General features: G+C 62.4%; 87 protein-coding genes, 4 tRNA genes and 1 pseudogene. 46 read left to right on the top strand and 46 right to left on the bottom strand.

Annotated elements, in window-relative coordinates; translation table 11 throughout:
• Both BLP10_RS21195 and alaS read left to right on the top strand, forming a co-directional pair.
• Positions 1-225 (top strand): annotated as a pseudogene (locus BLP10_RS21195) (recombinase RecA); the annotation flags it as partial.
• Between the two features lie 705 nt (positions 226-930).
• Positions 931-3,582: an alanine--tRNA ligase gene (gene alaS, locus BLP10_RS21190; RefSeq protein ID WP_091139239.1), complete on the top strand. Its 2,652-nt coding sequence runs from the start codon at positions 931-933 to the stop codon at positions 3,580-3,582.
• 89 nt (positions 3,583-3,671) lie between these two features.
• Here alaS and BLP10_RS21185 read toward each other — a convergent pair whose 3' ends face one another.
• The 3 genes from BLP10_RS21185 to BLP10_RS21175 all read right to left on the bottom strand — a co-directional run bounded on the left by BLP10_RS21185 (position 3,672) and on the right by BLP10_RS21175 (position 6,006).
• Entirely contained in the window at positions 3,672-4,955 is a 1,284-nt protein-coding gene (locus BLP10_RS21185; RefSeq protein ID WP_091139237.1) for a PQQ-dependent sugar dehydrogenase, read from the bottom strand.
• Complete coding sequence (locus BLP10_RS21180; protein WP_091139234.1) at positions 4,952-5,380, bottom strand: DUF2231 domain-containing protein; 429 nt, start codon at positions 5,378-5,380, stop codon at positions 4,952-4,954. Before BLP10_RS21180 ends, BLP10_RS21185 begins: the two co-directional genes overlap by 4 nt.
• A gap of 158 nt (positions 5,381-5,538) precedes the next feature.
• A complete protein-coding gene (locus BLP10_RS21175; protein WP_091139231.1) occupies positions 5,539-6,006 on the bottom strand; it encodes a GFA family protein in 468 nt (155 codons plus the stop codon).
• 170 nt (positions 6,007-6,176) lie between these two features.
• Here BLP10_RS21175 and BLP10_RS23310 point away from each other — a divergent pair, with 170 nt between their 5' ends.
• Positions 6,177-6,338, top strand: coding sequence for a hypothetical protein (locus BLP10_RS23310; protein WP_175493998.1), 162 nt, complete (start codon positions 6,177-6,179; stop codon positions 6,336-6,338).
• 410 nt (positions 6,339-6,748) lie between these two features.
• On the opposite strand, the gene BLP10_RS21170 is transcribed toward BLP10_RS23310, so the two are convergent.
• On the bottom strand, positions 6,749-7,573 hold the full coding sequence (locus BLP10_RS21170) for a hypothetical protein (protein ID WP_139165557.1): 825 nt from the start codon (positions 7,571-7,573) through the stop codon (positions 6,749-6,751).
• Positions 7,574-7,672: 99 nt separating this feature from the next.
• Between BLP10_RS21170 and BLP10_RS21165 the strand changes: the two genes are divergently transcribed.
• Entirely contained in the window at positions 7,673-8,179 is a 507-nt protein-coding gene (locus tag BLP10_RS21165; protein WP_139165556.1) for a hypothetical protein, read from the top strand.
• 70 nt (positions 8,180-8,249) lie between these two features.
• Here BLP10_RS21165 and BLP10_RS21160 read toward each other — a convergent pair whose 3' ends face one another.
• Together BLP10_RS21160 and BLP10_RS21155 are read right to left on the bottom strand one after the other, a co-directional pair.
• The gene (locus tag BLP10_RS21160) at positions 8,250-9,464 is read right to left on the bottom strand and encodes an NADP-dependent isocitrate dehydrogenase (protein ID WP_091139224.1); all 1,215 of its coding nucleotides are present in this window, start codon (positions 9,462-9,464) and stop codon (positions 8,250-8,252) included.
• Positions 9,465-9,574: 110 nt separating this feature from the next.
• Entirely contained in the window at positions 9,575-9,940 is a 366-nt protein-coding gene (locus BLP10_RS21155) for a phospholipase A2 family protein (RefSeq protein ID WP_091139222.1), read from the bottom strand.
• A gap of 240 nt (positions 9,941-10,180) precedes the next feature.
• Here BLP10_RS21155 and BLP10_RS21150 point away from each other — a divergent pair, with 240 nt between their 5' ends.
• The 4 genes from BLP10_RS21150 to rpsD all read left to right on the top strand — a co-directional run bounded on the left by BLP10_RS21150 (position 10,181) and on the right by rpsD (position 13,971).
• Entirely contained in the window at positions 10,181-10,915 is a 735-nt protein-coding gene (locus tag BLP10_RS21150) for an RNA methyltransferase (protein ID WP_091139219.1), read from the top strand.
• A 63-nt stretch (positions 10,916-10,978) separates the two neighbouring features.
• Complete coding sequence (locus BLP10_RS21145) at positions 10,979-12,184, top strand: dienelactone hydrolase family protein (protein WP_091139217.1); 1,206 nt, start codon at positions 10,979-10,981, stop codon at positions 12,182-12,184.
• An 8-nt stretch (positions 12,185-12,192) separates the two neighbouring features.
• Entirely contained in the window at positions 12,193-13,065 is an 873-nt protein-coding gene (murI, locus tag BLP10_RS21140; RefSeq protein ID WP_091139214.1) for a glutamate racemase, read from the top strand.
• 288 nt (positions 13,066-13,353) lie between these two features.
• Positions 13,354-13,971: a 30S ribosomal protein S4 gene (gene rpsD / locus BLP10_RS21135; protein WP_091139210.1), complete on the top strand. Its 618-nt coding sequence runs from the start codon at positions 13,354-13,356 to the stop codon at positions 13,969-13,971.
• A gap of 62 nt (positions 13,972-14,033) precedes the next feature.
• On the opposite strand, the gene BLP10_RS21130 is transcribed toward rpsD, so the two are convergent.
• The 5 genes from BLP10_RS21130 to rpe form a co-directional block, all read right to left on the bottom strand.
• The gene (locus BLP10_RS21130) at positions 14,034-14,648 is read right to left on the bottom strand and encodes a Spy/CpxP family protein refolding chaperone (RefSeq protein ID WP_091139207.1); all 615 of its coding nucleotides are present in this window, start codon (positions 14,646-14,648) and stop codon (positions 14,034-14,036) included.
• A gap of 157 nt (positions 14,649-14,805) precedes the next feature.
• Positions 14,806-15,360: an RBBP9/YdeN family alpha/beta hydrolase gene (locus BLP10_RS21125; protein ID WP_091139205.1), complete on the bottom strand. Its 555-nt coding sequence runs from the start codon at positions 15,358-15,360 to the stop codon at positions 14,806-14,808.
• Positions 15,361-15,392: 32 nt separating this feature from the next.
• Positions 15,393-16,643: a cyclopropane fatty acid synthase gene (locus BLP10_RS21120; RefSeq protein WP_091139256.1), complete on the bottom strand. Its 1,251-nt coding sequence runs from the start codon at positions 16,641-16,643 to the stop codon at positions 15,393-15,395.
• 74 nt (positions 16,644-16,717) lie between these two features.
• Complete coding sequence (gene purB, locus BLP10_RS21115) at positions 16,718-18,031, bottom strand: adenylosuccinate lyase (protein ID WP_091139204.1); 1,314 nt, start codon at positions 18,029-18,031, stop codon at positions 16,718-16,720.
• A gap of 59 nt (positions 18,032-18,090) precedes the next feature.
• The gene (rpe, locus tag BLP10_RS21110) at positions 18,091-18,762 is read right to left on the bottom strand and encodes a ribulose-phosphate 3-epimerase (protein WP_091139253.1); all 672 of its coding nucleotides are present in this window, start codon (positions 18,760-18,762) and stop codon (positions 18,091-18,093) included.
• 209 nt (positions 18,763-18,971) lie between these two features.
• On the opposite strand from rpe, the gene BLP10_RS21105 reads away from it, so the two are divergent.
• Together BLP10_RS21105 and BLP10_RS21100 are read left to right on the top strand one after the other, a co-directional pair.
• On the top strand, positions 18,972-20,216 hold the full coding sequence (locus BLP10_RS21105) for an NAD(P)/FAD-dependent oxidoreductase (RefSeq protein WP_091139202.1): 1,245 nt from the start codon (positions 18,972-18,974) through the stop codon (positions 20,214-20,216).
• A 445-nt stretch (positions 20,217-20,661) separates the two neighbouring features.
• Complete coding sequence (locus tag BLP10_RS21100) at positions 20,662-21,198, top strand: DUF6790 family protein (RefSeq protein ID WP_091139199.1); 537 nt, start codon at positions 20,662-20,664, stop codon at positions 21,196-21,198.
• Here BLP10_RS21100 and BLP10_RS21095 read toward each other — a convergent pair.
• Entirely contained in the window at positions 21,178-22,206 is a 1,029-nt protein-coding gene (locus tag BLP10_RS21095; protein WP_175493999.1) for a P1 family peptidase, read from the bottom strand. The two genes, BLP10_RS21100 and BLP10_RS21095, sit on opposite strands and share 21 nt — an antisense overlap.
• A gap of 103 nt (positions 22,207-22,309) precedes the next feature.
• Here BLP10_RS21095 and BLP10_RS21090 point away from each other — a divergent pair, with 103 nt between their 5' ends.
• Positions 22,310-23,038: a cytochrome c biogenesis CcdA family protein gene (locus BLP10_RS21090; protein WP_091139194.1), complete on the top strand. Its 729-nt coding sequence runs from the start codon at positions 22,310-22,312 to the stop codon at positions 23,036-23,038.
• Between the two features lie 72 nt (positions 23,039-23,110).
• Entirely contained in the window at positions 23,111-23,578 is a 468-nt protein-coding gene (locus tag BLP10_RS21085; protein ID WP_091139191.1) for a DUF1203 domain-containing protein, read from the top strand.
• Between the two features lie 2 nt (positions 23,579-23,580).
• Here BLP10_RS21085 and BLP10_RS21080 read toward each other — a convergent pair whose 3' ends face one another.
• From BLP10_RS21080 to BLP10_RS21050, 7 genes are all read right to left on the bottom strand, one after another.
• A complete protein-coding gene (locus tag BLP10_RS21080; protein WP_091139188.1) occupies positions 23,581-23,961 on the bottom strand; it encodes an ACT domain-containing protein in 381 nt (126 codons plus the stop codon).
• A gap of 80 nt (positions 23,962-24,041) precedes the next feature.
• On the bottom strand, positions 24,042-25,169 hold the full coding sequence (locus tag BLP10_RS21075; protein WP_091139185.1) for a branched-chain amino acid ABC transporter substrate-binding protein: 1,128 nt from the start codon (positions 25,167-25,169) through the stop codon (positions 24,042-24,044).
• Between the two features lie 241 nt (positions 25,170-25,410).
• Positions 25,411-25,773: a DUF6867 family protein gene (locus BLP10_RS21070; RefSeq protein WP_091139182.1), complete on the bottom strand. Its 363-nt coding sequence runs from the start codon at positions 25,771-25,773 to the stop codon at positions 25,411-25,413.
• Entirely contained in the window at positions 25,773-26,537 is a 765-nt protein-coding gene (locus BLP10_RS21065; RefSeq protein ID WP_091139180.1) for an ABC transporter ATP-binding protein, read from the bottom strand. Before BLP10_RS21065 ends, BLP10_RS21070 begins: the two co-directional genes overlap by 1 nt.
• Positions 26,534-27,376, bottom strand: a complete 843-nt coding sequence (locus BLP10_RS21060) for an ABC transporter ATP-binding protein (RefSeq protein ID WP_091139177.1) — start codon at positions 27,374-27,376, stop codon at positions 26,534-26,536. Before BLP10_RS21060 ends, BLP10_RS21065 begins: the two co-directional genes overlap by 4 nt.
• On the bottom strand, positions 27,376-28,788 hold the full coding sequence (gene livM, locus BLP10_RS21055; RefSeq protein WP_091139175.1) for a high-affinity branched-chain amino acid ABC transporter permease LivM: 1,413 nt from the start codon (positions 28,786-28,788) through the stop codon (positions 27,376-27,378). Before livM ends, BLP10_RS21060 begins: the two co-directional genes overlap by 1 nt.
• A gap of 14 nt (positions 28,789-28,802) precedes the next feature.
• On the bottom strand, positions 28,803-29,723 hold the full coding sequence (locus BLP10_RS21050) for a branched-chain amino acid ABC transporter permease (protein WP_091139173.1): 921 nt from the start codon (positions 29,721-29,723) through the stop codon (positions 28,803-28,805).
• 296 nt (positions 29,724-30,019) lie between these two features.
• Between BLP10_RS21050 and BLP10_RS21045 the strand changes: the two genes are divergently transcribed.
• A complete protein-coding gene (locus tag BLP10_RS21045) occupies positions 30,020-30,547 on the top strand; it encodes a flavin reductase family protein (protein ID WP_091139170.1) in 528 nt (175 codons plus the stop codon).
• 152 nt (positions 30,548-30,699) lie between these two features.
• Here BLP10_RS21045 and BLP10_RS21040 read toward each other — a convergent pair whose 3' ends face one another.
• The gene (locus BLP10_RS21040) at positions 30,700-31,548 is read right to left on the bottom strand and encodes a methionyl-tRNA formyltransferase (protein ID WP_091139168.1); all 849 of its coding nucleotides are present in this window, start codon (positions 31,546-31,548) and stop codon (positions 30,700-30,702) included.
• Between the two features lie 107 nt (positions 31,549-31,655).
• Here BLP10_RS21040 and BLP10_RS21035 point away from each other — a divergent pair, with 107 nt between their 5' ends.
• From BLP10_RS21035 to BLP10_RS21020, 4 genes are all read left to right on the top strand, one after another.
• On the top strand, positions 31,656-32,273 hold the full coding sequence (locus tag BLP10_RS21035; protein WP_091139165.1) for a helix-turn-helix domain-containing protein: 618 nt from the start codon (positions 31,656-31,658) through the stop codon (positions 32,271-32,273).
• Entirely contained in the window at positions 32,270-32,803 is a 534-nt protein-coding gene (locus tag BLP10_RS21030) for a GNAT family N-acetyltransferase (RefSeq protein ID WP_091139163.1), read from the top strand. The genes BLP10_RS21035 and BLP10_RS21030 overlap by 4 nt, the downstream gene beginning before the upstream one ends.
• Before the next feature lie 134 nt (positions 32,804-32,937).
• Entirely contained in the window at positions 32,938-33,207 is a 270-nt protein-coding gene (locus BLP10_RS21025) for an usg protein (RefSeq protein ID WP_091139250.1), read from the top strand.
• 142 nt (positions 33,208-33,349) lie between these two features.
• A complete protein-coding gene (locus BLP10_RS21020) occupies positions 33,350-33,946 on the top strand; it encodes an exopolysaccharide biosynthesis protein (protein WP_091139160.1) in 597 nt (198 codons plus the stop codon).
• Between the two features lie 53 nt (positions 33,947-33,999).
• Here the strand turns inward: BLP10_RS21020 and BLP10_RS21015 are convergent, their stop codons facing one another.
• The 3 genes from BLP10_RS21015 to map form a co-directional block, all read right to left on the bottom strand.
• On the bottom strand, positions 34,000-34,452 hold the full coding sequence (locus BLP10_RS21015; protein ID WP_091139158.1) for a PRC-barrel domain-containing protein: 453 nt from the start codon (positions 34,450-34,452) through the stop codon (positions 34,000-34,002).
• A 71-nt stretch (positions 34,453-34,523) separates the two neighbouring features.
• A complete protein-coding gene (gene radC / locus BLP10_RS21010; RefSeq protein ID WP_091139155.1) occupies positions 34,524-35,210 on the bottom strand; it encodes a RadC family protein in 687 nt (228 codons plus the stop codon).
• Between the two features lie 417 nt (positions 35,211-35,627).
• Positions 35,628-36,446 (bottom strand): type I methionyl aminopeptidase, encoded by an 819-nt coding sequence (map, locus tag BLP10_RS21005; protein ID WP_091139152.1) that lies wholly within the window; start codon positions 36,444-36,446, stop codon positions 35,628-35,630.
• A 145-nt stretch (positions 36,447-36,591) separates the two neighbouring features.
• Between map and BLP10_RS21000 the strand changes: the two genes are divergently transcribed.
• Entirely contained in the window at positions 36,592-37,419 is an 828-nt protein-coding gene (locus BLP10_RS21000) for an FkbM family methyltransferase (protein ID WP_091139150.1), read from the top strand.
• Between the two features lie 3 nt (positions 37,420-37,422).
• Here the strand turns inward: BLP10_RS21000 and sfsA are convergent, their stop codons facing one another.
• Positions 37,423-38,142, bottom strand: coding sequence for a DNA/RNA nuclease SfsA (sfsA, locus tag BLP10_RS20995; protein WP_091139147.1), 720 nt, complete (start codon positions 38,140-38,142; stop codon positions 37,423-37,425).
• A gap of 120 nt (positions 38,143-38,262) precedes the next feature.
• Between sfsA and BLP10_RS20990 the strand changes: the two genes are divergently transcribed.
• The 8 genes from BLP10_RS20990 (at position 38,263) to BLP10_RS20950 (ending at position 45,432) form a co-directional block, all read left to right on the top strand.
• Positions 38,263-39,009: a competence/damage-inducible protein A gene (locus BLP10_RS20990; RefSeq protein ID WP_175493997.1), complete on the top strand. Its 747-nt coding sequence runs from the start codon at positions 38,263-38,265 to the stop codon at positions 39,007-39,009.
• Between the two features lie 36 nt (positions 39,010-39,045).
• A complete protein-coding gene (gene gpt / locus BLP10_RS20985) occupies positions 39,046-39,552 on the top strand; it encodes a xanthine phosphoribosyltransferase (protein WP_091139143.1) in 507 nt (168 codons plus the stop codon).
• A gap of 18 nt (positions 39,553-39,570) precedes the next feature.
• Complete coding sequence (locus BLP10_RS20980; protein ID WP_091139140.1) at positions 39,571-41,127, top strand: AMP-binding protein; 1,557 nt, start codon at positions 39,571-39,573, stop codon at positions 41,125-41,127.
• A 109-nt stretch (positions 41,128-41,236) separates the two neighbouring features.
• Positions 41,237-41,524, top strand: a complete 288-nt coding sequence (locus BLP10_RS20975; protein WP_091139247.1) for a hypothetical protein — start codon at positions 41,237-41,239, stop codon at positions 41,522-41,524.
• 270 nt (positions 41,525-41,794) lie between these two features.
• Positions 41,795-42,970, top strand: a complete 1,176-nt coding sequence (locus BLP10_RS20970) for a porin (RefSeq protein ID WP_091139137.1) — start codon at positions 41,795-41,797, stop codon at positions 42,968-42,970.
• A 986-nt stretch (positions 42,971-43,956) separates the two neighbouring features.
• Positions 43,957-44,175, top strand: a complete 219-nt coding sequence (locus tag BLP10_RS20960; protein WP_091139132.1) for a hypothetical protein — start codon at positions 43,957-43,959, stop codon at positions 44,173-44,175.
• Positions 44,176-44,547: 372 nt separating this feature from the next.
• A complete protein-coding gene (locus BLP10_RS20955) occupies positions 44,548-44,943 on the top strand; it encodes a response regulator (protein WP_091139129.1) in 396 nt (131 codons plus the stop codon).
• An 87-nt stretch (positions 44,944-45,030) separates the two neighbouring features.
• Complete coding sequence (locus tag BLP10_RS20950; protein ID WP_139165555.1) at positions 45,031-45,432, top strand: hypothetical protein; 402 nt, start codon at positions 45,031-45,033, stop codon at positions 45,430-45,432.
• Positions 45,433-45,447: 15 nt separating this feature from the next.
• Here the strand turns inward: BLP10_RS20950 and BLP10_RS22975 are convergent, their stop codons facing one another.
• The gene (locus BLP10_RS22975; RefSeq protein ID WP_175493996.1) at positions 45,448-45,696 is read right to left on the bottom strand and encodes a NepR family anti-sigma factor; all 249 of its coding nucleotides are present in this window, start codon (positions 45,694-45,696) and stop codon (positions 45,448-45,450) included.
• Positions 45,697-45,951: 255 nt separating this feature from the next.
• On the opposite strand from BLP10_RS22975, the gene BLP10_RS23300 reads away from it, so the two are divergent.
• A complete protein-coding gene (locus BLP10_RS23300; RefSeq protein ID WP_175493995.1) occupies positions 45,952-46,119 on the top strand; it encodes a hypothetical protein in 168 nt (55 codons plus the stop codon).
• A gap of 708 nt (positions 46,120-46,827) precedes the next feature.
• On the opposite strand, the gene BLP10_RS20945 is transcribed toward BLP10_RS23300, so the two are convergent.
• The 3 genes from BLP10_RS20945 to BLP10_RS20935 all read right to left on the bottom strand — a co-directional run bounded on the left by BLP10_RS20945 (position 46,828) and on the right by BLP10_RS20935 (position 48,427).
• Positions 46,828-46,913 (bottom strand) — tRNA-Leu (locus BLP10_RS20945).
• A 61-nt stretch (positions 46,914-46,974) separates the two neighbouring features.
• Positions 46,975-48,162, bottom strand: a complete 1,188-nt coding sequence (locus tag BLP10_RS20940; RefSeq protein ID WP_091139124.1) for an FAD-dependent oxidoreductase — start codon at positions 48,160-48,162, stop codon at positions 46,975-46,977.
• A 1-nt stretch (position 48,163) separates the two neighbouring features.
• A complete protein-coding gene (locus tag BLP10_RS20935) occupies positions 48,164-48,427 on the bottom strand; it encodes a zinc-finger domain-containing protein (protein WP_091139122.1) in 264 nt (87 codons plus the stop codon).
• A gap of 1,008 nt (positions 48,428-49,435) precedes the next feature.
• Between BLP10_RS20935 and BLP10_RS20930 the strand changes: the two genes are divergently transcribed.
• The gene (locus tag BLP10_RS20930) at positions 49,436-50,200 is read left to right on the top strand and encodes an alpha/beta fold hydrolase (protein WP_091139119.1); all 765 of its coding nucleotides are present in this window, start codon (positions 49,436-49,438) and stop codon (positions 50,198-50,200) included.
• Between the two features lie 237 nt (positions 50,201-50,437).
• Positions 50,438-50,923, top strand: coding sequence for a class I SAM-dependent methyltransferase (locus BLP10_RS20925; protein WP_091139117.1), 486 nt, complete (start codon positions 50,438-50,440; stop codon positions 50,921-50,923).
• Positions 50,924-50,926: 3 nt separating this feature from the next.
• Here BLP10_RS20925 and BLP10_RS20920 read toward each other — a convergent pair whose 3' ends face one another.
• Positions 50,927-51,727, bottom strand: a complete 801-nt coding sequence (locus BLP10_RS20920) for an enoyl-CoA hydratase (RefSeq protein WP_091139114.1) — start codon at positions 51,725-51,727, stop codon at positions 50,927-50,929.
• 81 nt (positions 51,728-51,808) lie between these two features.
• On the opposite strand from BLP10_RS20920, the gene cysE reads away from it, so the two are divergent.
• The 3 genes from cysE (at position 51,809) to BLP10_RS20905 (ending at position 53,530) form a co-directional block, all read left to right on the top strand.
• Positions 51,809-52,645, top strand: a complete 837-nt coding sequence (gene cysE / locus BLP10_RS20915) for a serine O-acetyltransferase (RefSeq protein WP_091139111.1) — start codon at positions 51,809-51,811, stop codon at positions 52,643-52,645.
• 84 nt (positions 52,646-52,729) lie between these two features.
• Positions 52,730-52,942, top strand: coding sequence for a DUF3126 family protein (locus tag BLP10_RS20910; RefSeq protein ID WP_027315475.1), 213 nt, complete (start codon positions 52,730-52,732; stop codon positions 52,940-52,942).
• Positions 52,943-52,999: 57 nt separating this feature from the next.
• On the top strand, positions 53,000-53,530 hold the full coding sequence (locus BLP10_RS20905) for a gamma carbonic anhydrase family protein (protein WP_091139109.1): 531 nt from the start codon (positions 53,000-53,002) through the stop codon (positions 53,528-53,530).
• Between the two features lie 39 nt (positions 53,531-53,569).
• Here BLP10_RS20905 and BLP10_RS20900 read toward each other — a convergent pair whose 3' ends face one another.
• Entirely contained in the window at positions 53,570-54,253 is a 684-nt protein-coding gene (locus BLP10_RS20900) for a transglutaminase-like cysteine peptidase (protein ID WP_091139106.1), read from the bottom strand.
• Positions 54,254-54,547: 294 nt separating this feature from the next.
• Here BLP10_RS20900 and BLP10_RS20895 point away from each other — a divergent pair, with 294 nt between their 5' ends.
• Positions 54,548-55,366 carry a rhomboid family intramembrane serine protease gene (locus BLP10_RS20895; RefSeq protein ID WP_091139103.1) on the top strand — a complete coding sequence of 273 codons (819 nt, stop codon included), beginning with the start codon at positions 54,548-54,550 and terminating at the stop codon, positions 55,364-55,366.
• 131 nt (positions 55,367-55,497) lie between these two features.
• A complete protein-coding gene (locus BLP10_RS20890) occupies positions 55,498-55,929 on the top strand; it encodes a CBS domain-containing protein (protein ID WP_091139100.1) in 432 nt (143 codons plus the stop codon).
• Here the strand turns inward: BLP10_RS20890 and BLP10_RS20885 are convergent, their stop codons facing one another.
• The 4 genes from BLP10_RS20885 to folE all read right to left on the bottom strand — a co-directional run bounded on the left by BLP10_RS20885 (position 55,930) and on the right by folE (position 59,504).
• Positions 55,930-56,943: a patatin-like phospholipase family protein gene (locus tag BLP10_RS20885; protein ID WP_091139098.1), complete on the bottom strand. Its 1,014-nt coding sequence runs from the start codon at positions 56,941-56,943 to the stop codon at positions 55,930-55,932.
• Between the two features lie 98 nt (positions 56,944-57,041).
• Entirely contained in the window at positions 57,042-58,190 is a 1,149-nt protein-coding gene (locus tag BLP10_RS20880) for an MFS transporter (RefSeq protein WP_091139096.1), read from the bottom strand.
• Between the two features lie 81 nt (positions 58,191-58,271).
• Positions 58,272-58,688 carry a phosphoribosyl-AMP cyclohydrolase gene (hisI, locus tag BLP10_RS20875; protein WP_091139094.1) on the bottom strand — a complete coding sequence of 139 codons (417 nt, stop codon included), beginning with the start codon at positions 58,686-58,688 and terminating at the stop codon, positions 58,272-58,274.
• Positions 58,689-58,871: 183 nt separating this feature from the next.
• Entirely contained in the window at positions 58,872-59,504 is a 633-nt protein-coding gene (gene folE, locus BLP10_RS20870; RefSeq protein WP_091139091.1) for a GTP cyclohydrolase I FolE, read from the bottom strand.
• A gap of 174 nt (positions 59,505-59,678) precedes the next feature.
• Here folE and BLP10_RS20865 point away from each other — a divergent pair, with 174 nt between their 5' ends.
• The gene (locus BLP10_RS20865) at positions 59,679-60,119 is read left to right on the top strand and encodes an iron-sulfur cluster assembly scaffold protein (protein WP_091139089.1); all 441 of its coding nucleotides are present in this window, start codon (positions 59,679-59,681) and stop codon (positions 60,117-60,119) included.
• Here the strand turns inward: BLP10_RS20865 and BLP10_RS20860 are convergent.
• Positions 60,116-61,147 carry a radical SAM protein gene (locus tag BLP10_RS20860; RefSeq protein ID WP_091139086.1) on the bottom strand — a complete coding sequence of 344 codons (1,032 nt, stop codon included), beginning with the start codon at positions 61,145-61,147 and terminating at the stop codon, positions 60,116-60,118. The genes BLP10_RS20865 and BLP10_RS20860 overlap by 4 nt on opposite strands.
• 216 nt (positions 61,148-61,363) lie before the next feature.
• Between BLP10_RS20860 and yidD the strand changes: the two genes are divergently transcribed.
• Together yidD and thrS are read left to right on the top strand one after the other, a co-directional pair.
• Complete coding sequence (yidD, locus tag BLP10_RS20855) at positions 61,364-61,726, top strand: membrane protein insertion efficiency factor YidD (RefSeq protein ID WP_091139084.1); 363 nt, start codon at positions 61,364-61,366, stop codon at positions 61,724-61,726.
• Positions 61,727-61,798: 72 nt separating this feature from the next.
• Positions 61,799-63,811, top strand: a complete 2,013-nt coding sequence (thrS, locus tag BLP10_RS20850; RefSeq protein WP_091139081.1) for a threonine--tRNA ligase — start codon at positions 61,799-61,801, stop codon at positions 63,809-63,811.
• A gap of 266 nt (positions 63,812-64,077) precedes the next feature.
• Here thrS and BLP10_RS23730 read toward each other — a convergent pair whose 3' ends face one another.
• The 3 genes from BLP10_RS23730 to BLP10_RS20830 form a co-directional block, all read right to left on the bottom strand.
• Positions 64,078-65,433, bottom strand: a complete 1,356-nt coding sequence (locus tag BLP10_RS23730) for a CBS domain-containing protein (RefSeq protein WP_244510735.1) — start codon at positions 65,431-65,433, stop codon at positions 64,078-64,080.
• Positions 65,434-65,696: 263 nt separating this feature from the next.
• Positions 65,697-66,623: a hypothetical protein gene (locus tag BLP10_RS20835; RefSeq protein ID WP_425286971.1), complete on the bottom strand. Its 927-nt coding sequence runs from the start codon at positions 66,621-66,623 to the stop codon at positions 65,697-65,699.
• A gap of 28 nt (positions 66,624-66,651) precedes the next feature.
• A complete protein-coding gene (locus tag BLP10_RS20830) occupies positions 66,652-69,096 on the bottom strand; it encodes a YfhO family protein (RefSeq protein WP_091139079.1) in 2,445 nt (814 codons plus the stop codon).
• Between the two features lie 267 nt (positions 69,097-69,363).
• Between BLP10_RS20830 and BLP10_RS20825 the strand changes: the two genes are divergently transcribed.
• Together BLP10_RS20825 and BLP10_RS20820 are read left to right on the top strand one after the other, a co-directional pair.
• Entirely contained in the window at positions 69,364-69,927 is a 564-nt protein-coding gene (locus BLP10_RS20825; protein WP_091139076.1) for a nitroreductase family protein, read from the top strand.
• Between the two features lie 61 nt (positions 69,928-69,988).
• Positions 69,989-70,597, top strand: coding sequence for a flavin reductase family protein (locus BLP10_RS20820; protein WP_091139073.1), 609 nt, complete (start codon positions 69,989-69,991; stop codon positions 70,595-70,597).
• Here BLP10_RS20820 and BLP10_RS20815 read toward each other — a convergent pair.
• The 3 genes from BLP10_RS20815 to BLP10_RS20805 are packed head-to-tail and all read right to left on the bottom strand — an operon-like array spanning position 70,594 to position 72,771.
• Positions 70,594-71,466 (bottom strand): HpcH/HpaI aldolase/citrate lyase family protein, encoded by an 873-nt coding sequence (locus BLP10_RS20815; RefSeq protein ID WP_091139070.1) that lies wholly within the window; start codon positions 71,464-71,466, stop codon positions 70,594-70,596. The two genes, BLP10_RS20820 and BLP10_RS20815, sit on opposite strands and share 4 nt — an antisense overlap.
• Positions 71,466-71,945 carry a MaoC family dehydratase gene (locus BLP10_RS20810; protein ID WP_091139067.1) on the bottom strand — a complete coding sequence of 160 codons (480 nt, stop codon included), beginning with the start codon at positions 71,943-71,945 and terminating at the stop codon, positions 71,466-71,468. Before BLP10_RS20810 ends, BLP10_RS20815 begins: the two co-directional genes overlap by 1 nt.
• A gap of 52 nt (positions 71,946-71,997) precedes the next feature.
• A complete protein-coding gene (locus tag BLP10_RS20805) occupies positions 71,998-72,771 on the bottom strand; it encodes an NAD kinase (protein ID WP_091139064.1) in 774 nt (257 codons plus the stop codon).
• 50 nt (positions 72,772-72,821) lie between these two features.
• Between BLP10_RS20805 and cutA the strand changes: the two genes are divergently transcribed.
• Positions 72,822-73,151: a divalent-cation tolerance protein CutA gene (gene cutA / locus BLP10_RS20800; RefSeq protein ID WP_091139062.1), complete on the top strand. Its 330-nt coding sequence runs from the start codon at positions 72,822-72,824 to the stop codon at positions 73,149-73,151.
• Here cutA and BLP10_RS20795 read toward each other — a convergent pair.
• Positions 73,148-74,131, bottom strand: a complete 984-nt coding sequence (locus BLP10_RS20795) for an MBL fold metallo-hydrolase (RefSeq protein ID WP_091139060.1) — start codon at positions 74,129-74,131, stop codon at positions 73,148-73,150. The genes cutA and BLP10_RS20795 overlap by 4 nt on opposite strands.
• A gap of 78 nt (positions 74,132-74,209) precedes the next feature.
• Positions 74,210-75,028 (bottom strand): TrmH family RNA methyltransferase, encoded by an 819-nt coding sequence (locus BLP10_RS20790; RefSeq protein WP_091139057.1) that lies wholly within the window; start codon positions 75,026-75,028, stop codon positions 74,210-74,212.
• Positions 75,029-75,159: 131 nt separating this feature from the next.
• Here BLP10_RS20790 and BLP10_RS23295 point away from each other — a divergent pair, with 131 nt between their 5' ends.
• Positions 75,160-75,330: a hypothetical protein gene (locus BLP10_RS23295; RefSeq protein ID WP_175493993.1), complete on the top strand. Its 171-nt coding sequence runs from the start codon at positions 75,160-75,162 to the stop codon at positions 75,328-75,330.
• A 46-nt stretch (positions 75,331-75,376) separates the two neighbouring features.
• On the opposite strand, the gene BLP10_RS20785 is transcribed toward BLP10_RS23295, so the two are convergent.
• A tRNA-Thr gene (locus BLP10_RS20785) sits at positions 75,377-75,451 on the bottom strand.
• Between the two features lie 141 nt (positions 75,452-75,592).
• Between BLP10_RS20785 and BLP10_RS20780 the strand changes: the two genes are divergently transcribed.
• A complete protein-coding gene (locus BLP10_RS20780) occupies positions 75,593-75,910 on the top strand; it encodes a hypothetical protein (RefSeq protein ID WP_139165554.1) in 318 nt (105 codons plus the stop codon).
• 73 nt (positions 75,911-75,983) lie between these two features.
• On the opposite strand, the gene BLP10_RS20775 is transcribed toward BLP10_RS20780, so the two are convergent.
• Both BLP10_RS20775 and BLP10_RS20770 read right to left on the bottom strand, forming a co-directional pair.
• Positions 75,984-77,693: an MFS transporter gene (locus tag BLP10_RS20775; RefSeq protein ID WP_091139052.1), complete on the bottom strand. Its 1,710-nt coding sequence runs from the start codon at positions 77,691-77,693 to the stop codon at positions 75,984-75,986.
• Between the two features lie 235 nt (positions 77,694-77,928).
• Entirely contained in the window at positions 77,929-78,765 is an 837-nt protein-coding gene (locus BLP10_RS20770) for a TrmH family RNA methyltransferase (RefSeq protein WP_244510734.1), read from the bottom strand.
• A gap of 186 nt (positions 78,766-78,951) precedes the next feature.
• On the opposite strand from BLP10_RS20770, the gene BLP10_RS20765 reads away from it, so the two are divergent.
• From BLP10_RS20765 to tuf, 4 genes are all read left to right on the top strand, one after another.
• Positions 78,952-79,036, top strand: a tRNA-Tyr gene (locus BLP10_RS20765).
• A 17-nt stretch (positions 79,037-79,053) separates the two neighbouring features.
• Positions 79,054-79,127 (top strand) — tRNA-Gly (locus BLP10_RS20760).
• Positions 79,128-79,503: 376 nt separating this feature from the next.
• Positions 79,504-82,575 carry an autotransporter domain-containing protein gene (locus BLP10_RS20755; protein WP_175493991.1) on the top strand — a complete coding sequence of 1,024 codons (3,072 nt, stop codon included), beginning with the start codon at positions 79,504-79,506 and terminating at the stop codon, positions 82,573-82,575.
• Between the two features lie 374 nt (positions 82,576-82,949).
• Positions 82,950-84,136, top strand: a 1,187-nt coding sequence (tuf, locus tag BLP10_RS20750) for an elongation factor Tu (RefSeq protein WP_091139046.1), incomplete at its 3' end; no start/stop codon positions are given.

Raw genomic sequence — 84,136 nt, 5'->3', positions numbered from 1 at the left:
GGCGTGAAGGCCGGCATCGTCGACAAGTCCGGCGCCTGGTTCTCCTACGACAGCCAGCGCCTCGGCCAGGGCCGCGAGAACGCCAAGCAGTTCCTGCGCGACAACCCCGAGGTCGCCAACAAGATCGAGGGTCTTATCCGCCAGAATGCCGGCTTGCTCGCCGACCGCATCCTGGAGCAGGCGACCCCGACCGCCGACGACCTGGATGAAGGTTCCGCCGAATAAGGTTTTGCTCTCCTTCAAGGGCAAAAGGCAGGCCGTCGCGAGAGATCGCGGCGGTCTTTTTTGTTTGTTGTCTCCGAGCCGCCACCATTGTCTCGGGGCTTTGCAGCAGAACCGGGATCGCCAGACAAGAGTAGAGCGCGCTTCCGTTCCCCTTGCGAGGAGGGGCAGCGGTGGGGGCGCAGAGCGGTAGCGCCGCATCTGTTTCATGAGCCCGACAGCCCTCCCTTGTCATGGCCGGGCTTGTCCCGGCCATCCCAATGCTCTTCCCGCTACCCTCATCCTGAGGAGCAGCGCAGCTGCGTCTCGAAGGAGGGTTCAGTGTGCTCTGGAGGTCTCCTTCGAGACGGTCGCTCCAGCGACCTCCTCAGGATGAGGTCGCGGGTTAGGGAAGTGGGATCATCGGCACAAGGCCAGTGATAACGAATGGGAAACTGGGTCTGCCGCTCACTCGGTCAGACCATCCCCACCCTTGCCCCTCCCCGCAAGAGGGGAGAGGGAGCACACGCTTCATCCTCCCCGATCCCGGCTTAGTTCAGTGTTCCACCCGCGATGACACTGAAAGCGAAGGCTGAAGCTCCTGATCCGATCCGGAGCACTCAAGAGTGAAACAGCGCCTCGACAGCGGCACCGGGGACCGCTAAAACCGGCCTCCATCAAGAGATTACCGGGCCCGAAAGGGCTCCCCAATTCCGAGTTTGAGAACCCATGAGCGGCGTCAACGAAATCCGGTCGGCCTTCCTCGATTACTTTGCCAAGAACGGCCATGAGGTCGTGGCGTCGAGCCCTCTCGTGCCGCGCAACGATCCGACCCTGATGTTCACGAATGCGGGCATGGTGCAGTTCAAGAACGTGTTCACGGGAGCCGAGAAGCGGCCCTACAGCACGGCGGCGACGGCGCAGAAATGCGTGCGCGCGGGCGGCAAGCACAACGATCTCGACAATGTGGGTTACACGGCGCGCCACCACACCTTCTTCGAGATGCTCGGCAACTTCTCGTTCGGCGATTACTTCAAGGAGCGCGCCATCGAGCTCGCCTGGGGCCTGATCACGAAAGAGTTCAACCTGCCGAAGGACAAGCTGCTGGTCACCGTCTACCATGACGACGACGAGGCGGCGAACCTCTGGAAGAAGATCGCCGGGTTCTCGGATTCCAAGATCATCCGCATCCCGACCTCGGACAATTTCTGGCAGATGGGCGATACCGGCCCCTGCGGTCCGTGCTCGGAAATCTTCATCGACCAGGGCGACAAGCTCTGGGGCGGCCCTCCCGGCAGCCCGGAGGAGGATGGCGACCGCTTCCTCGAGTTCTGGAATCTCGTGTTCATGCAATACGAGCAGATCGAGCCCGGCAACCGCATCGGCCTGCCCAAGCCCTCCATCGACACCGGCATGGGCCTGGAGCGCATCTCCGCCATCATGCAGGGCGTATATTCCAACTACGACACGGACCTGTTCCGCACGCTCATTGAGGCGGTGGCCCATGCCACCGGCGTGGCGCCTGAGGGCGACCGCAAGGCCTCGCACCGCGTCATCGCGGATCACCTGCGCACCTCGTGCTTCCTCGTGGCCGATGGCGTGCTGCCGTCGAACGAAGGCCGCGGCTATGTGCTCCGCCGCATCATGCGCCGCGCCATGCGCCATGCGCAGCTTCTCGGGGCGCGCGATCCGCTGATGTATCGCCTCGTGCCGGTTCTCGTGCGCGAGATGGGGCAGGCCTATCCTGAGCTGATCCGCGCCGAGGCGCTCATCACCGAGACGCTGAAGCTGGAAGAAACCCGCTTCCGCAAGACCCTGGAGCGCGGCCTCTCCATCCTCGACGATGAAAGCCGCAATCTCACCAAGGGCCAGAACCTCTCGGGTGATACGGCCTTCACGCTCTACGACACCTATGGCTTCCCGCTCGATCTCACGCAGGACGCACTGAAGCCCCGCGGCATCGGCGTGGACACGGATGCGTTCAACGCCGCCATGGAACGCCAGCGCGAGAAGGCCCGCGCGGCTTGGTCCGGCTCGGGCGAGGCGGCGACGGAGACCGTGTGGTTCGGCGTGAAGGAACGCACCGGCGCCACCGAGTTCCTCGGCTACGACACCGAGACCGCCGAGGGCATCGTCGTGGCCCTGCTCAAGGACGGCAAGGAAGTGCAGGAGCTGAAGGCTGGGGAGACCGGCCTCGTGGTCCTCAACCAGACGCCGTTCTACGGCGAGTCCGGCGGCCAGGTCGGCGATACCGGCGTGATGCAGGGCGAAGGCGCCCGCGTGTTCGTGACCGGCACCGAGAAGAAGCTCGGCGACCTCTTCGTGCACCACGTCACCGTCGAGCACGGCTCGCTGAAGCTCAATCAGTCGCTTGAGCTGATCGTGGACCACGAACGCCGCTCGGCCGTCCGTTCGAACCATTCCGCGACCCATCTTCTGCACGAGGCCCTGCGCCAGGTGCTCGGCGATCACGTCGCCCAGAAGGGCTCGCTCGTTGCGCCCGACCGCCTGCGCTTCGACTTCAGCCATCCCAAGCCCATCGAGGATGCTGAGCTGAAGCAGGTCGAGGAGATCGCCAACAAGGTGCTGCTCCAGAACGAGCCTGTGGTGACCAAGCTCATGGCCGTGGACGAGGCCATCGAGTCCGGTGCGCGCGCGCTCTTCGGTGAGAAATACGGCGACGAGGTTCGCGTCGTGTCCATGGGCAAGGCCGAGGGCAACAAGACCTTCTCCGTCGAACTCTGCGGCGGCACGCACGTGAATCGCACCGGCGATATCGGCCTCGTGACCATCGTGGGCGAGGGCGCGGTCGCCGCTGGCGTGCGCCGCCTCGAAGCGATGACCGGCGATGCCGCCCGCCGCTACCTTGCGGATGAAAGCCGCAAGCTGCGGGAGGTCGCGAGCCTCCTGAAGACTCCGGTCGACGAGGTCTCCACGCGTCTGAACGCTCTCCTCGAAGAGCGCCGCAAGCTGGAGCGCGAACTCGCCGAGGCGCGCCGCAAGCTCGCCATGGGCGGCGGTGCTGCGGGTGGCGGCGATCCGATCAAGGACGTCAGCGGCACCAAGCTGATGGCGCGTGCCGTCACCGGCGTCGAGATGAAGGATCTCAAGAGCCTTGCCGACGAAGGCAAGAAGCGCCTGGGCTCCGGCGTCGTCGCCATCGTCGGCGTGGCCGAGGACGGCAAGGCAGGTATCGTCGTCGCCGTTACCGAGGACCTGACCGCGAAGTTCGATGCGGTTTCGCTCGTCCGTGTCGGCTCCGAGAAGCTCGGCGGCAAGGGCGGCGGCGGACGCCGCGACATGGCCCAGGCCGGCGGCCCCGACGGAGCCCAGGCTGAAGCCGCGCTCTCGGCCATCGAAGCAGCGATGGCGGCGGGCTGAACCACATCCATGCAACAAAAATCCCGGATAGCTTATGCCGTCCGGGATTTTTCGATGGAAAGCAGCTGGCCTTTCGCTGACCGCCGAAGCTAGTTCCTCGTCACTCTCCAGATCGTATTCGACAGATCGTCCGCGACGATCAGGGCGCCACGGGGGTCCACCGTCACGCCGACCGGGCGTCCGCGCGTGTTGCCGTCATCGACCAGGAAACCGGACACGAAGTCGATCGGGTCTCCGGCAGGCTTCCCGTCACGGAACGGCACGAAGATCACCCTGTAGCCGACCGGTACGCTGCGGTTCCAGCTGCCGTGTTCGCCCACGAAGACCCCATCGGCGAAGTCCGGACCCATCTCCGGTATCGAGAAGGCCACGCCGAGCGCCGCCACATGCGATCCCAGGGCGTAGTCCGGGCGGATCGCCGCGGCGACCTTCTCGGGATCCTGCGGCTGCGCGCGCGGGTCCACGTTCTGGCCCCAATAGCTGTAAGGCCACCCGTAGAAGCCGCCTTCCTGCACGGAGGTGAGATAGTCCGGAACAAGGTTGGGACCGATCTCGTCACGTTCGTTCACGACCGCCCAGAGCTGTCCCGTTCCCGGCTGAATGGTCAGAGCGGTTGGGTTGCGAAGGCCGGTGGCGTAAGGCTTGTGCATTCCCGTCTGCACATCGATCTGCCAGACCATGGCCCGGTCTTCCTCGGCGTCCATCCCGCGCTCGGTGATGTTGCTGTTGGAGCCGATGCCCACATAGAGAAAGCGCCCGTCCGCACTGGCGGTCATCGCCTTCGTCCAGTGATGATTGATCACGGCAGGCAGGTCCACCACCTTTACCGGCGGCCCGCTCGCCTGAGCCTGCCCATCCTGATAATCGAAGCGCACCAGCGCATCCTGGTTGGCGACGTAGATGGCGCCGTTGACGAATGCGAGGCCGTAGGGCGCGTTGAGATTGTCGGCGAAGACGCCCTGCAATTCGTAGGTGCCGTCGCCATCCGCATCCCGCAGCAGCGTCAGCCGGTCGCCGCCCTTCACCGAACTCTTGCCAAGGCTCTTGATGTAGCCCGCAATCACGTCCTTGGGGCGCAGGGACGGCGCATAGCCGCCGGATCCTTCCGCAACCAGGATGTCTCCATTGGGGAGGACCAGGGTCTGGCGCGGAATCCTGAGATCCGTGGCGATGGCTTGAATCTTGTATCCCTGCGGTACCTTGGGGAGCTCATTTCCCCAATTGGCCGGTCTCGGGATCTTCATGCTGGGCAACAGGCCGCGCTGCGGCTCGGGCAGGTTCGGATTGGAGCCGTATTGCGGCGCCTCTGGTTCGCTGTTGCAGGCGGCCAAGGCGATGGTCAGGGTGCCGATAAGGAGCGCCGAGCGGATCATCTTGCCTCTCCCTGAAAGCCGGAATAGCCGATCCAGGCCGCAGCGAGCGCCAGGAGCGTTGTGATCGCCGAGAGGATGAGGCCCTCCGGCATGGTCGCCCAGGCATCCTTCGCGTGGACGAGCGCATTCACGAAGCCGAGCCCCCACATGACGAGGAGCACGACGAAGTAGGTGATCAGTCTGCCTTTTCGCGCCGGTCCCCGGCGGAAAAGATTGATCAGCGCCCAGAGCAGGGCGAAGCCGCCGCCAACCAAGCCGCCGGCAATGAGCCAAGATGAGAAATTCGCCCATTGGATATGGAAGCTCGCCCGATAGGCGAGATCGCTGAGCAGCGCGCCCATGAAAAGGGGAAGCGGAAAGGCCAGCAGGATTGCATGAAGGGGGTGGAGAGGTCTCAGAGAACCTGGACTGGATACAGCAACCAAGACGCTTCCCTCCCGTTTTGGAGCCGGCCGCGCGGACTTGCGTCCGGCAAAGCCTTTCGGTGGGTCAATGCATCAGAGTTCGGTAAGTTTCGAGAACAGCCAAGATTCCTGGATAGCAATTCTGTGATCTTGTTCTATCTCCCGTCTCGGCCAGGTCCTCAATCGTGATCGGGATGCTGGAGGGACTTCATCTTCGCCAGCATCTCCGGCGGATTGTCGTCTTCGGTCGCAATGCCCGGAAGCGCATGCAGGGTCTCGAATGCAGGCAATCTGCACTCGATGCCGTACTGGACTTCGAGCGCGATGCGCTCGGGATGGTCCAAGCTGCCGATGGAAACGCAGATACGGTCGGAGTCGAGTACGTTGTAGGTCAGGGGCGTCCCGCATTCGCGGCAAAAGCCCCGCTCCACGGCTTCCGAGCTCCTGAAGGAGCCGGGCTTGTCTTTCGTCCAGACCAGATCTTTTTGCGGAACCCCTGTCAGCGCGGAGAAGTAGTTGCCGAAGGCCTTCTGGCACATGCGGCAATGACAGATGCTGGAATGTGTCGGCTCCGACATCAGCGCGTAGCGCACCGCGCCGCATTGGCAGCCGCCGGTCATGACGGGTTTAGATTCCGGTTCGGCCATCGCTCGGCCTCCCTCTCAGCCTGATGAAGCAGCATACGAAAACTTTGTTCCGATTGCATGCACGGACATCTCTCTTCGGGAAGCGGGGCGATAAATTAGGTAGTCCCTCTGCGCAGGGGAGATTTCCGCGCTTCGCGCTTACACTTTCCTCCGTCAACCCGGAGGTGGCGATGGCAGGCTTCTTGCTACACGTGCTCGGTGCAGCAGCAATCGCCTCGCTGGTTGTCACCGGCGTCATGGCTTACGAAGGATCGTTGCAATTGGCAGGCCATTCGAAGCAACAGCGCAACAAGTCCCGTGACAGAAGCAATTCTGATCCGCCGGAGATGTAACAACGTCTTCTTGGCGAGCCACATTCTGGCCCTACTGCCAAGACAAGTTTTTCAGCACTTATCGTGTGACCAAAGCCAAGAAGGACAAGGGGACAGGAACATGCGAGACAACAAGCATTCATCGCCCTCGCCCGACACGTTTCCCGTGTTGAGCCAACTCGAGCGGACCATGTTGGCGTCGATTGCCCTCATGAAGCGCATCAGGCGTGAAAGAAGACGCTCGCCTCGCAGTGACATGAGCATGCAAAGCGAGAAGCAATAAGGCGCCTTGCAATCTCATATCTTTTTGAAGGCCTTCCCACGCGTCTGACACGGCAGTTGGAAGGCCTTTTTCGTTGAACACCACATGATGCTTGAGCGCGATACAGACGCATTGCTCTGAACGCGCCTACACGAGCAACGATACAGACCTAACCAGCAGGGCCACCGGCGCAGAACGCGAATGTGCTCGGCACAAATCCTCGGGGCCCGACATCATGCTTGAGTGGAGCGAGGCGTTCGGTCTGCTGCTTCTTCGTTTGCGCAGATTTCGCAATGCCGGCGGGCCAGGAAGTTTCATGCCAGGTGGCCGTCCAATCGTGGAAGTGACTTGCCGGATTGATGTCGAATTTCAGCGTGAGGTAACCGGTGCTTTCGTTGTGGCAATGGGGCGAGGTTTTATATTCCCTCTCCGAGAAGCAGGCGCGCACCGTTTTCGAGCAGCTGAACGGGACGTTGCCGTAACGCCGCTGATCCTCTCCGACGTCTGTCACGCCGGGATCCAGAGTCACGAAATCTGCGATAACGAATTCCGCGCCGCCGCCCGAATAGCTTTCCGTGATGCGGTTGAGCACGGCAACGGCCCAGAGGCCGGAGCCTGCGGGATAGAGGGCAGGGTGGATGTCGAGCATCCTTGCCTCCGATCCATCTTCCGACGGCGGCAGAGGATACTTCTCGAAACTCCAGCGGTTCAGAAGCTGCCACTCGCCCGGTGCTTTCATCGCAAGACGAGAGAGCGTCCTGTTCACCATCACGGCGTAGAATTCGCGGCCTGTTTCGGTCTTACGCTCGAACAGGCGCGGCACTTCCACCTTGTTGCACTCGAGGCCGGGGAGGTTGCACATCCCCATGATCCAGTTGGGATCGAGCTTATCGAGATCCTTGATCTCACGCAGGCGAATGGCTTGAGGTAATGTCTCGGCATGCAGGCCGCTGCATATGCCCAGCAAAGGCATCACAAGAATTGTGGTTTGCACAGCGTGGCGGCTTCGCCATTTGAAGCAGCGAGAGCGAGTATTCCACATTTGCTTCTCCCCATTTGCGTCGATACTATATATCGAAAGGTGGAGCTGAAAGTGGCAACTGAGAGAACAGCTCGTCCTGCAAGCTGGGTTCTGGACAAACCTGAGAGCGACCTTGCTCAGATTGTAGATTCGTTCCGAGAGGCTGGCGATTCAGTTTGGCATATTGATCGTCATGTTCTCGAAGTGACGGAGCCTGCGACCTATGATCCCGAAGCCATCGTCGCGGCCTGCGCTGCCGGCCTCTCTCTGCTCCGTCAGTGGTCAAGTCATCGTGTCGCTTTGACGGAGGGCGAAACGAAAGTTTCTGAACCATACCTGATCATCGATGATGAGTGGCTTGATGCAGCACCGGGCGCACCGCCTCCCCATGTCTACATCTGCCTGTCTTCAGGCCAGCAAGAGAGCATCAAGCATGAGCCTCACGTCGACATGCAACCGCTGCCCAACACCCTTGCGCATCTGCTCAAAGCCAATGAAACCATTGTCAGAATAGGCGGTGCTTTCGAAGGAGAGCCAAGCACGGCTTGGTTGATCAAGCCCGCAATCAGATCCGAGTAAGCTCCAAAGAAAAAGCCCGGCATGATGCCGGGCTCTTCATTTCTTGACCTTGGTCGAGAAGGGGCTTCGCTTAAGCCGCCATCGCCTTCTTGAGGTTCTCGTCGATCTTGTCGAGGAAGCCGGTGGTGGAGAGCCACTTCTGCTCCGCGCCGACGAGGAGGGCGAGGTCCTTGGTCATGTAGCCGGCCTCGACCGTGTCGATGCAGACTTTTTCCAGCGTCGCGGCAAACTTGGCGAGCTCGGCGTTGTTGTCGAGCTTGGCGCGGTGGGCCAGGCCGCGGGTCCAGGCGAAGATCGAGGCGATGGAGTTCGTGGAGGTCTCCTTGCCCTTCTGGTGCTCGCGGTAGTGGCGGGTCACGGTGCCGTGGGCGGCTTCCGCTTCCACCGTCTGGCCGTCCGGCGTCATCAGCACGGAGGTCATCAGGCCGAGCGAGCCGAAGCCCTGCGCAACGGTGTCGGACTGCACGTCGCCGTCGTAGTTCTTACAGGCCCACACATAGCCGCCCGACCACTTGAGAGCCGAGGCCACCATGTCGTCGATGAGGCGGTGCTCGTAGGTGATGCCGGCGGCATCGAACTTCGCCTTGAACTCGTTCTGGTACACTTCCTCGAAGATGTCCTTGAAGCGGCCGTCATAGGCCTTGAGGATCGTGTTCTTCGTGGAGAGGTAGACCGGGTACTTGCGGTTCAGGCCGTAGTTCATCGAGGCGCGGGCGAACTCGCGGATCGACTCGTCCAGGTTGTACATGGCCATGGCCACGCCGGCGCCCGGGAACTTGAAGACTTCCTTCTCGATGACCGTGCCGTCCTCACCCTCGAACTTGATCGTCATGCGGCCCTTACCGGGCACCTTGAAGTCCGTGGCGCGGTACTGGTCGCCGAAAGCGTGACGGCCGACGATGATCGGCTGGGTCCAGCCGGGCACGAGGCGCGGAACGTTCTTGCAGATGATGGGCTCGCGGAAGATCACGCCGCCGAGGATGTTGCGGATCGTGCCGTTGGGCGACTTCCACATCTCCTTGAGGTTGAACTCCTTCACGCGGGCCTCGTCCGGCGTGATGGTGGCGCACTTCACGCCGACGCCGTACTTCTTGATGGCCTCGGCGGCCTCGACGGTGACCTTGTCGTTGGTGGCGTCGCGATGCTCGATGCCCAGGTCGTAGTACTTGAGGTCGATGTCGAGGTAAGGGTGGATCAGCTTGTCTTTGATGAACTGCCAGATAATGCGGGTCATCTCGTCGCCGTCGAGTTCGACGACCGGATTGGCAACCTTGATCTTCGCCATGATCTCACCTTGCGCTTGAAGGGCTGGAACGGGCCTGCCGGATGGCAGACGGGTTGCCGGGGCTATAGCGCGGTTAAGGCTCTGGGGGAAGGTGGGGGGCTGTCCTCAATTCAGCGCTTTCTGGCCCCTTGTGTGGTTTTCTCGTCCTCCTGGCACAAGGCGGCGCTGAACAGTGAATTCACGGTGGCAGCCTTGCTGCGCACGCTCTCCTGGGTTGCCGGGTTCCGAATGAGGGCCGCCGTGGCCTTCAGCAGAGCCCGGTCGCAGGTGCAGGCTCGACGCCCGACGCGCTCATAGCAGAGGTCGTGGGCCCGGCAGGCGGCATCGAGCGCATCGACGGGCGAGGCGCGATTGGCATCGCCAGCGCCGCACCAATTTCCATGAAACAGGGGAGGCGCCGATTGAGGCACTTTCGCCACCGATGGAGTCGCAGACGCGGGGCCGGGGGCGAGAACGGCCATGCAGGCAATGAGCATGAGTGAACGCAACCAGGCCAGCTTGGCTCTCCAATGTTGGGAAGGAATACCGTCGGGTAGCGGACAGAAGAACCATTCTTTCTGGGTTTCAGTTCCCTTTATAAGACAAGACTCCCTTGCCCGTGCCTCTCGATGGGGCTCGTTCGGGGTGACTTCGCATGGCTCTAGGCGCGGCGCTTCGTTTGGCGCTATGGAGGTGCATCTCAGTTCTCTGGCCAAGCCTTCACTCGAAAACGCATCATGAATCGCCCCGTCATCATCCTTGTGGAGCCCCAGCTCGCCGAAAACATCGGCATGGTGGCGCGCGCCATGGCCAATTTCGGTCTCTCCGAGCTGCGCATCGTCGCCCCGCGCGATGGCTGGCCGAGGAAGGGCGCGCATTCGGCGGCATCCGGTGCGGTGCATGTGCTGGAAGGCGCGACGCTCTACGACACGGCCCGCGAGGCGATGGCCGATCTCAACTTCGTCTTTGCCACCACCGCGCGCGAAAGGGGGCAGATGAAGCGGGTTTTCGGGCCGGACGAGGGAATGGCTGAAGCCTATCGGCGTATCGCTGAAGAACAGCGCATCGGCATCATGTTCGGGCGCGAGCGGACAGGGCTGGAAAATGACGAGGTGTCGCTGGCGGACGCCATCATCACCTTCCCGGTCGATCCGCAATTCTCCTCGCTGAACCTTGCCCAGGCGGTGCTGCTCGTCTCGTACGAATGGCGCAAGCTCGCCACCGGCAGGGCGCTGCCGTTCTCCGGCGAGAGGATTTCGCCACCGGCACCTCGGGAGATGGTTACTTCTTTCTTCGACTATCTTGAGGACGAGCTCGAGGCGGTGAACTTCTATCCGGAGGACAAGAAGCCGACGATGGCCCGGAACATGCGGGACATCTTCCATCGGCTCGAGATGACCGAGCAGGATGTCCGCACCCTGCGCGGGGCGATTCGCGCACTTGCCGAAGGCCGCCGGTTGAGGAAGCCTTAAAGATCTTCTGCTCTAGTGTTGCCGGATGCGTTCTGCACCCGCATATCCTGACTTGAGATCGCCATGCGCCGCTCGCTCTATGCCTTCGTTCTCCTCGGTTCGTGCCTTGCCGCACCCATGGCTTTTGCGGCCACGCCGCCGAAGCAGCCGGAAAAGGGGCCGGGCGGGGGGGATTATAAGATCACCGAAGTGATCAAGACCGGCGTCGGCACCGTCAGCTCGGGTTCCTATGTCTTCTACGGCAACGATACGCCAGCGGGCCCGCGTCCGGTGGTGGTGTTCTTCCATTCCTGGGGAGCCGTGAACCCGGCGCTCTATGGCGGCTTCATCGATCATCTTGCCCGCAAGGGCTATCTCGTCCTCTTCCCGCGCTTCCAGGAAGTGAACCGCTCGCGTCCGGCCGACGCCCCGGAGAGAGCAGACAATCTAATCAGGGAAGCTCTGGCTCAGTTGGGCAGCGATCAGAATGCGAGGCCCGACCTGACCAGGGTGGCCTATATCGGCCATTCGGCGGGTGTGCCTCTGGCGCTCAACGTGGCGGCCAAGGCGGAAGGCCCGGCCATGCCGGCGCCGAAGTTGGTTTTCGGCTTCATGCCTGGCGGCATCGCATCGAGCGAGAAGGAGCGTGGCATCATGCTGCGCGATCTCTCGACGGTCGATCCCTCGACACTCATCGTCATGATGAGCGGCGACCGCGAGCATCTGCCGAGCGACCGCGCGTCCCGCCGTCTCTTCTCGGAGACGAGCGGCGTTCCGATCAGCCGCAAGCTCTTCATGCGCGCCAGCTCCGACGATCACGGCTATCCGCCGCTGACCGCGACCCTGGCCTCGCCGGGCTCGCCGAAGCCCGATTACGATGCCTCGGTCATCAAGCTGCAACCCGATCCGCCGCGCGACCCGAAGCAGAGGAATACCTGGAAGTGGAGCGCCGACATGGCGCTGTCGGGCCCCCAGACCATCCTGACCCAGCAGATCGGCAACAACGGCACCGACACCCTCGACTATCTCGCCTACTGGAGAACCTTCGAGATGGCGGCGGAGGCAGCCTTCGCGGGCAAGGATGCCTCCGCTCTCCAGCGCGACCCGAAGTTCATCGACATGGGCAATTGGAGCGACGGCTGGCCCGTGCGCCGCCTCTCGGCCCAGACTCCGAAAGTGGAGGGTCAGGAGAAGCCGGAAGAGCAGGGGCCTCGCCGCAGGCTCAATATGGCGCCACCTGAGACCAAGGAAGGCGGATTGAACGGCTTTATCAGGCAGTTGCGTTCATAAGGTTTGCCATGCGTATCGATCTCATGGCCGGTGCGTCCTATAACCCGGCTGTCATGCCTTCTCCCGTTCCCACGATCCTTGTCTTCGATTCCGGCCTCGGCGGGCTCACCGTGTTTTCCGAGGTCCTGAAAGCGCGTCCCGATGCGCGCTTCGTCTATGCCGGGGACGATGCCGGTTTTCCTTATGGGCGATTGAGCGAGAGCGCCCTGACGGCGCGCGTTCTCTCGGTCATGGAGCGCCTGATCGGCCTCTACGATCCGCAGCTCGTGGTGATCGCCTGCAACACGGCCTCGACCGCCGTGCTGCCGCCCCTGCGCGAGCGCTTCTCCGTGCCTTTCGTCGGCACCGTTCCCGCCATCAAGCCGGCCGCCCTGGCGAGCCGGTCCGGCCATGTGACGGTGCTCGCGACGCCCGGCACAGTGGCGCGGGATTACACCCGCGACCTCATCGAGACCTATGCCGCCGGCAAGAAGGTCAATCTCGTCGGCTCACGGCGGCTCGCAGGCTTCGCCGAGGCGGAACTCGCCGGAAACCCGGTCCCGGATGCGGAGCTGCTCGAAGAGCTTCTGCCGTGCTTCGTCGAGACCGAGGAGGGGCGTACCGACGTGGTCGCCCTGAGCTGCACCCATTATCCGCTGCTGTTGTCTCGATTCCAGAATCTGGCGCCCTGGCCCGTTAACTGGATTGATCCGGCTCCGGCCATCGCCCGCCGCGTGACCCAGCTCATCGGCCCGCCGGTCCCTGGACATGAGGCGGACGAGAACGAGGCCGTGGCAGTGTTCACCAGCGGAGCAGGGATCACCTCAGCCTTCCGCGAAGCATTGCGGGACAAAGGTTTGCCTGCCGTTGTCGTCGAAGACATGCCGCTTTTGCAGGGGTGATCCGAGCGTCATCCCGGACGGCTTTAGCCGATCCGGGATCGTCCTCAGGAAAAGGCGCCAATCTCGTCTTGCGATCCCGGATCTTCGCTATGCTCCGTCCGGGATGACTGCCTTGTGAGCTTGATTGACTTCCTCCCCTTTTTCCCATACATCCCCACCCAGTCGCGCGGTCCTCACGGGCCGCGTAACTTTTTACGCTCCCGTGGCCCGGCTTTCAGTCGGCCTGTCGTCCCCTAGGGGAAGAGGAGGGCGCGTTCCTCGCAAATTCGACAACAAAGAGGAACAGCGATGTCGAAGCGCATTCAGGCCAAGCACAAGCTTGACCGCCGCATGGGTCAGAACATCTGGGGCCGCCCGAAGAGCCCCGTGAACCGCCGCGAATACGGCCCCGGCCAGCACGGCCAGCGCCGCAAGGGCAAGATGTCGGACTTCGGCACTCAGCTCCGCGCCAAGCAGAAGCTGAAGGGCTACTACGCCAACATCACCGAGAAGCAGTTCCGCCGCTACTACGCGGAAGCACTTCGCCAGAAGGGCGACTCGGGTGAGAACCTGGTCGGTCTGCTCGAGCGCCGTCTCGACGCGATCGTGTACCGCGCGAAGTTCGTTTCGACCCCCTTCGCCGCTCGTCAGTTCGTCAACCACGGTCACGTGAAGGTCAACGGCCGCCGCGTGAACATTCCGAGCTATCTCGTGAAGGTCGGCGACGTGATCGAGGTGAAGGACAAGTCCAAGCAGCTCGAAGTCGTGGTCGTTGCGTCGCAGCTCGCCGAGCGTGACGTTCCGGACTACATCGAAGTCGATCACTCCAAGATGACGGCTCGTTTCACCCGCATCCCGACCCTCTCCGAGGTGCCGTATCCGGTGCAGATGGAACCGAACCTCGTGATCGAGTTCTATTCGCGCTAATTGCCGCGAAGCGATCTGAAACTGAAAAGGCCGCCCTTTCGGGCGGCCTTTTTTGTTTAGGCTTACTGCTGCTGAGGAGCCTGGCCCTGCTGGCCATGGCCCATCATGCCATGGTGGCGCATCTCGGCCCGGCGGCCATGATGCCCGTCGCGTCCGCCGCGCTTGCCGCGTTCGTGCCAGCCCGAGCCGTCGTTGATGGCCTGACGGACGAGGCGCGGGGCAATGCGCTTCTGATCCTCGCTGAGCGTATCCCAGAGCGGGCGAAGAGCCGTGGCGATGGTCGCAGAGGTCTGAGCGCGTTCCGTCTGCATCGTGCTGCGCTGCTCGAAGCGCTGCATGAAATCTGCCGAACGGCGCTGCTCGCGGTTCTCGCGGAACTGCGTCATCCGCGTATAGCGCTGGTTGGCGGCATTGCGGATGGCGGTTTCCACCGGACCCCAAAGGCGTTCCTGGTCGCCCGTGAGCTTCAGGCCGGCCTTGAGACCGGCAACGCGGGCATCCACGAGGCGGTTGTAGTCGTCCTGGGTCATGCGGGGACGCTGCTGGCGCTGCTGGTCCTGGGACTGGCCCTGCGCAGCCGGGGGAGTGGCGGCGGGGGGCTGAGCCTGTGCGAAGGCGTAGGTGCCGACACCGGCAAGCATGGCGGCAGCAGTGGCAAGGGTGGCAATCTTTTTCATTCGGGTATCTCCTTGAACGCCGATGATGAGAGATTGCTCCCATGCTGCTCTCGGCTGGATGACTCCCGCATGAACTTTTCGTCATGTTGCGTTAAAGGGTGTTAACCTTCAACGGATCGGTCTTTTCGGGATGAGGAATGAAAGGTTGGCCTAAACCTCAGCCCAAGCGCTTCAGGAAGCCTGCGAAGCGCATCAGGCCCTCCGGCCAGGGGCCATGGCCGCTGTCTGTGTTCAGATGCCCTGCATCGCCGGCATCGACGATGGCGGCTCCCCATGAGTAAGCCACGTCTTCCGCTTTCGCATAATCGCAATGCGGATCCGTCCGGCTGGCGACCAGCACTGACGGGAACGGCAGGGGATCGCGCGGGATCGGCGCGAAGGCGCGGTCGATAGCGGGGATGAAGTCGGGCCTCTCCACGTCCGGCATGCTCACGAGAAACGCGCCCTGCACCTTGTCCTTCAGAAGAAGCGGGGCGGCATGAACGATGGCCAGCACGCCGAGACTGTGCCCGACCAGCACAACGGGCTTCCCGGCCCGCTTCACGTCTTCGACGATGCGCGCGACCCAGGCGTCCTTGTTGGGGTTGTCCCAGTTCTCCTGCTCGACCCGCCAGGCGGTCGAGAGCTGGCGCTCCCATCGGCTCTGCCAGTGATCGACGCCGGAATTCGTGTGGCCGGGAACGATGAGGATGTCGCAATCGGAGGTTTTCATGTCTCCCGAGATAAAGGGCTCCGCATGCCTGTTCAAGCGCTGCGCTTGAACTCCATGCTCTCAGCCACCCTCAATACCGCCTCCCTCTCGGCGATGTAGTCGCGGGTCAGGGGCACCACGTCGTTGCGCCTGGCGAGCTGAAGCTGGAACACCACCGCATCCTGCCATCGGAAGGCGGATTCCGACATGGCGAGGTAGCATTCCCACATCCGGCAGAAGCGCTCATCGTAGAGTTTGCGCACCTCTTCCCGATTGGCCATGAAGCGCTCGCGCCAGGCCTGAAGCGTGTAGGCATAGTGCAAGCGAAGGATCTCGATATCGGTGACGATCAGGCCCGCCCGCTCGACGGCCGGCAGAACCTCCGAGAGCACCGGCAGATGCCCTCCCGGGAAGATGTACTTCGTGATCCAGGGATTGGTGGGATAGGGCGTGCCCGAGCGCCCTATGGTGTGGAGCAGCATCACGCCGTCGTCCTTCAGAAGCCTCCGGCAGGTCTGGAAATACTCGTCATAGGAGGCGAGGCCCACATGCTCGAACATGCCCACAGACACGATGCGGTCGAAGCTGTCCCTGGTGGAACGGTAATCCTCAAGCTCGAACCTTACGCGGTCCAGCAGTCCGGCGGTGGCCGCGCGCTTGCGCGAGACCTCGAGCTGCTCCTCCGACAGGGTCACGCCCTTCACTGAGCCCACGCCAGCAACCTGCGCCAGATAAAGCCCCATGCCGCCCCAGCCGGAGCCGATGTCGAGCACGCTATGGCCGCGATCCACCAGGAGCTTGGCCGCGATGTGCCGCTTCTTGGCCAGCTGCGCCTCTTCGAGGCTGGCATCCGGATGGTCGAAATAGGCGCAGGAATATTGCTTGTCGCTGTCGAGGAAGAGGGAATAGAGGCGCCCGTCGAGATCGTAGTGATGGGCGACGTTCCGCTTCGAGCGGTGGGCATCGTTCTCGCTGCGCCGTATCATCCTGGTGCGGATTCTGCGCAGGCGATGAAGAGGAAGCTCGTCGAGTTCGCCGCGAGTGTCTTGGAGCAGGAGCTGGAGCAGGTCCAGGATGCTGCCCTTTTCGATGACAAGTCTGCCGTCCACGAAAAGCTCGCCGAGCTTCAGTTCGGGATGGAGGCAGAGGGCCATCTGGGCCGGCGCGTCCGTGAACCGGATGGCGACCTCGGGCATTCCGCCGTCGCCGAAGGTCAGTTTCTGCCCTCCGGCGGTGGTCATCGTGAGGGTGCCGTGTTTCACGGCACGCGTGAAGGCGGTGGTGAGGATCTTCTCTGACAGCATGGATACAATCCCCGTGCCGTTGAACTCCTGCACGGGGATTGTTGCGCTTTAGGCAAAAATGTCCAGAGGCTGAGCTATGCTCCCGCGGAACCGAAGACCCGCGTGAAGATCGTGTCCACATGCTTGAAGTGGTAGCCCAGGTCGAAACAGACCTCGATCTCCTCAGGCTTCAGGTACTTGGCCACGTCCGCGTCGTTCTTGAGGAGCGTCAGGAAGTCGCCTTCGCCGCGCCAGACTGGCATCGCGTTGCGCTGCACCAGACGATAGGCGTCCTCGCGGGAGGCGCCTTTCTGGGTGAGCGCCAGCAGGACGCGCTGCGAGTGAACGAGGCCGCCGAGACGGTCCAGGTTCTTCTGCATGTTCTCGGGATAGATCACGAGCTTGTCGATGACATTCGTGAGGCGCGCCAGCGCGAAGTCGAGGGTCACCGTCGCGTCGGGGCCGATCATGCGCTCGACGGAGGAGTGGGAGATGTCCCGCTCGTGCCACAGCGCCACGTTCTCCATGGCGGGCATGGCATAGGCGCGCACCATGCGGGCGAGGCCGGTGAGGTTTTCCGTGAGCACCGGGTTGCGCTTGTGCGGCATGGCCGACGAACCCTTCTGGCCCGCCGAGAAATACTCTTCCGCTTCCAGAACCTCGCTGCGCTGCAGGTGGCGCACTTCCGTCGCCAAGCGCTCGATGGAGGAGGCGATGACGCCCAGAGTCGCGAAATACATGGCGTGCCGGTCGCGGGGGATGACCTGGGTCGAGACGGGCTCGACCTGCAGCCCCATCTGCTCGGCCACGTATTCCTCGACGCTCGGGTCGATATTGGCGAAGGTGCCGACCGCGCCCGAGATGGCGCAGGTGGAAATCTCGCGCTGGGCCTCGATAAGGCGGATCTTGCAGCGCTCGAACTCGGCATAGGCCTGGGCGAGCTTGAGGCCGAAGGTGGTGGGCTCGGCGTGGATGCCGTGCGAGCGGCCGATGGTCGGCGTCATCTTGTGCTCGAGGGCCCGGCGCTTGATGGCGGCAAGCAGCTCGTCCATGTCGCGCAGAAGGATGTCCGTGGCGCGGGCGAGCTGGACGTTGAAGGTGGTGTCGAGCACGTCCGAGGAGGTCATGCCCTGGTGGACGAAGCGGGCCTCGGGACCGACGATCTCGGCCAGATGCGTCAGGAAGGCGATGACGTCGTGCTTCACTTCGCGCTCGATGGCGTCGATGCGCTCCACGTCGAAGGTGGCCTTGGAGCCCTTCTCCCAGACGATTTCTGCCGCTTCCTTCGGCACGACGCCGAGATTGGCCAGAGCCGTCGTGGCATGAGCCTCGATCTCGAACCAGATGCGGAACTTGGATTCCGGCGACCAGATGGCCACCATCTCGGGACGGCTATAACGAGGGATCATCGCTCTTCACTTCCACGCGGGGGGATATGCCCGCGCGGTAGCACGATCCCTCTATGATCTCAACGTGCCTTCTCGGCAGCCTCGCGGATGGCAGCCATGTTGGCGGCGTAGGCTTCAGGGCCGCCCTTGAAGGTGGCGGAGCCCGCAACGAGCGCGTTCGCACCGGCTGCCGCCACGAGGGGTGCAGTCTCGGCGGTGACGCCGCCGTCGATCTCGATGTCGATGTCGCGGTCGCCGATCATGGCCTTCACCCGGCGGACCTTATCGCAGACCGAAGAGATGAAGGCCTGGCCGCCGAAGCCTGGGTTCACCGTCATGAGGAGTACGAGATCCACCATGTCGAGAACCGGCTCGATGGCGGCTTCGTGCGTGCCGGGGTTCAGCACCACGCCGGCCTTCTTGCCGAGCGCCCTGATCGTCTGCAGCGAGCGGTGCAGATGCGGACCTGCCTCCGCATGAACGCTGATGATGTCCGCGCCCGCCTTGGCGAAGGCCTCGAGATACGGGTCGACCGGAGCGATCATCAGATGCACGTCGAAGACCTTCTTCGTGTGCGGACGGATCGCCTTCACGATGTCGGGGCCCATGGTGATGTTGGGCACGAAGTGGCCGTCCATCACATCGATGTGGATCCAGTCGGCGCCGGCGGCGTCGATGGCGCGGATTTCCTCGCCGAGCTTGGAGAAGTCGGAGGCGAGAATGGAGGGGGCAATGAGCAAGGGGCGTGTCATGAAAAGGGCCGGTAACACGCGCTTTGGCATACGGCAACGGGCATTGGCGCCGCGCCATAAACCATTTCAAGACCACTTGGCTGGGGAGAGGCGTTTTAGCCGCTTGAAAGACATGGACGCGCCCGCTCGAAGAAGGGTAAGACTCCGCTTGAAAAAGAGGCAGATGGCCTCCGCTCTTCTGAAAGGGCGAGATAACAGGGCAGGGCTTCATGCGTAAGGATGTGATTGTTCTTGGCGCCGGCATTGTCGGTGTGTCGATTGCCGTGCATTTGCAGAAACGCGGCCGTTCAGTGCTCTTGGTCGACAAGCGCAAGCCGGGCGAGGAGACCTCCTTCGGCAACGCGGGCCTGATCCAGCGCGAGGGCGTCTATCCTTATGGTTTCCCGCACGATTTCGGGGCCCTGCTGCGCTATGCCCTGAACAACACCATCGACGCGCATTACCACTGGGCGGCCATCCCGAAGCTCGCGCCCTTCCTGTGGCAGTACTGGATGCATTCGCGCCCTGCCCAGCACAAGGCGATTGCGCGCATGTACGCGCCGCTCATCGAACACTCCGTCACCGAGCACATGGCGTTGGCCGAGGAATCCGGCTCCACGCACCTCATTCGCCCGACCGGCTGGCTGAAGGTGTTCCGCGACGAGAAGACCCGCGACGCGCAGCTCCGTGACGCGGAGGCCGTGAAGCGCGATTTCGGCGTGAACTTCAAGGCGCTCGACACAAAGGGCGTGGCCGAAAGCGAGCCGCACCTGAAGGTGCAGACCAAGGGCGGTATCCATTGGACGGACCCGGCTTCCGTGTCCGACCCGCACCTGCTCACCATGGGCTATGTAGGCCTGTTCGAGCGGCTCGGTGGTGAGTTGGCCGCGGGCGATGCCAAGACCCTGGAGGAAACCTCCAACGGCTGGCTTGTGCAGACGGAGAAGGGACCGGTCGAAGCCCGCGAGGTCGTCGTGGCGCTGGGCCCGTGGGCGGACGTGGTCACGAAACGTCTTGGCTACAACCTGCCTCTCGCGGTCAAGCGCGGCTATCACATGCACTACAAGCCGGAAGGCAACGCGGTGCTCAACAAGCCGACCCTCGATTTCGACCGCGGCTACTTCCTGGCCCCGATGTCGAAGGGAATTCGCCTGACGACAGGCGCGGAATTCGCGGATCGGGATGCGCCCAGAAGCCCGGTTCAGCTCCAGCGCGCCGAGCCCATCGCCAAGGAGTTCTTCCCCCTCGGCGAGCGGGTCGATCCCCATCCCTGGATGGGCACGCGCCCCTGCACGCCGGACATGATGCCGATCATCGGCAAGGCCCCGCGCCACAAGAACCTGTGGTTCGGCTTCGGCCATGCCCATCACGGCCTGACCCTCGGTCCTGTGACTGGCCGCCTGCTTGCCGAGATGATCACGGGCGAGCCGCAGACGGTCGTCGATCCGAAGCCTTATCGCGCAGAGCGGTTTTAAAAGGCTGCCCTGGAAAGGGCAGACCCTTCACTTTCCGTCATGGCCGGGCTTGCCCCGGCCATTTTCGTTCCCGCCTCGCTACCCTCATCCTGAGGCCTACGAGGTATAGCTGCCTGCTTCCCAGAGCCAGCCTGGAAACGAAAATGGCGGGTGTTTCCCTCCCCCTTGTGGGGAGGGCTAGGGTGGGGGTGCCAGCTCCTGACCTTGGTACGCTAGAGCTCACACCCCCACCTCCAACTCCTCCCCACAAGGGGGAGGAGGGCTGCCCGCGCTTTATGAGACAGCCTGTCAGGGGGGCGGTGGACGGACGTGCTGGGTAAGAAAAACTAGCCACGATATGTGGAAAGCTTCCGTTGTTTGATCGGGAGGCGTTCCGCGAGCTTGGCAGCCTCCCAAGGGGTGCGCCACAATGGCGAGGCCATATCGTCATTGCGCGGGGGCTGTGATGGAACAGACGATCACTTTCCTTTTGAGCAACTTCACCCTGACCTTCTTCGTGCTGGGACTGATCGCAGCGCTGATCTCGCTGTTGCGCCAACGGGGCGGGGGCGTTGCCGCCGAGGCGCTGCTCTCCTGGTTCCTGTTTTTCGCCCTCGGCGTCACCTTCCTCTACAATTTCGTCATGCACGTCTTCTTCTCGGAGATGGCAGCCTCGTTCATCGGCTGGCAGACGAGCCCGTTCCAGAAGGAAGTCGGCTTCGCCAGCCTCGGCTTCTCCGTTGTCGGTTTTCTGGCCTTCCGGGGCGGCTTCGGCGCGCGGTTGGCCGCCCTCGTCGGCCCGGCCTGCTTTCTCTGGGGCGCGGCTGCCGGCCATGTGGTGCAGATGGTGGAGGCCCACAACTACGCTCCCGGCAATGCAGGCGTCATCTTTTACACCGACATCCTGATCCCGGTTTTCGGCTTCATCCTGCTGTGGCTGCGGTACAGGGCAGGCTCCACCTCAAGCGATCCTGCGCGCCTCTCAGCCGCGAGCAGGCTTTAAGGCATTTCCTGCGAACCTGTCCTTCCACGACGGTTGCGCGCCTTCGAAGGGCAGGGCGGTCGCCTCATAAACTCCGCGGGCGATGGCGCGCGCGAGACAATCGGCGGCGAGGGCGCCGATCTCGATGAAATCTCCGGCCTCGTCCTTCAGAGGCTTCCTGCCCGTTGCCGCGGCGAAAACCGTATCTCCATCGAAAAGCGCATGGGCGAAGCGCAAGCCCTTCGCGTGGCCGTCGTGGGAAATCACCGCAAGCCGCTTGGCTTGAGCCTTGGTCAGCACGGCATCCGTTGCGATGAGGGCGATGGTCGTCGAGATGGGAGGCGCAGCATCCCGCATGCGGCCTTTCCAATCGAGCTTTCGCATCTCGGCCGTGATGCGGGGAGGGTGGCCGAGGCCGCCGAACTCCTCACCCTCCTCGTAAGCGCCCGCCCAGAAATGCGGACCGTCTCCGATAAGGGCCGAGGACAAGGCATTGACGATGACGAGCGCGCCTACCGTGTAGCCGCCACTGGTCACGGCGCTCGCCGAGCCGAGGCCTCCCTTCACATCGACCGTCGTGGCTCCATAGCCGCCGCCCGCCGTGCCGAGGGCAAAATCGAGACCTGCATTCCTGGCGGCCTCGTAACCGAGTTCGCGATAAGGTGGATAACGGTCCCAGTCCTTGTTGCCGCCGTTGAGCAGGTCGAAGGTGATGGCCTGAGGCACCAGCGGCACCAGCGCCGCACCAACAGCGAAGCCGATGCCATTCTCGCGCAGATACGCCTGCACGCCGCCTGCCGCGTCGAGGCCGAAAGCCGAGCCGCCGGAAAGAACGATGGCGTTGACGCCGGGCACAGCCTTATCCGGCTCCAGCAGGTCGGTGTCCCGGGTGCCGGGCGCTCCGCCGTTGACGGCATAGGAGGCGACCGCCGGCTCGTCGAACAGGATCGCCGTGACGCCGGAGGCGAGGGCTTCGTCATGGGCATTGCCGACCCGGAGACCCGCCACATCGGTGATGAGATTGCGCAAAGCTGTCATTCCCTCAGGCAACCCTAAAAAGACAGGCTTCACAAGCAGGAGAGGCCTGCATCCACCAGCTTTCTCGTTTCATCGGAAAGGGCTAGAAGGCCCCATGCTCAGCATCTCCTTTCCAGCCGCGGCGCTTGGCGGCCTCATCAGCTTCTTGAGTCCCTGCGTTCTGCCGCTGGTCCCACCCTACCTGTCGTTCCTCGCCGGCACGACCTTCGACCAGCTGCATGCGGGTGACGACCGGGCGATACGCCGTCGGGCGGTTCTGGCGGCGCTTCTGTTCGTGGCAGGTTTTGCCACCGTGTTCGTGCTCCTCGGCGCCACGGCCTCGGCGCTGGGGCAGGTGATCCGGCAATATCTCGATGTTCTGAGCACCATTGCCGGTATCGCGATCATCGTGATGGGCCTGCATTTCCTGGGCGTTTTCCGGATCGGCCTGTTCTACCGGGAAGCCCGTTTTTCCGTGGAGAAGCCGGTGGGGCTGTGGGGCGCCTATGTGATGGGCCTCGCTTTCGCCTTCGGCTGGACGCCCTGCATCGGGCCGGTTCTTGCAGCCATTCTGGCGGTGGCGGGATCGGAGGACAATGTTACCTACGGCGCGATGTTGCTCGCGGCTTATTCAGCGGGCTTAGGCATTCCATTCCTGCTTGCAGCCTTCGCCATGAAGCCGTTCGTGGCCCTGCTCAAGCGCATGCGCTCCCGCTTTGCCCTGATCGAGAAGGTCATGGGCGTCCTGCTGATCCTCACCGGCATCGCCTTCCTCACCGGCTGGATCACCAACATGTCGTTCTGGCTGCTCGAGACGTTCCCGGTTCTGGGGACCTTGGGATAAGGGTTGCCACAGAAAACGGGTCGTTCTCCCGCGCGAGGACCGCGAATGTGGTGATCTCGACAGGAGATCATCATGACGTTTCAGATGCGCGGCCTTGAGGCCGCAGCCTTCGCGCCGTTCTTCCAACTCAGCGACCGAGACCTTGAGGCTATCGGAGGCCAGCGAGTCTATGCGGACGAAGCGGATGCCTATCCATGCCGCATTTCGCTCACGCGCGCTCCGGTCGGCGAGGAACTGCTGCTCATCAGTCACGTACACCTGCCGAAGGCCTCGTCGCCCTACCGTGCCAGCGGGCCGATCTTCGTCAGCCGCTCCGCCGCAACCGGGCATTATCGGGGCGAGCTCGCGCCCATCCTGAAAGATCGGCTCCTCTCCCTGCGCGCTTATGACGGGGCGGCGATGATCGTCGATGCGGAGGTCGCTGAAGGCGATGACGTTCTCGATGTGATCGGGCGCTTCCTGTCCAATCGGCGAGTGGCGCATGTGGATGCGCATTTTGCCCGCAGGGGCTGCTTTGGCGCACGCATAGAGCGCGCTTGACTTCAGGCCGTGATCGTATGGCCGGCTGTGGTGAGAGCTTTCATCGCCCGTTCCAGATCGTTCGCTTTCACGAGCACGTAGTCGGTGCTGAACGTGGATGACGCAAAGATGCCGATTCCTGCCTGCGCGAGCGGGGACAGGACCGATGCCAGGATGCCGGCAACGCTGAAATCGAAAATCTGGAGAATGCGGAAGCAGCGCCAGCCGGCATCGATCTCGGCTCCTGGAGGGGCTTGCTCAAGCGGACAGACCAGCGTCGTCTCCTCGATGGCCTGGATCAGCAGCGAGAACGCTCCCGGCAGGGGCGAGTGGGCGGTTGCTCCTGCGGGCAGGCGACAGACGGCGTAGGGGCTCTCAAGGAGCTGGAGGGTAAGAGCAGGCATGAGGGCTCCGGAGCGCTTCCATGAAAAAACCCGCCCTGTTGCCAGGGCGGGTCCGTTCGGTTGGCTTTTAGGCCAATCGATTACATGCTGACTTCGTTGCCGGCGTAGTCGATCTTGCCGTCCGAGGTCTTCTTCCAGGTGTAGACGACGTAGTCCGGACGGGTGATGTCGCCCTTCTTGTCGAAGGTGAGATCGCCGATCACGGTCTTGAAGGGCTTGCCGGCCTTAAGAGCGTCGGAAATCTTCTTGCCGTCCACGCTGTTGGCCTGCTTTGCAGCCTCGGCCAGGACCTGGGTCGCAGCATAGCTGTAGAGCGTGTAAGCCTCGGGCTCGTAGTTCTTGGCGCGGAACTTCGCAACGACGTCCTTCGCGTTGGGGTTCTTGCGCGGATCCGGAGCGAAGGTCATCAGGGTGCCTTCGGCGCCCGGGCCGGCGATCGAGGTGAACTCGGCCGACACGATGCCGTCACCCGACATGAGCGGGGCGTTCAGGCCCTGGTCGCGCATCTGGCGGATGATGAGGCCGGCTTCCGTGTGGAGGCCACCGAAGTAGACGACGTCGACGCCAGCCTGCTTCAGCTTGGAGACGAGAGCCGAGTAGTCCTTCTCGCCCGGGTTCACGCCTTCATAGACGACTTCCTTCAGGCCCTTTGCGTTCATGGCCTTCTGGGTCTCGTCGGCAAGGCCCTTTCCGTAGGGGGTCTTGTCGTGAATGACAGCAACCTTCTTGCCCTTGAACTTGTCGGCAAGGTAGCCGCCGGCAACGAGGCCCTGCTGGTCGTCGCGGCCGCAGGTGCGGAAGGTGTTCCACATGCCGCGGTCGGTGTAGGTCGGGTTGGTCGAGGCCGGCGAAACCATGACGATGCCAGCTTCTTCATAGACGGACGAGGCCGGGATCGACACGCCCGAGTTGAAGTGGCCGACAACCATCTTCACGCCTTCGGCTGCAAACTTGTTCGCGACCGACACGCCCTGCTTGGGATCCGATACGTCATCGCCGACCACAAGCTCGAGCTTCTGGCCATTGATGCCGCCAGCGGCATTGATGTCAGCAACAGCCTGCTCAACGCCGTTCTTCAGCTGAGCGCCGAAGGCCGCGTTCGGGCCGGTGACGGGGCCAGCAACGCCGATCTTGATCTGGGCGCTGGCTGCGCTGGAGAAGGCGAGGCCAAGACCAAGCGCCACGCCGGTCAACAGCAATTTTTTCATGAGGTCACTCCTCTGGGTGGTTTTATAGGCCCCTCTTCCTCGTGGGGCCGGTTTGACGGTTAACCCGTCATCCAAGGTAACATCATGCCGGTTTTTAGGCACTTGTCACCTGGGAATCTTTTGGGCCAGAGCATCGGATCCAAAAGTAGAATCCACTTTTGGGATCAATCCGATGCTCCAGCTTTTTAAAGCGGCGCATCGTTGAGTGCGGAAAACCGAATCCGCTTTTCCGCACGATGCGCTAGCCCCTGGTAGCAGAAGCCTTTTCCCGCCAGGAGAAAGGTCCGCTCCGCTCGTAGAGCCAGCGGTACTGCGTGGTCATCATCCGGGCGCGGCGGTACTGGAAGCCCAGCGCGCCGATGATCAGCAGCACGATCGTGTCCACCGCATAGTAATGGACCGACAGCAGCGTTCCGCCGAACAGGGCGTAATGGATGAAGCGTACCGCTGCCCCCAGGATGAAAAGGTACAGGATCAGCGTCCAGAAGGGCCGCCAGGTCATGGCGATGGCCCGTCCGGTCATCCAGGCGGCCCAGCCGCCCATGATCACGGTGATGAGAAGAAAGAGCCAGAATGAAGGCTCTTCGTAGAGAATGCCCTGCATCAGTGCCCCCCCTCGAGATAGGCCGCGCGAACCTGCGGATCGTTCAGCAGCTCCTTGCCGGTGCCGCTCATGGTGATGTTGCCCGTGACCATCACATAGCCGCGGTGAGCAAGCTTGAGGGCATGATAGGCGTTCTGCTCCACAAGGAAGACAGTCATGCCGTCCTTCTCATTGAGCTCCTTGATGATGTCGAAGATCTGCTTCACGATCAGTGGAGCAAGGCCCAGCGACGGCTCGTCCAGGAGGAGGAGCTTGGGCCGGCTCATGAGCGCGCGGGCGATGGCCAGCATCTGCTGCTCGCCGCCGGAGAGGGTGCCGCCGCGCTGCTGCAGGCGCTCCTTCAGGCGTGGGAACAGGGTGCAGACCCGCTCGAGATCCTGATCGAAGTGCGCCATTCCATTGATCGAGGCCCCCATCTGCAGGTTCTCGAACACGGTCATGCGCGGGAAGATGCGACGGCCTTCCGGCGATTGCGCGATGGAGAGATGGGCGATCTCGTGGGTCGGCATCTTGGTGATGTCCCGGCCCTGATAGGTGATCGTCCCCTCGCGAGCGCGCGGGTTGCCGAAAATGGTCATCATCAGCGTCGACTTGCCGGCGCCGTTGGCGCCGATGAGCGTGACGATCTCGCCTTCGTGGACGTCCATGTCCACGCCCTTGAGAGCGATGATGTTGCCGTAATAGGTCTTGACGCCGCGCACGCTGAGCAGCGGCTGACGGCCCGCATTGAGCGCGGTCTGTTGAATGCTTGCTGCAGCGGTCATACGCCGATCTCCGCTTCCACTTTCTCGACTTCCTCGTCAGCCACGCCGAGATAGGCGGCGATGACCTTGGGATCGTTCCTCACGTCGGCAGGCAGGCCGTCCGAGATCTTGGTGCCGTAATCGAGCACCACCACATGGTCCGAAATCTCCATGACGACGGACATGTCGTGCTCGATCAGGAGGATCGAGGTGCCGTGATCCTTGCGGATCGCGAGCAGGAGTTCGTTGAGCTCCAGCGACTCGCGCGGGTTGAGGCCGGCTGCGGGCTCGTCCAGGCAGAGCAGGAGCGGGTCCGTGCACATGGCGCGAGCGATTTCCAGACGGCGCTGGTCGCCGTAGGGCAGGTCGCCGGCGGGATCGTCGGCGCGGTGGATGAGCCGGGTCTTCTCCAGCCAGAACTTCGCCTTCTCGATGGCCTCCTTCTCGGCATTGCGATAGCCGCCGAGGCCGAGAACGCCGAGGAAGGTGAAGCCGGAGGCGATCATCAGCGGGTTGTGCTGAGCCACCAGCAGGTTCTCCAGCACGGTCATGCCGGAGAACAGGCGGATGTTCTGGAAGGTGCGGGCGACCTTGGCCTTCCAGTTGATGTCGAAGCCGGGGAGCCTCTCCAGCAGCAGGTGCGAGCCGTCGGGCTTGCGCAGCGCCAGCATGCCTTCCGTCGGCTTGTAGAAGCCGGTGATGCAGTTGAAGACGGTCGTCTTGCCCGCACCATTGGGGCCGATGAGCGCGGTGATGTCGCCGCGCCCGGCCTGGAAGGAGAGGTCGTTGATGGCGACGAGGCCGCCGAAGCGCATCGTGAGATGCTGTACGTCGAGGATGGGATCCTGCAGCCAGCGCATTAGCCGTGTCCTTCCTTCACGAGCGAGCCGGAGATGGCTTTGCGCTCTTTCAAGATCACCGAGGGTTCACGTTCCGAGATGAGGCCACGCGGACGCCAGACCATCATCGCCACCATGCCGACACCGAAGAGGAGCAGGCGGTATTCGTTCGGATCGAAACCTTCGCCGAACACGGCCTTGAGGAAGGTCAGGTTACGCAGGACCTCGGGGAGGCCGACCAGCACGATGGCTGCGATGGCGACGCCGATCTGGGAGCCCATGCCGCCCATGACCACGATGGCCAGGATGATCGCCGATTCCAGGAAGTTGAAGCTTTCCGGAGAGACGAAGCCCTGGCGCACCGCGAAGAACGAACCCGCGAAGCCACCGAACATGGCGCCGATGGCGAAGGCCGTCAGCTTCGTGTTCGTGGTGTTGATGCCCAGTGAGCGGCAGGCGATCTCGTCCTCGCGCAGTGCTTCCCAGGCACGTCCCACGGGCAGCTTGCGCAGGCGCATGGTGACGAAGTTGGTGAGAAGCGCGAGCACCAGGATGAGATAATACAGGAAGATGATCCTGTGCATGGTGCTGAACTCGAGCCCGAAGGTCTCCGCGAAGCCGCCTTCGCCCGCCGTGAACGGGATGCCGAAGAAGGTCGCGCGCGGGATCGAGGAAATGCCGGCGCCGCCGTTCGTCACGTCCACCCAGTTGATGAGAACGAGGCGGATGATCTCACCGAAGGCCAGCGTCACGATGGCAAGATAATCGCCGCGCAGGCGCAGCACCGGGAAGCCGAGGATCATGCCCCAGAAAGCGGCGAGAATTCCGGCGAGGGGCAAGCAGATCCAGAACGACAATCCGAACGTGGTGGAGAGCAGGGCGTAGGAATAGGCGCCGACCGCATAGAAGGCGACGTATCCCAGATCGAGCAGGCCTGCGAGGCCCACCACGATGTTCAGGCCCCAGCCGAGCATCACGTAAGTGAGGATCAGGATGCCGAGGTCGATCCAGTAGCGGGATTCGTTCAACCCGCCCTGGATGAGGTAAATCAGCACCGGGAAGGCCAGCGCAACGCCCAGGAAGAAGGGAATGGCGAATTTCGAGACGTGCTGGAAGGCGCTCGGCTCCGCATGGACCGGCTCCGTGGCCTGATGGGCGCTAGGAGTCGCTTGCCGATAGGCGCGAGACGCTGTGAAGGCGTGAAGCGCAAGCCGGACACCGAACACGATGGCCGTGATGATCAGCGCAAGATCCCACCGGGAGCGCAAGAACAGCTCCGCTCCGCTCTGCTCCGTCTTGAAGGAGAGGATCGGAATGGACAGGCCGAAGGTGATCAGCGCGGTCCTGAAGGAGTCGAACAGAGCCGCCTTCAGGTCGAAGGTTTTCGTAACGGCCTCGGTCTGGGCCGAAGTGGTGATGGAAGGAGCGTTCATGCTCGGTAAGCTCCTTAAACCTTCTCGACTTCAGGCCGTCCGAGAATACCGGAGGGCATGAAGATCAAGACGATGGCTAGGATCGAGAAGGCAGCGACGTCCTTGTACTCGATCGAGAAATAAGCCGACCAGAAGGTCTCGATGAGACCGATGATAAGGCCGCCGAGGACGGCGCCCGGAAGGGAGCCGATGCCGCCAAGAACGGCTGCCGTGAAGGCCTTCACGCCCGGCACGAAGCCGTCGGCGAAGCTCACGACGCCATAATACAGCAGATACATGGTGCCAGCGACCGCCGCGAGCGAAGCGCCGATCACGAAGGTAAGCGAGATCGTGCGGTCCACGTTGATGCCCAGAAGGGCAGCCATCTTGCGGTCCTGCTCGCAGGCGCGCTGGGCGCGGCCGAGCGAGGTTTTCTGGACGACGTACCAGAAGATCGTGAGCAGCACGGCCGTTACGACCATGATGATGATCTGCTTGTAGGAGATCGCCACGTTGTAGCCGCTTTCGCCCTGGAACAGGACGATCACATCACGGATCATCGGAGGCGTCGGCTTGTTGCGGGCGCCCTGTGCAACCTGGACGAAGTTGGACAGGAAGATCGAGACGCCGATGGCCGAGATCAGCGGCGCCAGGCGGAAGGAGCCGCGCAGGGGCCGATAGGCGACCCGCTCGATGGCCCAGCCCCAGAGCGAGGTCAGCACCATCGCGATGATGAGCACGATAAAAAGTGCCAGCACGACGGAAGAGATCCCGAGCCAAGTGGTCAGGATCAAGAAGAAGATGAGCGCGATGAATGCGGAGAGCATGAAGACGTCGCCGTGGGCGAAGTTCACCATGCCGATGATACCGAAGACCATCGTATAGCCGATGGCGATGAGGCCGTAGATCGACCCCAGCGTCAGCCCATTGATGAGCTGCTGCACAAAAATTTCCATGTCCTACCCTTAGCCCTCTGGAAGCGGGTCTTGCTTGGGAAACGGCACAACAAAGCACGATTGGGGGTGCAAGGCCAAGCCGGTACCTCTGGGAAGGGCGTCTCTAGCAAACCGTTTTTCGTTCGACAACGGAGTGTTAAGATTCGGATCACGCATATTGATGGAATACGCGGCAGACTTTGGTCCAATAAGAGGCAGGGTGCCCAAGGTGGCTTCCAAAGCCCGGTTGCCGGCCCCATATGCACGCTACGCCTTGTGCTCCGCTCGAAAGAGTGGGAGAGGCTTCCTGGAAGAACATGTTGAAGACTCCCGCTCCTCCCTCGTCCGCCGAAACCGATGCGCAACGCCTCGACGCCGTCCTCTTCCGTGAGGGCATGAGCCGCGTCGCCGCAGCCGTGCACGTGGTGACCACGGACGGCCCAGCGGGCCCTGCCGGATTCACGGCAACCGCCGTCACGCCCGTGACCGACGACCCGGCTTCTCTCCTTGTTTGCGTCAACACAGGCGCCCGTTCCGCTCAGGCGCTCCTATCGAACGGCGTCTTCTGCGTGAATGCGCTGGCCGCGGATGATCGGGCCCTGGCGGATGTCTTCGCCGGTCGTGCGAAACTCCAAGGGGCGGAACGCTTCACCAGCGGTGAGTGGGATAGCCTCGTCACCGGCGCGCCCGTTCTCAGAACAAGCCTCGTCTCCTTCGATTGCCGCCTGACCGATGCCCGGGTTGTCGCCACCCATCATGTGCTCATCGGTGAGATCGTGAACATCCGGCTCGGCGAGATCAGGCCTGCGCTCGTCTATCAAGGGCGGCTTTATCGCGACCTCTGACCTTCAAGGGGATGTGAGCGCAAGGAACCTTCGACCCGAAATTTCCTTTAGAAGCACACATGCTTTTAGAGGTTCTCTCATGTTCAAGCTCATTCGAAACATCGTGATCCTGCGTCAGGCCTGGAAGCTGCTGAAGCGGCGGCGCTGATCGCCTACGTGCTTCGGGCCGGTCCCGGCGCATAGGGACTCCAGCCTGTGATCTGCACGAAACCATCCCTTGCTGCGACGACCATATGCCTGCGGTGCCTGTGAACGAGCGTGCCAGGCCTGAAGTCATGTGTTTCCGGCCATCCGCTGGCCTCCCAGAGATAGAGGTAGCGGGAATCCACCTGCGCGAAGGCCTCGATGGAGCCGAAGGCGCGGATCGTGCGCAGCACCTCGTCCACGCTTCCCGTCCATCTGACCGTTCTCTCGGATTGGGTGATGCGCGGCCAATAAGACCCTGAACCCTGCGGCCTGGCCTCCCGCCATAGTCGCGGAAGGTCTTCCGCCAGATGGATCGCCATGCCCTTGGCTGCCATCTGACATTTGGCGAGGAGGGTGTCGTGGGTTTCCTGCGGGCTCAAGGCAAACCGCGCTTGCGTGAGGATGGGACCGGTGTCGAAAAAGGGCTCCAGGGCATGGGCCGTTACGCCCCATTCAGGAAGCTCGTCGAGAATCGCTTTGAAGAGCGGGTAGGGCCCGCGCCCATGTGGCAGGGGCGAGGGATGGAAGTTGAAGGCATAGGGCACATGGGGCTCCCAGCCTTTTACGAGCCAGGGATAGCCTGCCACCACCAACGCATCGCAGCGAAGAGCCTTCAGCCCCGCAAGATCGGACGGAAGGATACGCGACATCTGGATCGGGAGCCGCAGGCTGCGGGCGCGGGAAACCGTGGCTTCGTTGAAGTCGTAGATGCCGTCGCAGGGCCTGCTGAACAATTTGACGGGCTGCCACCCCCTGTCGATTAGGGTCTCGAATACATCTCCGAGAAAATCGATTCCGGCAAAAGCGAAGCGCATTCCCGGTCGACTCCTCTCAACGGGCCAATGCTTAGTGAAGGCAAGTTCATGCCGTAACGCAAGCTGCCTTTTCTCCCTGTTCGACCATTGACTCCAGTATATTGGAAATGCACTCTATCTTTATGGAAGAGATAGCCAGCATTAATGCGCACCTTGCCGAGCGCCTCCGAAGCTTACGTACTGAGCGTGGGCTGACCCTCGATGGACTGGCCGAGCGTACAGGGGTGAGCCGCTCGATGATTTCTCTCATCGAGCGCGGCGAGAGCAGCCCTACGGCGGTGGTTCTGGACAAGCTCGCTGCAGGGTTGGGAGTGACGCTCGCCTCCCTCTTCGCCGAGCAGAAGAATGCAGCGGCCCAGCCCTTGATGCGCCGCGCCGACCAGCGTGTCTGGCGCGATCCGGACAGTGGCTACCTGCGGCGCAACCTGTCGCCTTCCAGCTTTCCATCCCCCATCGAACTGGTCGAGGTGATCATGCCCGCCGGAGTTCGCGTCGCCTATGACACGGGTCGCCGCTCGGTCGGTGTGAGCCAGCAGATCTGGATCGTCGAAGGGGAGATCGAAGTGAGCCTGGGCGATGAGACCTATCGGCTTCTCATGGGCGACTGTCTGTGCATGGACATCGAGCAGCCGACCATCTTCCGCAACCTTTCGGACCAGCCCGCCCGCTATCTGGTTGCGCTGGCCACCGACACGAAGTTTCCAGCCCGCCAGAGGTTCACATGAGCGATACCGTCACGATCCGCGTCCTGTCGCCTGAGGAAGCTGCTGACCAAGTCGGAGGCTTGTCCCAGGTCCTGATCGACTGCGTGGAAGGCGGGGCCTCCGTCAGCTTCATGCTGCCGATGACAAAGGACAAGGCGCATGGGTTCTGGAGAGGTGTCGCGGAGGGCGTGGCGGCAGGCGAGAGAGTTCTTCTCGTCGCCGAGGCCGATGGCGAGATCGTCGGCACCGTTCAGGTGGTCCTGGAGCAACCGGAAAATCAGCCCCACCGAGCCGATATTTCCAAGATGCTCGTGCATCGCAAGGCGCGAAAGCGCGGTGTCGGCGCGGCCCTCATGCTGGCAGCCGAAGCTGCTGCGGCCAAAGCGGGAAAGAGCGTCCTCGTGCTCGATACGGTGACCGGCAGCGATGGGGAGCGCCTCTACGCCCGTCTCGGTTGGCAGCGGGTGGGCGTGATCCCGAACTATGCCCTGTGGCCGCAGGGCGGGCTGTGCGACACCACCTATTTTCACAAGCAGATCACAGCTGCTTGAGCCTGCCTGAACGGCCACTCCAAGGGCTTGCGGGAACCCGCGGCTGCGCTCAAGATTTAGCCTTGAGCATAGGGCAGGACTTCGCCCTCATGACGGGGCTGGGCCTGCCTCTCAGGACTGGAGAGGGAGTTCGCATGGCGTCTAAGGATTTTATTCGTCAACTGGAAGGTTACGGGCTGACCACCGCCCAGATCCTTTATCGGATGCCGGACCATCCCACGTTCCTGCAAACCTATATCTGGCAGGATTATGATCTTGCTCCTCGCTTCCCGGTTCTTATCGATTTCCTGGAGTTCTGGAAGCGGGAACTGGCCGGACCGCTCCATTCTGTGACGATCACCCACGCACAATTGATCCGCCCTGCCGAGTTCCGTGCGGTTTCGGGGGAGATCAACATTCACTAAGATCCTTGCTGCGATTGGATTTGTTCTCCTGCAGGAACAAAAGCCAGGCAATAATGCATCGCAAGAATGATCCCGAAAGTGCATTCCACTTTCGGGTCCAATGCTATAGAGAGGCTCGTCGCCTCGAACTGGCCAGGGCTCCTTGTTTTCCAACGCTCGTACATCTCAGATCCTGCTCGCCCTTGCCTCGCAACCAGGCGAGCGACTGACTGTGCGCGATATCATGGGCGTGCTGCAGGACAGGGCTTTCGCGCTTCTCATCGTTCTGCTGGGCCTGCCGAACTGCCTGCCCATGCCGCCGCCGATCCCGTTGGTCTGCGGCCTGCTTCTGGCACTTGTCGCGATTCAGATCGTGTTCGGCCGCGATGCCCCTTGGCTTCCGGGTCAGCTCATGAACCGTTCTCTTGCCCGCACCGACGTGGAGCGGGCCGTCGGTCGCGCCATGCCCGCCTTCCGCAAGCTGGAGCGATTTTCGCGCCCGCGCCTGACCTTCATCGACACGCCTGTGGCCATGCGCATCATGGGTGCGATCATCCTCGTGATGGCGCTGGGCCTCCTCTTCGCGCCGCCCTTCGTGGGCCAGATCCCCATGGGCCTTGCGGTCTGCCTCGTCGGCCTCGGGCTCGTTGAGCGGGACGGGCTCGTGATCGTCGGAGGGCTGATCATCGGCTCTATCGGCATGGTGCTCAGCCTGGGCTTCATCTATGCCATCTTCACGGGCATTGAGACGGTCCTCTAGAAACGAAAATGCCCGGCACAGAGCCGGGCATTCGGTTTCGAAATGAGCCGATCTCAATCGTTGTCGTCGAATTCCGGAGCAGCCTTGAGCTGATCGACGGGCATGTTCAGCATGAGGCGCATGTCGTCGGACCTGCTGGCACTGGACGCGTTGGTGTTCTGGCCTTGAACGGAGCCTGTCGTCTGGGCCTCAGGCATCATCTGGAAAGCCGTCATAGGCAGCGCCACGGTGCGGTCGCCAAAGCCTTCGTCCACTTCGATCACGACGCCTGCAACCTGGCCGTTCCGGTCGAGGATCACATCCTCGACTTCACCGATGTCCTTATTGTCCGCGCCGAACACATCCAGATCCATAAAATCCGACATCAGCATGGAGCCTGCGGGCAATTGCGTCATGAAGCGCGGCGTACCAGGAGCCGGTGCGCCGGCGGACGGCGCGGATTGAGCCATGGCGCCGGTCGCCAGCAGCGTCGAGCCGAGCAGGCCTGCCATCAGAAGGGTTTTCATCGATCATCTCCTCAATCACTTATTCTGTGAGAGAGTAACGCGACCGAGCGAGGTTGGTTCTGACGCCAAGCTCAGATGAGGCGCAATCCCTTCAAGCTCGCATGGCCTTCACGTCCGACGATGATGTGGTCATGAACCGTGATGCCCAAGGGCTTCGCGGCATCGATGATCTCCTTGGTCATCTTGATGTCGGCGGAGGAGGGGGCTGGGTCACCTGAGGGATGATTGTGGACGAGGATCAAGGCGGAAGCGGAGAGCTCGAGTGCCCGCTTCACCACCTCGCGCGGATAGACGGGCGTGTGATCGACGGTGCCGGATTGCTGCACCTCGTCGGCGATCAGTGCGTTGCGCTTGTCGAGGAAGAGCAGGCGAAACTGCTCCTTGTCCATGAACGCCATGGCCGTGCGGCAATAGTCGAGCACCGAGGTCCATGAGGACAGGACAGGCCGCTTCGCCACTTCGCCCTTGGCGAGACGACGGGCGGAGGCCTCCACGATTTTCAGATCCGTGACCACGCGCTCGCTGACGCCGTCCACTTCCAGGAGGCGCGAAGGAGAGGCGGCGAGAACCTCGGCGAAGGTGCCGAAGCGCTTGATCAGGTCCTTGGCCAACGGCTTCACGTCCCGACGCGGGATCGATCGGAAAAGCAGCAGTTCCAGGAGCTCGTAATCCGGCAGAGCATCGCCGCCCACTTCCGTGAAGCGGGCGCGCAGGCGGTCGCGATGGCCGTGATAATGAGGTGTCTCTTCGCCGCTCATGCCCGCCTGTGTAACGTCCGTGTCCGCAACCCTTGCCAATCGGTTGGGGAGCGAATCCATCTTTGCCAGAAGTAACTCTATTCTATAGGCTAGAAGTGGTGAGCAGGGTAGATGGCAAGCCGGTACGGACAGCAGTGCGCAGACCTCACAGTTGCGGGCGTGCAGCTCTATTCCTGTTGACCTTGGGCGGTGGGCTTATTGGAGCCATGGCAGGAGTAATGCTTGGCGCAGTCATATCCGCACCTTTGCTTATCCTGGATTTCGATTGCCCGGGGAGTTCAGGCTGGATGACCGCTACCGCTTTTGCGATCTACTATGGAAGCGCGCTTGCCGGTTTCCTCGGAGGGCTGCTGAAGGTCTATCTTTTCCTGAGAGGGAACTGCTGAGGTCAGGAGTTCCGGCCCGCTTCGTCCTTCGCTAAACCGTATAAGGCGGCTTATCCAAGCCCTTCGGCGAGTAGGTGAACACCTCGACGCCGGTCTCCGTCACGCCCACCATGTGCTCGAACTGTGCCGACAGAGAACGGTCGCGGGTCACGGCGGTCCAGCCGTCGGAAAGCACCTTCACCTGCGGACGGCCAAGATTGATCATCGGCTCGATGGTGAAGAACATGCCGGGCTCCAGCACCACGTTATAGGCCGGCTCCACATAGTGGAGGATCGTCGGGGAGGCGTGGAAGGTCTTGCCGATGCCGTGGCCGCAGAAATCCCGCACCACGGAGCAGCGCTCCGCTTCGGCATAGGCCTGGATGACGGCGCCGATATCGTTGGTGGTCGCGCCGGGCTTCACGGCCGCTATTCCGCGAAGAAGGCATTCATACGTGATTTCGCACAGGCGCTGCGCCCGGCGCGGAACCTCGCCCACATAGTACATACGGCTTGAATCGCCGTGCCACCCATCCAGGATCAGGGTGACGTCGACATTCATGATGTCGCCGTCGCGCAGCGGCTTGTCATTGGGAATGCCGTGGCAGACCACATGGTTGATCGAGGTGCAGATCGTCTTGGTATAGCCGCGGTAATGCAGGCAGGCCGGATAAGCGCCGTTGTCGCGGATGAAGTCGAAGGCGAGCTTGTCCAGGTACTCCGTCGTCACGCCCGGCTTCACGTGCTCGGTCAGCATGTCCAGGCATTCGGCCACCATGCGCCCAGCGCGCCGCATCCCCTCGAAATCCTCGGGTCCATGCAGCGGAATGTCGGAGGAGCGCTTGCGCTCGACAACGGTTGACTCGGTCATTGTCGGTCCTTGCTTTGAAGCCCGAATGTAAGGATCATCCTGCTTGGCGCAAGCAAGGATCCTGTCTCGATGGCTTGCGAATAAGCCTCAGGGGTGTCATGAGCAACCCTGTTCATCCGGTTTGGTGGCTTTGGATACTCCCGTAATGAATGACACCCGTCCCTTCGGGACCTTCGCGCCTACAGGGCTCACCCGGTGGGTGATCGACCGTACGCGTGGTCTGCCGGGGAGCTGGGTGGGGCGCCGCATCGCCATGATGCTGCGCCGGGTGGTCATGAGGAAGCTGAAGGGGCAGCCCCTCGACCTGGAAACCTTCGGGGTGCGCATGCGGGTCGTTCCCGACAAGAACGTCTGCGAGCGGCGGATCATCTTCACCCCGCAATATTTCGACCTCGACGAGATCAAGCTCATCGCCGCCCGCAACCGGGAGGGGTTTACCTTCATCGATGTGGGGTCGAACGTGGGGTGGTACGCGCTTCTCGTGGCCCGGAAGGTCAATCCGTCCTCCCGGATTCTCGCAGTCGAGCCGCAGCCGGAGATCTTCGACCGGCTTGTCCATAATATCCGCCTCAACCCCTTCGGCACGATCAAGGCGGTGGATTGCGCCATCGCCGACAAGACCGGCGAGCTCACCCTGTTCCTCGACCCGCGCAACAAGGGCGAGGCGAGCCTCAAGATCGTGAACTCCAGCCAGACGGATACGATCCGTGTCCCGGCCGTGACCCTGCTCGATCTCATCAGGCGGGAAGGCTTCACCCATGTGGATGCGGTCAAGCTCGACGTTGAGGGGGCAGAGGATCTGATCCTCGATCCGTTCTTCCGCGACGCGCCCGCCGCGCTTCATCCCTCGCTCTTCATCATCCCCGATGTTCCCGACCGGTGGCAGGTGGATCTTCCGAAGCTCCTTCAGGAAAAAGGCTACCGGCAGACCCTCCGGACGCGCATGAACCTCGTCTTCGAGCGCACCAGATAACGCTTATCGGGGCGTGATGATCTCCACAGGTCGGTCGATGACGACCTCCTCGGGCGTGATCCGGCAGACATAGGCATAGGATTCCACCCCCGCCGCGAGGGCATGGCGGAAAGCCTTGTCGTAGGCCGGGTCGATGTCCCGGGCCACATCGAAGCGGTTCGCATCCATCTGGATCACGTAGACGAGGGCGGCCCTCGCGCCCGTCGCAGCCATGTCGGCCAGTTCGTAGAGATGCTTGGCGCTGCGGGCCGCCACGCAATCGGGAAACTCGGCAAAGCCTGCTTCCCGCATCAGGTGGCAGTTCTTCACCTCCAGATAGCAGGGCGGCTCACCGTCCTTTTCCAGGAAGAAGTCCACCCGGCTGTTCCTGCCGTATTTCACCTCCGGGCGAACACGGTCGTAATGGGCGAAGGGCGCAAGGTGTCCCTCGCGGAGCGCTTCGGCCACTAGCAGGTTGGGGCGGGACGTGTTGATGCCGATGAGCTGCAAGGGACCGCCGCCGGCGGGGATCTCCACGAATTCCCAGTTATACTTGAGCTTGCGGGCCGGGTTCGAGGCCCTTGAGAGATAGACCCGGCTACCGGGTTCCTTCAGTCCCATCATCGCGCCCGGATTGGCGCAATGGGCGGTGACGATTTCGCCTGTATCTAGCTCCACATCGGCCAGAAAGCGCTTGTAACGCTCGATGAGGCGGCCGGTGAGAAGGGTTTCCTGAAAACGCATTCAATCCATCACTTACGAAGAAAGTCTCTCCGTAGCAGGGGAGAAGCATCGCCTTCAACTGAACCCTCGCTTGAGAATTGCCGTTTCTGAGGCTAAAGGCCCTCAAAAGGATCGATGCGCATGGCCGTCTCCGTAACAGCCGCCCTTCTCATCATCGGCGATGAGATTCTCACCGGGCGCACCAAGGATAAGAATATCGGCTATATCGCCGAGTATCTCACCGGCATCGGTATCGACCTGCGCGAGGTCCGCATAGTTCCGGATGTCGAGGAAGAGATCGTCTCCGCCGTCAATGCCCTGCGTTCCCGCTACACCTATCTTTTCACCACCGGGGGCATCGGGCCGACCCATGACGACATCACAGCCGATTGCATGGCCAAGGCCTTCGGAGTCGGCATCGGGCACGACCCGCGCGCCGTCGCCATGCTGCGCGAGCGCTACACGCCGGAGGAGCTGAACGAGGCGCGGATGCGCATGGCGCGCATTCCCGACGGAGCGGATCTCATCGAGAACCCGATTTCCAAGGCCCCGGGCTTCAAAATCGGCAACGTCTTCGTCATGGCGGGCGTGCCCTCGATCATGCAGGCCATGCTCGACCTCATCGCGCCAACGCTCCAGACCGGCGCGCGCATGATCATCGAAACCATCGAGGCCGAGGGGTTGGCCGAGGGCATCTATGCGGAGGGCCTCAGCCAGATCGCGGCCGCTTACCCCGGCGTTTCCATCGGCTCCTATCCGTCCTTCTCGACAGCCGGCTTCCGCAATCAGATCGTCGCGCGGGGCAAGGACCCCGCCACCGTCGCGGATGCCTCTGCCGCCATTCGCGAATTGCTCTCTCGCCTGAAGGGCGACCGGGCACCCCTTTAATCCGTTACCAGTCACATCAGCCAGACGAGCAAACCGATGTCTCCCACCTCACCGAAAGCCTTTCCCGTCTCCTGGGACCAGTTCCACCGCGATTGCCGCGCGCTTGCCTGGCGGCTGGCCTCTGCCGGTCCGTTCGAGGCTATCATCTGCATCACCCGCGGCGGCCTGGTGCCTGCGGCCATCGTTGCCCGCGAGCTCGATCTTCGTCTCATCGAGAGCGTCTGCATCGCGAGTTATCACGACTACAAGAGCCAGGGCGAGCTGAAGGTGCTCAAGGACATCGCGCCGTCCATCAAGGCCATCGGCGACGGCAAAGGGCAGGGCGTTCTCGTGATCGATGACCTCACCGATACGGGCAAGACCGCCAAGATCGTGCGCGACATGCTCCCCAACGCTCACTTCGCCGCCGTTTACGCGAAGCCTGCGGGACGTCCCCTGATCGATACCTTCGTCACGGAAGTGAGCCAGGATACCTGGATCTACTTCCCCTGGGATATGGGCCTGACCTATCAGGCACCGATCCGCGAAGGATCGGCTGGCTAATCATCGCAAGGAGCGCCGGTGGCAAAGTTCGAAATCGCGCGGACGCGCAAAAGCCTTTTCGGCGCGCTCCTCGATGCCCGCGATGAATTCGGGCGCAACAAGGTCGCCCTGGAGGATTTGGAGCGTCAGCCCATCACCTTCGGGCGGCTCGTCCTTGGCTCCCTGGTGCTGGGGCGCAAGCTCGCGGGTTTAACGAAGGACCGCGAAACGGTCGGCGTGCTGCTGCCGAACGTCCAGGCCATTGCCGTCACTTTGTTCGGCCTGAATGCCTTCGGTCGCGTTCCCGCTTTCCTGAACTTCACGGCAGGGCTCAAGAACCTGAAAGCGGCCTGCGAGATCGCAGGGATCGAGACCATCGTCACCTCGCGCCGTTTCGTGGAGCAGGGCAAGCTCGACGACATCGTCGCAGCCTTGGGCGAAGGAAGGCAGATCCTTTGGCTGGAGGACGTCCGTATGACCCTGACCAGCTTCGATAAGCTCCGAGGGCTTGTCCATTCCTGGGTGGCGCGTCGGGTTCATCGCGAGGCGGATGTGAAGCCGGACGATCCGGCGGTGGTGCTCTTCACCTCGGGCTCCGAAGGCGTGCCGAAGGGCGTGGTTCTGTCCAACGCCAATCTGGTCGCCAATGCCTATCAGGTGAAGGCACTGGCAGGCGACGTGCTGACGCCGGACGACGTGTTCTTCGACCCTCTCCCGATCTTCCACTCGTTCGGCCTGACGGCGGGATTGCTGACCGCCGTTCTCAACGGCATGAAGTCGGTGCTCTATCCAAGCCCCCTTCATTACCGGCAGATCCCGAAGCTGATCGCGGGCACCCGCGCCACCGTGCTTCTGGCCACCGACACTTTCCTTCAGGGCTATGCCCGGGCCGCCGGCGAGGGCGACCTTGCGAGCGTGAAGCTCGTGATCGCGGGAGCCGAGCATGTGAAGCCCGAGACGCGTAAGCTCTGGGCCAAGCATGGAGCCGAGATCGTGGAGGGCTACGGCGCCACCGAATGCGCACCGGTGATCGCCTGCAACCTCCCGCATAAAAACCATCCGGGCTCGGTGGGCTTCGTCCTTCCAGGCATCGAGTGGAGGCTCAAGCCGGTCGAAGGCATTCACGAAGGCGGCCGCCTCCATGTGCGCGGCCCGAACGTGATGAAGGGCTATCTCGATCCGGCCTCGCCGGACGGTATCAAGCCGCCTGCCGATGGCTGGCACGATACGGGCGACATCGTCACGGTTCAGGACGGGATCGTCACCATTCGCGGGCGCGCAAAGCGCTTCGCCAAGATTGGCGGAGAGATGGTGTCCCTGGCGGCCATCGAGGCAACGATTCAGCAGCTCTGGCCCGATTCCAACCACGTGGTCGTTGCGTTGCCCGATCCGCGGAAAGGGGAGCAGATCGTCCTCGTCACCGATAAGCCCGATGCGGATCGTGACGCGCTTCTGGAGCATGCTCAGAGCCAGGGTTTCCCTGAGCTTTGGGTGCCGAAAGCTATCCTGGTTTCGGGCATTCCTGTCCTCGGGTCCGGCAAGACCGACTACCCGGCCACCGTCGAAATGGCGCGCCGCCTTCAAGCCATGCTCTGAGCACTTGAACCTAGGATCGATCTCCCAGCAAACTGTAACAAACCCGACGTTTTTGCGTTATCCAGCCAGTAGGCCGTATCTCAGCGGCGTGTCATCGATGGATCATATCATGAAAAGGACTGCTCTCGCTTTGGCCTTCCTAGCCTGCGCTTCGGGCGCGCAAGCGCAGCAGCGTCCTTCGACCCTCAATCTCACATGCGGCCAGGTTCAGCAGACGATCCTGTCCAGGGGGGCTGTGGTGCTGAGCACCGGCACCTACACCTATGACCGATACGTCAGCGACCGCCGCTTCTGCGAGCGTAACGAGGCAACCCAGGTGGCTTACGTGCCAACCCGCGACACGCCTCAATGCCCCGTATATCGTTGCGCAGACATAGATTTTTTCTTTGACGACTAGTATCTGAGAAGGGTGTGGAGGTCAGGGCTTGCGCTGCGGCAAGCGCATCCGCCGGTCTCCAGCCTGCTGGGGCAGGTTCCAAGGTGTTGAGATTATGACACACCTATCGAGAAAGGCCTCGGGCGACCCTGGTAATGCCTATTTCTTATGCAGATTTGAGGCGTAATAGGCATATCTGATGATCGTGACGATTGCCTGAATCGGCCAGGTCAGTATTGTCACGATTGCATAGGGTCCTCGACCCAAGCTTTTAGTTTCGGAGATAAAACCATGAAGCTCGTTAAGAGCCTTCTCCTCGGTTCGGTTGCGGGGCTTGCTGCCATCGCCGGCGCTCAGGCAGCCGACCTTCCTGCAACGAAGGCCGCTGCTGTTGAGTACGTTCGCGTTTGCTCCACCTACGGCGCAGGATTCTTCTATATCCCCGGCACGGACACCTGCCTCCGCGTCGGCGGCCGTGTCCGCGCCGAGTACCGCTACGTTGAGCCTGAGTTCCGTACAGACGACACGATCGGCTTCCGCGCTCGCGGCCGCATCCAGCTCGACGCTCGTACCGCCACGGCTTACGGCCTGCTGCGTACGTTCGTCCGCTTCGAGATGACCCGCGATACCGGCTCCTACGGCTTCTCGTCCACCTACGCCGATGTCGATCAGGCCTTCATCCAGTTCGGTGGCCTGACCGCCGGTCGCGCCCAGACGTTCTTCGACAACGGTGACCTCGACACCCAGTCCTTCGGCACGATCCGCTGGTCGGATCAGCCGAACGTCAACCTGCTGGCCTACACCTTCTCGTTCGGCAACGGCTTCTCGGCCACCCTGTCGCTCGAAGAGCCCCGCTTCGCCGGTCGTGGCGCCCTTGCTGACGCTGACGGCTTCGTCGCTGGCCAGAACGCTCCTGACGTCGTCGCCAACCTGACCTATTCGGGCACCTGGGGCTCGGCTACGGTCGCTGGTGCTGTTCACCAGATCCGCAGTGTCTTCCCCGATGTTGACACCGAGTACGGCTTCGCCGTGACGGGTCAGCTCAGCATGAACCTGCCGATGCTGGCTGCTGGCGACGCCCTGTGGCTTGCTGCGACCTACGCTGACGGCGCTGTCGGTTACCTCGGCTTCGGCGACGAAGTTGCGGAAGCGACCTATAACATCAACAGCGGCGAGATCGACACGACCCGCGGCTGGCAGGTCGCTGCCGGTCTGCGTCACTACTGGACTCCTGAGGTCCGTTCGAACCTGTTCGGTTCGTTCGCTCGCATCGAGTACGGCTCGAACACGGCTCTCGCGAACTCAGACTTTGACGAGTGGCGCGCTGGCACGAACTTGATCTGGTCGCCGGTTTCCGGACTCGATCTCGGTGTTGAGATCCTCTACGCCAACGAGAACCCGCGCGCTCCTGGCGTGACCTCTACGGATACCTGGGAAGGCCGCGTTCGCGTTCAGCGCGACTTCTAATCGGCTCAACCAATTGGTTAGAGGAAACCCCGGCGGAAACGCCGGGGTTTCTTTTTTGGCCGCCCTCAACAGATCCAGGCATCCGGCCGCGGCGGTCGCCAGCCGCAGGACACGCTCTATATGCGCTGTCGGAAACATCTGCACGCGCTCTGCCGCATGTGACTGTCAGGAACCGGATTGATGCCTCAAAGCGAATTTCACTGGCTCTCGAGACGCCGCCTCATCGCGATTGTCATAGGAGTTGCCGGCGCCGGTCTTGCGGGCTGTTCGGCCGACGTCTCGTATGGGTCATACCGGTTTGGCCCAGGTTACGAGACGGGGCAGGTTTATGAGAGCCGTGTCTACGGAAGCGCGCAGCAGGGGCTCGGGGCCGAGAATTGCCGCACTGTCGTCAGGCGGGAGGCCGATGCGTTCGGCAGGGTCTCCTCACGAGAGGAAACCGTCTGCCAATAGTCTCAATCACCTCAAGCCAAGACTGGGGATTCTTCCACACCTGATGAGGGAACGAACGCCCACTGTGACGGTTGGCATAGCGTCAATTCTTTGTCAGGAGAACACCGTCATGAACAATATCATCTGGCTGATCGGCGCTATCGTGGTCGTCCTTGCGATCCTGTCTTTCCTGGGCCTGCGCTGAACAACATCTGAATTGTGCTGGCAGGGCAGCATCGACTGCCCTGCAGCCCTCCTTGGCGGGAGCTATCGATATCTCGTCATATCAATTGATCATTGCCAGCACGGCTGATGCGACATTCATGAGAGCCAGCGTTCCAACAAGGGCTGGCACGAGCGGCAGCCGAAGGCGAGGGCGCCGATCTTCCTCCTGAGAAATCCTGCCACGCAATGTAAGGCGAGAGCGCAGGGCATCCATTGCTCTTCTCCTGGAACATCTATCCGATAACGCATGCAAACCTTGCGCCCTGCGGGCAAAAAAGGAGGTGTGCTTTCGCACATCCTAACCCGTTTTCCCTTATTTTGAGCCGCTAATGGCGGGTCGCCGATTTCTGGAACTGCAGGAGCTGCCCCTCGATCGCGCGCATTCGCGTCATGAGGCGGTCGAGTTCGCCGAGAAGGAGCTTTTCGTCTTGCTTCGCTTCCTCGACCTGATCGAGGGACGAGCTGTGACGGATCCGTTGCAGAGCATCGGCAAGCTGCCTGTCCAAAAGCCGCATGGCTCGTTCCAAATCCAGGAATTCCTGATGTAGCTGGTTCTCCTTGAACACCACTGGATCCTGTGAACGAAGCGGACGTTATGGAGTTAAAGCTACAGCTTGCGAGCCGGTTCCCAAAGCAGAAAACCGGCTATTGACCGCTTTTATCAGCGGCCAAGCTGAAACTGGCAGCGCTCCTCACCGTTCTGTGATGATAGGCCTCGCGGAATCCCCGTTTCCGCAAGAGGTCTTCCATGCTGCTTCCGCCAGCGATGCGTAGGGACGAGAAGCGGCAATCGACTGTAGCAAGAATTGCGTGTTGCACCGTTGTGGCCAGCAGGCGCAGCGGGGCCGGCAGTTTGTGGGCTTCAGCATGTCGAGTTGCTGCGGTTACCGGAGAAACAGAGCGGGCAGAGGAGATACCGCATGGGACAAAAGATCGATCCACGTCGCATTGCATTGATCGTCGAGGATGACTTCGAGGTCAGGGGCTTGGCAGCGGCTCTCTTGGAAGAGACGGATCTGCGTGTCGTGGAGATGTCCAGTGCCGAAGAAGCTCTGGACTATCTGCGCAGCCATGCTGACGAGGTCGCTTTTCTCTTCGCGGATGTTCGGCTCCCGTGTCTCATGAGCGGCGTCGATCTGGCTCGTGCAGTGCGCATCAAATGGCCGTGGGTTCGCACGGTCCTGACCTCGGGCCTTGCCCCCGACGAAGGCTTGAGCGACGTGCCGCGGGATGTGCGATTCATGCCCAAGCCCTGGCGCGCTCTGGAGGTGCTCATGGAAGCAGAGCGTGCTGCGCAAGGATATCGCCCCGCTTGAATGATCCAGTTGAACCCGGCGGGCTCAGCCGGGTTCGGGAACCTTGGCCCTCGTTGGGAATTGGCGTCAGCAGAAAGGATTTTGCTGATGCCGCAAACGACTGTTGCTACTGGAACGTTTCCCTCCCGCAAGGCAGCCAATCAGGCTGTTCAGCGCCTTGTCTCGAGCGGCTTTGCCCGCAACAGCATCGAACTCCACCAGCATGAAGATGACGACGGGTACGATCTCGAGATTCACACCCGCCGGGAGAATGTCGGGCGCGCCCAGCGCCTGATCTACGCTTCCTCGTCAGGGGCTGGGATGAGCATGCACGGCATAGGCAATATAGCTTCCGGTGCTGTTTACTCAGCTAAGTCTCATCCGCTTGTTCTTCTGGGGGCGGGGCTCCTTGCTGGCTTCGTGCTCTACAACCTCATCCCGCGTTCATCCGAGCAGGAACACACGTCCCGTCAGCAGACAGGACGCTCTGGGCGCCACAATCGCCGCTGATAGGGCGCTGGGGGCCTATAGGTCCTCGCCGCCGAGGTCTTCCTCCGCGCGGTTGCGGGACTCCAGCCTTTCCAGCAGCTCCCTGATGCGATCCGGAGCGGGCTCTCTCAGGACATCCTGGTAATCGGCTTGGAGCTGACGCCCGATGTTCCTGAGCAGCTCGCTCTGGCCAGCAGTCGTCAATCCATTGGAGCCAATGCTCCATGCTGTATGTCTGCTCGCAGGATGGGGCGGTCCATCACTCGGGTGGAGCCGCTTCGGCATGCACGCCTCCTCTTTGGCCGGCTTCAGAGATTCAGAACGGGCAAGAGAGCCTAGGGTTGCAGTTAAGATTCTGGGAAAAATGATCTTTTCGGCTACTCGGAGGTAATTGGGACGTGCTCGTCAGATTTCGCCGGCCGGCCACCTGATCGAATCTTCTGGGGGTAAGCTGGATGCGGCGACCCACGGTCGCATTGGTTTCACTCATCGCGTGGTTCACAAGCTCGGCATTAACAACAAGAGCCGGGGGGCTTGGGCATGCGCGAGGCATTGATGGTCTACGTGGCAGGTGTGATTCTGCTTCTGGCCGTCTGCACCACCATCGACAGCAAGGAAAAGATCGGATTCGATCACATCCTCATTGCAGCGTTCGGGTGGCCGATCTTCACATCGATCATGGCTTTAAGAGCTTTGAGCAATCGTTGATCGATCGAATGACATTCCATGTCGTCGATGTTGCGGTTCTATCGGAGGCGATGAGGCCCCCAGACAAAGAAAAAGCGCCCCATCGAGGGACGCCAGAGTTGCGATCCGTAGGGGCAAAATAAAGGATCGTCCTCTCTAGGTAATAATTCTTTGAGAAAAATCTACTGCTGGTTTTGATCTCAAAAGTATTACTCCTAAAGTTCATATCCTTTTGGGGTGTGACACAACTAATCAGCATTGATCGTGCTGGGCCAAATCAGATAGTGATCTTTGTGCCGTAGGGGCAATACGGCTAATGGGCTGCGACCTGCATTCAATAAAAAGAGCAGGCGCAGCCCTTTTCTTTATGTATTGATCAGTTTTGGAAAAGAAAAAAGCCGCGATCAGGTGCAGAGCTGACCGCGGCGCTGGCCGTGATTATAAGAAATATCACGGCAGTTATCGATTAAGAGTGATCCTATATTTGCGGCAATAATCATCTGTATGAATATCATCTGTTTAGAGGTGTCCTGGGGCGGCCGCAATTAGGCCAAACGGTCTATCGAGCATGCACTCATATGGCTATGCTTGATGGCCAAGGCGGCTCAGATGCGACTTGGTTTCTTGGCGAGGAGGCTGGGCTTGCAGAACCGGGCCGGGAAAGCAGCCGACGAGGGCTAATGCGCTCGCAAGTGGAGCGCGCCGGTATGGAAAAACAGCATCGAATTTTGGTGCGGACGGCGGGGGTCGAACCCGCACGGGCAGTGCCCGAGGGATTTTAAGTCCCTTGCGTCTACCGGTTTCGCCACGTCCGCATTGATGTGAGGGTTATCGGTCTCATGGCTTGAGCGCAAGTCTGCTGCGCTTCCCGGGCCCTCACTCAGGTGTGTGAAAGCCGTAGATCCAGTCGTAGCGGTTCGACATGCTTTCGGGGCCGATCATCTGCATGATCTTGTTACGCCAGAAGGAGACCAATGCGCCCGAGTGATAGATGCGCCCATTCTTGCGGCCTTCGGCCTGAATGCGTCTGACGCGCTCCAGGCGATGGTTCCCGTAGGCTGCCAGGGCCTCGGCGACATTGTGCGGCTGTTTCGCAAGGACAGCGCCGAGCGTGGCGGCGTCTTCGATGGCCAGTGCCGCGCCTTGTGCGAGAAACGGCAGAACGGGATGGGCCGCATCGCCCATGAGCGCGATGCGCCCTTGCGCAAGACACCTGATGGGATGGCGGAAGAGGGACCAGCGCAGCCATTCCTGCGGCTGCTGCAGAAGCGCGCGCAAGGCTGGGGCGGCGCTGCTGTAATGGGAGAGCAGTTCCTCCGCCCGTCCCGGCGCAGCCCAGCCATCGACGGGCTCCTTGGCCTTCTCGATGGCGACCACGTTGATGAGGTGACCGCTGAAGATGGGGTAGTGAACCACATGCCCCTTCGCGCCCAGCCACAGGCCGGTCTCATTGCCCGCGAGTTCAGGAGGAGCGGACTTGCGGTCCAAGGTGGCGCGCCAGGCGATATAGCCGTGAAAAATCGGGGATGTCGTGTCGCCGACAGCTCTCCGAACCTTCGACCAGACCCCGTCCGCGCCGATGACGACATCTGCCGTCAGCCTTTCATGGGTTCCGTTCGACGAGGTCCAGACAAGTTGCGCGTGTTCGGGGCCATCCTGCACCTCCTCGACCTTGCGGCCCGTCACGATGCGGATCGCCGCTTCGGAGCGGACGGCATCCAGCAGGATGGTCTGCAGGTCGGCCCGATGGACCACCCAATAAGGCGCGCCGTAGCGCTGCTGCATGTAAGGACCGAGCGCGACCTCGCCGATGCGCCGTCCGGACGAGATGCCCCGCACCACCACGCGTTCGGGCAGCGTCGCGACGCGCCGGAGGGCTGGGCCGAGCCCGAGCTTGACCAGGATTCGGCTGGCATTGGGCGAAAGCTGAAGGCCCGCGCCCACCTCGCTGAAGCCCGGGCGACGCTCGATGAGCGTGACGGAATGGCCTTGGCGGGCAAGGGTCAAGGCTGTCGTCAGGCCACCGATTCCGGCGCCGACGATGGCGATGGAGAGCCCGGACACCTTACCGCGATGAAGGGGAGGTTGCGAAGTCGGGCTCCCAGACGCACTCGGCCGGGCGAGCTTCGTCCACCTTCAGCGAAGGGTCGTACTTGAACAGGGTCGAGCAATAGGAGCAGACCGTCTCGGTGTCATAGCCCATGTCGATGAAGATATGGGGATGATCGAAGGGAGGCGTGGCTCCGATGCACATGAACTCCTTGGAGCCCACATGAATGACGGGAACGCCCGGATCGTTGTGGAAGTGGGGTGTACCTTTGTCAGCCATTGCCGTTGTTCTGAAAGCCGTGAAATTCGCGCGCACCATAATGGCCGAAGCGCCATGCGCCTAGAGCAAAAATTTTCCCCTCGCCCAAGCCTTCCTCATCGGAGCGATGTTGCCCGCTCGCAAGGGCGGCAGGCCCGGACATTCCATCAGAACGGCATTGCGCGTTCGAAACGAGATAGCCGGTTTGGGGGCTGACGAGGTGTCAAAGAGCGAGCGGGAGTATCCTCGCGAGCGTGTGGCTCCGAGGTTTGGGTCGAGGGAGGGCGCGAGGAGGCGTCCGGCTCGTTGATCGAGTGTGGGAAGAACCCGACGGCTCCTCGCGCACGGTTTGTTTAGGCGGACACCGCATCTTTCAGCGATGGGCCTCCCATCCAGGCGCTGCGTCAGCACCTGCACAGGACCGCTCCCAACCCCACACATGCGACGCCTCGCGAGCGCGCCCCTCTTGGAGCCGGATGTCCATAGCTATAGCCCAGGTTAGGACAACAGTCAAGAACAAAGTAAGAACATATCATCCGCCTCATAGAGCCAAGGAGCGCGGAGGCTGATGTGTGTGTTCCCTCCCCCTTGCGGGGAGGGGAAGGGGTGGGGGTCGATCGACCGGGTGAGACATCAAACCAGTGAAGCGCAGATCCAATTCTCCCGAGCGGTTAGGACTGAGCCTTGTCCGGAGAGGGCTTTCCCTCACCCCTGCCCCTCTCCCACCCAGGAGAGGGGACGCTGTAGGGCTGTTGAGCTTCCTGGATCAACAAAGCGCTCTGACTGTCCGACCCCCACCCTCGATCCCTCCCCGCAAGGGGGAGGGAAGCGCGCCGGACTCGTCGTGTGCCTCCAAGTTTTGTTGCGCCTCGTCCCAAGCGGCGCAATCCGACTGCACCGTGCCTTTTGCGCCGGCAATCGTGCTATCTCGACGCCCATGTCGTGCCCGAGCCTGCTGCTCAAAGCGATTGTATTCGGGAGAGCGGGTGCTTAGGTTGCGCGGCAATCGTCATCAGCCCCCGTTGTCCCATGCGCTATTTCAATTCCAACGGCGTCAGCATCGCCTATATCGACGTGCCTCCCCATGAGGGGCAGGGCGATCCGATCCTGCTGATCCACGGCTTCGCCTCGAGCCATGCGGTGAACTGGGTCAACCCGCTCTGGGTGAAGACGCTGACGCGCGAGGGTTATCGCGTGATCGCCTTCGACAACCGCGGACATGGCGAGAGCGAAAAGCTCTACGATCCCGACGCTTATCATTCCTACCGCATGGCGGAGGACGGCGTGCGTCTTCTCGATCATCTCGGCATCGAGCGCGCCGACGTGATGGGTTATTCCATGGGCGCGCGCATCACCGCGCATATGGCGTTGGCCTCGCCCGAACGCATGCGCTCCGCGATGCTGGGCGGTCTCGGCATTCATCTCATCGACGGCGTCGGGCTTCCGCTCGGCATTGCCGATGCCATGGAAGCGCGTTCGCTGGATGAGTTGACCGATCCGATGCAGCGCATGTTCCGCGCTTTCGCCGAACAGAACGGCAGCGACTTGAAAGCGCTCGCCGCATGCATTCGCGGCTCCCGTCAGGCGCTGACGAAAGAGGAGGTTGCATCCATCACGCTGCCGACTCTGGTTTCCGTCGGCACCAACGACGATGTGGCGGGCTCGGGGCCGGAACTCGTGAAGCTGTTGCCGAATGCAACCGGCCTCGACATCCCCGGTCGCGATCACAACCTCGCGGTCGGCGACAAGGTGCACAAGCAAGGCGTGCTGGAGTTTCTCGCTCGCAGGCCGTGAGTGGGGCGCTCTGCCTTTCTTCTCCCTTGCACAACCCTCATCCTGAGGAGGCACGTAGTGCCGTCTCGAAGGAGGGTTCAGTGCGCTCTGGAGCCTCCTTCGAGACGCAGCTTACGGCTGCTCCTCAGGATGAGGATCGAGATACGGTCGAGGGGTGCTGACCTGTGAAGCGAAAGGCGTGGACTCTTCATTGACTAAAACCTTTGTTCCTCCACTTCCTCCCCGAAGGAGACAGGGATGACACGACTCGACAGCGTCATTCGCCGGTTGACGGCGCAGCGCGATCTTTTGGATTGGGCGACGCGTGAAATATCCGCGCAGGGCCTCGTGCTCGAACTCGGCCTCGGGAACGGGCGCACCTACGATCACCTGCGGGAACGTTTGCCGGGACGCGAGATCTATGTGTTCGAACGCTCGCCTGCAGCGCATCCCGATTGCATTCCGCCGGACGAATATCTCATCGTCGGCGATATCTTCGAGACCCTGCCGCTTTTCACCGAACGCTTCGGCGCAGGCTCTGCGGCGCTGGTCCATGCGGATATCGGCACCGGTGACGCGCAGGCCAATCGTGAGCTTGCGCAGCGGCTTTCCCCACTGATTGAAAGCCTGCTGCAGCCGGGCGGTCTTCTCGTGGCCGATCGCGCTTTCGATCTTCCATCATGCGCGGACATTTCCGCGCAAACGGGTGTTTCCGAAGGCCGCTACTTCGTCTACCGGCGCTGAGCCTCAACGGCCCTTGAAGATGGGCTGGCGTTTTTCCAGGAAAGCCGTGCGCCCCTCCACCGCATCCGCGCTGTCGAAGCATTGGTCGGCCAGCGCGACAGGATCGGTGTGGGGATGCGCGAGCCCCATCGCGTCATCGATGGCGGCTTTCGCGGCGCGGATCGTGAGCGGCGCGTTTCTCGCGATGTCATGCGCCATGTCGAAAGTGATGTTCTCGAGAACATCGTCCTGCACCACGCGCTGAACGACGCCGAGGCGCTGCGCTTCCTCGGCATTGATGCGGCGCGCCGTGTAGAACAGGTCCTTGGCGGCAGGCGCGCCGACGGCCGCCGTCACCAACCTCATCGCACCCGGCGGATAGCCGATTCCGAGCCGTGCCGCGGGAATGCCGAACACCGCGCTCTCGGAGGCAATGCGCAGGTCGCAGGAGAGCGCCAGTCCGAACCCGCCACCGAGGCAAAAGCCACGGATCATGGCGATCACCGGTTTCGAGCAATGGGCGACGGCCCAGAAGGCCGCCTCGTTGATCGCCTCGTAGGCCCGTCCGCCTTCGGCATCGGCGCGCACGGTTTCGAACTCCGCGATGTCGGCGCCGGAGGCGAAGGATTCCAGTCCTGCGCCGCGCAGGACGATCACGCGCACGCTCTCGTCCTTGTCCAGGGCTTCGAGAATGCCGGGGAGGGCTCGCCACATTTCCAGGTCCAGGGCGTTGCGCTTCGCCGGATTGTCGATGGCAAGCGTCGCGATGGGACCGTCGACGGATGCAGTGAGCTTGGGGCTGCTAGACGAAAAAGAGGCGTTCATGGGGTCCGGGGATCTATGGTATGGGGCCGCGACTTCTTATGTATGTGATGAGTTAAGAGCCGAGCCGGCAAGGAGATTATCATGGCACAGACGCGCTTGAAGTCCGGAAATCCGGATTTTCTCGCCGGCAAGGTCGATCCGCTCTGGAACCGGCTGCGGACCGAGGCTGAAGCCGTCGTTCAGGCCGAGCCCGCTCTCGGCGGTTTCGTGCTGAGCGCCATCCTGCACCAGCCGAGCCTGGAGGCCGCGGTGATTCACCGTGTCGCCTCGCGCCTGGGCCACGCGGCCCTACCGGCCGATATCATCGAGCAGGTCTTCCTGGAGGCTGTCGAGCAGGACAAGAGCATCGGCGAGGCCTTCCGGGCCGATATCAGCGCTGTGCTGGACCGTGATCCGGTCGTGACCCGGGCCATCGAGCCGGTGCTCTATTTCAAGGGCTTCCATGCCATCCAGACGCATCGTCTGGCCCATTGGCTCTGGAGCCGGGGCCGACAGGATTTCGCGCTCTATCTTCAGAGCCGCTCCTCCGACACCTTCCAGACGGATATTCATCCCGCTGCGCGGATCGGGCGCGGCATCTTCCTCGATCACGCCACCGGCCTCGTGGTCGGCGCGACCGCCATCATCGAGGACAACGTGTCCATGCTCCAGGACGTGACGCTGGGCGGGACCGGCAAGGAGCGCGGCGACCGCCACCCGAAGATCCGCCATGGCGTGCTCATCGGAGCCGGAGCCAAAATCCTCGGCAATATCGAGGTAGGCCATTGCGCGAGAATTGCTGCGGGTTCCGTGGTTCTGAAACCCGTGCCCCATAACGCGACCGTCGCCGGCGTTCCGGCCAAGGTTGTGGGCACGGCCGGGTGCGAAGAGCCTGCTCTCTCCATGGATCACCGGCTGTCCGAAGCCGAGGGGATCTGACGGGGAGAAGAACTCAACCCCGCTTGCCCGCGTTGGCCGGGCGTGGCAATGGCTGATGCCGAACAAGTTGAGAAAGGACCTGTAGTGGACAAAACGGAGATGGCGAAAGTCGAGCGCTACCTGCGCCAGACCTTTGCGAACCACTCGATCCGAGTTGTCGGTCGCCCCAAGAAGACCGACTCGGCGGAAGTTTACATTGGTGAGGAATTCGTCGGCGTGCTCTTCGTCGACGACGAGGACGGGGACCGCTCCTTCAACTTCACCATGGCGATCCTCGACACGGATCTCGAGGACTAAGCGGCACCATTCACGGCAGAACCTTCCGGTTCTGCCGTTTTCATTTCGAGGAGCTCCATGCCGATCTACAGCCTCGACGATGTTTCTCCCATGCTGCCGGAAGAGGGCCGTTTCTGGATCGCCCCGGATGCTCATGTGATCGGCAAGGTCAAGCTCGGCGCGGATGTCGGCGTCTGGTTCGGAGCCGTGCTGCGCGGCGACAATGAACTCATCGACATCGGCGAGGGCACGAACATCCAGGAAGGGGCCGTGCTTCACACGGACATGGGCGCGCCGCTGACTGTGGGCGCGGGCTGCACCATCGGCCACAGCGCCATCCTGCATGGCTGCACCATCGGCGAGAATTCCCTCATCGGCATGGGAGCGACCGTGCTCAACCATGTCCGTATCGGCAAGAATTGCCTCGTCGGCGCCAACGCCCTCGTCATGGAAGGCAAGGAATTTCCGGACAACAGCCTCATAGTCGGTGCGCCCGCCAAGGCGATCCGCGTGCTGGACGAGGCGGCCATCGAGAGGCTGCGCTGGTCGGCTAGGGGCTACGTGGCGAACTGGCAGCGCTTCGCAAAAGGAATGAGGCGGATCGACTGACCCGCCTCATGCTTTGAATTCGGAAAGTTCGAACCGGTCTTAGCGGTTCGCGGTGGTGGTCGGCGAGGTGGCGATGCCGCCCAGCGAAACCCAGCCAACCTGATCCTGGCTCTCGCGCTTGATGTAGACGTAGCCGGTCTTGCTCCAGGGCAGGACCGAAGAGGTCTTGTTGTCGAGCACGTAATCGCCGCGATTGGTGCGAACCATCAGCACCGCGTGGCCTTCGCCGAGCTCGTCGATCACGACCGTCATGCGCATGGCGCGGCGCGGAAGGCCGCTCTCCGCGAGAATGCGGCGCTTCAGAAGCTGGAAGTCCTCGCAATCGCCACGGCCGTCCTCGGCGAAGTCCCAGATATCCACGACGCCCCAATGGTCCGCGTCGGTCACGGCCTTGATGGTGGAATTCACGCGCTGGTTGACGGAGACGATGGTCTTCCAGACCTGCGGCGTCAGTTCGATGACGTCGGCCTCGTTCACGTTGACGGCGCATTCAGCAGGATTGCTGTCGCAGAATTTCGTCCAAGCCACGAGAGGCTTCGCCGTGCCCATGCTGGCAATCGGATTGCTGGAGGAGGGGAGCGAAGCCAGGGTCTGAGCCTGAGCTGCGCCGCCTGCGCATACCATGAGTGCCGAAACGATGGCTGCCTTGATGAAATTGCCAGAGAAGGAAAACTTCTCGTTTGAACCGCTGAAAACGCTTTTTTTGAAATAATCCTGCCGCATGCCCCACCAGCCGGTTAATGTTCTTTTAACCAAACTGACATGGTTGCATTTCCGGCTCAAGCGGAAAGTAAAAGGTGAGTTAACGCGTCGCGCCTGCTGGCGGTTCCGTTATGGTTAACAAAAAAGTTCTAAGTATGACCGGAGAGAGGAAAGCATTCCTCTGGGTCAGGGAAAGGTCAAGCTAAATGCTTGGTTTTCCTTGGGCCGGATTCCACATAGAAGGCTACCTCAAGAAGTTCGCCGCCCGCTGCCAGCTCTGATTCCCTATGCTGCCAGCCTGAGAAAAAGTTGTCCATGCCATTGCGTCAGCCCCGTGTTCGCGAGCCGATTTTCAATCTGCCGTCGATAGTGACCTTCAGCATTCTCGTCCTGGTAGCGATTCATGCCTTTCGGATGTTCTTCCTGTCCGAGGAGACCGATTTTCAGGTGGTGATCGACTGGGCGGTGATTCCCGCCCGCTGGGCGGTGGCTTATGGCGGGGTCGACAGCCAGGAAGTTGTCCGGATGCTGCAGCAGGGCGCGTCCGAGAATGCGATGGAGCCCATCGCCGCCTTCGCCCAGTACATTCTCGGCGACGGGGAGGGACGCCCCTGGACGGCTTTGAGCTATGCGCTGCTTCACGGCTCCTGGGTGCATCTGCTCATCAACAGCATCTGGCTTGCGGCTTTCGGCACCCCGATCGCGCGCCGTTGCGGGGCGTGGCGCTTCTTTCTTCTGTCCATGCTGTCGGCCATCGGCGGCGCCGTCCTCTATGTGGCGATCAACCCCATGCAGGTCATACCGATGATCGGCGCGTCGGGTGCGGTCTCCGGCCTCATGGCCGCCGCCGCCTGGTTCATGTTTGCGCCCGCGACGTGGCATTGGGAAGGGCGCCTCACGGAACCCCATGAGCGGCCCCGCCAGGCTTTCGCCCACATCATCAGGAACCGGCCTTTCCTGGTTTTCCTCGGCGTGTGGTTTGCCACCAACTACCTCTTCGCCGTCGTCCAGCCCATCGGCATGGCCGAGGGTAACATTGCCTGGGAAGCGCATGTGGGCGGATTCCTCGTCGGGCTGTTCATTTTCCCCTGGCTCGACCCGATCCCGCTGGACGGGCGCCATATCTCGGCTTGAAAGCGCCGTGGTTTCGCTCAATCATCCCTAGAGCTGACGCAGGGTTATCCCTCATTCATGGGACAGCCTTGGTCGATCCTGGCGGCTGCGACGCCCAACGGCTCCTCGCGCCGCTCAACGGGAGGGAAAACATGAATGTCGATCAGATCCTTTCGCTGAAAGGACGCAATGTCGTCTCCATGGAAGCGGGGCGCTCGCTGGCCGATGCGGCCCGGCTTCTCTCCGAGCGCAGGATCGGTGCCGTGGTGGTCGTGGATGGCAGGCAGCCGGTCGCCGGCATTCTCTCCGAGCGCGATATCGTCAAGGCTGTCGCCACTCACGGACCGCAGGCGCTCGATGAGCCGGTCTCCCGCTTCATGACCGGGCAGGTGGTGACGTGTACAGGCCGCAGCTCCATCAACGATCTCATGGAGCTGATGACGCAGCAGAAGTTCCGCCACGTTCCCGTCGTCGAGGGAGGGCAGCTCATCGGCATCATTTCCATCGGAGATGTGGTGAAGCAGCGCGTGGAGGAGATCGAGGCCGAGAGTCAGGCGATCAAGGAATACATCGCAACCGCCTGATCAGGTTGCTTGCGATTCCTGGATCAGCTCCAGAATATCCGGCAGGGCGCGTTCCGTGGCCTGTCGCCCGAGCGTGATGCATTCCTGCGCGCGGTGGAACTCGAACAGGCCCATCTTCGCCAGCTTGGGCGCAATCATGACGTCCGGCGGATCCCCTGCGAGGCGTGAACGCGCGATGCGGTCCTGGGTGATGTTGAAGGCATCCACCATCACCGTCGCCATGCCGGGCGCGTCGGGCTTGCGCTGCCGCTCGCCGCGCGTGCTCGAGAAGAGACTCCACTTGCGGGGCGCGTCCTCGATGACTTCCTCGATTTCCTTCTGATCGCTCGTCTCGGAATCGTAGGATTGGATGACCGTTCCGCGCACCCGCACTTCGCCGTTGAGGTTCACGCAGATCACGAGGTCAGCGCCGAGGGCGCGTGCCGCTGTGATCGGAATGGGGTTCACCAGCGCGCCATCCATGAGCCATCGTCCACCGATTAGAACGGGATCGAACACGCCGGGCAGGGCATAGGAGGCCCGCATCGCCTGGACGAGAGGTCCGCGGGTCAGCCAGATTTCGTGGCCGCTCGTCAGCTCCGTGGCGATGGTGCAGAACTTGATGGGCAGGGTCTCGACGCGGCGATCGGTGAGGTCCTGATCGAGAAGCCTCTGAAGACGCCCTCCAGCGATCAGACCCGCGCCACTGAAATGGAAATCGAGCAGGCCCATGACGCGCCGCTTCGTGAGCGACAGGGAAAAGGCCTCGAGCTCGTCGAGCTTTCCCGCGGCGTAGCAGCCGCCGACCACCGCGCCGATGGAGCAGCCGGCGATCACATCGGGGACAATGCCGGCCTCTTCGAGAACCCGCAGCACGCCGATATGGGACCAGCCGCGCGCCGCGCCGCCGCCGAGGGCGAGGCCGATCTTCACCTTCGCGCGTGGGGTATGCTCGATCGGTTGTTTGGTTTCGTCCATCGAGCCTCCGCCTCCGCCGATTCCGGCGCTGCGCCGGGCAATCCCGTCCCACAACATGGCTTCACTCCAAGGCCGCTCGTTCCATTCATGAGCCAATCCGGTGAAGGCCGCATGAACGCTACCCTCAAGTTTCAATTAGGTCGCGTTGCCGAAAACTAAACAGTGGAGGAGCGAAGGGCCCGATGCGACAAAATGCTGATGGTGAGCGCGAACAGGATCAGGCCTGCAAGCATTGCGCGAAGCCCCACGATATCGCCCCCGAAGCCGATGAGGGGCGGGCCCATGAGGTAGCCGCCATAACCAAGGGTCGCCACCATGGCGACACCCGCGCTCGGGGCGACCCCTGGGATCTGCGCCGCCGTGCTGAAGAGGACCGGCACGAGGTTCGCAAGGCCGAAGCCGATGAGGGCGAAGCCGAGGGTGGCTGAAACCGGGTGCGGCAGAGCGGTTGCGAGGAGGAGGCCGGCCGCTGCCAGCAGGCCGCCGAGCCGCATGGTGCGGGCGCGGCCCAGGCGGCGCACGACCGCATCGCCGAGGAAACGGCAGATGGTCATGGTGAGCGAGAAGGCCGCAAAGCCGATGAACGCCTTCTGCAGTTCCATGCCCGCAACGGTTTCCAGATAGATCGCCGTCCAGTCCACCATCGCGCCTTCGACGATGAAGCAGAACATGGCGAGCACCGCGACGATCACCACGGGACCGCGGGGCAGGGCGAAGCCGTGGCCCTCGGTCGCCATCTTGTCCGTTTCCACCATCATGCCGAAAGCCGCGCTCAAGAAAAGCAGCCCCATGAAGATGCAGGAGACCAGCATGGTCGAGAAGATCGACAGGTCGAGGGAGATCAGCAGTCCCGAAGCGGCCGCGCCTACGAGGCCTCCGAGACTGAAGAAGGCATGAAACGACGACATGATCGCCTGCCCCCAGGCCCTCTCGACCACCGTGGCGTTGGTGTTCATGGAAATGTCGAGCGAGCCGTTGAACGCGCCCGTCAGGAAAGATGCTGCGACGAAGAGGCTCAGACTGGGGGCAAGGCCGATGAGCAGCATGCCGACAGTGAAGGCAAGGGCCGCCACAAGGGTCGCGAGACGGCTGCCCACATGCGTGATCACCCAACCGATGATCGGCATGAGCAGCACCGCGCCGATGGAGAAAGCGAGGAGGCCGATGCTGAGCTGTCCGTCGGAGAGGCCGAGTGCGGCCTTGAACCGGGGCAATTGCGCCGCCCAGATGCCGATGCCGAAGCCGTTGCCGAAGAACGTGGCGCTGACGGCCGCGCGGGCCGGGAGGAGATCGCGTCTTGTCATGCCGCCGCTTGTAGCGGGATGCAGCCGATTTGAAACCCGTCGAAGAAAGCGGGGCAGCCCCTCGCCGATGCGCGGCTGGCCTTAGACGGGGACGAGACCGGATTTGCCGTCCGCCGTTTCCACTTTACGGTAGAAACAGGAACGGCGGCCCGTGTGGCAGCAGCCGCCATCGCCCGCCACGTTCACCTTGAGCCACAGGGCGTCCTGATCGCAATCGACGCGCATCTCGACGACGGTCTGGATCTGGCCGCTCGTTGCTCCCTTGTGCCAAAGCTCGCCGCGCGAACGCGACCAGTACCAGGCCTCGCCGGTCTCAAGGGTCTTGGCGAGGGCCTCGGCGTTCATGTGCGCCACCATCAGCAATTCGCCCGTCGCCGCATCGGTGGTCACGCAGGTGACGAGCCCGTCCGCACCGAAGCGCGGAGTGAGGGCTGAGCCTTCCTCAAGTTCGGCTTTGGGGCCGGGAGCCGGGAAGATGCTGGGGCAGGACGCGCACATGGGAGTCTCGAAGCTAAAGGCTTTTCAGGTTAGCAAAAACCTCCTCCCGAGGAGCCGCTGCAAGCGGCGTCTCGAAGGAGGCTCCAGCATTCACCGAATCCTCCTTCGAGACGGATTGCTGCGCAATCCCCCTCAGGATGAGGGCTGGGTTCAAGTCGAACGTTCGCAGAAACGTTTAGCGCCTCAAGCCTTACCGTGTCTCACGAGCGTGAGGAAGCGCACCTGCTCGGCGGCGTCGTTGAAGGCGCCGGTAAACTGGGTGGTGATGGTCATGGCGCCGGCCTTCTGCACGCCGCGCATGGACATGCACATGTGCTCGGCCTCGATCATCACGGCCACGCCCCGCGGCTCGAGGAACTGCTCGATCGCGGCCGCGATCTGCGCCGTCATGGTCTCCTGGGTCTGGAGGCGGCGGGCATAGACCTCCACGAGGCGGGCGAGCTTGGACAGGCCCACGACACCCTTGGTGGGGTAATAGGCGATGTGAGCCATGCCGTAGAAGGGCACCATGTGGTGCTCGCAATGGGAATAGAAGGGGATGTCGCGCACGAGCACGATATCGTCGTAACCTTCCACTTCAGCGAAGATTTTATTCAGGACATCCTTCGGATCGTCCTCGTAGCCGGAATAAAATTCCTTGAAGGCCTTGGCCACTCGCTTGGGGGTTTCCAGCAGGCCCTCGCGCTGCGGATCGTCGCCCGCCCAGCGGAGCAGGGTGCGAACAGCCGCTTCGGCTTCCTCCCGGGTGGGACGGTCGTCAGACTTGTCGGCGGCTGGAATCAGACGCGGGGACAAGGACTTAACCACATCGTTCATGTGGAGCCTCTCTCAACTAAAACTATGCGGAAGCGGGGGATGCCTCCGGCGTTTCCACTCCCGTCTTCCGTCTTAAAGGCAACACACAGCCCTGTCGCGGAGTTCGGTCATGATCTCTATATTAGATGGACCGGGAACGGAGAACGTTCCCATAGGTAACATTCATAGACCGGAATGCTGAACGATATCTATAGCCGCCGCATCCTCGAGCTTGCGGCAAATATCCCTCACCTCGGACGCCTGCCCGAGCCCGACGCGTCGGCGATGGCGCGCTCGAAGCTCTGCGGCTCCACCGTGACGGTCGACCTGAAGCTCGAAGGCAATGTGGTGACCGGTTTCGCCCACGACGTGAAGGCCTGCGCCCTCGGCCAGGCGTCCTGCGCGATCATGGGGCAGCACGTCATCGGCTCCACGGCCCAGGAACTGCGTGAGGTGAGAGAAGCGGCGACCCGGCTTCTCAAGGAGAACGGCGAGCCGCCGCAGGGCAAGTGGGAGGACTTGAAGGTTCTTGAGCCCCTTCGGGACTACAAGGCCCGTCATGCCTCGATTCTGCTGACATTCGACGCAGTGGTCGATGCCCTTGATCAGATCGAGGCGCGCCGAGACATGAGCTAGGCCAGTTCCAGCTCGGCCTGCCCGCGCCGTGCAATGCGCTCCCGGTCGTCCGGGGAACCGTAGCGCCGGTCGAGGGTGCGGGCCGTGTTGGCCCAATCGGCCATGGTCTTGACCGATTCCATCAGCCCGGCGACGAAGGGGTCCGAGCGCCACGCCCGAACCTTGGGCCAAAGGACATCAAGGGATTCCTCGAGAACATTCCCGACCTTCGCTTCGTAAATCGGAAAGGCGCGGAGAGCGCCATCGGGCTCAAGATGCGCAATATCCAGGTCGACGGCGCTGACGCCTGGCTGAGGCAGGAAATACCTGACATCGGTGACAGAGATGTCGAGAGCGTTGACGGCACAGGCGTTCAGGCGCTGTCCGACGGCGATCAGTTCGATCAGCTCCTCGATGGAGAGAAGCTCGCTGGCCTCATAGCCCGGCTCGGCTGCAAGGCCCGAGGGGATGACAGCGCCGAAGCGGATGAAGTCGAGCTTCGGAAACCGCTTCGAGGCAGCCTCGACGAACCGCTCCAGGTCCGCTTCCTTGGCGTTCGAGCGGGTGAGGGTGTAGTCGATGCCCAGTGTGAAGCAGCTTTGCCCGGCGGCAAGACGCTCCGTTTTCACTCGATGCAGGGCATCCAGAGCCTTCATGCCGCGATCGAAGGCGCCCGAGCGAGCCCGGATCATGTCGTGGATGGAAGCATCGGCTCCGTCGATGCTCACCGCGACGCTGGCCACCGCATCCGCGAGGGCTGCGGCCGTCTTATCCGGCATCGACCAGCCGCTGGTGAACAGGGTCACGGCGATGCCCGCGTCATGCAGGCGCTTCATGGCCTCGAGGGACCAGCGGACCGATAGGGGTTCTCCTCCGCTGATGGAGATCTTCTGCGGTTGAGCCCTTAGGATCACATCGACCACGCGCATGGCCGCATCCCGATCCAACGCCCGTGCGGGCCTGCGGCCCGATTCCGTGTAGCAATGGATGCACTGCAGAGGGCAAGCGTAGGTAATATCCCAGATGAACTTGCCGATCGTGATCGTCATTGCTCTTGATCCTGCCCTTCTGAGAGATCCAGCACTCAGATTATATGCGAAACATTATAACACAATATGTTTTTCGGAATGCCGCTCAGCACCATTTGAAAGCCAGTGGCTTTAAGGAGGGGTCTTGGAGGCTAGGGCTTGGAGGCTGGGTCTTGGGTCTCGCGCCCGCTGCCTCTACATGAAGGCCCATGCATGCCAGCAGATTGGGAGCCATAGGTGACACGCAGGCCTGAAACGACGGCGGTAAGGCAATTTCCCCGCAAGGCCGCTCACTTGGCGATCCGAGGCTATCAGCTGAGCCTGTCGGGGCTGATCGGCCGCCAGTGCCGGCACCTGCCGTCCTGTTCCGAATACACGGACGAGGCGATCCAGAAGCATGGCTTCTGGGCGGGGGGCTGGATGGGCTTGGCCCGCATCTGCCGCTGCGGTCCCTTCGGCACCCACGGCATCGACAATGTTCCTGAAACATTGCCCGAAGGCTCGGGCTGGTATAAGCCGTGGGCCTATGGTCGCTGGCGGGGCGTCAACGCTCCCCCGATGACGTGCGAGGCGGTCGAACCTGACGGCGACCGGTCTTAGCCTTTTCCAACAAACCGTCGGCCCCCGCTTACCTGCTCCGTTGGCAGGAGTGAGCCAGGAGACATTGTGACGATGATTACCCTGACATTTCCCGATGGCGCCCAGCGCCAGTACGAGCCCGGCATTTCCGGCCGCGAGATCGTGGAAGGCATTGCCAAGTCGCTCGCCAAGCGCACGGTCGCCATGGCGCTGGACGGCACCGTGACGGATCTCGCCGATCCGATCACAGAGGATGCCAAGATCGAATTTTTGAACCGCGAGGACCCGCGCTCGCTGGAGCTGATCCGGCACGATGCCGCGCACGTGCTCGCCGAGGCGGTGCAGGAGCTGTTCCCGGGAACGCAGGTGACCATCGGTCCCGTGATCGAGAATGGCTTCTATTACGACTTCGCGCGCAACGAGCCCTTCACGCCGGAAGACTTCCCGGCCATCGAGGCGAAGATGCGCGAGATCATCGCGCGCGATAAGCCCTTCACGAAGGAAGTGTGGAGCCGCGACAAGGCCAAGAAGGTGTTCGCCGAGAAGGGCGAGACCTACAAGATCGAGCTCATCGACGCGATCCCGGAAGGCCAGGATCTGAAGATCTATTTCCAGGGCGACTGGTTCGATCTCTGCCGTGGTCCGCACATGTCTTCCACGGGCAAGATCGGCAACGCGTTCAAGCTCATGAAGGTCGCAGGCGCCTATTGGCGCGGCGACTCCAACAACGCGATGCTCACCCGCATCTACGCGACCGCTTGGGCGAGCCAGGAAGACCTCGACAACTACATCCATCAGCTCGAGGAAGCCGAGAAGCGCGATCACCGTCGTCTCGGCCGTGAGATGGACCTGTTCCACTTCCAGGAGGAGGGGCCGGGCGTCGTGTTCTGGCATCCGAAGGGCTGGACGGTGTTCCAGGAGCTGATCTCCTACATGCGCCGCCGCCTGAAGGGCGAGTACAAGGAGGTCAACGCGCCGCAGATCCTCGACAAGGCTCTGTGGGAAACCTCCGGTCACTGGGGCTGGTACCGCGAGAACATGTTCGCGACGCAGACCGAGGACGATCGCGTCTTCGCGATCAAGCCGATGAACTGCCCGGGTCACGTGCAGATCTTCAAGCACGGCCTGAAGTCGTACCGCGACCTGCCGCTGCGCCTCGCCGAATTCGGCAACGTGCATCGCTACGAGCCGTCGGGCGCGCTGCACGGCCTCATGCGTGTACGCGGCTTCACGCAGGACGACGCGCATATCTTCTGCACGGAAGAGCAGCTTGCCGAGGAATGCCTGAAGATCAACGACCTGATCCTCTCCACCTATGCCGATTTCGGCTTCGGCGATATCGTCGTGAAGCTTTCCACGCGCCCTGAAAAGCGCGTCGGCACCGACGAGATGTGGGATCACGCCGAAGAGGTGATGACCCGCGTGCTCAAGCAGATCGAGGATCAGTCCGGCGGACGCATCAAGACCGCGATCAACCCGGGCGAGGGCGCGTTCTACGGGCCGAAGTTCGAGTACGTGCTGCGCGATGCCATCGGCCGCGACTGGCAGTGCGGCACCACGCAGGTGGACTTCAACCTGCCGGAGCGGTTCGGCGCGTTCTATGTGGATGCGGACGGCCAGAAGAAGACGCCCGTCATGGTGCACCGCGCGATCTGCGGCTCCATGGAGCGCTTCACCGGCATCCTAATCGAGCACTTCGCCGGTCACTTCCCGCTCTGGCTAGCGCCGACGCAAGTGGTGGTGGCCACCATCACCTCCGAGGGCGACGAATATGCCATGGAAGTGGTGAAGGCTGCCGAAGCCGCAGGCCTTCGCGTCGAGGCCGATCTTCGCAACGAGAAGATCAACTACAAGGTCCGCGAGCATTCGCTGGTGAAGGTGCCTGTGCTCCTCGTGGTCGGCCGCAAGGAAGCCGCCGAGCGCACTGTCTCGATCCGTCGCCTCGGCAGCCAGGACCAGAAGTCCATGTCGCTCGACGAGGCCCTGAAGGCGCTCGCCGAAGAGGCGATCACGCCGGATCTCAAGCGTGTCGCGCAGGCAGTGGCGGAGCCGGAAGGCCACGCCACTCTCGACGGACAGCACGTGGTCGAGCGGACTGTGGCTTAAGACCTCATCGCATCATTGAGAAAAGGCGGCGCTTATGACAGCGCCGCCTTTTTTCTTTCAGCACAATCAGTCTGAGGGGCTCGCTCAGAAAACGCTGGAACTCTCCTCCCCCTTGTGGGGAGGAGTTGGAGGTGGGGGTGTCGGCGTTACGCTGGTCTAGTTCAGCGCTTGCACCCCCACCCTAGCCCTCCCCACAAGGGGGAAGGAAACACGCGCCATATGGAGCCAGACATTCAGGCTGAGAGCAGAGGCAAGTGAAGCGGCTCCTACGACGTCTGCCGCTGCTTTCCGCTCGCGCGTCCGCCTGCAGCCGTGCCGGTTGCGGCACCCGCCGTGCCGCTGCCGGGATTGCCGCTGGCGGCAGCTGCGTCGCCCGCTTCGGTGCCGGTCCTGTGCGTACCCTGGGTCTGGCCGACGCGCAGATTGTTCTGCACATGGGAGACGCCTGACACGGACTCGGCGATGTCTTCGGCCCAGCGCTTCTCGTTGCGGTCACGGACAGTACCGGTCAGCGTGACCTCGCGGTTCTGCACGGCGACTTCGATTTCCGAAGCATCGACGCGAACGTCGTCGCTGAGACGCTCGTTTACATCCTCGCGGATGCGGTCATCGGAGCGCTGATAGTTGCGCGGACCTCGCCCGCGATGATCCTCGCGGCGCACCTCGCCGCGGCTGGCGGTGGCGTCGTTGCCGAAGCGGGTGTTGCCCGGACCCATGCCATAGTTGCTGTGGTCGCGGCGCTCGTTGACGAGGCTCCAGGTCCGCTCGCGATCCTGCATGAGGCGGTCGCTCTCGCTGCTGTCGTCGCCGGGACGCGCGCGCTCGCCTGTGATGGTGGAGGCGCCATAGCGCTTCGGCTGATAGCCTCGCCCGGCAGAACCGCGGCCGGCATATTCGTCGCCATAGCTCTGATAGCCATCGCCGCCGAACCCGCCGCGCATGCGCGCATCGCGCCTGCCTTCCTCGCCGGGATAGCCGAAGCTGCCGAAGGCCGCGCGCACATCGTCCTCGTCACGGAAACGGAACTCGACGCCGCCGCGCCTGTCGTCGCGCCCGGCCTGCCTGCCTCGATCTTCACGATAATCGTGCGGGCGATGACGCCAATCGTCATCGTCACGGCTCATGCGCTGTTCCAGTTCCCGCCGCTCATCGCCTGTCAGGCGTGCCTGCCCACCGCCGCGCGTTTGATCCGCGCGCCGCGATGTCGGAGTTCCGCTGCGGTCGGGCTCGGAGGGAGTGGAGATGCGCCGGAGCGCGCGTGAAGCATCGTCTTCGCTGTCGGTTGCGAGATCACCGAGCGCGACGATGCCGACGAGATGCTTGTCGTGATCGACAACGGGAAGGCGGCGGATCTGATGATCGCTCATCAGCTGGACGATATGGCCCACATCGTCGTCGTCGAAGCACCACCACACATTATCCGACATGATATCGCGCACGCGCGTGGTGTCGGGCGGGAGACCGGCGGCGGTGGCGCGAACGGTGATATCCCTGTCCGTCAGCATGCCGCGCAGGCGACGTCCGTCGCAGACGGGCAGCACGCCGACATTCATTTCATCCATGAGGCGCGCGGCCTCCTGAATGGTTCTGTCGGGCGAGACCACGCGAACGTTGCGGGTCATGATCTCCGAAATTCTCATGAGCTTCATCCCTCTCGAGGTCACGCCTTGAGAGTGTGAGCGCATGCCCGGCGCGACCGAACGCAAATGCTTTTGACGTCCGGTCAATGCGGGGGGAGCAAAAAGGTTCAGGGTCTGGCGCATCGTGCGGACCCAGCGGGCCGCGCCAGTGAAAAGTGGATCCGGTTTTCCGCCCGAACGATGCGCCAATTCAAGAATGAGCATCGGTTGACCCCAAAAGTGGATTCCACTTTTGGGCCGATTGCTTATGGAGTGGCGAGAACTTCGATATCCCGGTCGAGACCGCTCTCGACCTTGAAGTCCTTCGTATAGACTTTGCCCTCGTGACGGGCGATCAGCACGTATTCGCCTTCCGCCAGAGTGACGGAGGGAAATGCGCCGATAGCCTCACGGATCACGTCGCCGCCGGGCGTGAGCACGCTGAAGGCGGTGCCTGCAAAGGCCTCTCCGCCCTCGGATGCCACCAGCTTGAGCGTGACGGTTGCAGCGCGGTGATTGAGGGTTGCTTCCGTGACCTTGCCCGATTCCACTTTCAGATCGCTGCGCATGATGGCGTTCGCGTCGCCATAGGTCGACACCACGTGATAGGTGCCCTCGGGCAGTCTGATCACTTCGTTCGCCTTGGCGTTGGCGATGACGAGGCGGCCTTCGGAATTCTGCGCTTCTGGCAGATAGATGGAGAAGGAGACGCGGTTGGCGGCAATCGGGCTCTCGCCCACGGCGCCCTTCAGGCGCAGCGCGCCCGCGCTGACGACAAGGCGCTCGTTCAGGTTTCCGGACTGCACGCTGATGCGCTTCGAGGCGCTGGCGAACCCGTAAGCCACATGCACGATGTAGTTGCCCGGAGCCAGCGTGAAGCTCGGCGTGGGATTGCTGGAGCGCGCGATGATGTTCGGCTGAGTGGTATCGCCCTTATCCTCGAAGACCCGCCAGAGAAGCCCGGACCGGATCGGTTCGTTGGTTTCGGAGAACGCCGCTCCCGCATTCACCACCACCTGCTTCAGGCTCAAGGTCGGGGGCGGATTCTGAGAGAACGAAGGCACTCCCGGGATTGGCGGGCCAAAGGGCTGAGGGGCCGCTCCGAGAGGCTGAGTCATGCTCTGGGCAGCGGCTGCGGAAGCCGTCACGCAGATCAGGAGGCTCAGAATCGGATAGCGGAAGTTCAGGAACATCATCATCAAAAAAGGTTCAACTATCCCGCTAACGCACAGGTGTGGCGACAGCGGTCTTGATCGGCGCCTCCTCGGTTTCCACGAGATCGGAAGCCGCTGCAACTAAATTCTCTAGTGAGAGGGGACGGAACGCGAATTCCACACGGTGCTTGCCGGCGGGCACTTCCACGCCACGGAAAAGGAGGTTTGCGCGAAGCACAGGTCTGCGCTCGCCATCGACGCTTGCTTCCCAGCCCGGATAATAGATGTCGTGCAGCACGAGCACGCCGTGCTCGGCGCTCTCGACCTCGAGCGTTACGGAATTCCGCTTGTAGCTGACGATCTTCACCTTGCTGTCCGGTTTCGTGCCGGCAGGGCGAACAGGTGCGTAATGCGCGTTGAGCAGAGGCATGCTCGCCTGGTCGATCAGCGCCTCCGTCTCACGGTTGAAATCGGGCAGCTCGTCCGCTCCCACCACGGCTTCTGAGTCCACGGCCTGGACGTGATGAGCCATGTAGGCGCGGCGTCCTGTGGTGTTGAGGCGGTAGATCCACATCTTGCCGGTGCCGTAGACCACCTCCGCATCCGCCAGGCGCGGGAAGTGGCGGGGGAGCTTCTGAACGGGACGGTCGAGGACGAGATAATCGAGCCCGAGCAGGCCCGCGAGATCGCATTCGTAGCCCCGGAAGGTCGCGGGGAACTGGCGCAGGTTCGGGTCCTCGGCGTTCTCGCCCGGACCGACGGCGCGCTCGTAATCGGCGAGGCGCAGGGGGTTATAGCCGATAATGTCCTCGATCTCGAGGACCATGGAGGCGTTCTGCCACGAGCCCTGCAATCCGAGGATCTCGACGCGGGGGTATTCGCCCTGTTTGTGGCGTTCCGCCAGTTCACGTTTGAGAATCTGGAGCCCCTGCAGCTGCTCCGGCGGCAGCTGAGTGAAGACCGCATAGCGCCCCGCAGGTTCGGCATTCATTGCCGAGGCTGCATGGCGGCTGATCAGCTCCGCGCCGGTCAGCACCACGAGGGCCGCGACAACGGCCTCCCGGCGATAGGGGCTGCCGCTCAGCTTGGCGACCAGCGCCATGACGATGGCCGCCGCCAGAAGGCCGCCGCCCGCTTCCATGAGGGACGATGAAACGAAGCCGCCCTTCGAGGCAAAGGCGATTCCGCTGCCGATGGCGGCGATCACGAGGGCGACTGCCAGTGCCGGGAGCGCGATGCGGAGCTGGCCCAGAGCTTCCTTGCTCCAGCTCGGCATTCCCTCGTTAGCATAGCGATGGACGAGATAGCCGGAGGCGAAGGCAAGGGCGGTGTTGATGAGGAAGGTCGCGTCCGCCGGGCGGCGATAGAGGTTCACGCCAGGCAGATGATCGAAGATCACCTCGAAGCCGGGCGTGTAGCGGCCGAGCGCATAGAAGATCGCCAGCGTGCCGAGGATCAGGAAGAAGCGGAATTCGCGGGCAAAGAGCCTGCCGCCTGCGATGCCGTGCCAGAGGATGAAGAGCGCCGGGATCGTGCCGATGAAAAGATAGTTCGTGGCCCGATCGGTCCATGTGCCTTCCGACAGGCTGTGCCAGTCTGGTCCCCAATAATCGTAGGTCCAGCGGAGCGAGCCGAAGATGTTGCCGAACAGGATCGTCGCGAGGCTCTCCGGGGGCAGGGAGCCCATGGCCGCCACGCCGAAGCCGAAGGAGGGCCGTGTCGAGGTGGCGAGGAACTGCATGGTCAGGATGACCGGCACCGCCAGCAGCGCACCGCCTATGAGCGCCATGCTCAGCAGAAGGGGGAGGCGCGAGCGCAGATAGGACAGGGGCTGCGGAGCCGCCCAGATGCGGTGCGCTGCGAGACCGATCAGGGTGAGGGCGCAGAGGAAGGCCACCTGATCGCGACCGATCACCATCATGCAGGCGCTGACGGCGAAGAGTATGCCGTAGCGGTAGGATCGCCGGTCCATGGCTTCTTCGAGGAGCCAGAAGGCGAGGGGGAAGAAGCCGTAGCTCAGGATGATGCCCGTATGCTGCAGGCGGGCCGTGGCCGAACCGCCGAGCATGAACACGATGGCCGCGACCACCGCGCCCGACCAATGCCAGCCCCGGCGGCGGAAGAGCGGGACGAAGGCCAGGGCCCCGGGCAGGAAATGCGCGAAGATCACAAGGTCGAACAACTCCATGGACGGCTCGGGATCGAGCCAGCCGAACAGGAGCATGGTGGGCGTGAACAGAAGCGATTGCGGGTCAGCCGCGGAGGGGTGGCCGCCGAAATGATAGGGGTTCCAGAGGGGCAGCTCGCCATGGGCCAGCGCCGCTCCGAGATAGCGCAGAGTGGGGTAGAACTGGTTCTTGGAATCCCATGGGACGACAGAGCCGGTCAGCGGCCAGATGGCGGCGGCCAGAGCCCAGGCAGCCAGGATGAGGCCGAAGGCCAGCAGCATCTGGCGCCTGGACCACTCCAGGCTTGGAACGGGATCATCGGATCCGAGTAAGGATGTCTGCATGTGCTTCCGGCGACGCTTCGCAAAGCAGCTACCCCTCCCGGCTATCGAATTAGCCTCAGAAAGGAACCTGCTTGGCGGATTGCCGCGCTCCCCCTATACATCCGTTGCCATTTGTTGATTGTGCAACGGCCTGGCGTCTTGAAACGCCCGCGGTTCTCAACAGCAGCAACACGGCAAGACCAAGGCAGGTCTCGAAGCGTCCTGCCCGCAATCGCCACGGACATTCGTAAACATTGTCCCACATAAGCCAATCTGGATGAAGTCCCCATGAATGATAACCTTTCCAGCCTTTTGAGCCGCCGTTCCGTGCCGCCGCGCTGGCTGGGCGGGCCTGGTCCGAGCGCAGAAGAGGTAGAGACCCTGCTCACCGCGGCGGCCCGGGTGCCCGACCATGGCAAGCTCGTGCCCTGGCGCTTCATCCTCATCGAGGGCGAGGCCCGCCAGCGTCTGGGGGAGGTTCTGGTCAAGGCCTTTCAGGCCGACAATCCGGGTGCCGATGCGGACAAGCTCGCCGCCGAGCGGGAGCGCTTCTCCAAAGCCCCGCTGGTGGTCGCGGTGGTGTCCCGCGTCACGCCGCATGTGAAGATCCCCGAATGGGAGCAGGTTCTCTCGGCGGGTGCCGTGTGCATGAACCTGCTGCACGGAGCGACAGCCATGGGCTACGGCGCATCCTGGCTCTCGGGTTGGGCGGCCTTCGACCGCCGCGTGCTCGACGCCCTGGGCCTTGCCCCCAACGAGCGGATCGCCGGCTTCGTCCATATCGGCACGCCGACGGAGAAGCCCACCGACCGCGACCGCCCGAACCTCGCCGACATCGTCACCCGGTTCTGAGAATTCTGTTCGCCGCATTTTCCAGCGGCGAACCGGTGTCCACTTCGCCGGAAAAGGCCTCATGTTCTACGATACAGCCAGCAATGCCCACGGCCTGCCGCACGATCCGTTCAAGGCCATCGTGACACCCCGTCCCATCGGCTGGATCACGGCCATGAGCGCCAAGGGCGAGATCAACCTCTCGCCCTATTCCTTCTTCAACGCCGTGTCCGAACGCCCGCCGATGGTGGCGTTCTCGTCCGCCGGCAAGAAGGATGCGCTCACCTTCATCGAGGAGACGAAGGAGTTCGTCTGCAATCTCGCGACTTACGATCTGCGCGAGCAGATGAACGCCACCTCCGCCGTTTTGCCGCGCGGCGTGAACGAGATGGAGCATGCAGGCCTGAAAGCCGCGCCGTCGCAGATCGTGAAGCCGCCGCGCGTGGCCGACGCGCTCGCCGCCCTCGAATGCAAATGGCTGCAGACCGTGCCGCTCACACCGCTTCAAGGCGGCGAGGCATCCTACTTCCTCGTGATCGGGCAGGTGGTCGGAATTCACATCGACGACCGCTACATCGTGAACGGCTTCGTCGACACCGCCGCCATGCGCCCCATCGCCCGTTCGGGCTACCGCGACTATTTCGTCGCGACACCGGAAACGAAGTTCTCGATCACGCGGCCGGGTGGTTAGGTCTCGCCGGCCCTTCGCAGCAGGCGCTCCGCACGCAGCAGGTGGGGACGGTCCAGCATCTCTCCGTTGACGCCGACGACGCCTGCGCCCGGATTGTTCTTGAAAGCCTCGATCACGGCCTTGGCCCGCTCGATGGCTTCTGCTGACGGTGTGAAGGCGTCATTGATGACCGGCACCTGCGCCGGGTGGATCGCCATTTTCGCGACGAAGCCGTCGCGGCGGGCGGCGCGGCATTCGGCGGCGAGGCCGTCCATGTCGCGGAAATTCGTGTAGACGGAGTCGATGGCATCGACGCCCGCCGCAGCCGCGCCGAGCAGCGTGAGCGAGCGGGCGAGGCGGTAGGGATCGGTATAGGCGCCGCCCTCGTCGCGGTTGGTTTCCGCGCCGAGATCGGCGGAGAGATCCTCGCCGCCCCAGGTGAGGCCCATGAGGCGATGGCTCGCGCCGTTGAAGGTGCCGAGGGCGAAGACGCCCGCCGCGTTCTCCGTCGCGATGGCGAGGATGCGGGTCGCGCCGTCCTCAAGGCCGAACTCGGCTTCACGCACGGCGAGCTTCGCGCCGAGATGCGCGACATCCGCACCGCCAATCGTCTTCGGCAGGACAATGCCGTCGGGCGCAGCCTTCATGACGCCGTCGAGATCCGCATCGATCATGCCTGTCGTGAGACCGTTCACGCGCACATAGAGGCGCGGGCGCTCAGCCTTGGAGCCATGTTCGGCAACGAACGCGGACGTGATGCGGCGCGCTTCTTCCTTGGCGTCGAGAGCAACGGAATCCTCGAGGTCGATCAGGAGAACATCGGCTCCGGAGGTCAGGCCCTTCTCGAGTTTCTTCTGGCTGTCGCCCGGAACGAAAAGCAGGGAGCGCATCAGGCGTTCCTCTTGCGCATGAAGGCCTGACGGCGGCACTCGGCGACGAGGGTGCCGTCCTGCTTGTAGGCGCGGTGGATGAAATCGACGATGCCCGCATTGGGGCGCGACTTCGACTCGCGCTTGTCGGCGATCTCCGTGGTCACGTTGATGGTGTCGCCCTCGAAAAGCGGCGCGGGAAACTTCACGTCCGTCATGCCGAGATTGGCGATGGTGGTGCCCACCGTCGTGTCGTTGACGGAGATGCCGATCATCAGGCCCAGCGTGAACAGGGAATTCATGAGCGGCTTGCCCCATTCCGTCTCGGTCGCGCAGAAATGCGCGTCGATGTGGAGAGGCTGCGGGTTCAGCGTCATGTTGGAGAACAGCATGTTGTCCATCTGCGTCACCGTGCGCGTGAGACGGTGCTTGATGGTGGCGCCGACGGTGAAATCCTCGAAATAGAGGCCGCCGCGCGGGTGCCTGTTCTCATCGTTCATGACGTTATCCTCCGTGTGACGGAAAGGGCATGTTGCTCATGCCTCTTGAGAATCAATAACCGAACTGCTCGCGCAGGATGCGTTCATCGAGGCTATGTCCGGGATCGTGCAGCATCACGAGGTCGACGCTTCTGTCCATGGAAACATGCACGCGCGACACGTTGCGGAATTCGGTGTGGTCGGCCACCGCGCTCACAGGACGGTTCTGCGATTCCAGAACCTCGATCTCGATCTTGGCGTAATCCGGCAGCAATGCACCGCGCCAGCGGCGAGGACGGAAGGCGGAGATCGGCGTGAGCCCGAGAAGGGGGGAACTCAAGGGAAGGATCGGACCGCCGACGGAGAGGTTGTATGCGGTCGAACCGGCGGGCGTCGCAACGAGAATGCCATCGGCGATGAGTTCGGAGATGCGGACTTTCCCGTCGATGCTCACGCGCAGCTTCGCAGCCTGATAGGTCTGGCGCAGCATGGAGACTTCGTTGATCGCGCGGGCCGTGTGGGCCACGCCCTGAACGTCCCAGGTCACCATGAGGAGCGGGTGGACGACGCTGCGCTCGGCATTCTCCAGGCGCTCGAACAGCTCCTCCTCGCGGAACTCGTTCATCAGAAAGCCGACCGTGCCCTTGTTCATGCCGTAGATGGGCTTTCCCGTGCCCATGGTCTTGTGCAGGGTCTGCAGCATCAGGCCGTCGCCGCCCAGCGCCACGATCACGTCCGCCTCTTCGAGGGCGACGTTCTCATAACGCCGCATCAGGGCGACGAGCGCACCCTGCGCATCGGGCGCGGCGCTGGCCACGAATGCAATCTTGTTGAAACGACGGGCCATGCCCAGATACCCTCGCTGCGCCTCAAGAGACTACGAAGCACAGGCATAGCATGGAACGCCCACTTCTCGTCTATACGACCTTTCCCGATGTGGATACTGCCCTCGCGATCGGCGAAAGCCTCGTCCGCGACGGCCTGATCGCCTGCATCAACGTGCTGCCGGGGATGCGCTCGGTCTATGCCTGGAAAGGGGTCGTGGAACGCGGGCAAGAGGCGGTCGGCATCCTCAAAACTCGCAAAGGCCTCCAGGAACAGGTCCACGAGGCCCTAAAAGACCGGCATCCTTATGAGACGCCGGTCATTTTCTTCATCGAGCCGCAGAGCGCGGATGCCGCCACTCTCGACTGGTTGATCGGGGAAACGGCAGGCAGGTCGACTTAGACCGCCGGGCTCCACTGCACCGGGACGAAGCGGAAGCCGTTGCCGTCCTTGGCGATATGGCCGGTGGCCGGGAAGGGGGCGTGGTAGAACGCAACCTGCGCGCGCTCGGCAGCCGCCATGTCGAGCATGCGGCGGCGGGTGGCGCGGGCCTGGTCCGCATCCATGTCGAATACGGCCGACCAATCGGGATTGCGCACGAACAGGGCGGGATGGTTCGTCAGGTCGGACATCACCATCAGCTTGCCGTTCCCTGAGGAGAGCATGTAGGTCGTGTGGCCCGGCGTGTGGCCTGGGGCGGCGATGCTCGTCAGGCCGGGGACAATCTCCTTGTCCATCTCGTAGCGTTTCACGTTCTGGGCAATGGGGCCGAAGACCCGGCGCGCGCCCTGGAAGGCGCCCTTCATGGCCTCTGGCGCCTGGTTCATGCGGGCATCGTCCATCCAGAAGGCCCATTCGGCGTCAGGCACCATCACCTCGGCGTTCGGGAACACCGCCGTGCCGTCCTTCAGGCGCAGACCGTTGATGTGGTCGCCGTGGAAGTGACTGATGACCACCGTGTTCACCTTAGCGGGATCGAAGCCGGCAGCGCGGAAATTTTCCATCCAGCGGCCGGAGGTCGGCGCGCCGCTGTCGCCGTTGCCCACGTCGATCAGGGTGATCTTGCCGCCGTGATTCAGGACGAGGGTGTTGAAGGTGATCGGAAAGGCGTCGGTGGGCAGGAAGGCCTCCTGCAGAGCCGCTTGAACGTCCTTGAGCTCCGCATTCTTGATGAACCCTTCGACAGGACGGCGTGCGAAACCGTCGTTGATGGCGGTCACCTCGATGTCGCCGATCTTGTAGCGGTAGAATCCCGGAGCCTGGGGGGATGTTGTGCCGGCGGGTGCGGCGTTGGGCGTGGTCTGAGCCAAGGCGGCTGTTCCTCCGAAGGGAGCGGCAGCAAGAGCAGTGCCTGCAAGAACGGTACGGCGTGTAATCGTCATATGGGGTGTCCTCTCGACATCGATGCGATGAGCCTAGAACGGCTCAGCTTCGGGGCAAGGGGAACGACCCTTCACAACTCAGCGAGGAAGAGGCTTCTCATCCTTTTGAGATGTCAGGTGGTGCAAAGCGATGCCGCTCGTGGTGGCGACGTTGAGAGAATCGAACCCGCCGCTCATGGGGATCGACACCGTGCGCGAGCGAGCAAGCAACTCCCGCGGCAGTCCCGGCCCTTCCGCGCCGAGCAGGAGCGCGGTCCGCCTTGCGGGTTTGACCCGTGAGAGAATCTCCGAGCCTGCCGGCGACAGGGCGATGATCTCGAAGGATGCAGCCTGCAGGGCCTGCACCATCGCCTCAGCGGAAGGAGCGCGGGTGAACGGCACCACGAGCGCGCCGCCCACCGAGACGCGGATAGCCTTTCGGTAAAGCGGGTCGCAGCTTTCATGATCGAGCAGAACGCCTTGCGCACCGAAAGCGGCGGCATTGCGGAAGATGCCGCCGACATTGTCGTGGTTGGCCAAGCCCACGAGTCCGACGACCAGTGCGTCTTCGGGAAGGGCGGTCAAAAATTCTTCGAGTGGGAGAAGAGGCGCGCGCCGGGCCACGGCAAGGATGCCGCGATGGATGGGAAAGCCCACGATGGCGTCCATGACCTGACGGTTGGCCGTATAGACCGGCACATCGGGAGGAAGGTCTTCGAGCGCATCGCTCAAGCCGTCGAGACGGTTCTCGGCGAGAAGGAGCGACTCGATCTCGAAGCGTGGCTGCTTCAGCAAGACGCGCAGGACGACTTCGCCCTCGGCGATGAAACGATGCTGGCGGCCCACCAGATCTCGCTCCCGCACCGCACGGTAAGGCTCGATCCGCGGATCGTCAGGATCGGTAATGGCTATCGGCATCGGCTTCCTTCGGTCCCGGCATGGCTTGCCTTCCTATGGCAGCCCTTGCAGCGGAACAACGACTTTCGCTCCCGGTTAGCCCTTCAATATGGCTGGGCCGCAACACGCGTCCCCAAGTGAGGAGATCGAGAATGGATATCGCAGACGGATGGATGTGGGGCTTGGTGATCATCGGCGGGCCGCTGCTGATCGGCATTTTCATGGCCGTCTTCGCCAATCGCCGCAACAAGCTGAACCGGGTCGAGCGCGAGATCTCGGAACAGGGAGCTCACAAGAACTGGGGCAAGGAAGAGATCCACTGACGCTTCGGGCTTATTCCGAGCTTGGGTCCATGGATGATGGAGAAAATGGTGCCGGTGGAGAGGATCGAACTCCCGACCTTCGGTTTACAAAACCGCTGCACTACCGCTGTGCTACACCGGCCATTTTCGTGGATGCTGAGGTAGCAGCACCCCGGTCCTGACGCAAGTTCCATTAAAACAGAAAAATTAAGTGTTCCAGCACACCGAAACCATCCTCCGTTTATGGGATTGTACCGATCATGATGGTTAAGGAGATCTTGTCATGATCAGCCTAAGGGCTTCCAAGATAAAGGCAAATTCACCGGCTGGGGGATGGATTCCGTATATCGCCTCATTCGGGATCGCAGTGGGCCTTGTATTTGCACCGATGCCGGCCGATGCGGCTCCCAATCTTGCGGCAGGCGCTCCTGCGGCCAAGGTGGTGAAGGGCGTAGGAACGGTGGTTGCCGCCAAGGATGTGGAGGAAACCGGCTCCATCAAGGAGCAGGATGCCGATGATGCGATCTGCAGCAAGTCGCGCAAGCGTCTCTTCGTCGAGGGCGAAGGCTGGATCGTCCGCAAGCTGACAACCTGCTACTGAGCCCATAGGCCGAACAGAAATGAAAAGCCCCGCCTGAGGCGGGGCTTTCCTTTTGTGGACTTAGAGGAAGCGCTTAGCGCGTGCCCTCGTAGGTCATGATGTCGCGATCCTTGGTTTCCGGCACGAAGAGCAGGCCGACCACGAAGGTCACGAGAGCGATCACGATCGGGTACCACAGGCCGTAGTAGATATCGCCGGTGGCCGCCACCATCGCGAAGGCGGTGGGAGGCAGAAGGCCGCCGAACCAACCGTTGGCGATATGGTAGGGCAGGGACATGGCCGTGTAGCGGATGCGGGTCGGGAAGAACTCGACCAGAGCCGCCGCGATCGGGCCATAGACCATCGTGACGTAGATCACGAGGAGCCACAGGATGGCGATAGCCTTCAGAGCCTGAGGGTTGCTGAGGGCGTCGAAGAAGCCGTTCACCTTCAGGATGCTCGGGTCGCCAGCCTTCGGGTAACCCACTTCCGCGGCCGCAGCCGAGAATGCCGTGATGTTGGCCGGAATGGCGGGAGCGATCGGAACGTCCTTGCCGTTGAAGGTTACGCGGGCAGGGGTGCCGGCAGCAGCGGGAACCAACTCGTACTTCACGGCCGAACGGGCGAGCGCCACGCGGGCGATGTCACACGGAGCGCTGAAGGTACGGATGCCGACCGGATCGAACACAGAGCCGCACGCGGCGGGATCTGCCACGACCTGGACCTTCGCCGTCTCCAGGGCCTGGTTCAGGTTCGGGCTCGCGATGTTCGTGAGGGCGCCGAAGAGCGGGAAGTACGTGATCGCCGCGATCAGGCAGCCGCCGAGAATCACCGGCTTGCGGCCGATCTTGTCGGAGAGGATGCCGAACACGATGAAGCCGCCGGTGCCGAGGATGAGCGACCAGGCGATGAGGACGTTGGAGGTGAGCAGGTCGACCTTCAGAATGCTCTGGAGGAAGAACAGGGCGTAGAACTGGCCCGTGTACCACACCACAGCCTGGCCGATGGCGAGACCAATGAGGGCGATGAGCACCATCTTGGCGTTGCCCCACTGGCCGAACGCCTCCTTCAGCGGAGCCTTCGACTGCGTGCCTTCTTCCTTCATCTTCTTGAAGGCCGGGGATTCGTGCATCTGCATACGAATCCAGACGGAGATGGCGAGCAGAACCACCGAGAGCAGGAACGGAATGCGCCAGCCGGCGATCGGCCAGCCTTCGCCCGTCTGGAAGCCGGCTTCACCCATCCAGGTGCGCAGCACGAGAATGACGGCGAGGGACAGCAGGAGGCCGACGGTTGCGGTCGTCTGAATGAAGCTGGTGTAGAAGCCGCGACGGCCAACGGGAGCATGCTCGGCCACGTACACGGCAGCACCGCCATATTCGCCGCCGAGTGCGAGACCCTGAAGCATGCGCAGGGCGATCAGGATCACGGGAGCGATCCAGCCGATCTGATTGTAGCTGGGCAGCAGGCCGACCAGGAAGGTCGAGAAGCCCATGATCAGGATCGTGACGAGGAAGGTATACTTGCGGCCGACGAGGTCGCCGATTCGGCCGAAGAAGATGGCGCCGAACGGACGAACCAGGAAGCCCGCTGCGAAGGCGAGAAGAGCGAAGACGTTACGGGTCGTCACGTCGAACGCGGAGAAGAACTGCGCGCCGATGATCGTGGCGAGAGATCCGTAGAGATAGAAGTCGTACCATTCGAAGACGGTACCGAGCGAGGAGGCGAGAATCACCTTCCGCTCTTCGCGCGTCATCGGCCGCGGTGCGGCGGCCGTACGCGCTGTTGTGGCTGCTGTTGCCATAGCGTTCCCTTCCATTTTGATCAGCCCGGTGGGCCGGGTCTTTGCATCAAGCGGAACATCGCCGCTTGAGCCGAGGCATCGTGGCCACTTCCCCGTGACCAAGAATCCCATGGAAGGTGAGGCTAACGCTGGCGGTCCTGTCTACAATTCCCAATTCGTATTTGAGACTTCCGTCTAAGGAGATGGAACCCTCTGCAAAAGTCTTTGCGCGGCAAATACTTGCCGAATAGAGAAATCAGGCCTTCCGAGACTTTGCCGCGGCTTTAGTCACAGCAAAAAGCGAGATGGCGGCGGCGTTGGAGACGTTGAGGCTTTTGATCGCGCCGGGCATGTCGAGCCGACCGATGGCGTCGCAGCATTCGCGGGTTCTCTGGCGCAGGCCCTTGCCCTCGGAACCCAGCACCAGAACCAGCGGCATCCTGAGCTGAAGCTCGTCGATATTGGCATCACCCTCCGAATCGAGGCCGATGCGCTGGAAGCCTCGCTCGCCGAGGGCGTTGAGCGTGTCGCCCAGGTTCTTCACGATCATGAAGGGCACGTGCTCGAGGCCGCCGGAGGCGGATTTCGCCAGAACGCCGGTCGCCGCCGGGCTGTGGCGTGCGGTGGTGATGATGGCCTCCACATCGAAGGCTGCCGCCGTGCGCACAATGGCGCCCACATTGTGCGGATCGGTGATCTGGTCGAGAGCCAGGACGAGGCGCTCGCCGCTCAAGGTTTCCACGGAAGGAGAGCGGAGCGGATCGGCCTCGGCGTAAAGGCCCTGGTGGACGGCATCGGGCTCCAGGAGGCGGTTGATCTCGTCCGGGCGCACCATCTCGGGCTCGAAGGGCAGGGGGACGTTCTCCTCCTGCAGACGCCGCAGGGAGTTCTCAGTGGCGAGGAGCCGGCGAATCGTTCGCTTGCCGTTGCGCAGCGCCTCCACCACCGGATGCCAGCCATAGAGAATCGTGGTGTCGATCTCGTGCGGCGGACGCCACGCTTGGGGATCGCGGCGGCCTTGCCTCTTGCCCTGGGGGCGCTGGAAACGGGGCTTGCGGGATTGGAAGGGGCGCTCGCTCATGATGCTCGTCATCTTTCGGATCGTGTTGGCGAATGGCCATAACACAGAGCGAACGCATTCACGATCCATCTCCAGAAACATCGCTCTTTGCTGTTGACACCGGGCAAGAGGGTCACCATAAGAGCGCGACCGAGCGGCTGCACCACGGTGCGGCGCTTCGGGTGAAGACCTCGGCGCACTGCGTCACGGTTGGCAAATGGGGGAATGTCCCGAGCGGCAAAGGGGGCGGACTGTAAATCCGCTGGCTATGCCTTCGTAGGTTCGAGTCCTACTTCCCCCACCATCCAACCAGCAGGGCATGCGGGTGTAGCTCAATGGTAGAGCAGCAGCCTTCCAAGCTGAATACGAGGGTTCGATTCCCTTCACCCGCTCCATCCCTTCCTTACCAGTCTGCACCGGCAAGGTTTTCAGGGCCTCTTTCTCGTAAATCATTATCTCCGTACGAAGCACGCTGAGACGGTTTTCTGTCGTCGTGAGCTCAGTGCAAGAATTTCTGCCGGTTTCGATGCGACAATGTTCAGCGTTGCCTTAAGGTAACGTAGGTCGATTGCCTTTGTTGTGGATGTAGATCCAGCTGGACGGGCAGGGTTTTTTTCTTATGGTTTCCCCAAAGTCATAAGGTCGATACGCGGCCAGAGATGCTGGGGGGCAATCATGACGACATTTCTGAAACGGCGCCGCTCGTCTGCACATAAGGACGTTTCTGTCCGTTCCAGGCTCCTCAGGGCCTCGCTCCTGGCGGGAGCTGCTATGATGCCTCTTACTCTGGCAGTATCGGGCGCCGCGGCGGGGGAGATCCCTGTCTTCCTGAAGGAGAGTTTCGGCTTCATCGGCTCGCTTCCTGCCTCGGCTAACAAGCTTCCCCCGCATGTCATGCCGACATCGGTTCTGGAGGCCAACGAATACCGTCGCTCCTGGTATCTCAATCATATCCACGCAGCCGAGGCCTACGCGCTGGGCTATACGGGCAAGGGCGTTACAGTCGCCGTTGTCGATTCCGGCATCGACTTCAATCATCCCGAATTCGTCGGACGCATCTCGCCCCTTTCGTATTCCTACGCTGTCGGAAGAGACCCGCTGGATCTGAGCGACACGGAATTCGACGGCAGCATCGGCGGTCACGGCACCCACGTAGCGGGCATCATCGGAGCGGCCCGCAACGGGCGAGGAAACGTGGGTGTCGCGCCCGACGCGACGCTCATGGTCCTGAGAACCAATTATCTCTACAATGAAAGAGGCGAGACACCGTCGAATCTCGGCCTGATTCACGCAGCCAGACATGGCGCGAAGGTGATCAACGGAAGCTATGGACCGAACGCGTTTCCGCCGAAGAAGATTGAGGACGCTGCGGGGAACAGGATCTCTAATCCGCACTGGGTCGAGTGGCCCAATCAGATCATTGCGCTTCCCGGTCTTGAAGACGAATACAATGCGGTGAAGACCGCCGCCAGGAACGACGTCGTCATGGTCTTCGCGGCGGGTAACGAGTACGAGGACCAGCCCATCGCGGCATCCCATCCTTCCGGAATCGCGATGTTTCCCTACATCCGGCCGGAGAACCACAGGAAGGGCATCTACAGCTTTCTCACCGGCGCATCGGATCCCACGAATCCAAAAACCTATCAGCTCGCGGACATGAACGATCCCGAGCTGGACGAGGTCGACCTGTCGGACCTTTACGGCACGCTCATCGCTGTCGTCGCCACGAACAGTCAGGGCAAGATCTCCAGCTTCAGCAACCGGTGCGGCGTCACGGCCCTATGGTGCATCGCCGCTCCGGGCGGAGATCGCCCGCGTGACGGCGAGCCTGCGGTTGAAGCCTTGATCCCATCTACGGTTCCTTACGGCGAGTATGGTTTGAAGGCCGGCACCTCCATGGCTGCTCCCGTGGTTTCGGGCGGCGCTGCGATTCTGCGTGAGGCCTTCCCGTACATGACGGCCCGGCAGATCATCGAAGTGATCCTGACCACGGCAACCCCGATGGGCTCTCCCGAGATCTACGGCCGCGGCATGTTCAATCTCGGGCGAGCGGTGAGGGGACCTTACGAGTTCGGTGCTGAGGGGTTTGCTCAGGTGTTCGACGTCAACACCAAAGGCTACGACTCCGTCTGGTCGAACGACATTGGCGGGACGGGTGGCTTGATCAAGCGGGGCGAGGGCAACCTCGTGCTGACGGGCAATAATACCTATGCCGGTGGCACCGACGTGCTGGGCGGAATCTTCACCCTCAACGGCTCGCTGCGTTCGCGGTTGGCCGTTCACGGAAACGCCACCCTGCGCGGCCTCGGCAGGATCGACGCGCCTTTAACTCTGGCCGGTACTCTTGAGCCCGGCGGGGCGAGCGCGGGTTCGATCGGCACTCTGACGGTGAATGGCGATGCCAGCCTTCTGAAGTCATCGATCTATCGCGCCAACGCAGATGGCAGCGGGCAGCACGACAAGCTTGATGTCTCGGGCCAGGCAACGCTCGGTGGAGGCAAGCTCGAGGTCTCCCTCGTGAATGGTGCGGCTCCGGTCAACAAGCAAATGACCCTTCTGTCTGCCGGCAACGGAAGCCTTGGGAGGTTCGGGGCGTTTTGGACCAACAGCGTGTCCGCTTATCTGACGCCTGATCTCGAATATGGCGCCAATGATCTGTCGGTCACGTTCCGTCGCAATGGAGTCTCCGTTGCCAGTGCCGCCCAGACAGCAAATCAGGCTTCCGTGGCCGTGGCCGCGGAAGGGCTTGGAGTCGGCAATCCGGTGAACGATGCGCTGGTCCAGAACAGCCTCGCCTCGACGCCCGGTGCCCTGGACGGCCTTTCGGGCGAGGCGCATGGCTCAGTCGTTGCGGCCGGCTACAGCGATGCTGCGCTGGTCAGCAGCGCGGTGCTCGGCCGCCTCCGTCAGCCGTTATCGGTTTCGCCTGCGGGGAGCGTTCAGGCCGCTTATGCCGCCGATGCTCCGCTGCGGCAGGTCGAACAGATCCATTATCCAATGTTCGACTCCCGCGTCTTTGCCCTCTGGGGCGAGGGCTTCGGCTCGTGGGGCAGGACCCGCTCCGACGGCAATGCCGGATCGGTGAACACCTCGCGGGGAGGGTTTGTCCTCGGAGCGGACGCCCTCATCGGCCGAAGTTACCGGCTTGGCCTCGCGGGTGGTTTCACGAGCACGGAGATCGAGATCGATTCCCGTCTATCCTCGGGCTCCAACGAGAGCATCTTCGGTGCCATTTACGGCTCCGCGGAATGGGGAGCGCTCAATCTGCGCCTCGGCGGTTCCTACGCCGTACACGACATCCATATGAACCGCCGCATCAGCTTCGTCGGGTTTCAGGATGAGCTAATCTCGTCCTATGACGGCTCAACCGTGCAGGCTTTCGGAGAGATCGGATACCGCTTCGGGGTGGGAGCCGCCGAGCTTGAGCCGTTCATCGGAGCGTCCGTTCTGAGATCGCGTACCGACGCCTTCTTCGAGAACGGCGGCATTGCAGCTCTCACCGGCGCCTCTCGGGAGCATGACCTGGGGACGACGACCATCGGCCTGCGTGCTGAGGCAGACCTTGGTGGGGAGCTGCCGCTGACCGTGAAGGGAATGCTGGGTTGGCGTCATGCCTATGGCGATGTGGATCCGAAGGCCCTTCTGGCCTTCAGCGGCGGGGCCGCCACCTTCGCGGTTTCGGGAGTTCCCGTCGATCGGGACGCCGTCGTCGCGGAGGCAAGCCTCGACTGGCAGGCGACCCAGGCGCTCACGGTCGGCTTGGCTTATCAGGGCCAGATCGGTGAGCGCGCCCAGGAGCATGCGGTCAAGGGGAACCTCATCTGGCGCTTCGAAACCCGGTAAAAGGGGCGGCTGGCTTGGCTGGATGGGCGATGTCCCGCGGGAGATGCGGGATTCTCGAATCGTTGCGGGCTGCTGGTGTATATTTGCTCTTGATAAGGAGCCGCAGGAACTACGGGATCGGCGGCTCCCTTGAAGCTGCCGGAGCGTCTTTTCCCTTCCGGAAGGGAATTAGGTGTTGCGTCCGCGTCAAAGCTTGGCTTTAAAGGCGCGCGTATGCGGTCAAGCGGGCTGCGAAAGCTCTCTGCCGGGGCTTCAAGGCGCTTCGCTCGATAATTACGTTCTGTAAGATTGAAATTGGCACTTGCGCATTTGGCGCAACCGCAATATCGGACGCCCTGGGTTTTTTGTTCCTGGCCTATGTAAGGTAGAGATCAATGGCGAAGGAAAAGTTTGAACGCAATAAGCCGCACTGCAACATCGGCACGATTGGTCACGTTGACCACGGCAAGACGTCGCTGACGGCTGCGATCACGAAGGTTCTGGCTGAGTCTGGCGGTGCAACGTTCACCGCCTACGACCAGATTGACAAGGCGCCGGAAGAGAAGGCGCGCGGCATCACGATCTCGACGGCGCACGTTGAGTACGAGACCACGAACCGCCACTATGCGCACGTGGACTGCCCCGGCCACGCCGACTACGTGAAGAACATGATCACGGGTGCCGCCCAGATGGACGGCGCGATCCTGGTGGTGTCGTCGGCTGACGGCCCGATGCCGCAGACCCGCGAGCACATCCTTCTGGCCCGTCAGGTCGGCGTGCCGGCTCTGGTGGTGTTCATGAACAAGGTCGACATGGTCGACGACGCCGAGCTGCTCGACCTGGTTGAGCTCGAGGTGCGCGAGCTTCTGTCGAAGTACGACTTCCCCGGCGACGACATTCCGATCGTGAAGGGCTCGGCTCTTTGCGCTCTGGAAGACCGCTCGCCTGAGATCGGCCGCGACCGCGTGCTTGAGCTGATGGCTGAGGTTGACCGCTACATCCCGCAGCCGGAGCGTCCGATTGACCAGCCGTTCCTGATGCCGATCGAAGACGTGTTCTCGATCTCGGGCCGCGGCACGGTGGTGACGGGTCGCGTGGAGCGCGGCATCGTGAAGGTCGGCGAGGAAGTGGAGATCGTGGGTCTGCGCGACACGCAGAAGACGACGGTCACGGGCGTCGAGATGTTCCGCAAGCTGCTCGATCAGGGTCAGGCTGGCGACAACGTGGGCGTTCTGCTGCGCGGCACGAAGCGCGAGGACGTGGAGCGCGGCCAGGTGCTGTGCAAGCCGGGCTCGATCAAGCCGCACACGAAGTTCAAGGCCGAGGCGTACATCCTGACGAAGGAAGAGGGCGGCCGTCATACGCCGTTCTTCGGCAACTACCGTCCGCAGTTCTACTTCCGCACGACCGACGTGACGGGCGTGGTGAAGCTGCCCGAGGGCACCGAGATGGTGATGCCGGGCGACAACATCACGATGGAAGTGGAGCTGATTGCTCCGATCGCCATGGAAGAGAAGCTGCGCTTTGCTATCCGTGAAGGCGGTCGTACCGTCGGCGCCGGCGTCGTCGCCGCCGTGATGGA

Source organism: Microvirga guangxiensis, assembly GCF_900102135.1.
Lineage (GTDB): Bacteria > Pseudomonadota > Alphaproteobacteria > Rhizobiales > Beijerinckiaceae > Microvirga > Microvirga guangxiensis.
The sequence above is the reverse complement of the archived record's forward strand: the minus strand, read 5'-3'. Positions and strand labels throughout refer to the sequence as shown.

What these genes read in the sequence shown, in the direction of transcription:
- alaS (WP_091139239.1), top strand. Translation starts at nt 931, where the DNA reads ATGAGCGGCGTCAACGAAATCCGGTCGGCCTTCCTCGATTACTTTGCC.
- BLP10_RS21185 (WP_091139237.1), bottom strand. Translation starts at nt 4,955, where the DNA reads ATGATCCGCTCGGCGCTCCTTATCGGCACCCTGACCATCGCCTTGGCC.
- BLP10_RS21175 (WP_091139231.1), bottom strand. Translation starts at nt 6,006, where the DNA reads ATGGCCGAACCGGAATCTAAACCCGTCATGACCGGCGGCTGCCAATGC.
- BLP10_RS23310 (WP_175493998.1), top strand. Translation starts at nt 6,177, where the DNA reads ATGGCAGGCTTCTTGCTACACGTGCTCGGTGCAGCAGCAATCGCCTCG.
- BLP10_RS21160 (WP_091139224.1), bottom strand. Translation starts at nt 9,464, where the DNA reads ATGGCGAAGATCAAGGTTGCCAATCCGGTCGTCGAACTCGACGGCGAC.
- BLP10_RS21155 (WP_091139222.1), bottom strand. Translation starts at nt 9,940, where the DNA reads ATGCTCATTGCCTGCATGGCCGTTCTCGCCCCCGGCCCCGCGTCTGCG.
- BLP10_RS21150 (WP_091139219.1), top strand. Translation starts at nt 10,181, where the DNA reads ATGAATCGCCCCGTCATCATCCTTGTGGAGCCCCAGCTCGCCGAAAAC.
- BLP10_RS21145 (WP_091139217.1), top strand. Translation starts at nt 10,979, where the DNA reads ATGCGCCGCTCGCTCTATGCCTTCGTTCTCCTCGGTTCGTGCCTTGCC.
- murI (WP_091139214.1), top strand. Translation starts at nt 12,193, where the DNA reads ATGCGTATCGATCTCATGGCCGGTGCGTCCTATAACCCGGCTGTCATG.
- rpsD (WP_091139210.1), top strand. Translation starts at nt 13,354, where the DNA reads ATGTCGAAGCGCATTCAGGCCAAGCACAAGCTTGACCGCCGCATGGGT.
- BLP10_RS21130 (WP_091139207.1), bottom strand. Translation starts at nt 14,648, where the DNA reads ATGAAAAAGATTGCCACCCTTGCCACTGCTGCCGCCATGCTTGCCGGT.
- BLP10_RS21125 (WP_091139205.1), bottom strand. Translation starts at nt 15,360, where the DNA reads ATGAAAACCTCCGATTGCGACATCCTCATCGTTCCCGGCCACACGAAT.
- BLP10_RS21120 (WP_091139256.1), bottom strand. Translation starts at nt 16,643, where the DNA reads ATGCTGTCAGAGAAGATCCTCACCACCGCCTTCACGCGTGCCGTGAAA.
- purB (WP_091139204.1), bottom strand. Translation starts at nt 18,031, where the DNA reads ATGATCCCTCGTTATAGCCGTCCCGAGATGGTGGCCATCTGGTCGCCG.
- rpe (WP_091139253.1), bottom strand. Translation starts at nt 18,762, where the DNA reads ATGACACGCCCCTTGCTCATTGCCCCCTCCATTCTCGCCTCCGACTTC.
- BLP10_RS21105 (WP_091139202.1), top strand. Translation starts at nt 18,972, where the DNA reads ATGCGTAAGGATGTGATTGTTCTTGGCGCCGGCATTGTCGGTGTGTCG.
- BLP10_RS21100 (WP_091139199.1), top strand. Translation starts at nt 20,662, where the DNA reads ATGGAACAGACGATCACTTTCCTTTTGAGCAACTTCACCCTGACCTTC.
- BLP10_RS21090 (WP_091139194.1), top strand. Translation starts at nt 22,310, where the DNA reads ATGCTCAGCATCTCCTTTCCAGCCGCGGCGCTTGGCGGCCTCATCAGC.
- BLP10_RS21085 (WP_091139191.1), top strand. Translation starts at nt 23,111, where the DNA reads ATGACGTTTCAGATGCGCGGCCTTGAGGCCGCAGCCTTCGCGCCGTTC.
- BLP10_RS21080 (WP_091139188.1), bottom strand. Translation starts at nt 23,961, where the DNA reads ATGCCTGCTCTTACCCTCCAGCTCCTTGAGAGCCCCTACGCCGTCTGT.
- BLP10_RS21075 (WP_091139185.1), bottom strand. Translation starts at nt 25,169, where the DNA reads ATGAAAAAATTGCTGTTGACCGGCGTGGCGCTTGGTCTTGGCCTCGCC.
- BLP10_RS21070 (WP_091139182.1), bottom strand. Translation starts at nt 25,773, where the DNA reads ATGCAGGGCATTCTCTACGAAGAGCCTTCATTCTGGCTCTTTCTTCTC.
- BLP10_RS21065 (WP_091139180.1), bottom strand. Translation starts at nt 26,537, where the DNA reads ATGACCGCTGCAGCAAGCATTCAACAGACCGCGCTCAATGCGGGCCGT.
- BLP10_RS21060 (WP_091139177.1), bottom strand. Translation starts at nt 27,376, where the DNA reads ATGCGCTGGCTGCAGGATCCCATCCTCGACGTACAGCATCTCACGATG.
- livM (WP_091139175.1), bottom strand. Translation starts at nt 28,788, where the DNA reads ATGAACGCTCCTTCCATCACCACTTCGGCCCAGACCGAGGCCGTTACG.
- BLP10_RS21050 (WP_091139173.1), bottom strand. Translation starts at nt 29,723, where the DNA reads ATGGAAATTTTTGTGCAGCAGCTCATCAATGGGCTGACGCTGGGGTCG.
- BLP10_RS21045 (WP_091139170.1), top strand. Translation starts at nt 30,020, where the DNA reads ATGTTGAAGACTCCCGCTCCTCCCTCGTCCGCCGAAACCGATGCGCAA.
- BLP10_RS21040 (WP_091139168.1), bottom strand. Translation starts at nt 31,548, where the DNA reads ATGCGCTTCGCTTTTGCCGGAATCGATTTTCTCGGAGATGTATTCGAG.
- BLP10_RS21035 (WP_091139165.1), top strand. Translation starts at nt 31,656, where the DNA reads ATGCACTCTATCTTTATGGAAGAGATAGCCAGCATTAATGCGCACCTT.
- BLP10_RS21030 (WP_091139163.1), top strand. Translation starts at nt 32,270, where the DNA reads ATGAGCGATACCGTCACGATCCGCGTCCTGTCGCCTGAGGAAGCTGCT.
- BLP10_RS21025 (WP_091139250.1), top strand. Translation starts at nt 32,938, where the DNA reads ATGGCGTCTAAGGATTTTATTCGTCAACTGGAAGGTTACGGGCTGACC.
- BLP10_RS21015 (WP_091139158.1), bottom strand. Translation starts at nt 34,452, where the DNA reads ATGAAAACCCTTCTGATGGCAGGCCTGCTCGGCTCGACGCTGCTGGCG.
- radC (WP_091139155.1), bottom strand. Translation starts at nt 35,210, where the DNA reads ATGAGCGGCGAAGAGACACCTCATTATCACGGCCATCGCGACCGCCTG.
- map (WP_091139152.1), bottom strand. Translation starts at nt 36,446, where the DNA reads ATGACCGAGTCAACCGTTGTCGAGCGCAAGCGCTCCTCCGACATTCCG.
- BLP10_RS21000 (WP_091139150.1), top strand. Translation starts at nt 36,592, where the DNA reads ATGAATGACACCCGTCCCTTCGGGACCTTCGCGCCTACAGGGCTCACC.
- sfsA (WP_091139147.1), bottom strand. Translation starts at nt 38,142, where the DNA reads ATGCGTTTTCAGGAAACCCTTCTCACCGGCCGCCTCATCGAGCGTTAC.
- BLP10_RS20990 (WP_175493997.1), top strand. Translation starts at nt 38,263, where the DNA reads ATGGCCGTCTCCGTAACAGCCGCCCTTCTCATCATCGGCGATGAGATT.
- gpt (WP_091139143.1), top strand. Translation starts at nt 39,046, where the DNA reads ATGTCTCCCACCTCACCGAAAGCCTTTCCCGTCTCCTGGGACCAGTTC.
- BLP10_RS20975 (WP_091139247.1), top strand. Translation starts at nt 41,237, where the DNA reads ATGAAAAGGACTGCTCTCGCTTTGGCCTTCCTAGCCTGCGCTTCGGGC.
- BLP10_RS20970 (WP_091139137.1), top strand. Translation starts at nt 41,795, where the DNA reads ATGAAGCTCGTTAAGAGCCTTCTCCTCGGTTCGGTTGCGGGGCTTGCT.
- BLP10_RS20960 (WP_091139132.1), top strand. Translation starts at nt 43,957, where the DNA reads ATGGCGGGTCGCCGATTTCTGGAACTGCAGGAGCTGCCCCTCGATCGC.
- BLP10_RS20955 (WP_091139129.1), top strand. Translation starts at nt 44,548, where the DNA reads ATGGGACAAAAGATCGATCCACGTCGCATTGCATTGATCGTCGAGGAT.
- BLP10_RS20950 (WP_139165555.1), top strand. Translation starts at nt 45,031, where the DNA reads ATGCCGCAAACGACTGTTGCTACTGGAACGTTTCCCTCCCGCAAGGCA.
- BLP10_RS22975 (WP_175493996.1), bottom strand. Translation starts at nt 45,696, where the DNA reads ATGCCGAAGCGGCTCCACCCGAGTGATGGACCGCCCCATCCTGCGAGC.
- BLP10_RS23300 (WP_175493995.1), top strand. Translation starts at nt 45,952, where the DNA reads ATGCGCGAGGCATTGATGGTCTACGTGGCAGGTGTGATTCTGCTTCTG.
- BLP10_RS20935 (WP_091139122.1), bottom strand. Translation starts at nt 48,427, where the DNA reads ATGGCTGACAAAGGTACACCCCACTTCCACAACGATCCGGGCGTTCCC.
- BLP10_RS20930 (WP_091139119.1), top strand. Translation starts at nt 49,436, where the DNA reads ATGCGCTATTTCAATTCCAACGGCGTCAGCATCGCCTATATCGACGTG.
- BLP10_RS20925 (WP_091139117.1), top strand. Translation starts at nt 50,438, where the DNA reads ATGACACGACTCGACAGCGTCATTCGCCGGTTGACGGCGCAGCGCGAT.
- BLP10_RS20920 (WP_091139114.1), bottom strand. Translation starts at nt 51,727, where the DNA reads ATGAACGCCTCTTTTTCGTCTAGCAGCCCCAAGCTCACTGCATCCGTC.
- cysE (WP_091139111.1), top strand. Translation starts at nt 51,809, where the DNA reads ATGGCACAGACGCGCTTGAAGTCCGGAAATCCGGATTTTCTCGCCGGC.
- BLP10_RS20905 (WP_091139109.1), top strand. Translation starts at nt 53,000, where the DNA reads ATGCCGATCTACAGCCTCGACGATGTTTCTCCCATGCTGCCGGAAGAG.
- BLP10_RS20900 (WP_091139106.1), bottom strand. Translation starts at nt 54,253, where the DNA reads ATGCGGCAGGATTATTTCAAAAAAAGCGTTTTCAGCGGTTCAAACGAG.
- BLP10_RS20895 (WP_091139103.1), top strand. Translation starts at nt 54,548, where the DNA reads ATGCCATTGCGTCAGCCCCGTGTTCGCGAGCCGATTTTCAATCTGCCG.
- BLP10_RS20890 (WP_091139100.1), top strand. Translation starts at nt 55,498, where the DNA reads ATGAATGTCGATCAGATCCTTTCGCTGAAAGGACGCAATGTCGTCTCC.
- BLP10_RS20885 (WP_091139098.1), bottom strand. Translation starts at nt 56,943, where the DNA reads ATGTTGTGGGACGGGATTGCCCGGCGCAGCGCCGGAATCGGCGGAGGC.
- BLP10_RS20880 (WP_091139096.1), bottom strand. Translation starts at nt 58,190, where the DNA reads ATGACAAGACGCGATCTCCTCCCGGCCCGCGCGGCCGTCAGCGCCACG.
- hisI (WP_091139094.1), bottom strand. Translation starts at nt 58,688, where the DNA reads ATGTGCGCGTCCTGCCCCAGCATCTTCCCGGCTCCCGGCCCCAAAGCC.
- folE (WP_091139091.1), bottom strand. Translation starts at nt 59,504, where the DNA reads ATGAACGATGTGGTTAAGTCCTTGTCCCCGCGTCTGATTCCAGCCGCC.
- BLP10_RS20865 (WP_091139089.1), top strand. Translation starts at nt 59,679, where the DNA reads ATGCTGAACGATATCTATAGCCGCCGCATCCTCGAGCTTGCGGCAAAT.
- BLP10_RS20860 (WP_091139086.1), bottom strand. Translation starts at nt 61,147, where the DNA reads ATGACGATCACGATCGGCAAGTTCATCTGGGATATTACCTACGCTTGC.
- thrS (WP_091139081.1), top strand. Translation starts at nt 61,799, where the DNA reads ATGATTACCCTGACATTTCCCGATGGCGCCCAGCGCCAGTACGAGCCC.
- BLP10_RS23730 (WP_244510735.1), bottom strand. Translation starts at nt 65,433, where the DNA reads ATGACCCGCAACGTTCGCGTGGTCTCGCCCGACAGAACCATTCAGGAG.
- BLP10_RS20835 (WP_425286971.1), bottom strand. Translation starts at nt 66,623, where the DNA reads ATGTTCCTGAACTTCCGCTATCCGATTCTGAGCCTCCTGATCTGCGTG.
- BLP10_RS20830 (WP_091139079.1), bottom strand. Translation starts at nt 69,096, where the DNA reads ATGCAGACATCCTTACTCGGATCCGATGATCCCGTTCCAAGCCTGGAG.
- BLP10_RS20825 (WP_091139076.1), top strand. Translation starts at nt 69,364, where the DNA reads ATGAATGATAACCTTTCCAGCCTTTTGAGCCGCCGTTCCGTGCCGCCG.
- BLP10_RS20820 (WP_091139073.1), top strand. Translation starts at nt 69,989, where the DNA reads ATGTTCTACGATACAGCCAGCAATGCCCACGGCCTGCCGCACGATCCG.
- BLP10_RS20815 (WP_091139070.1), bottom strand. Translation starts at nt 71,466, where the DNA reads ATGCGCTCCCTGCTTTTCGTTCCGGGCGACAGCCAGAAGAAACTCGAG.
- BLP10_RS20810 (WP_091139067.1), bottom strand. Translation starts at nt 71,945, where the DNA reads ATGAACGATGAGAACAGGCACCCGCGCGGCGGCCTCTATTTCGAGGAT.
- BLP10_RS20805 (WP_091139064.1), bottom strand. Translation starts at nt 72,771, where the DNA reads ATGGCCCGTCGTTTCAACAAGATTGCATTCGTGGCCAGCGCCGCGCCC.
- cutA (WP_091139062.1), top strand. Translation starts at nt 72,822, where the DNA reads ATGGAACGCCCACTTCTCGTCTATACGACCTTTCCCGATGTGGATACT.
- BLP10_RS20795 (WP_091139060.1), bottom strand. Translation starts at nt 74,131, where the DNA reads ATGACGATTACACGCCGTACCGTTCTTGCAGGCACTGCTCTTGCTGCC.
- BLP10_RS20790 (WP_091139057.1), bottom strand. Translation starts at nt 75,028, where the DNA reads ATGCCGATAGCCATTACCGATCCTGACGATCCGCGGATCGAGCCTTAC.
- BLP10_RS23295 (WP_175493993.1), top strand. Translation starts at nt 75,160, where the DNA reads ATGGATATCGCAGACGGATGGATGTGGGGCTTGGTGATCATCGGCGGG.
- BLP10_RS20780 (WP_139165554.1), top strand. Translation starts at nt 75,593, where the DNA reads ATGATCAGCCTAAGGGCTTCCAAGATAAAGGCAAATTCACCGGCTGGG.
- BLP10_RS20775 (WP_091139052.1), bottom strand. Translation starts at nt 77,693, where the DNA reads ATGGCAACAGCAGCCACAACAGCGCGTACGGCCGCCGCACCGCGGCCG.
- BLP10_RS20770 (WP_244510734.1), bottom strand. Translation starts at nt 78,765, where the DNA reads ATGACGAGCATCATGAGCGAGCGCCCCTTCCAATCCCGCAAGCCCCGT.
- BLP10_RS20755 (WP_175493991.1), top strand. Translation starts at nt 79,504, where the DNA reads ATGATGCCTCTTACTCTGGCAGTATCGGGCGCCGCGGCGGGGGAGATC.